This window comes from Vibrio splendidus (assembly GCF_002873455.1).
GTDB classification, from domain to species: Bacteria; Pseudomonadota; Gammaproteobacteria; order Enterobacterales; family Vibrionaceae; genus Vibrio; species Vibrio splendidus_J.
In genome coordinates this window covers 115,343-230,685 of the sequence record NZ_MCUN01000054.1, presented here as the reverse complement: position 1 = coordinate 230,685, position 115,343 = coordinate 115,343, and the positions used below count along the sequence as shown (strand labels likewise).

The following is a 115,343-nucleotide window of genomic DNA, read 5'->3' as shown; positions in this document are numbered from 1 at the left end:
TTCTCGATATCCTGCAGTACTTCATCGTAACGGCCTTTCATTGGCAGTTTAAGGTTGAACAATGCTTCTTTCGCCCAGCCTTTGATGATCCACTCACCCATTAAGTGAGCAACACGAGCTGGCTTCTCAACCATATCACAGATAATCCAAGTCACGTTCTTACGGTCAGGTTCAAATTTAAAGCCATCTACCATATGGTGCTTGATTTGACCCGTTTCCATTAGGCTGTCCGCCATCATGCCGTTGTCAACACAGTGAACGAACATAGAACGCTTAACCAGTTGGTAAGTCCAACCACCTGGACACGCGCCTAAATCTACGCCCCACATACCTGGAGCAAGACGCTCATCCCACTCATCACGAGGGATGAATACGTGGAACGCCTCTTCTAGCTTCAATGTAGAACGGCTTGGCGCATCTGATGGGAACTTCAAACGAGGAATGCCCATAAAGAACTGTGAGTTGTTGGTTGGGTAAGAGTAACCGACCAAGCAATGACCCGGAGCGATAAAACATAAGTGAAGCACAGGCTTCTTAACATTGTCTTTCGCTGTCATCAGACCTTTACCACGCATAGCTTGACGCATTGGCACGGTAAACTTACGGCAGAACTTCAAAAGCTCTTTCGCTTCATTGGTGTCTGGCGTTTCAATACGGATATCGCCACAACGTGGGAAACCTTCTTTCTCAGAAAGCGCCTCAAGAATTGGAGAGATACGATCATCAGTCGGCAGATCTTTAATTTCAGCTGCTACCGCGATCATTTGACGAGCAAAGATCAGCGATTGGAAGTCGATCTCTTTAACCAATTTATCGGCTTCGCCTGCTTGATAACATTCAAACAATACAAAGCCTGTATTGTTCTTTAAGCGAGGAAAACCAAACACTTCCAGTTGTGTTGCCTTGTCTTGAATTTCGCCAGCACATTCTTTTTCAAAACCAGAGCGACAATAAAGTAGTACGTGTTTCACTGAGTTACCTCTTTTATATTCAAAGCAGCGAAGGAGAAGACTCCCCAACCAATGATAAATAGTAGACCACCAAACGGTGTTATAGGGCCAAACCATTTTATTCCTGTCAGTGCTAACCCATAAAGGCTGCCACTAAAACAAAGGGTGCCGATGATAAAGCAAATTGCCGCAATGAAAAAATATTTTTGTGATTTAGCGCCAAGTTTCATCTGTAACAGAGCGCCACACGCCAATATCGCCAAAGTATGGATAAACTGATACTGAACACCCGTCTCAAACACGCCTAGCAGATACTCAGGTAAAATAGCTTTCAACCCGTGAGCCGCGAAGGCACCAAGCATCACAGCAATTGCGCCAGAGATACCTGCAAACGTGAGTAAATACTTACTTCTCATCGAGTACCCCTTTGATAAACGCCGACAGCTTCTCAACGGTTAAGGCAATATTCTGCTGCTCTGTGTAACCAGAGCTCTTACGAGGCTTAAAGCTGTGATCACCGTCTGGGATAAATTCAACACGAATAGAATCCGACAGGTCGAAATCAGCAAACTCTTCACGCTTACCAAAGGTATCGCGCTCACCCTGCAGAATAAGACATGGCTTTTGTAACTCAGCTAAGTGCTCGCCTTTGTACTTCTCAGGTTTGCCCGGAGGATGGAAAGGAAAGCCTAAACACGCCATTGCTGCCACCTTATCAACTTCAGACAAATGGCTCGCCATGCGCCCTCCCATTGATTTGCCGCCAATCACAAGCTTATCGGCATCGCACTGCTCAATGATGACTTGGTAGGCTTCAAGCAGCTTAGGGGCTCTGTCAGGTGGACGACGCTTGCCATCTTCAGCACGTTTAATCATGTAAGGGAAATTAAAACGAATCACTCGTATCCCTTTAAAGGCTAACCCTTTTGCCACCGACTGCATGAATTCATGATCCATACCTGCGCCAGCACCATGTGCAAAGACAAAGGTGATTGGATTGTCTTCACCATCAATGATGACGTTATTCATCGAGTAAATCCTCTTGTTCACTTTGCGCCTTAGCCAGCATCCAGTCTCGGAAGGTGGCGATACGCCCCATGTCAGCCTGTTTCTCATGACAAACCACATAGAAGGCATTCTTGCTCACCAACACTTCGTCGAAAGGCGCAATCAAACGACCCGCTTCGATTTCAGGTTGCGCCAACACGTTGTTCCCCAGAGCAATGCCTTGGCCGTGAGCTGCCGCCTGCAACACCATGGTTGAATGGCTAAAGATGGGACCGTGATTGACGTTTACCCCATCGATGCCATTTTGCTTGGCGAATTGTTTCCAATCCTTTCGAGAAGTATCATGCAATAACGTATGGCATGCTAAATCTCTTAGAGATTCTAATGGTTTTGTACCAAGCAGCACTGAAGGTGAGCAAAGAGGAATCAAGTATTCTTGATAAAGCTTATCGGCTCTAAGCCCCGACCAATTGCCTCGACCATAATAAATAGCAACGTCTACGTCATCGGTCAGCGAGCCTTCATCCATATCAACAGCTTTGATTCGTACGTCGATATCAGGTTCTTGCTGATTAAAGTCTGCAAGCCTTGGCACTAACCATTGAATGGCAAAGCTTGGCGGTAAGCTGATGGTCAATGCGCCCTTCTCACTTCGCTCAAGCACTTTATCTGTCGCTTCTGCCAGTGATGTGAAAATATCTTTGATGTCTAAGAAGTAGCTTTGACCTTCTTCAGTCAGTAGCAAGGAGCGGTTTCTTCGACGAAACAGCTTCAAAGACAAGAATTCTTCAAGCGCTTTAATCTGATGACTCACTGCAGCTTGAGTAACAAACAGCTCTTCTGCAGCGCGCGTAAAACTCAAGTGTCGAGCAGCGGCTTCAAACACTCTTAGTGAGTTTAATGGGGGTAATCGACGAGACATAGGTACTCTCTAAATAAGCATTAGTTTTTTTTATCTGAAACATTATAATTTGTCCATTGCCTAGCGGCCAGAGAAATTCTATATTTCATCCCGCAGCAGCTAGCCTGAACGGCTTGATTCTCTCTAGAATCAATTGGTTTAGCTCCTGCGATGTTGTGTTTGCAAACTCGTTCTTTTCGAGTTGGGTAGAGTTCTACCAAATGTTTTGTTGCAGTTCTACACTGGAACGAGGCATGTACTTCCTGTATTTATTTTGACCTGTCTGTCAAATTTGTTTACACCGCCTTATGGGCGGTGTTTTTTTATGTGCAAAGAAAAATAACAATAAGTTTATCAATAGCTGTGCTAATTAATCTTTATTATTTTTCATCGTTAATCACAGAATTAGACACCCACTCAAATAATCAACTGAACACATACAAATAGAACCATTGAGTAGCACTAAAAAGTAACAGAGTTCTTCAAGATACTCACACTTCTTCGGCTATCCACAAGCCAACTTAGACCTTATCATTTCCATATCATAATCTCATAATCTCATAATCTCATAATCTCATAATCTCATAATTACAAAACAGAGCAGGATGATAATGCACCAAACAGTGCCTCTTATTGATTACTGTAAAACATTCACAATAGAAAATAAAAAAGCCGCTTACTTTTCAGTAAACGGCTTTACAAAATATTCGGCTACTCTATACCACTATGGGCGGTAAACCTTCACGTTATGGAAGCCTTGCTCTTTTAGATAAAGCGCCTGTAGACGGCTCATTACGCCACGGTCACAGTACAACAAGTACTCTTTCGATTGGTCTAGGTCGCCAAATTGAGTCGAAAGCTTGAAGAACGGGATGTGTTTAATTTCAACACCATCGATCTCTAGTGGGCTTTCGTCTTCTTCGTCTGGGCTACGGATATCAAGAACGATAGCGTGCTCAGCAACAGCTTGAACTTGTTCAACTTCCGGCGCTTGCTCTTGGCTCTCTTTCTCTATGTCACGGATATCCATAACTCGAGCGTTCTCGATCACTTGCTCCAGCACTTCAAAGTTAAACTTAGCTTCTTCTGCTTCTAGTTTGCCTTTCTTCGCTTTCACTGTTGGCTTCTTAGAAATAACACCGCAGTACTCAGGCATTACTTTCGCGAAGTCTTCGGTGCCAATCTTACGAGACAAGTCGATGATGTCTTCTTTGTCCCAGTTGATAAGCGGACGAAGGATCAAAGTATCGGTCACGTTATCAATATGGCGAAGGTTAGTTAGCGTTTGGCTAGAAACCTGACCTAATGCTTCACCGGTTACTAGCGCTTCAATACCCAAACGTTCTGCAACCATACCACCAGCGCGCATGAACATGCGCTTAAGAACCACGCCCATTTGGCCATCTTCAACGTTCTCAAGGATCTCTGCGACTACCGGTTCAAAATCGATAGAGATGAACTTCACCTTTGCCGATGAGCCGTATTTATCCCATAGATAGTGAGAAACTTGCTTAACACCAATTTCGTGCGCAGGGCCACCTAGGTTAAAGAAGCAGTAATGCACTTTAGAACCACGTTTGATGTGTAAGTAGCTTGAAACGCCAGAATCGAAACCGCCAGAGATCAAGCTAAGCAGATCTTCTTGAGTACCTAGAGGGAATCCGCCTAGGCCTTTATGACGTTCAATAACTTGGTTTAGCTTTTCGTTCTCGACTTCAACTTTAACGGTAATATCTGGATTTTTCAGTTTTACTTTTGCTGATTCAACCGCTTGGTTTAAACCACCACCTACGTAGCGTTCTAGCTCGATAGAAGTAAAGTCATGTTTACCACGACGCTTAGCTCGCACAGAGAAAGTTTTGCCTTCAATAAGAGCACCGCTTCGTTCAAGAACTTGCTCGTAAATATTGTGCAGGTCTTTAAATTCTGATTGCTGAACCTCAAGAGAGTGATGAATACCCGGAGTTTGCGTCAATACTTCGAGTGTTTCTTTAAAGTACTTGTCGCTCTCAGATGTCACTTCGATGTAGTCACGACGGTTGAAGACAGCCACAGACTCAGTACGACGCTGAAGAATAGTACGAATATTACGTTCTAGAATCTTTGTGAAGCGCTTACGCACCGATTCACTTTTAATAAAAATTTCCGGATGAGGCTTAACAATAAATTTCATAGTACTTTCACGCCAATAAGGTTCACAAATTTTAGTAGGTTCATCACCACGTAAAAGGTCATTTCACATAGTTATTGAAGCAATAATAGATCAATATTAAATCTAAGGGCGCGAATTATACATGAGAAAGTGAAGCAAGGAAAAGAGTGCTTGCTTGAACCCGATAATTAAACGGCCTGTTATTAAAAGTAGCAGGTTTCAAAACGACATAAATACCGCTGAGAGCATCATTGAAGACCAGAAAATAAAAAGCCCAACCTCATCATAAGGTTAGGCTTTCTAAGTCATGTGAGCACTCGATATTATTGAGTAGCCACTGGAACTTCTTCGCTGTATAACGGCTCACCTTGCATAATACTGATTTCTACACGGCGGTTGAGGCTGCGTTGCCACTCAGTATCATTAGGTTCTACCGGCTCTGTGTCGGCCATACCGCGCACTCTCAAGCGTTGATGAGAGAAACCGCGTACCTTTTCCATCTCTTGAGCCACAGACACTGCACGCTGCGATGATAAGTCCCAATTAGAACGATAAAGCTCTGAATCAAGTCGTTGGTTATCGGTGTGTCCTGAGATTCGAACAATACCAGGCACATCTTTAACAAGCTCAGCAACCTGTCTCACCAATGGTCGGAACTTAGGTTGTAGGAAAGCAGAACCCGATGGGAATGCACCCTTCTCGCGAATTCGAATCACAATCTGCTGGCCAAGGTTTTCCACCTCAATCGCACCTTGATCGATCTCTCGCTCAAGTGCTTTCTTGATGCTTTCCATCAAGGTTTCCATCTCTTGCGATTGAGCTTCGGCTTGCTGTTGCTGTTGGTCTGACTCAGAGTTTTGATTGTCGTGAGTTGAAACCTCTGGCGACTTGCCCCCCGTCATCTTGCCTTGGTCACGCATTGTGCCGCCAGCACGCTCAGATTCGCCTTCATGAAACTCAAGCGTTTGCTGCGTAATATCAATGGTCTGCTGCATGATCACATCAATCGGAGTCGGCTCTGGGCGACCAGGGCGAAACTCTTGCGCAATGATACTGGTACCTTTAGGAATATCTTTCACTTCCAAACGGTTTTGTACACCAAACGCAAATTTCATCGATCCTGCGATCTGCTTGAACTTCAGTACATCCATCTCAGAAAATGAGAGCAGTAGTACGAAGAAACACATCAGCAGTGACATCAAGTCAGCAAATGTCCCCATCCATTGAGGTAACCCCGGAGGAGGACATTTACATGGATTTTCTTCATCCATATTCAAATCCTCTTACGCGGGTTCACCATCAATCGTGCGCTTACCTTCATTGAGGTAGCTCTTGAGATAACCATCGATAACTCGTGGGTTCTGGCCATCTTGAATCGCTAATACACCATCCATAACCAAACGACGGTTTAGTGTTTCTTGGTCGCGACGCAGCGCAAGCTTGTCCGCAATTGGGAAGAACACCATATTCGAAAGAATTGCACCGTACAGGGTCGTTAAAAGTGCTACCGCCATCGCAGGGCCGATCGCTTTTGGATCATCCATGTTAGAAAGCATGGCAACCAAACCAACCAAGGTACCAATCATACCCATTGCGGGCGCTACATCACCAAATGCAGAGAACACTTTCGCGCCCTGCTCGTGACGCTCTGTGGTTAATGCGATGTCTTTTTGTAGTGCAGCACGCACCACATCACCATCATGGCCATCGACCAATAGGTCGATGCCCTTTTGCATGAAACTGTTGCTGATTTCCATCTCTTCAAGTGCCAAGAAGCCACCTTTACGTGCTGCATCCGCCATCTCTACAACTTTAGCGATAAGATCTTCAGGCTCATCGGCTTTAAACATAAATGCTTTGCCGGCAATTTTGGTCGCACCAAAGAACTGCCCCATGGTGAACTTCATTAGAACAACAAACGTTGAACCACCCACCACGATCAAAATGGATGTCGTGTCATAGAACATCCCGAGGCTTCCACCTAGGATCATTGCCATGATTACAAAGGCAAATCCACCAATCAAACCTATTAGGGTTGCTAAATCCACTGAGCACTCCTCATGCTTTTTTGTAGCTCTATGTCGACGATAATCTTTTTATCGGCAAGACTATAAGATCTTTTAGTAAATTCTTGGCCTAAATATCACACTTTTCGTTTTTGAATCACAATTATTGGCTTACTTTGCTCTTATCCGTAGCGCATAAACTCGATAAAGCTAAGGTTATTCAACCAAAGTGAGTTCAAGCCCCTTAAAAACGAACTTTCTAGCAAAATTTCTTGGTTACATTTGACCATCTCAGCGGCCTAGGGTAACGTTCGTTCATATTTCCAAACGCAGATTTATTATGGCTACTAAGAAACCTGAAAATATGAGCTTTGAAGCGGCTATCGAAGAGCTTGATGGCTTGGTTGATCAACTAGAAAATGGTGATCTAGCTTTAGATGATGCGCTGAAAAAGTTCGAACGAGGCATCTCCCTCGCTCGGGCTGGTCAAAGTAAACTAAACGATGCTGAACAGCGTGTTAGCATCCTACTGCAAAATGATGAAAATGCAGAACTTAGTGACTTTAACCCACAACCAGAATAACGAATTGTATGAGATCCCCTATGATCGAGACTTTATTGTCTTATCAAGCACGTAATAACGAGCAACTGAACCTTTGGCTTGATCGCCTGCCACACCAAAATCAGAACCTTATCAACGCAATGCGTTATGGGTTACTTTTAGGCGGCAAACGCGCACGTCCATTTCTTGTCTACATTACAGGGGAAATGCTCGGCTGTACCGCCGAAGAACTCGACACTCCAGCTTCTGCAATCGAATGTATTCATGCCTATTCTCTGATCCACGACGACCTTCCAGCAATGGATGACGATGAACTGCGTCGTGGCCATCAGACTTGTCACATCAAATACGATGAAGCAACGGCCATTTTAACTGGCGATGCCCTACAAACTCTCGCGTTTACTATACTTGCGGAAGGCACATTAAGTGCTGACGGTGAAAGCAATCGCGTTCGAATGATTCAACGCCTAGCTGAAGCCTCTGGTGCGCAAGGTATGTGTATCGGACAAGCACTTGATATTGAAGCTGAAAACCGCTCTGTCACGCTAGAAGAGTTAGAAGAGGTTCACCGCAATAAAACGGGCGCTCTAATGAAATGTGCGATTCGTTTAGGTGCACTTGCTGCTGGCGAAAAAGCGTTTGAAGTGATGCCTCAATTAGACAAGTACGCCGATGCCATTGGATTAGCATTCCAGGTCCAAGATGATATTTTAGATATCACCAGCGATACTGAAACTTTGGGTAAACCACAGGGTTCTGACCAAGAATTGAACAAAAGCACCTACCCTTCTTTGTTAGGTTTAGAGGGCGCTCAAGAAAAAGCGCAAACTCTGCTACAGGAAGCGCTTCAAGCTTTGGCTGCAATCCCATACAATACCCAGTCACTCGAAGAGTTCGCCCGATACGTCATCGAGCGCAAGAACTAAGACAATAAGCGCGCATTACCTATGACTCTTGATATATCAAAGTACCCAACTCTTGCTTTGGCTGATAAGCCAGAGGATTTGCGTCTACTTCCAAAAGAGACGCTTACACAGCTTTGTGATGAATTACGTACCTATCTTCTTAACTCGGTGAGCCAGTCAAGTGGTCACTTAGCGTCAGGCTTAGGTACGGTAGAGCTAACCGTTGCTTTGCACTATGTGTACAACACGCCTTTTGACCAATTGGTTTGGGATGTTGGCCACCAAGCCTACCCACACAAGATTCTTACGGGTCGTCGTGACCGCCTGTCGACTATCCGTCAAAAAGATGGACTGCACCCATTCCCATGGCGTCAAGAGAGCGAATACGACACCTTATCTGTTGGTCACTCTTCAACATCGATCAGCGCCGGACTTGGCATGGCGATCAGTGCAAAGAAAGAAGGCAAGAATCGTAAAGTAGTGAGTGTGATTGGTGATGGCGCGATTACCGCAGGTATGGCATTCGAAGCCATGAACCACGCGGGCGATATTCACAATGACATGCTGGTTATCCTTAACGATAACGAAATGTCGATCTCTGAAAACGTCGGTGCTCTAAACAACCACCTCGCTCAAGTTCTTTCTGGCAGTCTTTACACGTCAATTCGTGAGGGTGGCAAGAAAGTGCTATCAGGCGTTCCGCCAATTAAAGAGCTCGTTCGTCGTACAGAAGAACATTTAAAAGGCATGGTTGTCCCTGGCACCATGTTTGAAGAGTTAGGCTTTAACTACATTGGTCCAATTGATGGTCACGATGTCAATGAGCTGATTAAAACGCTGAAGAACATGAGAGATCTTAAAGGCCCTCAATTCCTGCATATCATGACGAAGAAAGGCAAAGGCTACGAGCCAGCTGAGAAAGATCCAATTGGCTACCATGGCGTACCTAAATTCGATCCTGCACATTCAAGTCTGCCTAAGAGCACCAGCTCTAAACCAACTTTCTCTAAGATTTTTGGCGACTTCCTGTGTGATATGGCCGCTCAAGATCCTAAGCTAATGGCGATAACGCCAGCAATGCGTGAAGGTTCTGGTATGGTGCGTTTCTCGAAAGAGTACCCAGAACAGTACTTTGATGTAGCAATTGCTGAGCAACACGCTGTGACGCTAGCAACTGGTATGGCGATTGCCGGTGATAAGCCAATTGTGGCTATCTACTCGACTTTCCTACAACGTGGCTACGATCAACTGATCCACGATGTGGCAATCATGGATCTACCGGTTATGTTCGCTATTGACCGTGCTGGTCTTGTCGGTGCCGATGGTCAAACACACCAAGGTGCGTTCGACTTAAGCTTTATGCGCTGTATTCCAAACATGGTGATCATGGCGCCAAGCGACGAAAACGAATGTCGCCAAATGCTATACACTGGCCACCAGCACACAGGGCCAAGTGCCGTTCGTTACCCTCGTGGTAATGGCATGGGTACTGAGATTCAAAGTGAGTTTACCGCTCTTGAGATTGGTAAAGGTCGTATCGTTCGCGAAAGCGAAAAAGCAAAAGATGGCTCGAAGGTCGCTATCCTAAGCTTCGGTACTTTCCTTGAGAGTGCACTTCAAACGGCTGATGCTATCGATGCTACAGTGGCAGATATGCGCTTTGTGAAACCACTCGATGAAGATCTGATCAAACAACTTGCTGCTGACCACGATGTACTGGTGACTATCGAAGAGAATGCAATTGCAGGTGGTGCGGGCGCGGGTGTGATTGAGTTCTTGATGCAAGAAAAACTACTGATGCCTGTTTTAAACCTTGGCCTACCAGACAAGTTTATTGCTCAAGGTACTCAAGGTGAGCTGCATGAAGAGCTTAGCTTAGATGCGAAAGGTATTGAGAAGTCTATCTCCGACTACCTTGCCAAATAGCTTTCACAAGCAAACAGCATAAGCGACAAAACAAAAAAGGTTGGCCCTAGGGTCAACCTTTTTAGTATCTGCTAACTGATAAACTATCCGTTGTTTAGCTGTTAGTTATTAGCAATTAAGCCTGCTTAGCAACAAGGCTTAAGCACAGGTGCGTCATAGTTCTCTGGTTCGTCAGAGTAGATAGCAACGTTGAAGTTCTCAACCAAGCCTGTCTCTTCAACACACTGCTCTTGGAAGAACTGTTGAATCTCACGACGTTGACAGTGTGCTTCGAATGCTTCGTTGTCCGCCCAGATCTCATTGAATGCAATAGGGAAACTCTCACCCTCTGCAAATGGGCTCTGAATGTGACGAGTCACTGTATATTGGATACAACCGTCTTCACGCATTGTGTTTGGCTCTAGTGATTTCAGAACTTCAAACAACTCGTTCAATTTGCCTTCTTTAGGCTGAAATTGAGCAACACAGTAAACCTTCTTAGACATTGTAATTCCTTGTTTTAATGTATTATTGTTCGTTCTTTAGATATTGATTCTTAAGCGAGCCAACCTGAAAAATGAGCCACTGCATACAGCGAAATCGCCGCCATAATACCCGCCACGATATCATCAATCATGATACCTAAGCCGCCGTGAACTCGCTTGTCTAACCAACCAATTGGCCAAGGCTTTACCATATCGAAAAAACGAAACAGAGCAAAGCCAGCGAATAGCCACTTCCAATCATTAACAGGAATACCCAACAGCGGCACTAGGCCCATTGTGATCCAAAAGCCTGCAAACTCATCCCATACAATAGAGCCATGATCGTGCACGCCCATGTCATCAGACGTCACTTGGCATATTTTGATACCAATAATGCAGCTCACAACCACAAGAATGACATAAATAGGGAAAGGTAACTGAACCAGCAATAGATAAAATGGGATCGACGCAAGCGTGCCCATGGTGCCGGGAATAATCGGCGATAAGCCACTACCAAAACCCGTTGCCAATAAGTGCCAAGGATTTTTAAGAGAGATTGCAGAAAGTGGGTTTGTCATCAATTAACCTTAAAGTGATCGTAACCAGTTAAGTTCCAACTCAGTGGTTCACCATTATTGTGTAATTCAAAATATTCTACAGGTCTTATCTGGCCAATGCAGGTGACTTTTGTTCCAGTGTGTGACAAAGCACTTTCCAATGAGCCTTTATTCTCTTCCGGCACAGTAAAGCACAGTTCGTACTCTTCACCACTGGTCAACGCATACTGTTGAGCCGAAGCAATATCGGATGCAAACTGACGTAGTTCTGGAGAAATTGGCAGCGTACTCACATCAATGCTCGCACCAACCTGAGAACGCTTAAGGATATGTTTTAAATCAGCAATAACACCGTCAGAGATATCAATAGCAGACGAAGCAAGGTTCACGAGCGCTTGACCAGCCAATACTCGAGGAACGCTCATATAGTGCCTTTCTTCAAGCTCAAGAGCATAAGGTTTAACTTTGTTCTGTTCAGGGTCTAATATCACCTCTAGGCCGGCTTTGCTATCACCTAGGTTACCCGTGACGTAAATCCAGTCGCCCACTTTAGCGCCATCTCTACGCAGTGCTCGACCTTCTGGTACAAAGCCTTGTACAGTCAATGTCAGACTTAGTGGCCCCTTGGTTGTGTCACCGCCAATCAACTGAATACCAAAGTAGTCAGCGAGCTTGAAGAAGGAGTCACAGAAGGGAGCAAGCCATTCTTCATCGACTTCAGGCATGGTTAACGCAAACGAAACCCAGGCAGGTGTCGCGCCCATAGCAGCAAGATCACTGATGTTGGAAGCCAATGCTTTGTGTGCCACCCAAGCTGGGTTTGCCTCTGCTAAAAAGTGCGTGCCCGCGACTAAGGTATCCGTGCTAATCGCTATCTCAACATTGCCCGGCGCTTTGACCAAAGCACAGTCATCGCCAGCGGCTAAAAGTACGTCTTTACGTTGTGGTTGTCGATTTACAAAATATTTTTCAATCAGGTTAAACTCGCCAGACATCACATGCCCTATCTTTAGTCTTCATACAAATCGCCGTAATTATTGATATTACAGAAATTTAGTTACAAAAAAGGCCAGCATAAAAGCTGACCTTTAGATTCAATATACGAACGTCTTATTTCTTACGAACGTGCGGCGCTGCTTTATCAAGCACACCGTTAACAAACTTATGGCTGTCTTCTGCTGCGAATACTTTCGCAAGCTCGATAGCTTCGTTGATAACCACTTTGTATGGTACATCTTCGCGACGAGTCATCTCGTACATAGCTAAACGTAGAAGCGCTAGTTCCATCAAATCCAGATCTTGCATAGGGCGAGATACGAATGGACGAAGCTTGCTATCAAGTTCCATGTGGCTAAGAGCAACACCAGTTAGTAAGTCGCGGAAGTATGCAACGTCTGTTTCTGGCATAGCAAGAGCAGGTTCTGCGGCATGATGCTCTTCTTCATCATACTTACCACCAGATAAGAACTGTTCTTCAACGGTAGCAATATTTTCTTTAGTAATTTGCCAAGAATAAATTGCTTGTAGAGCAAATTGACGTGCGTTACGACGTGCGGCTGGTTTCACACTGGCCCCCATTAGGAATCGATTTCAGAAAGAACGTTGATCATCTCAAGTGCGCTAAGTGCGGCTTCTGCACCTTTATTACCAGCCTTGGTTCCTGCGCGTTCAATAGCTTGATCGATCGTATCAACAGTAAGAACACCAAACGCTACTGGAAGAGAAAATTCCAGAGACACTTGAGCCAAACCTTTATTACATTCACTACAAACATAGTCAAAGTGAGGTGTACCGCCACGGATTACTGTACCAAGAGATACAATCGCATCGAACTTACCTGTTTTTGCAACGCGTTGCGCTACAAGTGGAAGTTCTACTGCACCAGGGCATCGAACAACAGTGATGTTGTCTTCGCTTACTTGTCCATGACGCTTTAAAGTATCGATTGCACCAGAAAGTAAACTTTCGTTAATAAAACTGTTGAAACGAGCAATAACGATAGCAATTTTTGCATTTGGCGCTGGGAAGCCACCCTCGATCACTTTCATAAGCCTTCCTTTAACTATTTTCATCAAGTGAGAATCGCCGGATTCTAGCACAAAACTGTGAGCAATATCTAATGCTAATTTAGAAGAACGGATACCGGAGATGTAAAGATGATAACGCAGCGCTGCTCTCGAACATATCGGAGCAACAAGTAGCCAAGCTTGTGTATTTCACACGTTTTGAATCGGGCTTAGCTACTTGGCTCTTTTGGTCTGATTCGTTACCAAAAGAGCAATCGGAGTCATCATTGATTTATGTTGCTACAAACTATTCGGAGAATGACTACTCACCTACATTTTTGCAGCTAACAAAAAGTTTATTCGCAAACGTATTCAACAACATTAAGGCCAAAACCACCCAATGCGTGGTAACGCTTAGTGCTTGAAGACAACAAACGCATATCATGAACGCCTAGGTCTTGTAGAATCTGAGAACCCACACCAACACGACGCGAAGTACCCTGCTTCTTAGCCATTGTTGGCTGCTCGTTCTTATCTTGCGCTTCGAACGTCTTCACTTTGTGAATCAAAGAATCAGACGACTCTTCGTTGCCAAGAATAACCAATACACCGCCTTCTTCGCCAATACGCTTCATCGCTTTATCTAGCGACCAGCTACGCTCTGTACCACGGTCTGAATGAAGCAGGTCAGTGAACGTGTCATGCAGATGAACACGCACTAAAGGAGCGCCTTCGGTTAAGCTGCCTTTTTGCATTGCGTAGTGGATTTGGTTATCGATCGTATCGCGGTAAGTCACCAGTTCGAAATCACCAAATTCAGTTGGCAAATGGCATTGTGCTACGCGTTCAATCGTTGTTTCTGTGTTGTTGCGGTATTCAATCAAGTCAGCAATGGTGCCTAGTTTGATATCGTGTTTTTCAGCGAAGACTTCAAGATCAGGACGACGAGCCATGGTGCCATCATCGTTTAGGATTTCAACGATAACCGAAGCTGGTTCACAACCCGCTAGGCGTGCTAAATCACAGCCCGCCTCAGTGTGACCCGCGCGAGTTAACACGCCGCCTTCCTGAGCCGTCAGAGGGAAGATATGACCCGGTTGAACTAAGTCAGCCGCTTTCGCATCTTTTGCTACTGCCGCTTGAACCGTAACAGCGCGATCTGATGCAGAAATACCCGTTGTTACGCCTTCTGCAGCTTCAATTGAAACCGTAAAGTTCGTCGTGTATTGAGCATTGTTGTCTTGAACCATAGGCGCTAGACCCATGCGATTTGAACGCTCTTTGGTCAACGTTAGGCAGATTAAGCCTCGGCCATACATCGCCATGAAGTTAATCGCTTCTGGCGTCACATGTTCTGCTGCCATGATCAGATCGCCTTCATTTTCGCGATCTTCATCATCCATCAGGATAACCATTTTTCCTAGGCGAATGTCTTCAATAATTTCTTGAGGAGTACTAATTGGCATTGTTCTATATCCTTTGAAATGGTTCTGCTTCCTAGAACCGACACTATTAAACCTGATGATATTGCTTAACTTTTACAAAGTGCTCTTTGGAGACTGAGTAAAAGCTATTAGGCAAAACCATTCTGCTGTAAGAATTCCATCGTCAATCGAGATTCAGGTTCAGACTCTTGTTGCTGACCTTGTAGTAGACGCTCCATGTAGCGTGCTAATACATCCACTTCTAGATTCACTTTACGACCAACATTGAATTGATCAATGGTGGTTTCTGAAGAGGTGTGAGGAACAATAGTCAGCTTAAAGGCATTCTTTCGTAAATCATTCACAGTCAGGCTAATACCGTCAACGGTGACTGAACCTTTTTGAGCCACGTACTTTGAGATCTCTGCTGGCATTTCAACCCAGAACTCAATCGCACGACCGACTTGATTACGCTCAACAATCTCACCCACGCCATCAACGTGACCCGATACGATATGACCACCGAAACGTGTGGTCGGCAGCATCGCTTTTTCTAAATTCACTTTGTCACCTGCTTGGTAATCCACAAAACCCGTTTTTTTCAGGGTTTCAAGCGAAAGGTCTGCACTGTAGCTGTGGTCGTTGAACTCAACCACCGTCAAACACACACCGTTAGTTGCGATACTGTCGCCCAGTTGAACATCGGCCATATCAAGCTTGCCAACATTCACCGTTACCGTGATGTCTTCTCCGCGGGGAGTAATTGCACTCAATGTACCTACGGTTTCTACAATTCCTGTAAACATTTTCAAACTCTTTTTGTTGTCAGCGACATGTATTTGGTTAGCAGAATTATTTCCACTATGGTTTCGTTACTATTTGTTTCGCGACAATAGGTTTCGCGACAATAGGTTTCGCGACGATGCGAATATCCACACCAACCTGTCGAACATCTTTAATTTCTAGATCAATCACATCAGACATTGAAGTGAGCCCTAATGCTCCCATCAAACCTCGTCCGTCACTGCCCATAAGTTTAGGTGCTAAATAGAGAATTAGCTCATCCACCAGCTGTTCTTCAATCAAGCTTTTAGCCAACGTCGCGCCCGCTTCTACCCAAATATGATCAATATGGTTCACTGGCAATTGACGCATTAGATCGTGTAAATCGAGCTGACCTGCCTTTGTGGTTCCGACTTCAATATCAGCAGACGCTTCAGCGACTCTCAATACCGATGTTGGAGTTTGGAATAACTTGAGCTCAGGACGCAGTTGATTTTGACGATCAAGAATCACGCGAATCGGCTGACGCAGCTCGTCTTCAGCGTAATGATCTTTGATACTGCTTGGCAACTCTGCCCAACGAACATTCAACGACGCGTTGTCTTCAATCACCGTCTGGCTAGTTGATAGCACAGCGCCTGATTTTGCTCGGTAGTTCTGAACATCACGACGCGCTTCTGGCGATGTGATCCACTGGCTTTGACCATTATTTAATGCCGTTTGCCCATCAAGGCTAGCGGCCATCTTTAACTGTACGAATGGCATGCCTGTTTGCATACGCTTGATAAATGCAGGGTTTAAATCGAGAGCGTCTTGCTCTAGCAAACCGATTTCAACCTCAATGCCGGCATCGCGTAGCATTTTGATACCACGACCTGCGACTTTTGGATTTGGGTCCTGCATCGCACAAATCACTTTAGCTACTTGAGCCTTAATCAAACCTTCGGCACAAGGCGGCGTTCGGCCGTAATGAGAACAAGGCTCTAGCGTGACATAAGCGGTCGCACCTTTTGCCTTGTCGCCCGCCATTCGCATGGCATGTACTTCAGCATGAGGCTCACCGGCTTTGGCATGAAAACCTTCACCAACGATCTGACCATCAGTTTGTACAATGACACAACCTACATTAGGGTTTGGTGCAGTGGTGTAAATGCCGCGTTTGGCTAACTGAATAGCACGCGACATCATTTGAAAATCTAGGGGAGTAAAATTTGACATGACTGAGGAGTTAATCCTCTAATTTAGCGATTTCTTCGCCAAACTCTCGGATGTCTTCAAAACTGCGATAAACAGAGGCAAAACGGATGTACGCCACTTTATCCAATTCTTTTAACTGGCCCATCACAAGATTACCAATCATTTCACTTGGCACTTCACGCTCACCAGTTGCACGGAGTTGTGACTTAATCGTACTGATCGCAAGTTCAATCGCATCAGCACTCACTGGGCGTTTTTCTAGGGCACGCTGAACACCACCGACCATTTTATCTTCATTAAATGGTTCGCGGTTTCCATTCGACTTTATAACTTTCGGCATCACAAGTTCTGCCGATTCGAAAGTCGTAAAACGTTCACTACATGCAAGGCATTGACGGCGACGACGAACCTGATGGCCATCGGCTACCAGTCTTGAATCGATTACTTTAGTGTCGTTCTCTGAACAAAAAGGACAATGCATATCACCTCCAAATAATTGAATATCAGTGTAACGGAATTGCCAAACGTAAGGAAAGAAAAAGGGCCAATTAAGGCCCTTTTGTGTGGTGATTCATTGATTATTGCTACTCGATAGCTATTTCAAAATGAGCCGAGGAATAAAATTAACGACCAGCGTTAACCACGAACTAAATAGTTCGCTTTACCTACCCATTTGTAGCTTGTCAGTTCTTCTAAGCCCATTGGGCCGCGAGCGTGCAGTTTCTGGGTAGAGACTGCCACTTCAGCGCCTAAGCCAAACTGTGCACCATCGGTGAATCGAGTTGATGCATTCACGTAGACCGCAGCAGAACCCACAGAATTAATAAAGCGCTCTGAGCTCTCTAGGCTGTTGGTCATGATCGCATCTGAGTGGCTCGCGTTGTGTACACGCATGTGGTCAATCGCTTCTGCCACATCCGCGACTACTTTTACGCCGAGCGTGTAGCTTAGCCATTCTGTATCAAAGTCGCCTTCAACCGCATCACGTTGGTCTTCAAAACCTGCTAGCAGCGATTTTGCACTAGCGTCAGCAACTAAGGTTACCTTACCCGCCAAACGCTGTTTCAGCTTAGTTAGGAAAGCTTCAGCAACCGCTTCGTGCACTAATAATGTATCTAACGAGTTACACGCTGATGGACGCTGAACTTTAGAGTTTTCGACAACATCTACCGACTTTTCAAGGTCCGCACTTTCATCAACAAAGATGTGGCTGATACCAAAGCCGCCGATGATCACTGGGATGGTACTGTTCTCTTTACACATCTTGTGTAAGCCAGCGCCACCACGAGGAATAATCATATCAACGTAGTCATCCAGTTTAAGCAGTTGAGATACGAGTTCACGATCAGGTTTTTCGATGTACTGAACTGAAGCTGCTGGAAGCTCTGCTTTCTCTAATGCAGACTGGATAACTTTAACCAGTTCCATGTTCGAGAAGAACGTCTCTTTACCACCACGTAGGATGCTTGCATTACCTGTTTTCAGACACAGTGCCGCAATATCGATGGTTACGTTTGGACGCGCTTCATAAATAACGCCAACTACACCAAGCGGTACACGACGGCGAGACAGTGACATACCGTTTTCCAGTACTTTGCTGTCCATTTCGCTGCCAACAGGATCATTCAAACCAATAACGTTACGCACATCGTTAGCGATACCTGTTAAGCGCTCTTCGTTGAGCAACAAACGGTCCAAAAGTGCATCAGTCAGACCCGCTTCACGGCCAAGTTCGATATCTTTAGCGTTCGCTTCTAGAATATCCGCCGCGTTTGCTTCTAGTTCATCAGCGATGATCGCCAATGCTTTATTCTTTTGCGCCGTAGATGCGGTCGCGAGGTGGAAGGCAGCGTCTTTTGCTGCAATACCCATGTTAGTTAAATCCACGTTTAACTCTCCCTAAATTCTGTCTGTCTTTGGATGTAATAAGGCGCTTTACGATTATGTATATTCGCAGTGCATCGCCTTATCATCGCGAGCTACTCTTGAATCACAACCAGGTCGTCACGGTGAATGACTTCTGACCCGTAATCGTATCCAAGAATGTCGCCAATATCTTTACTGTGCTTGCCTGCAATTTTTGCTAGGTCTTGGCTTGAATAACTGGCGATACCACGCGCAATGACTTTGCCTTTGCTGTCTGTGACTTGGGTAACTTCACCACGCGAGAACTCGCCTTTAACTCGAACAACCCCTTTAGCCAACAAGCTGCTGCCCTTGGTGTTGACTGCGTTCACCGCTCCATCGTCGACTACGATGTCACCAGCTGAAGCAGGGCCTGCTAGAATCCAGCGTTTACGGTTTTCAAGAGCTTCAGCTAAAGGCAAGAAACGTGTGCCTTGTGGGTTGTCACTCAGTGAGTCAAACACCACATTTTCAGCACTGCCCGCAGCAATAATAACTTCAATGCCTGCGCGACGAGCAATATCAGCAGCCTGCAGTTTTGTCGCCATGCCACCGGTACCTAATGTGGTACCACTGCCACCTGCAATCTTGCGAAGTGTGTCATCAATGGTTTTTACTTCTTTGATGAGTTCAGCGTTTGGATCTTTGCGAGGGTCTGCTGTAAACAGGCCTTTTTGGTCAGTGAGTAGCAAAAGCTTATCAGCACCGCACAAAATACCAACCAGTGCCGACAAGTTATCGTTGTCGCCTACTTTAATTTCGTTGGTGGCGACTGCGTCGTTTTCGTTAACCACCGGAATGATATCGTGTTCAACGAGCGCGTTGATCGTGTCACGTGCATTCAGAAAACGCTCGCGATCATCGAGATCAGCTCGAGTCAGTAGCATCTGGCCAATCTTAAGACCATAGATAGCAAATAGAGACTCCCAAACTTGAATCAACTGACTTTGCCCAACTGCCGCAAGCAACTGTTTGCTCGCCATCGAGTTGGGAAGTGCGGGGTAACCAAGGTGCTCACGTCCAGCTGCAATTGCGCCAGACGAAACCATAACCACAGAGTGGCCTTGTTTTTTTAATTCGGCACATTGACGAACCAGCTCAACCATATGAGCGCGGTCTAATGCCAATGTTCCACCAGTTAAGACACTGGTACCCAGTTTAACAACGACAGTTTTACGCTGTGTTGTTGTCCCGCTTTGATGATTTGCTGTCATGAAGTCTTTTATGAATAAAACAAATAAGAGGTGATGTTTTAGCAATCAACAGGGGAATTCACAAGTAGAAAAGGTGCGAAATCGCACCTTTTTGCTTTATAGAGAAGAGTAACCTTTAAAATCAGACGAATTCGACAGACTCTTCGTCAAATTGAACGCTGATTTCAAACTTACTTTGAAGTTCATCAACCAGTTTTTGATGGAAAGCTTCTTGAGTTCGAGTGACCTCAGCGACCGCCTTTTTAGGTAATGGCAAAGAATCCCAGTTACCCTCGATGTTGTATTTACCGATATTGTATTTTGCCGAATATCCCTCTTCCGACTTATCCAATTCCAACCACCAGCCCCAAAACTCACGTTCTTCTGGCGATTTCTTATCGTTCACACACACAGACAAGCAATCAAAAATATAATGGCCTTCTTCTGATTGCGGCTCCCTCAAGTAAGGCCCAATAGCCTTTAAAACGTTTAACAAGCGATAATGCGTAGGTTGTTGTGTCACTTCTGACATATTGAATCTCCATTTTCAATGTTAAGAATGACGTTACTCAGACTACAATACGTAGAAACTACGCAATTAGATTTTATAAATTATCTCTGAGTATCAGGCACTTAGTTTGTACACTTTTCATGCTTAACTAATTTAGAAGAAATGTCATCTAAATAATTCATCCTCAAGCCACTTTATCGCCAATTCGAGGGATTGCTCATACCCCTGTGTAATTGATTTAGTTTTGATTTTCTTCGCTTTGCCGTAATCACTGTAAATAGCAACCAGTTGATTATCCATTGGTGGTGATACAGGGTCGCCCTCTAAGGCCAATGCCAAGATAGGAACAGTGGTTTTACTGTTGGACAACAAGCCTTGTACCTTAAGTGACCACGCCATCAACTGCCCAGAAAGACTATTGATATCAACCGCACCTTTACCAAGACGCGAAGCCAATACGTCTAAGTGCATCTTCGGCATTTGCTTCAGTTTGTCGGCATGAACAAAGATATCGTGAATTGGTGCGCCAAGAGAAATACACGCTTTGAGTTTATGTTGCTCAAGGAAGGATAACCTCACCATCGCGTTGCCACCGAATCGGAATCCAAACAGACCGACTTTATGATGGTCTACCCATGGGATATTAGGCAGTTCATTCAACACGGCTTGATGCAGACAAGACGAGTCTTCCGTTAAAGGCCAATGCGAACTGTGCCCTATCGATGGCATATCAATCGTTAGCATCGCAATATTTTTCGGTGCTAGGTAATCTCTAAACAAACGCCACATATCGGTTTGCAAGCTATCTAAACCCGCACTCACGATCACGACAGGTTGTGGTTTGTCTGTTTTGGTTAGATGTAAGTTCGCTTTAATCTTTTTGTTTTGATACGGAACTTCAATTTGTTTGACGATCAGTTTTGTATGTTTGATCGCTTCAGAATAAGCCGCGTTCGCTAATACTTGAGCCTGAGCGGCAAGATTATCGTTCTTAAGATGTGGGTAGCCTGCAATGCTGAAACACAGCGATGCTGAAAATAGCTCTTCAGCCATTTCTTCACCGTTCTTCTCGTTCGAGCGATTTTGATGCTGCATACCTAGCTTGGTCCACTCGTATGCCCAGTTGCCGCTGCGGTAACCCATAACTGTATCTAGCCACTCGTCCGTCGTGCGAGAGTTATCTGACGACGCGATTCGCGCTAGCACCGCTTCTTGCTCGATTGGGTTAACGCCTTGCCATACCCACTGAAGACGTCTTAGGTTTCGATACCATGATGAGTTCTGCTCTTCACGCTTTTTATCCAACAGCTCTTCAGAGCTTGGCATGTAGCGTGTCAGCATTGAGGTTTCTTTAGCCTGCTTATGCTTTACAAACAAGGTTTCCGAAAGGTTCGAGCTCGTTTCTTCTGATTCAGACATTGGGATACTTAATAAGAAATGGTTGTTACTAATCATATAAAAAAAAATGACCCTATAAAGGGTCATTTCTCAAAAAACTAAGTTTACGCTTATTTTGACTTGCGATTTACTGGCTCAATGAAGCTTAAGCTAGTATCCCAAGGTTGCTCAATCCATGTGTCTTGAGCGATATCAACGATGTACTCGTCTAATAAATGTGCGCCAGATGGTTTTGCACAAACAGCGATCAGTTTCGCTTTAGGGTACATTTCGCGAAGCTTGCGTGCAGTGTCACCACTATCAACAAGATCTTCAACGATTAGGAAGCCTTCACCGTCACCTTCAGGTGCTTTAACTACAGTCATATCACGCTGGTGATCGTGGTCGTAGCTAGAAATACAAATCGTATCTACGTGACGAATACCTAGCTCACGAGCCAAGATTGCACCAGGAACCAAACCACCGCGGCTTACTGCCCAGATGCCTTTCCACTGCTCTGCTGGCATTTGCTTTTCAGCAAGTTGACGGCAGTAAGTCTGCATGTTGTCCCAAGTGATAATGAATTTGTTGCTCATAGTATAAAACCTAATAATTTTGTCATGTTATTAGAGGCTATTTCAAACATAGCCTCTTCAGCGATTAAGCAGAAATCTAGACGATTAAGCGAAAATGTATTTAAGAATAAAGATAGCCGACATTACCCACACAGCAGGTGAAACGTCGCGACCTTTACCACTTAGCAGCTTAATTGCAGCGTAAGCGATGAAACCTAGTGAGATACCCTCAGCGATAGAGTACGTCAGCGGCATAAGCAGACATGTTACCACGACTGGTGCGGCTTCCGTAAGATCACGCCAATCAATGCCAACTAGGCCAGACATCATCAGAATTGCTACATAGAAAAGTGCACCTGATGTTGCGTAAGCCGGAATCATACCTGCAAGTGGCGAGAAGAAAAGAGCCAGTAGGAATAAGATACCAACAACAACAGCAGTTAGACCTGTACGACCGCCTTCAGCAACACCTGCAACACTCTCAACATAAGACGTTGTGTTTGATGTACCTAGCAATGCACCAATAGATGTTGCTGTAGAGTCAGCAAGCAGTGCTTTATTTAAGCGCGGTAATTTACCGTCTTCTTTGATTAGGTTTGCTTTCGTTGCAACACCAACCAGAGTACCCGCTGTATCGAACAAATCGACGAACAAGAATGCGAATACCACTGAAATCATACCGATTTCAAATACAGCAGAGAAATCAAGCTGCATGAATGTAGGTGCAAGGCTTGGTGGTGTCGACATGATGCCGCCGTATTGAACGTCACCGATCGCAATACCAATCGCTGTGATAGCGAGAATCGCGATCATTACTGCGCCTTTCACACCACGGTGAACAAGAGCAATAGTAATGAAGAAACCAAGCGCGCCTAGAATAGGAGCAATCGCGGTAATGTCGCCCAATGAAACTTTAGTCGCTGGATTAGAAACAACGATACCTGCATTGCTGAGCGCGATAAACGCTAGGAAAAGGCCGATACCCGCAGAGATACCTACACGCAGAGACATAGGAATAGAATTGATAATCCATTCACGGATCTTAAAGATACTTAAGAAGATGAAGATCACGCCCGATACGAAAACCGCTGCCAGAGCAACTTGCCACGTATAACCCATACCCATTACAACAGCGTAGGTAAAGAATGCGTTCAAACCCATGCCTGGAGCTTGAGCAATTGGGTAGTTAGCAACAAAGCCCATGATGAAACAGCCAATAGCAGCCGCTAAACAGGTTGCTACAAATACAGCGCCATGGTCCATACCAGCATCAGCTAGAATCATTGGGTTTACAAAAATGATGTAAGCCATTGTTAGGAAGGTTGTTAGACCTGCGATGATTTCAGTGCGCACATTGGTGCCATTGTCACTGAGTTTGAATAGCTTTTCGAACATTATCGAATCCTATAAGGGTAAAAAGTAAACGGTTGCGTAAACGATTGGCTGTGGATTATAAAGTTATCAAATAACAAATTCCAGATAGAATTAAGGCTCTAATCGATATTTATCAGAATGCCGTATGAAACAAAGCGATTAAAAACAAAGGCACTAATGATAAATAGTGATTAAAAACAAACAATTAAAAACAATACACCCAATAAAACCAGTTGGTTATTTTTTCTACCATCGGTTATTTTCATTGAGAATCTAACCAGTAAATTCTGAATTCAAACCCACAATAGTTATGTATTTTTCAACAGGATCAGTAATAAGACGCAAATTGATGTTTTGGCGTTTAAAAAACAACCACGTAGAACGGCAGGAAAGTGACAAGCGAAAGCGGTTTGGAAAAGTAGCAGGCAAAAAAAACGCCACTCAAAACTGAGTGGCGGTAGAATCTGTCAACCAAAAGGGCTGTAAAAGAATTCCAATATATAGGGGTGAACAAAACTGTTCGAGTTACATGCTTACGGTATTAGTAACCAAAGCTTGTAGGGTATGCAAAGTTGCTAGTGTAAACAGAGCTGTTAATCCAGAACATTGCAGATGGTAAACCTTTCATAACTATCACCTTAATAAATCAATAAAAAACGAATTTGATTTCTCGGTTCCTTGGAGGCGATAAAACGGACTCATCCTTTGAGCATTTACTCTTCATCTCAGAAGTTGGTTATTAATATACCCTAAAGAAAAAACATTACAAGTATTTTTTGCTATGCGTCACACTTTTCACCATTTATGGTTATTTTACAAACTAATTTATGTAATTAAATTACAAGATAGAATTAAACAAACGTTTGCCTGCGCCATTTATAAGCACCAGAACGCTTATTGGTGATCAGATAGACAAGATCGCTTTCAAAATTTGAGGAATTTGAGGTTTAGAACCGCTACTCGTCAAAACGCTCAAGTGGTATGCTGTTGCCATCAAAACAGACCCATATTTTAGATTTTTGTTCTAAGTTTTTACCTATAGAAACCCTAAATATATGGTTATCAAATAAAAAAGGAGTCATCCGTGTCTGAATTCCATTCTGAGATCAGTAAATTGTCCCCTGCCCCTATTTGGCAGTTTTTCGATAAAATTTGTTCAATCCCGCACCCTTCAAAGCATGAAGAGGAGCTTGCTCAATACATTATTGCGTGGGCAACAGAGCAAGGCCTAGATGTACGTCGCGACCCAACGGGCAACGTATTCATCAAAAAACCTGCAACGCCGGGTATGGAAAACAAAAAAGGTGTCGTGCTACAAGCTCACATCGATATGGTTCCACAAAAGAACGAAGACACTGATCACGACTTTACAAAAGATCCAATCCAGCCATACATCGATGGCGAATGGGTTACAGCAAAAGGCACAACGCTTGGCGCTGATAACGGCATGGGTATGGCATCTTGCTTAGCCGTTCTTGCTTCAAACGAAATCCAGCACGGCCCTATCGAAGTTCTACTCACTGTAGATGAAGAAGCAGGCATGACTGGCGCATTCGGTCTTGAAGCGGGTTGGTTAGAAGGCGATATCCTTCTTAATACTGACTCAGAGCAAGAAGGCGAAGTGTACATGGGTTGTGCTGGCGGTATCGACGGCGCAATGACATTTGAAATTGCACGTAATGCAATTCCAGCTGACTTCGTAACACGCAAGCTAACGCTAAAAGGCCTAAAAGGCGGTCACTCTGGTTGTGACATCCATACTGGTCGTGCAAACGCTAACAAACTGCTTGCTCGCTTCCTAGCAGGTCACGCAAAAGAGCTAGACCTTCGCATCGTAGAATTCAAAGGTGGTAGCCTTCGTAACGCTATTCCTCGTGAAGGCTTCGTAACGGTTGCAGTTCCGGTTGCAAACCAAGAGAAACTGGCTTCGCTATACAACTACTACACAGAGCTGCTTTCAACAGAGCTAGGTAAAGTAGAAGACAGCATCGTGACTTTCAATGAAGAAGCTTCTGTAGAAATGGGCGCACTTGCGTCAGCAGACCAAGCTCGCTTTATCGCGGCACTTAACGCATGTCCAAACGGCGTGATTCGTATGAGTGACGAGATTGAAGGTGTTGTTGAAACATCTCTAAACGTAGGTGTTATCACAACAGAAGAGAACTCAATCACAGTGCTTTGCCTGATCCGTTCTCTTATCGATTCAGGTCGTAGCCAAGTAGAAAGCATGCTTCACTCTGTTGCTGAACTAGCAGGCGCTAACATCGCGTTCTCTGGTGCTTACCCAGGTTGGAAACCAGACGCTGATTCAGAAATCATGCATATCTTCCGCGACATGTACGAAGGCATCTACGGTCACAAACCAAACATTATGGTTATCCATGCTGGCCTTGAGTGTGGTCTGTTCAAAGAACCTTACCCGAACATGGATATGGTTTCTTTCGGTCCAACGATCAAGTTCCCACACTCTCCTGATGAGAAAGTGAAGATCGACACTGTTGAGCTATTCTGGAACCAAATGGTTGCACTACTTGCTGCAATCCCAGAAAAAGCATAATTCGCTATGTGTTTTTCAGTAAATAGTGTTGCTCAGTAAATGGTGTTTTCCAATAAATGGAGCTCTTAAACAAATAGCTCTTTTCAGTAAACACCGTTTATCAACACAAAACAAAACAGGTACTCAATGAGTACCTGTTTTTGTATCTAATCTTTCTAATCAGATAGACGATTAAGCACGTGAAGCCGCGTAGCTTTCTAGCTCATCAATTGAAGTTTGTGCCACTACTTCGCCGTCGATAAAGTACGTCACCATCTCGCCATCACGAACACCGATCAATGTCGCGCGCTCACCAGACTGGTAAGTGATGTCCATTTGGATAGTGTTTTCGTCGATCTGTTGCATTTGACCTTTCTCAATCATATCAGCACTAGTGATCGGACCCACTGGCGCTTCAGTCAATGATTTATCAAGCTGATCGTTGATGTCTAGGTAAGTATCAGTCTTAGTGTCAAAGATATGCGGAGAACCAGTTAGAGGGTTGCTACCAGTCCAGAACTCTAATGAGTTGAATACCAAGTAATCCGCAGCAACAGTTAAACCGTAAGCTGGAGCTAATAGAATGTTAAGACCACCACGAGCGTAACGGTTATCAACAGCCTTCACGTTAAACTTCATTAAGTAACCTGTAACTGCGTTGCTACCCACACAGCCAGATAGAGCGACAGAAACCACCGCCAGTGCAACGATCTTAGTAATTGTTTTTTTCATTTTTATCTCGATATATGAATTTGGCCGCCAAAAAATGGCGATGGATAATAACAGCTCTCATATCCAGAATTATCAGATTAAAATCAATAAATTGTCAGGAAAATCACAAATAAAAAACCTCTAAGTTATCGTAAATAAAAAATAGAAACCATTACCAAAGCCCCTCCATAAAAAAGTTTTGTCGTCACCTTAAAGCGATTGATTCGTACTAAAAATCAACGATTGATACATTCCGTATTAACGAATTATCACCATGTTGAGAACAACCTAAATGGCAAGACTAAAACCTAATCAACCATTCGAATTACTTGGTTACACTGTTCAGCCAGGGCAGCGAATAGAGATTGAACTGCAAGCAGCTTTGCTTTATACGCACTCTCCACTTTCGATCCCAATTGAAATTATTCACGGTCGCCAAGCAGGCCCAACACTGATGGTAAACGCGGCAATCCATGGCGACGAGCTAAACGGTGTTGAGATTGCACGTCAGTTAACAAATGCGATTGACCCAAAGAAACTGAAAGGAACATTAATTGTTGTGCCAATCGTTAATGTGTTTGGCTTTATCCATAAGTCCCGTTATCTACCAGACCGTCGTGACCTAAACCGTTGCTTCCCAGGTAGTGAGAAAGGGTCACTAACATCACGTATCGCTCACACCTTCTTTGAGAACGTAGCGAAACACTGTGATTACATTCTGGATCTGCACACAGGCGCGATTCACCGTACCAACCTGCCACAGATTCGTGCAAACCTGTCGAACCCTGAAACACTGCGCATCGCAAAAGCGTTCGCAACACCCGTGATCATAGATTCTCCACTGCGTGATGGTTCATTGCGTAGCGAAGCAGAAAAACTGGGTATTCCTGTACTAACTTACGAGGGTGGTGAAGCGCTGCGTTTTGATCATCTAGCAATCCGTGCAGGTTACCTTGGCGTGCATCAAGTGATGAAAGAAATCGGTATGCTGCGCCCTAACCGTAAGAAGTTACCAGAGCCAGTATTGAGTAAATCGACCAGTTGGATCCGCGCTGAATCAGACGGCATTTTGCGTAATATGGTAAGGCTTGGCGAACAAGTTGAAGCAGGACAAACCCTGGCTTACATCAGTTCTCCATTGGGTCACCAAGAAGGCCAAGTAATCACCACCAAAGGCGGTATCGTGATTGGTCAACAAACTCTACCGTTGGTAAACGAAGGTGACGCAGTATTCCACATCGCTTACTTCAAGCAAGATGATGATGAAGTGGGACAGTCTGTTGAGAGTTACATTGAAGAAGTTGCGGAAGACGATTGGCTGACAGCGCTAAACAACTAAGGACCGAATTCGGGTAATTAATGAATCAGATACGTAGCCACCAGACATTAAGTGGTTACGTGAGCCAGACTAATACGCCACAAATGAAAAAGCCCCGATAAGCTTTTAACTAGAAAGAGAAAAGCTATATCGGGGCTTTTTTTACTTGTCCCTTATCTTAAAATTAAGGGACCTGTAAATTAATTGTGCACTGGATTACTCAGCGTCTTGTTGCTCTTCTTCACGAGCTTTTGCGCGTGCTTCACGTGCTTGCTCAGCTTTAAGCTCTTTAGTGTGACGTAGTTCGTCACGCTCTTTACGCTGCTCTGATTTACGCTCGTTACGTTCAGCTTGGTTTGAGATGAAAGATGCTAGCTCTTTCTCTGCCCACTCTTGTGCTAGAGCTTCAGTTTCGAAACCAGACTCACGCTTAGATACTGTTGTGCTGCGAGACGTTACTTGACGAGTAATCTCTGCACACCAACCGTTGCGTTTTTCTGTAAGGCGGATATCAAATTTTTTGTTCTTAGACATGTTCTATTTTTCCTAAGGGAGATCATTAAGGGATCGGTCACTTTGATAACTCCATCTAAGTGAGCATCTTTTAACACCATCCCTTGGTAAGCGCGGTATTAGAGCACAAATCAATGAATATTGCTGCAAATATTTGCAGCGGATCACACTCCAATAAAGCAAATCGTTTGCGGATTAATTCAATCTACTGCGATCACTCTAATCACCACCAATTTACGCCCTGTTTTATCGGCCATTACCAAATGGACTATGCTCAAATGAAGATAAAAAGCGAGATATCTTATGTATTCGGATCTCGTCATCGAAACATCTCGACTACTCCGCCCATAATTACAATAGCTAAGGAGTTGCTATGGATAGCTTTATCAAAAATTTACCTAAAGTTGAATTGCACTTGCACATAGAAGGTACGCTAGAACCAGAACTGATGTTCCAACTCGCCAAGCGCAATAACGTCTCGATTCCCTTTGAGAACCCTGGCCAAGTACGAGACGCGTACCAATTCCACAATCTTCAGTCTTTTCTCGATATCTATTATCAAGGCGCTAACGTACTGATTCATGAACAGGATTTCTATGACCTGGCTTGGGGGTATCTATTGAGGTGCCAACAAGATAATGTGCTTCATACAGAGATCTTTTTTGACCCTCAAACCCACACCGAACGTGGCATTGCTTTTGAAGTCATCATAGGTGGGATTACTCAAGCTTTGAATCAAGCAAAGCAAGAACTAGGGATCAGCAGCCAGCTGATCATGTGCTTTCTGCGCCACCTTGATGAAGACAGCGCTTTTGAAACACTCAAACAAGCCCTTCCTTATAAAGATAAGATCATTGCCGTCGGGCTGGATTCATCGGAACGGGGCAACCCGCCGGAGAAGTTTAAGCATGTATTCCAAGAGGCGATTAACCAAGGATTCCTCACCGTAGCGCACGCCGGAGAGGAAGGGCCAGCACAAAATATTAGTGACGCACTGAGCTTGCTAGGCATCACCCGAATTGATCATGGCGTTCGCTGTGTTGAAGATGAAGACTTGATGGAACAGCTAATCGCTAAACGCACACCGCTGACGGTTTGCCCGCTATCGAATACCAAACTCAAGGTCTTCGACACCATGCAACAGCACAACATCGTCGAGCTGCTGAGAAAAGGGGTTTGCGTCACGATCAATTCCGATGATCCGGCTTACTTCGGTGGCTATATGAATGATAACTTCCTCGCAGTCGCCAATGCTCACCCTCTGACGAAAAACGAATTAGCGCAATTCAGTATTAATGCCATCGAAGCGAGCTTTGTTTCCCCTCACATCAAAGAAGATCTCATGACACAGGTACGCCAATACCTTGCTACGAATACTTGATGAGTTATTGAGGGCTGTACTTTTCAACACGATCAAAAAGGGAAGCTCAGAGCTTCCCTTTAAGTATTCGTCGATAATCAATCGGCTTAGCCCGGGTGACCATCCACCCTTGGAGTTAACAGCATCATGCCGAACTTCCAGATAAATAACCCGAATGCTAACGTCCATATGCCTGCGCTGATGTTCACCATCTCAAATAAGTACGCAGGGAAGAAAGTCACACCTACGCTGCGAACCAAAGCCGCGACAAAAATAGCTGAGAACGCTAACGCCATACTTGGCCCTTTATAGATTGCACGACCGGTATGCCCCATGGTCACGCGCGTAATCATTGCAAGAATTAATCCACTCAAACCGCCAATCGCAAACAAGTGCAGCATGTTGTGATTCGCAAATGGGTTGTCTAACAAGCCTCTTAGCAACAAGCTTAGAGGGATACATAGGTAAGCCGCATGCAGCGACCACACCAAAGGCTCAGATAGCGTTGTCCAAGGCTTCCAGCGGATAAAGCGTACCAACTGAGTCACACCAGCAAATACCATTAACTCATTGCCGACTTGAGCAAAGGTTAATGGGAAGAAGCTCAACACAAATAAACCAACTAAAGGTAGGTTCGCTAACCATTCCAGCCAAACCAATGGCTGTGCTTTTTCAAAATCAAAACGACGCGCAGTGAAGAATGGGATAACTCGCCCCCCCATCACTGATAGCAGCAAAGTAAACCACCACAACATCGCTTGCCATACTGCAGACGATGGGAATGGAGGCATGCCCTTAATGGTCGCGTAACTAGCAAAGTTCGCCACGATAGCCAATATAAACAGCGGTACAAAGAATAGATTCTTCCAGCCTTTCGATTTCACGACTCGGAAACCAATTTCGTAAGCGGCGAAGATTAAGAACAACGCCTCAACCGATGAGATCAGCCATAACGGTGCGGGAGTCCAAAATAGAATACGAGGTGCTAACCACAAACCAACCAGTGCGGCTAATCGATAGTGTTTGGTTCCATTGACACCCGTCCACGTTTGCACCGCAGTTAACACAAAACCGACCACAATCGCCATGGCAAAGCCAAACAGCATTTCATGTACGTGCCACCAAAGCGCCGGTACTTTTAGCATTTCTGGCTGACCTTTTTGGAACATGATGACCCAAGCCACAATCGCGATCACAGCATAGAGACTGCCTAAAAAGAAGAAAGGTCTAAAACCTAATCGAAGATATGCAGGAATCGCATCTTCTACACTTTTATCTGTGATATTTAACAAACTCGTTCCTCATTTCAGATAACAAGCCAAAAGTGGCTTCTGGGAATTGCTATTTCATAGTCAAATTCATGATGCAGTAATCATCACTGCAATATTGCCTAACGTAATGCATGAAACACGCCAAAGGTATAAAGCCAATAAAAACAAGCAACAAGGAGTCTTTAGGCTTCAGAAAAGTGTCAATTAAACACACCCAATAAGGGTCGTTTAGACTCATAAGTGTATAAAATAAAAACTACTGACATTTGATGAAGCCAAACATATAGTAAGACTAGTCTCAAATACAAAAGAACAGACAGGGAACGCGATGTATATTTTTGGTTATGGTAGCTTGATCAACTCCTCTTCTCGTCAACTCACAGGTCAAACAGGACAAGCAATTCCTGCGATAGTGCATGGCCTAGTTCGTCACTGGAGTAAGATCGATGACAGCTATGTTTTGTCACCTTTGATCGTGAACCTCGGCGAGGGACAAGTGAATGGGGTTTTGCTTGAGGTTGATGATATTGCACTGACTGAGTTTGATCGTCGCGAGCGTGGTTATCACCGAATCGAATTAAAGGCCTCTCAGATAAAAAGCCAAAGTGAGTTCAAACAGGATCAATCGATCTGGGTTTACATCAAAGACGAGATTGAAGCACCTTGCGAAAACAGCCCTATCGTTCAAACCTACGTCGATACGGTACTAGCAGGATGTTTAGAAGTGTCTGAAAGCTTTGCGGCACACTTTGTGGAACATACTCAAGGTTGGCACCACCCACTAGAAAATGATCGCCACCAGCCCAAATACGGCAATCTTGCTGGAGTTTCAGCCCACCATCACAGTGTGATTGATGATTTAATCCTGACTGTTCGAAGCTAGTTGATGCTCGTTGTTAATGGATGGGTGTATATAGTTAATTGATCTACATAATCACCGGATCTACATAATTAATTAGTCTACATAATTAATCTGCATAGCGAGTTAACCTAGGTTGGTGAACTCGATCGTTCACCAACTTAAAGCGAGCTTAAACGACGCGAATACCTGCTGGCATCGCACGTTCCGGTGTCAGCAATACACTTTCAGATTCATCTTCCGTTTCGGCACACAACAACATGCACTCAGAAGTGTGGCCTCTCATTTTCGCTTTCGCTAAATTACACAAAACAACAACCTGCTTACCCATTAACTCTTCTTCGGTGTAGTAAGGTACTAGGCTGGTCACTGTTTGTAGCGTCTTCTCACCGATATCCACTTGCACGATGTAAAGCTTGTCTGCGTTTTCATGACGCACAACCTCAATGATCTGACCTACACGCATTTCTAACTTAGCAAAGTCACCATAAGAGACAGTATCCATTTTTCACTTCCTATATTGATTTATTTTTACCTAACAAGGTATTTACTAAAATTAAGTAAAATGTAAATGTTTACACTAGCACTAAGGTCAATAATTACAAGCGGTAAAGATCTCATTACTGGAAGTAAAATGAGAGTTTCGTTGCCTTGCACTCATTGTCGGTGTTAAATAGATACAGCAATGTATAGAGGTTAAAAATGGCAACAATTAAAGATGTAGCAAGGGAAGCTGGAGTTTCTGTTGCAACCGTATCTCGAGTCGTAAATAAGTCTCCGAAGGCAAGTGCGAACTCAATTGAATCCGTCACCAAAGCGATGTCTAAACTCGGCTATCGCCCGAATGCCAATGCTCGCGCACTGGTAAGCCAGAGCACCAATACCGTCGGTGTGTTAGTTGGTGATATCTCCGATCCTTTTTTTGGCACGCTGGTTAAGGCTGTCGATAATGTCGCTCGTGAGAACGGAAAGCATATCCTCGTCGGTAATGGCTCACACGATCGTGAAGAAGAGAGACAAGCGATTGAGTTACTGATCAATAGCCGTTGCGACGCCTTAGTGATCCACTCAAAAGGCCTGACAGACGAAGAACTGATTGCCTATGCAAAAGAAGTAAAAGGCTTAGTGCTGATCAACCGTTATATTGCTGAGATTGCTAACCGCTGTATTTTCTTGGACAACAAAAAAGGCGCGTATCTTGCGACTGAATACCTTATCCGCCATGGTCATAAGAACATTGCCTGTATCGCCTCATCGCACAGCATTGAAGATGCCGATGAGCGTGTACAAGGTTACTTGTCAGCACTCTCGGATTACAAAATAGCGTTATCTGACAGCTATATTGAGTACTCAGCTCCCACCAGTGAAGGTGGTGAATACGCCATGACCAACCTTTTGACTAAATCACTGCCAATCACAGGCATTGTTGCGTACAACGATTACATGGCGGCAGGTGCTTTGTCTGTCCTAGATGAAAACGGTATTCAAACGCCGGACAAAATGTCGATCATCGGTTTCGATGATGGCTTGATTGCACGCTATGTTCATCCAAAGCTAACCACCATTCGCTACCCGATTCAGATGATGGCAGAGAAAGCGACACGACTCGCGTTGCACTTAGCCAAAGGTGAAAACACCTCAACGGAGCCAATGATGTTCTCTCCGACTTTGGTGCGCCGTAATTCGGTAGAGAAAATCTAAGTTCAGGTCAACTCACCAAACAGCAAACAAAAAAAAGCCCTAACAGAAGCGATTCTGTTAGGGCTTTCCTACCTTACTCTGATACCCAACAATCGCGCTTAATAAATCGCACTCTTGTTGAGCGCCACTTTTGCTCATCCCCCAAGAACAACGCGATAACTCACATTGTTCTATTCACAAACAAAAGCAATTGGCATAACCGTTTTGAGCTAGAGCGTACTAGTTTGAATAATCCCCCGAAAATTCAAACTGGTAACAGGTACGGTAGTTATATTCTTGTTCAGGCTCGAGAATACAACTGTCCTGCTTCCACTCTGGGTGGTTAGGAGAGTCAGGTAAGAACTGGGTTTCTAGCGCCAAACCAGCATAGTCTTCATAGCTGCCACCACTTCGGTTTGGTGTACCACCAAGCCAGTTTCCGGTGTATAGCTGCATCGCAGGTTTGGTTGAAAATACTTTTAGTGTGACGAGCGCATCTGGTGACGTTACGGTAGCGGCGCATTGAGTGCGCTTACAGCCATCAGCCAATAGGAAAGAGTGGTCGTAACCCTTTGCTGCTTTCTGCTGTTCATCACCCAACAAACGCTCTGAGATCATCATAGGCTGATTGAAGTCGAAACTGGTCGATTTCACCGATTTAAGATTGCCTAATGGAATACCTACCGAGTTGGTCGGTAAGAATTGATTGGCGTTGATGCTCACAATGTGTGACAAACAATCGTGCCCGGCTTCCGCACCAAGTAAGTTGAAGTACGCATGATTCGTTAGGTTGACCACGGTTGGCTTGTCTGTGGTCGCAGAGTAATGAATGGAAACTCGATTATCTTCGGTGAGTTCATAACGTACCGACACATTCAAATTCCCCGGAAACCCTTGGTCGCCATCAACCGACTCTAAAGTAAACGATACAGATGTATCATTCTGCTCGGCAATATTCCAACGACGTTTATCAAAACCGTTCGGACCACCATGTAAGGTATTGCCCGCTTGGTTGGTTTCTAGTTTGTAGTTCTGACCATCTATTTTAAAGCGACCATTGGCAATGCGGTTAGCATAACGGCCAACGGTTGTACCCATATAGCTGGCTTGTTTCTCGAAGTTCTCCATTGAGTTAATACCCAACAAAACTTCTCTTTTATTTCCCTTTACTGGCAGGATACAGCTCAACCATGTTGCACCAATGTCCATGAATGTCACTTGCATGCCATGCTTATTTGATAGCGTCACTAACTGAGCGGGTTGGCCATCATAGGCTGGAGTTTGTGTCATGGATTGATGCAGGTTTTGCTCTTGTGTCATTCTAAATTCCTTCTAGTGCCAGTAAAAAGCCTCTACATTGGGTAAAGGCTTTACTATTTGGCCTACCATGATCTTTTTACTTGGTAGGCTCTATCTTTTAAGCATTAAATCGCGAAGCGGTTAGATTACTTCAACTAAGCCTGCTCCGTCTTTCGCTTGGCACACATAAATAGATTCTTTTAGACCGGTCGCCGCTTGATATTTCTGCTCAACGGTTGTTTTAATTTCATCAACCAATGCAGGTGGAACCAATGCCACAATACAACCACCGAAACCACCGCCAGTCATGCGCACACCACCTTGGTCACCAATCACGTCTTTGACCATATCAACCAGAGTGTCGACTTCTTTGACTGTGATTTCAAAATCGTCTCGCATTGACGCATGCGATTCAGCCATCAATTCGCCCATGCGTTTCATATCATGAGTACGCAGAGCTTGAGCCGCTTCAACGGTACGGTCATTTTCAGTAATCACGTGACGGGCACGTTTCGCGACCATTTCATCCAACTCAGACTCTTTCGCTTTGAACTGTTCAATTGTCACATCACGAAGTGCAGGAACACCAAAGATACGTGCCGCTTCTTCACACTGTTCACGACGCGTGTTGTATTCGCTGTCGACTAAGCCACGTTTCTTGTTTGAGTTGATGATAACCACAGCCATATCTTCTGGCATAGAAACCGCTTGAGTCTCTAGGCTACGACAATCCAAAAGCATCGCGTGGTTTGCGCGACCTTCTGCAGAAATCATTTGGTCCATGATGCCGCAGTTACAGCCTACAAATTCATTTTCGGCTTGCTGACCATTCAATGCAACTTCAGCTTGGCTGATCTCTAGGTTGTAAAGCACCTTGAATGTCTGACCGATGACCACTTCCAGTGCCGCAGAAGAACTTAAACCCGCACCTTGAGGCACGTTGCCCGTTACAGAGATGTCTGCACCTGTAAATTCAAAACTACGACCTTTTAAGCACTTCACCACACCACGAATGTAGTTCGCCCACATCTTGTCTTGTTGGAATGTGATCTCTTGAGTTAGATCGAATTCATCCACTGCATTACCGTAGTCCACTGATACTACGCGCACGATGTTGTCGTCACGCTTAGCCGCTGCGACTACCGTTTGGTAGTTAATGGCACACGGTAGAACAAAACCATCGTTGTAGTCAGTGTGCTCGCCAATCAGGTTCACACGACCTGGCGCTTGGATAATATGAGTCGCTTGGTAACCAAGGACTTGCTCAAAAGATGCTTTCACGTTTTGGATTAGGTCAGACATAAGTAAACTCTCTGGTTAAACTCTTTGTTCAATTGGTTATGACCCCTTTACGGCGCCACTTTAATTCTTTTAGATCCCTATCTCATTCGTCTCTCACGGTAGGGAATGACAACATCAGCTTCTAAGCTTCCCACTTGTCGTCATTCCAGAATCGAGGGACGAGATATCAGGAATCTCGCTCGTTATCTACGAAGCAACGTATTACTGCTCTTTGTAATGAACGTCACTCAAATCACGAAGACGCTGCGCCGCTTGTTCTGCGGTTAAGTCACGCTGAGACTCAGCCAACATCTCGTAGCCAACCATGAATTTACGAACCGATGCACTGCGGAGCAGTGGCGGGTAGAACAACGCGTGCAGCTGCCAATGGTCTATGTCAGTACCTTCTTCGAAGAACGGCGCATAGTGCCAGCCCATAGAGTAAGGGAATGAGCATTGGAACAAGTTGTCGTAACGGCTAGTCAACTTCTTAATCGCAAGCGCTAAATCATCACGCTGCTCGTCAGTCAATTCACTCATACGGCGGATGTGTGTTTTTGGTAGCAACATGGTTTCAAATGGCCACGCCGCCCAGTAAGGCACCACGGCAATCCAATGTTCAGTTTCAACCACAGTGCGTGAACCGTCTTTCATTTCAGCTTCAACGTAATCCACTAAAAGATTAGAACCTTGTTGTTCGAAGTACTCTTTTAGCAATTTTTCTTTACGCTCAATCTCGTTAGGTAAAAAGCTGTTTGCCCAGATCTGACCGTGCGGGTGTGGCTGAGAACAGCCCATGGTCTCACCTTTATTTTCAAACGCTTGAACCCACAGGTAGTCTTTACCTAGTTCTTCAATTTGTTCATTCCAGGTATCGATGACACCGCGAATCTTGTTTACCGGAAGCTCCGGCAGCGTTTTGCTGTGATCCGGAGAAAAACAGATCACGCGGCTCAACCCACGTACACCTTGAGTCTTGAATAGAGGGTTTTCAGACTCTGGAGCGTCAGGTGAATCGGGCATCAACGCCGCGAAATCATTACTGAATACATAAGTGCCGTCGTAATCTGGGTTTTCGTCACCCGAGATACGTGTGTTGGTTGGGCACAAGAAACACTCTTTCTCATACGCAGGAAGCTGCGCTGTCGATGGTTTTTCATCTTGGCCACTCCAAGGACGCTTTGCTCGGTGCGGTGATACTAAGATCCACTGACCCGTTAATGGGTTATAACGACGGTGCGGATGGTCTACTGGGTTAAATTCAACTTTTGACATGCTACTTACTCAACTCTTTAAAATTCTTTTCTTCACACTTATCAATGAGAAAAAGTGCAGATACTAGATGAAAACACTGCGGCTTCAATTACACTAACTAATAACCGTTTGGATTATTCGACTGCCAGTTCCACGTATCCGCAGTCATCTCCATCACGCTGCGAGTCGCTTTCCAGCCTAACTCACGCTCTGCTTTTTCAGTGCTTGCCCAACATTCGGCAATATCACCGGCGCGGCGTGGACAAAGTTCATAAGGAACTGGTTTGCCTGAAGCTTGTGCGAAGGCTTCAACCATCTCAAGTACACTCGAACCTTTACCTGTACCTAGGTTATAAATATGTAAGCCCGCTTTCTCGCCCACCGCTTTTAGTGCTGCAACGTGGCCGTCTGCTAAGTCCATTACATGAATATAGTCACGAACGCCTGTACCATCGACTGTTGGGTAATCGTTTCCAAACACAGCTAATTTCTCACGGCGACCAACGGCTACTTGAGTAATAAACGGCATTAAATTATTTGGAATACCTTGTGGGTCTTCACCCATGGTGCCTGATGGATGTGCGCCAACAGGATTAAAGTAGCGCAGTAACGTCACGCTCCAGTCATTTTCAGCGTTGAACAAATCGCTCAAACACTCTTCCACCATGTATTTGCTGCGACCATAAGGGTTAGTGGTCGCGCCGGTTGGTGAAGTTTCGGTAATTGGCACCACTTCTGGGTCACCGTAAACGGTAGCCGAAGAACTAAATACAATGCTCTTCACACCCGCTTTCTTCATGCTACGAGCTAACACCAATGATCCATTTACGTTGTTATCGTAATACTCCAAAGGCTTAGACACCGACTCCCCAACCGCTTTCAGGCCAGCAAAATGAATCACCGCTTGGATATCGTTTTCTGAAAACACGCTATCTAGAAAAGATTGATCACGAATGTCGCCAAGATAAAAAGTTGGTCGCTTACCAGTCAATGATTCGATTCGCTCCAGCACTAGCTCTTTGCTATTGCAAAGGTTATCAACAATGATTGGCTCCATACCTGCCTGTATCATTTGAATGCATGTATGACTTCCGATGTAACCCATGCCGCCTGTAACCAGTACTTTCACAATCAACCTCTCTTTGTTGTCATTCGTAGCGTCACTCGAACCAATATTCAATTCAGTAGCACCCTATGACAGAAATAGTAGCAGCCATTTTGACTATATTTCTGTGATCAAAACCACGAAGTGTAAACGTTTACACTAACTCATATCACTATTACTGAACATGACATAGAGAGAATGGACAAGAAAAGCCACCTAATCCATTGAATTTTAATAAGATAATCATAAATAGTTAGATTTGAGACATCATAGAGAAGTTGAACATTTATTTTACTAAAAGTTAATGCAATGACTTCCAGTTTGATTACAATAGGTCGGTAGAATAAAGAGGTGCATTGCTTTTTTACTAAAGATGTATTTTCAAAGCAACGCAATGTTCCAATAACAGGAAGTGAGTATGGCAACGTTAAAAGATATCGCGACTGAAGCAAATGTTTCACTGGCTACAGTTTCACGGGTTCTCAATGAAGATCCAACATTAAGCGTCAAGGAAGAGACCAAAAGGCGTATCTTTGAAATTGCCGAGAAGTTGGAATACAAAACCAGCAGCTCACGAAAAGCCGTTAGTAGTAAAAAACAAAACCATCACTTCCTTGCGCTGTATAACTACAAGCAAGAAGCTGAAGTGAACGACCCTTACTATCTATCGATTCGCCACGGGATTGAAACCCAATGTGACAAGATGGAAGTTAAACTAACCAACTGTTATGAAAGTAAAATACACGTAAATTCAGCACCTATAACAGGTGTATTGTTGGTGGGAAGGATGACACCAGAGGTTATCGAACAAGCCAAAAAGCTAAGTGATAATATCTGTTATGTTGATTTCACTGATCACTCAGAACCTTATGACTCTGTCGATATCGACTTGGCTTTGATCAGCAAAGAAATCACCAACTTCTTTATCAACCAAGGCTATCAACGCATTGGTTTCATTGGTGGACAAGACGACATCAATACTTCAGACATTCGTGAAGTGGCCTTTGCTGAGTACGGCAGCCTTAAAAACGTAGTCAGTGAGCAAGACATCTATCGTGGTGACTTCTCTAGCTCGTCGGGTTACGACCTAGCGAAGAAAATGCTAGAAAGCGAGAATTACCCGAAAGCCATGTTTATTGCATCAGATTCCATCGCCATTGGCGTTTTACGAGCGATTCATGAGCACGGTTTGCGCATTCCTGAAGACATTGCGCTGATCAGTGTAAATGACATTCCAACCGCTAAGTTTACCTTCCCATCTTTATCAACGGTTCGTATCCATTCTGAACTGATGGGAATTCAAGGTGTTAACCTGCTGATAGAAAAAGCGCGCGACGGACGAACCATCCCACTTAGAGTCTATGTCCCTAGTAAACTCAAGCTGCGCGACACAACAAAATAATCATATAAATCAAACATATAAAATAAGGCTACCTTTATTGAAGGTGGCCTTTTTTGTGCCCATCACATACGCCTATTTACATATACCAGCGTCTTTAGCCTGCTTCATAAAACAACCAATAGCATTCTTTTAAGTGGATCACACACCACTGTAAAAAGCCTATAAAAAACGTGATGGAGTTAAAGTAAAACGTTTTCACCAATTTCATTTAGTAAAACTTTTACTAATAATTACCTCAGTCCAAAAATACTCGTATTCACTACGACCCAATTACGCATAAGAACGTCGGTCAGCAAATTGCATCTAGGCCGAGAGAGAGGCAACGTGAACAACTGGGAAAACTTCCTTAACTTACATGAGAACCGTATGGCACCGCGTGCATACTTCTTCTCATACGCATCAGAAAAGAATGCAAAAACGTTTCAGCGTGAACTTAGCAGCCACTTCCAACTATTGAGTGGCCAATGGAATTTCAGCTATTTCACCAATCCACTATTGGTTCCTGAAGAGTTCTACTCTCAAGAAATGAAAGACTGGGGCCACATTACGGTTCCAAACATGTGGCAAATGGAAGGCCACGGCGATCTTCAATACACAGATGAAGGTTTCCCATTCCCAATTGATGTGCCTTTCGTCCCATCAGACAACCCAACAGGCGCATACCAACGCTCTTTCTTCCTTGGCGAAAGCTGGGGCGAGAAGCAAACCATCATTAAATTTGATGGCGTAGAGACTTACTTCGAAGTTTACGTAAACGGTGAGTACGTAGGTTTCAGCAAAGGCAGCCGCCTAACCGCTGAGTTCGATATCTCTAGCCATGTAAAAGCAGGCGACAACCTGCTTTCTATTCGTGTGATGCAGTGGGCTGACTCAACCTACATTGAAGACCAAGACATGTGGTGGACGGGCGGTATCTTCCGTGACGTTTACCTTGTTGGTAAAGAGCAACTGCACGTTCAAGACCTAACGGTTCGCACTGACTTCGACGACGCTTACCAAAGCGCTACCCTTTCGTGCAATGTTGCCTTAGAAAACCTAGCAGCAGCGATAAACGCAACCCTTGAGTACGCATTGCTTGATGGCAGCCAAGTTATCTCGCAAGGCTCAGTAGATAACCTAGCCGTTCCTAATAGATTGACTGACGGCAATGCGAATACTCAATTCTCTATTGATGTGGTTAACCCAGTTCAATGGAACGCTGAAAACCCTTACCTGTACCAACTGTTGCTTACGCTGAAAGACGCTGACGGCAAGGTGCTGGAAGTGATTCCACAACGCGTTGGTTTCCGTGATATTAAAGTTCGCGATGGTCTGTTCTACATCAACAACAAGTATGTGATGCTGCACGGTGTGAACCGTCACGACAACGACCACCTGAAAGGTCGTGCTGTTGGTATGGATCGCGTAGAGAAAGATTTAGTACTGATGAAGCAACACAACATCAACTCAGTACGTACAGCGCACTACCCGAACGACCCACGCTTCTACGAACTGTGTGATATCTACGGCCTATTCGTGATGGGCGAAACCGATGTCGAAACTCACGGTTTTGCTAACGTTGGCGACCTAAGCCGCATCACTAACGATGCAGCATGGGAAGCGGTGTTTGTTGAGCGTATCGAGCGTCACATTCACGCTCAAAAGAACCACCCTTCTATCATCATGTGGTCGCTGGGTAACGAGTCAGGCTACGGCTGTAACATCCGTTCTATGTACGATGCAGCAAAAGCAATTGATGACACGCGTTTGGTTCACTACGAAGAAGACCGTGATGCAGAAGTGGTCGACATCATTTCAACCATGTACTCGCGTGCTCAACTGATGAATGCCTTCGGTGAATTCCCACACGAAAAGCCACGCATCATCTGTGAATACGCACACGCAATGGGTAACGGCCCGGGCGGTCTAACCGAATACCAAAACGTGTTCTACAAGCATGATGCAATTCAAGGTCACTATGTTTGGGAATGGTGTGATCACGGCATTCTGGCGCGTGATGAAGCAGGCACAGAGTTCTACAAGTACGGCGGTGACTATGGTGACTACCCGAACAACTACAACTTCTGTATGGATGGTTTGATCTACCCAGACCAAACACCAGGCCCAGGCTTGAAAGAGTACAAACAAGTGATTGCCCCAGTGAAGCTTCGTGATTTCGATGCTCAAACGGGCACCTTCACCGTTGATAACAAACTGTGGTTCTCAAACATTGATGACTACACCATCACTGCAGAAATCCGCGCTGAAGGTGAGACCATTGCTGTACAGCACATCAAGGTTGAAGAACTGGCTGAAAACTCTAGCCGCGAACTGACACTTAACTTGCCAGAACTTGATGAGCGCGAAGTGTTTGTGAACTTTACTGTTCGCAAAGATTCTCGTACTTCATACAGCGAAGCGAACCACGACATCGCGGTTTACCAATTCCAAGTGAAAGAGAACACAGCACAGCTTGACGCCTTCACCAACAACAATGCAACGGCACTGAATGTTGAAGAATCTCGCCTCGCTTACCTAATCAAAGGCCACAACTTTGCACTGAACTTCTCGAAAGTGAACGGCAAGCTGACGTCATGGCTAGTAAACGGTGAAGAGCTGATTAAGTCAGAGCCGAAGCTGAATTTCTTCAAGCCAATGATCGATAACCATAAGCAAGAGCACGATGGTTACTGGGAGCCTGCACACCTGCAGATCATGCAAGAGCACTTCCGCACGCTAAACGTTGAGCAAGTTAACGGCAAGGTAGAGATCACGACCACCAGCATCGTTGCTCCACCGGTATTTGATTTCGGCATGCGTTGTGAGTATCGCTACCAAATCAGTACAGAAGGTCAACTGAACGTTGAGCTAAGCGGTGAACGTTACGGTGATTACCCACATGTAATTCCCGTGATTGGTTTCGACATGGGTATCAACGGTGACTTCGACCAAGTTCAATACTACGGCCGTGGCCCTGAAGAGAACTACCAAGACAGCAAACAAGCCAACATGATTGATGTTTACCAATCAACCGTGGCTGACATGTTCGAGAACTACCCGTTCCCACAAAACAACGGCAACCGCCAACACGTTCGTTGGGCTGCGCTTTCAAGCCGCGCGGGTAATGGTATTGCAGTAAAACCACAGCAAGAAATCAACTTCAGCGCATGGTTCTACACCAACCAAAACCTGCATCAAGCACAGCACACCATTGAGCTAGAGAAGAGCGGTTACATCACGCTAAACCTAGACCACCAAGTGATGGGCTTAGGCTCGAACTCTTGGGGCAGCGAAGTGCTCGACTCTTACCGAGTTTACATGGACGAGTTCCGCTACGGCTTAACTCTGATTCCATTCCAAGCAGGCGATTGCGATGCGCAGCACCTAATCAATCACAACTTTGGCGATGAGTTTTTTACGGTGAACGCACCGAAAGCTCAACCACAACAGAACGAGGCATAAGCGATGATCGTTTTAGAAAACTTAGAACAATTTAAAGTCGTTTACCGCGACGGTCGTAAATGGCAACGCTGTGTAGAAGCGATTGAAAACATCGGCAACATCAAAGATGGCGTGATGTATTCAATTGGTGACTCACTGGCTTACATGATTGAAGACGGTGTGGCTCGTAACACCGAAAGCTTTACTGGCAACCGCCGTTATTTCGACGTGCATTACTACCTAGAAGGTCGTGAAACGGTTGAATTCGCAGCCAAATCAGAGCTAGAGCAAATCCAAGCTTACAGCGATGAGACTGACCGCGAACACCTAATAGGTAACGGCGAAACTCGTGAAATCATTGAAGGCCAAGTAGCGATATTTGATAACAGCAAAGCTTACCGCTTTCACGGTGATAACCGAGTACGCAAAGTGGTGCTGAAAGTGACTATTGAAGACGGTTACTTCCTTAATAAGTAAGTAACTGAAAGCTAAACAAACGAAAGCAACAACAAGATCTATTCACAGTGTACTGAGGCTTGCCGTTCAAGGCTCAGTCACACTGCATAACGCCTTTACGCTTCTTCCCTACAAGGAAGCTTAAAGAAATAACGACTATAATTACGTGACCCTTGGAGGACACTATGTCTGAATCTGTACGCGGTAAGTTAGGTAAATTTGCCTTGCTCTCCATGACATTTGCAGCGGTATTTAACGTTCGCAACATTGTAAATAACAACATCGAATTGGGATTGAGTTCAGCCCCTATCTTTTTGCTTGCCACCCTTATTTACTTCATTCCATTCGTGTTCATTATTGCTGAATTCGTATCAGCAAATAAAAATTCTGAGTCAGGCATGTACGACTGGCTTAAACAACCTTTGGGCTCAAAAGCGGCCTACTTAGGTTCATTCCTCTATTGGTTCGTTAACCTATTCTGGTTTGTATCACTGCTACCTAACGTTATCGCATACGCATCTTACGCAATGCTTGGCTACGAGTACGCCTTCTCTCCTATTGTGACATCGGCAATCTCAATTGGTCTATTTGCGGCGGCAACGCACATCTCGACTAAAGGCGCGAGCTGGTTAGGTAAGATTGCAGAGATCGTGGCATACGGCGTATTTGCACTGTTCGCGGTTTACGTTATCGGCGCACTAATGGCATTAGGTGGTAACCATGAGCCAGTAGAACCAATCACGCTTGAAGCAATGACGCCAACCATCAACTGGGCAACACTAGGTATTATGTGTTGGATCTTCCAAGCAGCCGGTGGTGCAGAAACCGCAGCCGCTTACCTAAACGATGTTAAAGGTGGTCATAAGTCTTTCATCAAGGTGATCATCAGCGCGGGTATCGCTATCGGTATCATGTATGCAGTCGGTTCTCTGTTAGTGAACGTGTTCGTTGCACGTGATGAACTCACTTATGCTGGCGGCATGGTTGAAATCTTCACTGGTATGGCGAACTACTTCGACATTTCACAATCTCTAACAGGTCGCTTCGTCGGTATCATCCTATTCGTCGCTATGTTCGGTTCGATGATGATGTGGACAGCAGCTCCAGTGAAAATTCACTTCTCTGAAATCCCTAAAGGTGTTTACGGTGAGAAGACGACTGAGCTTAACGAACACGGTGTGCCAGTACGCGCAGCATGGTGGCAGTTTGCGTTCGTATTCCTAATGCTCGTTATAAACGGCTTCGGTTCTGAGTCTGTACAAGACATGATGAACACCGCAATTAACCTAACAGCAGGTACGGCAATGTTACCGCCTATCTTCATCATGGTGGCGTACTTTGTATTCCGATTGAAGCATGACGATACACCACGTGATTTCCGCATGGGTACGCGAGTTCAAGGTATGGCTGTTGTATCTGTGCTTATCGGTATCTTCGTTGTGAGCATGACAGCATCAGCATTCCCAACGGGTGTAGACCTAATGCAAGCGTTCTTCGTCAACGTATTTATGACGGCAGTGTTCTCAGCTATCGCTTGGTGGTGGATCTCTCGCTTTGAAAAGAAGCAAGCAGGTAAAGACGCGAAGTTAGAAGCCGCAAAGCAGTCGTAATCCAAAATTGACATCTCTGATTGAAAAGCGCCTTTATGGCGCTTTTTTTGTTTTAAATCAGAACATTAAACAAGAATAAAAACGTCATTCCGTCAAGGTTTCACTTCACGAAAAACGTTAGTTAGATCGTAATAAAACTCGAACAAAAATACAGGTAAAATATTAACTAAATTTATTTACTCGATATCACATATTTGATCAATTCCGATTAACTTCCCGCCGCTTAATCTTTAATCTTCTTGCTGAAGAAATAGAAAAACTCATAGAACAATAAACGACACAAAGCCCCTACAAGCCTGTTACATCGTCGTACATGAGAAAGCCAATTTCTTCGATGAATGCCTTAATGTTGCATTTGAAATTCAAGTAATAAATTTACTGAAATTAAAAAGATAAACGCCAAGGAATTCGTTCGTAAATCAATACAAAAATAATAAATGAGCCAAACCTGACTTCATGAAGCGGGTGTTTGCCAAACCAACATAACAATAAAAACACGGCCTAGATCTCCCTCTCTAGGACCTAGTAAATAACGATCATCAACGTGATTCACCGGAGAACATCATGTCCGATAATAAACGCAGTACGATAGGCAAGTTTGCCCTACTGTCTATGACCTTCGCGGCGGTATACAGCTTCAATAACATCATAAACAACAACATCGAGATTGGCCTTTCCTCAGCTCCGATGTTCTTTTTAGCAACCATCTTTTACTTTGTGCCATTTTGTTTGATCGTGGCTGAGTTTGTATCATTGAATAAAGACTCTGAGGCGGGTGTTTACTCTTGGGTTAAAAGCTCTCTAGGCGGTCGCTGGGCGTTTATTTCAGCTTACACCTACTGGTTTGTTAACCTATTCTTCTTCACCTCTCTGCTGCCTAGAATCATCGCTTATGCGTCGTATGCATTCTTAGGATTCGAATACATATTTACGCCGATAACCACGGCGATCTTGAGCACCATTCTATTTGCGGTTGCTACACACATTTCAAACAACGGCGCGAAGCTACTTGGCCCAATCACCTCACTAACATCATCACTGATGTTGTTGCTGACTCTGTCTTACATCCTGCTTTCAGGCGGTGCTTTGATCGGCGGTATCGAACCAGCTGACCCAATCACCATTGAAGCAATGACACCAAGCTTTAACTGGGCATTCCTTGGAGTAATCACTTGGATCTTCATGGCGGCTGGCGGTGCTGAATCGGTTGCGGTTTACGTCAACGACATCAAAGGCGGACACAAGTCTTTCGTTAAAGTGATCATCATTGCCGGTATCTTTATCGGTGCGCTTTACTCGGTAGGTTCTGTGCTTGCGAACGTATTCGTTGCTCGCGAAGAACTTAAATTTACTGGCGGTTCAGTGCAGGTATTCGAAGGACTAGCAAGACACTTTGGATTGTCTGAAATACTGATGAATCGTTTTGTGGGCGTGGTTTCATTCACTGCGATGTTGGGCTCTCTACTGATGTGGACAGCGACTCCGGTTAAGATTTTCTTCTCTGAAATCCCTAAAGGTATCTTCGGTGAGAAAACCGTCGCACTCAACAAACAAGGCGTGCCAGAGCGTGCGGCTTGGGTTCAGTTCTTCATCGTGATTCCACTGATGTTCATCCCAACGTTGGCGTCTGACACCGTACAAGACCTAATGAGCACCATCATCAACATGACAGCCGCAGCCTCTATGTTGCCGCCACTGTTCATCATGATTGCTTACCTTCACCTGCGTGTGAAACTTGATCATCTCCCACGAGATTTCCGCATGGGTTCACGCCGAGTGGGTATCACAGCGGTGTCGATTCTTATCGCTATATTTACAGTTGGTTTCTTTGCATCAACCTTCCCGACTGGCGCAGACATCATGACCATCATCTTCTACAACGTGGGTGGGATTGTGATCTTCCTTGGCTACGCATGGTGGAAATACGGTCAATACGAGAAAAGCTTATCTCCAGAAGAGAAGAAACTAGAAGCAAAGCCGGAAACTGCTAACGCCTAGTGTTCACCTTACCTTGGTCTTAATCTTGATTTGAACTTCTTAGGCACTCACTATTTGGCGAGTGCCTTTTTATTCGCTTCCCTTTTTTCTTATCGCCGCTCCTTACATCCTATTTACCGAGTTATTCCTTTCATCAAAATTAGATTCACAACACCGATATATCCCTTGCCTGATATTTGTTTATAAATTCAACTAAAACCCAAAACAAATCAACGGTAAACTTTTACTAAAAATAGATCACACTTTTAAGCTTATTTAATTTTAAACACAAAAATAATCATTAATATTGGTTTTGCGATCGTAAGTGACCTGACCATATACGCCTTGAAGAGCACCCCATATTAGAAGTCAGAACTGCTTACGAAGCTTCATTTATAACCCCGACACAGAAGTGAACAAAATGAAAAGTAGTTTTACTAAAAAGACTCTTATTACAAGTTGTATTCTTGCTGCCCTTACGGCTAATGCGCACGCTGATGAAACCGCGGCTAACCACAGCGACACTCAGCCCCCTAAAACAGAATCAGAAACGCTGTTTAACTTTTACGGTGAGCTTGGCCTTGGTGGTCATGTGGCACTCGAAGGTGATGATAAGGGTCGCTACGCAGACGGCACTTACATTGAAGCGGGTTTAGCTATCGAGCACGGTAATTGGTTTGGTCTTGCTTACATGGAAGGCTGGACGGTACAAGCCGATGACGAAGGTAACGCTTGGGCGACTGGCCACGGCTGGGGCGGCTTCGAAGGTGGTTTTAACCGCTTTTACGCTGGCTACCGCACCGACGCAAAAACAGAATTTATTGTCGGTCGTATGGACTCGTCACTGGATGACGTTCAATGGTGGGGAGACCCAACAGTCGAGTACGGCTACGCAATCTCAAACACGCGTGACGTACATGTCGGGGTGAAGATTCAAAACCTAGAAGGTAAACTTCGCTACAGCGTTTCTTTCGCGCCAGAGTCTGACTTCTCTGAAGACGATGCTCTCGTTCACTTCGGCAAATACGACAGCTTCGCAGACCAATGGAAAGACAAGAATGCCATGGTCAATGGTTACCTCCAATACGATCTCACTGACGACCTGACCCTTATGGGTGGTGGTGAAGTGCGTAACAACGATGGCGGTGAGCTTCTACTATTAGGTGCTGAATACAAAAACTTCGCCACTCGTGTTTGGCATGATACCGATAAAGGTAACCAAGAATCTTTCGGTAGCGAATCAGGTATTCAAACCAGTGCATGGTACGAAGCCGCACAAGGCGTTTACCTATCAGCAGCCTACAACTACGCAAACTTTGACGGTGACAATGGCGACAAAGAGATCACCTCTTACATCAATGCCGGCGTTTGGTACGAATACGGCAATGGCGCGTTTGCGACTGCCTTCGACAGCCGCTTTGGCGTAGGCAGCGACACTGAAATCGGCGACGCGCAAGTGTTCGCAATGCAATACTTCTACTGGTAATAACAGGAACTCATCATGAAACTGAATAAATCATTCGCAGCTCTCGCTATTGGCGCAGCACTTGTTGTTACTGGCTGTACATCAAACTCATTCTCAGGATCAAACTCAATCTCTGGCTCAGGCTCTGACACAGAGCAACTGCAAGCAAACGAATTTAAGAACGTTATCGACCGTACAGGCTCGCCAGAATACATGCGAGATTACGACTTCGATGACCACCAGCGCTTCAACCCATTCTTCGACTTAGGTGCATGGCACGGTCACTTGCTGCCAGACACAGCGGAAGGCATGGGCGGATTCCCAGGTACAGCACTACTTACCGAAGAATACATCAACTTCATGGCTGATAACTTCGACCGCCTAAGCGTGTTCAAAGATGGCAAAAAAGTCGCATTCACCATGGAAGCTTACAGCCTTCCGGGCGCATTGGTTCAGACGCTAAAATCTGACGATGTGACCGTAGAAATGACGATGCGTTTTGCTTCAAACCGTACCTCTCTGCTAGAAACCAAAATCACTACCGACTCACCGGTTGAATTAGTGTGGGATGGTGAACTGCTAGAAAAGACGCACGCCAAAGAAGGCGTGGCACAAACCAACAAAACCATCGCTGAAACTTACCCTGAGTATGACCGTCAAATCGTCGCAACCGACGATGGCCTAAAGGTGACCTTCGGTAAGGTTCGTTCGATATGGGATCTACTGACTTCTGGTGAGTCTGAATATCAAGTTCACAAGTCGATTCCAACGAAAACCACGGTTGATGGTTTAGCGTTTACTTCAACGGCAAACATTGAAACATCGACGACTATCTACACCACATACTCGCATGTTCTAACGGCAGAAGAAGCGCAAGCGGAACAGCCTGAAATCAAAAAGATCATGGCAAACCCTACCGACTTCTTAGCGGCATCGGCAGAACGTTGGGAAGGCTATCTAGAGATGGGCTTAACCAACCCGAACGCAACACCAGAGCAAGAGCGTGTTGCGGTTAAAGCGATGGAAACCCTAAATGGCAACTGGCGTGGCGCTGCAGGTGCGATGGAGTTTGACTCTGTAACACCATCCGTGACGGCGCGTTGGTTCTCGGGCAACCAAACTTGGCCGTGGGACACATGGAAGCAAGCCTACGCAATGGCTCACTTCAACCCAGATGTCGCGAAAGATAACATCCGCGCGATGTTCGCTTACCAAATTCAGGCTGACGACACGGTTCGCCCCTGGGATGAAGGTTACGTGCCAGACCTACTTGCTTACAACCTAAGCCCAGAACGTGGCGGCGACGGTGGTAACTGGAACGAACGTAATACCAAACCAAGCCTAGCGGCATGGGCAGTAATGGAAGTCTACAAGACCACCAGCGACGAAGCTTGGTTAGAAGAGATGTATCCAAAGCTCGTGGCATACCACGATTGGTGGCTGCGCAACCGTGACAACAACGGCAACGGTGTACCTGAATATGGCGCAGCACGCGACAAAGCACACAACACACCTGAAGGTGAAATGTACTTCACTGTGGTTCGTGGCGACAAACATGAAACAGTCGTAGGCCAAGCAGCACTGGATAAAGTTGTGGCTGAAGGTAACTACGATTACATCGAAAGCCCAGCTCAAACAGCCGCATCTTGGGAATCTGGTCGTGACGATGCAGCCGCATTTGGTTTCATCGATAAAGACCAGCTAGACGCGTATGTAGCGAATGGTGGCAAGCGCAGCGATTGGGATGTTGAGTTCGCTCAAAACCGCGCTGAAGATGGCACGCTACTGGGCTACTCACTACTGCAAGAATCTGTCGACCAAGCAAGCTACATGTACAGCGATAACAAGTACCTAGCAGAAATGGCTGACATTCTAGGTAAAGACGCAGAAGCGAAAGAGTTCCGCAAAAAAGCTGAGCACCTATCGAACTACATCAACACTTGTATGTTCGACGAAGGCACTAACTTCTTCTACGACATTCGCATTGAAGACAAACCACTCGCGAATGGCTGTGCAGGCAAACCGATTGTAGAGCGTGGTAAAGGCCCTGAAGGTTGGTCACCATTGTTCAATGCTGCTGCCACTCAAGCTAACGCTGATGCAGTTGTCTCTGTAATGAAAGATACAGAAGAGTTCAACACCTACGTTCCACTAGGCACAGCGGCGCTTTCTAGCCCTGCATTTGGCCCAGATATTTACTGGCGTGGACGTGTTTGGGTAGACCAATTCTACTTCGGCCTAAAAGGCATGGACAGCTACGGCTACCGTGACGATGCAATTGAGATGGCAGGTGCATTCTTTGATCACGCCGATGGCTTAGTGCAAGACGGCCCTATCCGTGAAAACTACAACCCACTAACCGGTGAACAACAAGGCGCGCCAAACTTCTCTTGGAGTGCAGCTCACCTGTACATGCTATACAACGATTTCTTTACTGACGCAGAGTAAATCGAACCTATACCTGTCTTCTGGAATTGAATGAAAAGATAACCTCATAAATTTCAGGCTTTGGCACTCAGTATCTCGCTGAGTGCCTTTTTTACATCTGAAGCCAAATGATCGAACAAACAAGCATTTAGACTATTTGGCCTACTATGATCTTTTTACTCTATTCTCTGTACTTTAACCATTGTTACCACAATAAAAACGCACCTGATAATGATAATACTCTTTCAATAGCTTGAACTCATCATGCACGCTTGGCGTCCAGGAATCATCGCCGCCGACTCCCATATGAAAGCCATCGACGTTCACAAACAGTTGTTGTTTTTCTACTAAATCACAAGTGTGTTTTGCCTTTTGTAACTGCAGTAACCCAAATCGACTGACAGAAAAGTGGAAGTCTCCTTTCAGTTCAAATTTACCAATCTTTGCCTCACGAACATCAGAACGTAAGCCGCTGTCTGAAGGGAAAATATAAGGAGTGTGCATTTGCTCAATGCTCTGCTGATATCGCCCCATATGTGCTGATATCTTTCGGTCTGGGTAATTTTCATGAGGTCCGCGACCGAACCAACTCACGCCATCAGGGACGTTTTTCAATCCAAATGTTAACCCCACTCGAGGTAAAGACGGCAAGCCTTTCGCCGCCTGTACTTCCACATTTAATTCGACCTCACCATCGGCAAACAATTGATACTGCCAAGTCGACAACAAACGAACCTGCTCTTCTACTGCATGAGCAATTCTTGCTGTCACCGACACCCCGTTTTTCTGACTGATGCATGAAAATTCGATGCACTCAGGAGTGAGCCTATCTAACCTCATCGCCTGCCAACGTGCTATCCATGAATTGGGATCGACTCGGTTGGCTTCACTGACACCAATATCGTTGTCTAATGGTGCGCGACAAAAGTTATCTCTAAGGCCACTGGCAAGTTGTTCCACCCCTTTTATTTTCCAGCTCTCTAATGTTCCAGATAATCTGTCAAACTCTACCTGATAAGCATCGCCAATCACTGTCAGCAACGTGTCGGTTTCAATCACTTTCGGTGGGTATTGTGAAAGGTTGGCATCCAACATTAATTGCGGCTGAGTGGGCAGGCTCAGCTGTTCAATCGCCGTCACATGACCTTTACCCGCCCAAGCCGTATCGGCATTTAACACCACTTCTAGATTGAAGTAATTAAGCGCGTTGGCCGTATTCGGAATAGTCACACCATTAAGCTCGATCTGCACACTGGATTGAGCTTCAACAAGCAGTTCAATACTGCCATGACATTGAACAATTCCATCTTGAGTGATATTCCAATTAAGCGTTTCGACAGACTCAGCATCAAATAAATACTCACTGGTAATCTCGATCACTAATGGTGATGCAGAAACTAGCTTGAATTGGTAAAACTGTTGCGCTTTTTTCACTTCATGCAGCGTTGGATGCACCGATCTGTCTGGGAATACCAAACCATTAATACAGAACTGGCGATCATTAATCTCGTCACCGAAATCACCACCGTATCCCCAATACTGTTTGCCGTTTGAATCGGTTTTGGTAATTCCTTGATCGACCCAATCCCAGATAAAACCGCCCTGTAATCTTGGGTTGTCTCTAAACGCTTGCCAGTATTTATCAAAGCTACCCAGACTGTTACCCATTGCATGGGCGTACTCACAGAGAATAAGAGGGCGGTGCTCATTAGGCAGAGCGATGGCTTTGCGAATACCGACGCGAGGTGTCACCTCAGGTTGACTCTCAACCACAGGTAAATCCCAATCAACCCGTGCATACATTGGGCATAAAATGTCGGTCGCGGCTGTATCAGCCCCGCCACCTTCATACTGAACGGGACGAGTTGGATCAGTTTGTTTCACCCATTGATACATCGCATGGTGATTTCGACCAATCCCCGACTCATTGCCTAGCGACCAAATGATCACGCTGGCGTGGTTTTTATCGCGCTCCACTAACCTTGTCATGCGCCTCATGTACGCATTCAACCACGACGAGTCATTGGACAGTCGACACATCGGAAACTGACCATGGGTTTCCACATTCGCTTCATCAACCAGATACAGACCATACTCATCACATAGCTCATACCACAATGGATGATTCGGATAATGGGCGGTTCTAACGGCATTGAAGTTATTTTGCTTAAGTAACTTGATGTCTTGAATCATCCCTTCACGAGTCATGGTGTGACCCAATTCAGGGTGATGTTCATGGCGATTCACACCACGAATCAGCAAAGGCTTTCCGTTGAGCTTTAACAAACCATCACTGATCTCAACAGCTCGAAAGCCGACATCGTGAGCCTCACAATCGACAAGCTCATCATGTTCATTTAGCAATGACACCACGCAACGATATAGGTAAGGTGACTCGGCACTCCACTTGTTCGGATTCGCAACTGAAATACTGTGTTCAGCGACTTCAGACCAAGGTCCTTTTTCATCAACATAGCGCTCACCAAAACCCACAATATGAGGTTCGCAAACCAACAGCCCTTGAGCATCATAAAGTTCAGATCTTAACTTATAGTAGCTTTCTAACTCGTTACTGTGCTTGGTTATTTTCGCTGAAACCTTTAAAACCGCATCGCGATAGCAAGCATCTAGCTGAGTCTCAATACCAACATCTTCAATTGCGACCTTGGGTTTTCTCAATAAAGTCACATCACGGAAGATACCGCTGAGCCACCACATATCTTGGTCTTCAAGATAAGAACCATCCGACCAACGCAGCACCATGACTACGAGCGTGTTCTCGCCTGCTTGTAAGTATTCAGACACGTCAAATTCAGCCGGTAATCGACTGTCTTGCGAATAGCCAACCCACTTCCCGTTACACCACAAATGAAATGCAGAATTCACACCGTCGAAGGTCAGCCTATGAGTGTCTAATAACTCCTGTTCCGTGCAATTAAAACGCGTTCGGTAGAGCCCTGTCGGGTTATCGCTAGGGACGAAAGGAGGGTTATCAGCAAAAGGATATTTCACATTGGTATAGATAGGTTTATCAAAGCCTTGCATTTGCCAGTTGCTTGGCACCACTATCGACTCCCATATCGAGTCATCAAAATGCTCAGACACAACCTCTTCACTGACCAACTCTGGTGAATCGAACAGCTGAAACTTCCAAACCCCATTGAGAGACAAGGTATTCGACGAGTTCTTCGTCACAGCCTCAGCCAACGAGGTGTAACCATTCAAAGGAGCATGAGCCTCAATGACATTGTGATGGGTGATGTGTTGATTTTCCCACTCACGGGCAGATATGATTTGAGAGAAAGTTCTCATGAAGTGTTCCTTGCCAAAAGCCATTCAACGTGAATCATTGCAAGTGATGCTCAGCGCCCCATTACGTTCAAACAATACGAACGCCAACGAAACAGCACTAGCAATAATCCCTGAGAGAAGAAAGAAAAGCCGCAGCCAGAACAGCTGCAGCTATTGGAGTATTACTTAAAGGCGCGTTTACTCACCTTATCGAGTTTCTTCAAGATTTTTTCGATTCGATCAGGGTGAACCATAAACTCTTGGAAGCCCTTCATGCCTTCTTTAGCCATCGCGGGATCGGTGTCTCGGTCATAGAACTGAGCCGTGCCCTCGGTAGAAGCCAGCATTGCTACGCCTTTATCTAAGAACGGGTCTGACTTCGCTTTGGCTTTATTGTTGGTCGGGATCTGTAGCAGCATCTCATTGATGAGTTGCTGATTTTCCGCACGCGCAACAAATTCTAGGAACTTACGAGCATCTTCCTTGTTTTTCGCTTTAGAAGGAATGTGTAACGTATCCATTGGCGCATCTTCAGACATAGGAACACTTGGATCGATCACTGGGAATTGGAAGAAGTCCATCTTGCCATCTAATTCAGCAGGGAAGTTTGGCGTAATGAAATTACCCATTAGGTACATCGCCGCTTTACCGTTGTACAAGAAAGGCTGAGCTTCTTGCCATGAATAAGAGGCGTGATTTTCTAGATAGTAACCAGGCTCAACAAGCTCTGCCCAGTTAGCGAACGTTTTCTTCACACGCTCATCAGAATAAGGCACCTTGCCTTCCATCAATTGAATGTGGAAATCCAAGCCGTTGGTACGCATGTTGATGTAATCAAACCAACCCGCGGCAGTCCACAAGTACTTAGTACCAATCGCAAACGGTGCAACCCCATTTTCTTTAAGCGTTGCAGATGCCGATTTAAGATCATCCCATGTTTTAGGTTCAGCAATTCCATACTGCTCAAAGATGTCTTTGCGGTAGTAGATACCCCATTGATAATACGTGTATGGCACACCAAATTGCTTGCCGTTCACCGTCATTGCAGGTGCGGCTGACGCAAAATCTTGCTTCATATTGTTGTCAGTCCAAATGTCACTCACGTCTTCGAACAAGCCACGGTCAACGAATGCTTTCATTCGGTTACCCGCATACCAAAAAACCACATCTGGCGGCGAAGTGACCAACCAATTACGAATCGTTGTTTTGTACGACTCATGATCGTACAAGTTGTACTTGACCGTAATATCTGGGTTTTCTTTTTCAAAGCGATTGATGATCTCACCCCACGCTTCTTTGGGCGCTGGATCAGAAGCATCAGAGTTGATGACTAAGGTTCCTGCAAACGCTGTTGTAGAAACGGAGGCAGCAAGCACTGCCGTAGCAGCGATATGTTTCACGTATTTCATATTGAGGTCCTTGTTATAGAGCTAAGCTCACTAAGTCCAATTATTATTGTTTTGTCTCGTAGGGTTGTTCGTGTTTTAGTTACTCTTCAATGGTTCATCCATTCGGGATATCGTCAGCAATAACGGCTTAAATCAACCGCTATTGCTAGGTTGTTGTATTGATTATTATCTCGTTGCTTACCCTTTAGTCGCGCCTAATGTCAGGCCAGCAATAAAGTGTTTCTGCATAGTGAAGAACAGCACTACGGGCGGAATGGCAGCTACGACCGCTCCGGCAGACATAAACTGCCAAGACGCCAACCACTGGCCTTGCAGTGAACTAAGCCCCGCGGTTACTGGGCGAACGTCATCACTCTGAACCAATACCAACGCCCAGAAGAAGTCATTCCAAATAAAGGTAAACACCAACACGGCTAGAGCAGCTAATGCAGGGCGTACTAAAGGCAGCACCACATGCCAAAATATTTTCCATTCACTAACGCCCTCCACTCGCGCCGCTTCAATCAACGCATCGGGAATACCCACAATAAAGTTCCGCATGAACAAGGTACAAAAACCGGCTTGGAAAGCGATATGGAAGAAAATCAGCGCCCAATGAGTATCGTAAAGGCCAAGTCCAATCGTTAAATCACGTACTGGAATCATCAAGATTTGGAACGGAACAAAGTTGCCCGCAATGAACATCGCAAAGATCCACACATTGGCTTTGAAGTTGTATTTCGCTAAGGCGTACCCGGCCAGAGTCGAGAGTGCGACAGCACCTGCGACCGCTGGCAGCGTGATGATCAAGCTATTGATTAAATACTGCCCCATCGAGGTCGAGGTAAAAACTTGGGTGTAGTTTTCAATGAACTGAATCTCGCTCGGCCAGCCCCAGTAATTACCTTTGTTGATGTCATCCATCGAACGAATCGACGTCATCATCACGGCAATAAGAGGTAACAACCACATTACGATCGAGATAGGTAACGCGACTCGGTAACTGATATTAGTAAAGCGACCGGCTTTTTGAAGTGGTTGCGGAAACATTATTTTTCACTCCTTAACATGCGCCACAAGAAGTAAGCGATATAGATATCCATAATCAGAAACAGCACCACAGAAACCGCCGCACCGTAACCCATTCGATAGTTAAAAATAGACTCTTCATACATTTGATACGCCAGTACCGTCGAGCTTCCCCAAGGTCCACCAGCCGTCATGGTTGCCACTAAATCGAAAGAGCGCAGGGCACCTATCACGGTCACTACTACAGCAATAAACGTCGCTGGTCTTAGTTGAGGAAGAACCACATACCAGAGCATGCGCCACTTTTTTGCGCCATCCAGTCGCGCCGCTTCTAATTGCTCTGGGTCGAGATTGTTCAACCCAGTGAGATACAAGATCATGCAGTAAGAGATTTGTGGCCATAGGCCAGCAGCAATGATTCCGTAGGTCACATAGTCTTCGTCCGCGAGTATTGACACAGGCTCAAAACCGAACGCACCCAATACCATGTTAAAAAGACCGAATGACGGGTCATAGAACCAAGAAAATACGAGTCCAACCACCACTTGAGAGATAACAAAGGGGAAGAAAAATAAGGATTTAACGACACGAATGCCTTTCACTTGTTGGTTTAAGAAAAGGGCAATCGCCAAGCCACAAGGTGGCGCGAGCATAAAGAATATCAACCAAAGGAAATTATTCGTTAAGGAAGTGTAGAACGCATCTGAGTCAAACAGTTCGCGATAGTTCTCAAGCCCTACCCACTCTTTCTCACCTAGCCCGTCCCACTCAAAGAAACTGAGCCAAATGCTGTCCAAAATTGGATAAACAACATAGAGAGAAAAGATGGCGATAGCAGGTGCCAAGAACAACCAAGGCGATACCTTAGAACTAATACGTCTTTTCTTCTTGGCCGATGGGATGCGATTTTCTGGGTATATCGTTTTCACAGATTGCTCCATTTCCCGGAATTCCTTGTATTCAAAGCTTCATTTACTATTTGATAAATTTCCACCTAGATTTCTAAATTTAATCTAGCAACTCAGCATTTATGGTGATTACGTTCAAATATTAGGCTTATTGATAACATTACGCACAGTTATGTTCTAATTTTGTAAACGTTTCCACAAAAATCAGTATGAATTGTAAAATTTGTATGACCGGGATCAATAATTTACCCGAGGCATCTAACAAATTTCTGATGAGAGCGTATGTTTTAAAGGCAAAGTGATGTAGTCCAACGAAGCAAGGAGAGAGCATGGCTGATATCAGCTTAAAACAGGTCATCAAACGATATGGTGATGTTCAAACGATCCATGGTGTTGATCTAGAAATAACTAACGGCGAATTCGTAGTATTCGTTGGGCCGTCTGGTTGCGGTAAATCAACCCTCTTACGCTTAGTTGCTGGCTTGGAAGAGATTACTGAAGGTGAGATCCATATTGGTGATGATCTTGTTAACGATGTTGATCCTGCCGAGCGTGGCGTGGCAATGGTATTCCAATCCTACGCACTCTACCCTCACATGACCGTTGAAGAAAACATGGGCTTTGGCCTTAAAATGAACGGTGTTGCCAAAGAAACCGTAGAGAAGCAGGTCACTAGTGCAGCGAAAACGCTTCAACTAGAGCCTTTATTGAAGCGAAAACCTAAAGAACTGTCAGGTGGACAACGTCAGCGTGTTGCTATCGGTCGAGCAATTGTTCGCAACCCAAGAGTGTTCTTATTCGACGAGCCTTTATCAAACTTAGATGCTGAACTTCGTGTCGACATGCGCTTACAAATCGCCAAATTACACCAAGATCTGCAAAACACTATGATTTACGTTACGCACGATCAGGTAGAAGCCATGACACTTGCTGACAAGATCGTAGTACTGAGAGACGGTCGAGTCGAACAAGTCGGTTCTCCACTCGAACTGTATCACTCTCCACAAAATGAGTTTGTGGCAGGCTTTATCGGTTCCCCAAAAATGAACTTCTTACCATGTGTGGTGAATAACACCTCGGAAACACACGCTGAACTAACCGTTAATGGCCTAAGTAAAATCATTCTGCCAATACCAGGTGATGGCCTAGCCGAAGGCCAAAAGCTGACTCTTGGTATTCGACCAGAACACTTAGAGATCAACGGCGAGTCAGATATCAGCATTGAGTTCCAGAGTGAAGTCGTAGAAAGGCTAGGAAACAGTACCTATATGTTTGGTCAGTCTTGTGGCGTAGACAGCTTTAAAGTTCATTTACCCGGCGATCAAGAAGTCACACGTTATCAATCTCTAAATCTAAATTTCTCATCAAAAGATTGCCACCTGTTTGATGTCGAAGGGCAGAGAATCAACTAAATCAAAGAATACAGAAACATATTAAGCTGGTGGACAACACCAGCTTTACTTTAACCCTTATCTGCAAAGTACCTTCCTTCTGGTTCGATATCTTTATGAAACTTTCTCAGAAGTTTCATCAATCACGGTCAAGATTGTGGGTAAACGAACTTATTTAAACTTTCTTTATCCTTAACCGCTATCCGGACATTAATTTGATAGTCGTTTACTCAATAATGGCTAAACTATAGTGTCGCCTACCTTTTTTTTGAGAAAACCTAAATGCCTACTGCTGATTCCACCCTAAATAAACGCATGGGAATCGTTGCGCTCACTTGGCCTATTTTTATCGAAGTTCTATTAAGAACAGCCCTTAATACCAGTGATGTATTCATGTTATCGGGATACTCAGACAAAGCCGTGTCTGCCGTTGGTGTTATCTCTCAGATATCCTTTTTTCTGATCATCGTCTCGACCATGGTCAGTAGCGGAACAGGCATATTAATCGCACAGTATAATGGTGCATCTCGCGATGAAGAAAGCGCTCATGTGGGCGTGGCGAGCATTATCTTAGCCATTATTACTGGCGTATTGCTCAGTATTATTGCGGTTCTTGGTGCAGAGTATTTTATCCCGCTTTATCAACTTGAAGCGCAAGTTGAACAATACGCTCAAGAGTACCTATTTATCAGTGGTGCCCTCACCTTCAACGTGACGATTGGCGTTGTGCTAACGACGATTCTGCGCAGCCATGGCTACTCTAAGTCACCAATGGTCATCAACCTAATAGCCGGTGTTATCAATGTGTTTGGTAACTACTGCGCGCTATATCAACCTTTTGGTTTACCAGTATACGGTGTACAAGGGGTTGCTACGGCAACTGTCATTAGCCAAACCATTGGTCTACTAATCTTAGTTGGTGTCGTAAGAAGCAAGGACATAAAGTTACCTCTCAAGCAGTTCCAATCAGTGCCTAAATCTATCTATCAAAAAATCATTAAGATCGGCTCGATGAACGCTGGCGAGGTGCTCTCTTACAACATGGCGCAAATCACGATTACCTTCTTTATTGTGCAAATGGGTACCTCATCATTAGCTGCATTTACTTATGCACAAAACATTGCTCGCCTCTCTTTTGCGTTTGCTTTAGCCATTGGTCAAGGTAGCCAAATTCAAACGGGTTACTACATCGGTAAAGGTTGGGTAGACGAAATAACGAGCCGTGTACAACGTTACTTTGTGGTTGGCTTTATCGCCTCGACTAGCATTACTTGTATGGTCTACCTGTTCCGCTTCGAAATCCTAGATCTGTTCACTCAAGATCCTGAAATCATCGCCCTTGCCGCAATGCTCATTGCGGGTTCAATCTTGTTAGAAGCTGGCCGTGTATTTAATCTGATCTTCATCTCATGTCTAAAAGCGACGGGCGACATAAAGTTTCCAGTCAAGATGGGCATACTTAGCATGTGGGGGATTGGCGTCGCTATGAGTTACTTGCTTGGCGTACATTGGGGTTATGGTGTGTTTGGCGCGTGGATGGCTATCGCTATGGACGAATGGTTCAGAGGAATCATCATGGCGTATCGTTGGCGAGCAAAGAAATGGACTCGATTCTCGTTCTAGAACGTTTAGCCTTACGTTTATCTTCATAAGACCGAAAAACGCCGCTCCCTATTTCCAAGGAGCGGCGTTTTCATTTTAATTATTCGAACTCACTACGCTGTCGCAAGTGCTTTCTTACGCTTTGCTAAGCGAGCCACAATCCCGAACAACATCACAATGCCACATACACCGTAGACTTGCATGATGGTTGGATCATCAGAGACAAAACCGACATCAGAGAACATCACGTAAGCACCTAGCACCATGTAAAGAATGATCGCTGAAGCTTCAAAGCGGAACTCCCAAGGCGTAACATCAATGCTTTCATTCACAGGCATGACGTAATCGTCTTCACGTGGCATGAAATGACCAATGATGAACATCAATGTCGTACACACAACAAACAGAATCGCTAACTGGTGTAAAAAGTGAATTGGCGTTTTGAAGACTAACTGCATTGCAGCGTATGAGCTTACAAATACCGCCAACGCGACTTTTGCAGCTAAGGCAGGCACACGCTTAGAGACATAACCAACAAACACGATAGTAAAGATTGGCACACTAAAGAAACCCGCCACCATCTGTAGGTATTGGAACAAACCTTCCGGTGCATACATGATGAAAGGTGCAATACAGACAGAAATGATGGCAATCACAACGCCAAATATACGACCTTTATCCACCAACTCTTCATCCGTTTTACCTTGACCAAACAAAGGCTTGTATACGTTCAATGCAAATAACGTCGTAGAGCTGTTCAATACACCGTTGAAGGTACTTAGGATGGCACCAAACATAACTGCGACAAAGAAACCGACTAATGGTTTAGGCAACACTTCGTTTACCAAGCGCGTATACATGGTGTCTGGATTACCCGCATCCGCCCCAAACATATGAAAAGCAATGATACCTGGAATGATTAAGAACAGTGGTGAGATAACCTTGATTGCGCCAGCCAGAATTACCCCTTTTTGACCTTCTTTTAAGTTCTTAGCACCCAACGCACGTTGGATGATTGATTGATCCGTCCCCCAGTAATAAAGGTTCACAAGTAGTAGACCAGTAAATAGCGTTGAGAACGGTAGTGGATCGGTCTCTGTACCAACCGACTGCAGTTTCTCTGGCGCAGCATAAAGTAGTGTATCTAAGCCAGCACCAAAACTACCATCACCCAATGCCATCAAACCAAATACAGGGATCATTAAGCCACCAACAATTAAGCCCACACCATTAATTGTATCTGCAATCACAACCGCTTTCAGGCCACCATAAATCGCATAAAAGAAACCAAGTAGTCCGATTGTCGCCGAAATAAGGGCGATCGAGCTGAATTCTGAAATATTCAACAACGCTTGAACATCAAAAATCTCACCTAAAACAACGGCACCGGCATAAAGTGTGGTTGGCAAAATATTGATGACGTATTGGCACAAGAAAAGCAAGGTCACGAACTTCTTCACTGACATGTCGTAACGGCTCTCTAAAAAGTCAGGAATGGTCGTAATCCCTTGCTTCAAATAACGCGGTACTAGCATCAATGCAATAATCACTAAGGTGACACCAGATGCCACCTCCCAACCCATAACACTCATGTTGTGGGTGTAAGCTTGTGCGCTCATACCAACAAAACTGGTCGCGCTCAAGTTAGTTAAGATAAGGGAGCTGGCAATCAAACCACCGGTTAAGCTTCTTCCGCCGAGAAAGAAACCGTCTTGTGAAGTGTTCTTGTCATTTTTAACTTTGTTGTAGGTAAACGCGACAACAAAACCAGTAAATAACAAGAATGACAGCAGAACTGTAATGGACATTTTGTTTTCCTTAAGTTTAGTTATTGCGGCAGCAATTCCTCGCTGCCGATTATATTTTTATATTTAGAATTTTATTTGTAGGGATGATCAGAGTCAGTGGTTCATATCTTTTTTAGATGAACAATCAATGCTGACTCTGGGTCTAGAATCGGTAAGGTCAATCCAATTTCTTTAAGGTTATCGCCGCTCAAAGTTAACGTTCTATCGAGCCATTGAGGGCGCTGTTTCATCAACTGGAAACTGGTTTGTGGCATGTCCACTAACTTCACTTGATACATCGCATTGTCTTCAACGCAACTAATACGAAGTGGCGAAGGCAGAGCATATTCAGGCATGGCTAATTGGCACACGGTGATCAACATTTCATCGTCATTTTCAACGCCATAAATGTTCTGATTTTTGTCCGAAGGATCCATTCGGAAACTACGGCCAGAATGCAAAACATGACGGAACTGTTTATGCAGTGAAATGTAATGTGAGAATGCTTGTTTCTCTTCAGGTGACTCTTTAACTGGGTCAAGCTCAACCCCCATGTGCCCCATGAGTGCGGTTACACCACGCATATTGATGCTGTGACGGCGGTTGGTTGAGTGGCATTCTGCTGGGCCTATGTGCGCCCCCATCACTTCGGGAGGGAAGAAGTAACTCATGCCTTTCTGAATGGCTTGGCGCTCTAAGGCATCATTACAATCCGATGCCCAGAAACGATGCGTTCGTTTTAGAATTTCAAAGTCGATACGACCACCACCCGAAGAACAAGATTCGATCTCGACTTCTGGGTGTTCTAGGTTCAACTCATCAACAAGGCGATATAGCGCTTTAGTTTGACCATGCACAGCAGCCTTCCCGTTGTGACCCGGTTGAACTAACTCTCGGTTCATATCCCATTTAAGGTAAGTAATGTTGTATCGAGTCAGCAGCGTATTGAGGCGTTCGAACAAGTAGTTAAAGCAGTCTTCATTTTGTAGGTCTAACACGTATTGCCAACGGCCTGAGGGTTGATGGTAACCTTGTAAACCAAGCACCCAATCAGGATGGTTGCGATAAAGGTTAGAGTCTTGACTGACCATCTCTGGCTCAACCCAAAGACCAAACTCCATGCCTTGCTGGTTTACATGTTCAATCACAGGTTCTAAGCCATTTGGGTATTTCACTTCATCTAGGTACCAATCACCTAATGCCGTTCGTTCACCATCACGACCGATAAACCACCCATCATCAATGATAAATCGTTCAACGCCCATCGCACTGGCTTCGGTTGCCATCTGCATGATGTAGTCAGGTTTATGGTCGAAGTAGATCCCCTCCCAAGTATTTAAATGCACGGGGCGAGGTTTATCGGCAGGGAATTGAATAATGTTGTCACGAACAAACTGCTGAAAACGTTGAGCAATACCGTTTAAACCAGACTTGCTGTAACAACCATATAACCAAGGTGTTTGATAGCTTGCCTGAGATTCCAGAATAGATTCGCCAGCGAGTAATAGCTCACCAGCTTGAACAAAACGACGGCCATCACTTCGCACATCAGCACGCATTTGATGATTGCCACTCCAACCTAAATGGAACCCCCAAACCAAACCGTTCTGTTCAGAGAAACCTTGCGTGCCCACAAACATACCAGGGAAGTTCTCGTGAGATGTGCGGCCACGACGGTTCTCTTGCATAAAGCCACCGTGTTCAAAGCGTTGACGTTGCGTTTGAAACTCATGACACCAACGACCATGGAACGTCATAAGCTCATTAGCATGATTCGGTAATGGCAGCGTTGAAGAAAGCTTGTTCAGGTAGTATTTATTGTCGCCTTTATTAGTGACTGTCACACGTTTTTGGACCACATCAGATTCGAAATCCAGTTTGATTTCGACAGTCAATTCAAGCTTAGACACAGTGTCTTCTAGCACAAAGGTCGCTTTCTGAACCTGACCTTCTCCATGCTTAGTATTCGCTTCTACGTGGACAGTATGAAAGACGGGAGCCCAATCAAAACCATCACGGTGCCCTTCTATGCCCGGCGCATTAAAATGACCGCTTCCTAATTCAGGGCATAGAGAAAGCGGTACATCGACATCAAGGCGCGCTTGGGAGATCGGTCTCTCGGTTGATAACAAAAGATCTTCATCAATACTGGCAATCTTCGCGCCCCAATGCAGAATCTCAGTAGTACGACCCGATTTGATGATCAAACTGTGGTTTTTACTTGTTAGATGAATAAACTCGCTCATAGCCAATCTCATATTGTTTTCGTAAACATAAACTAAGATTAATACTGAACCCGAAGATTGAAATTAGTACCAATATGGCTAAATAATGTGATCAAAAAGCACTTAATCATTGCTTAAATTTGCACAAGATCGACTGTTTTCGGAAACAAAATTAATGTTTTTAATGACATTTTTTTGAAAGGGAGCCGAGTTTCATTTCGCTAATTTAGATAAGCTTATCGAACGACGGGAATATTCGATGGATTGTATGATGAGTGTAACTTTTAAAGATGTAGCGAAGCTGGCTGGCGTATCAACTCAAACAGTATCAAGGGTAACCAACGGCTCACAAGATGTCGCAGAATCCACTCGAAACAAAGTGAACGCAGCGATAAAAAAACTTGGATATGTGCCCAATAAAGGCGCTCAAATGCTTAGCCGTTCCAAATCCACCAGCATAGGGTTAGTGACTCTCGATATGGCATTACACGGCGCAGCAATGATCGCAAATGGCGTACGAATGCAAGCTCACGATATGGGGTATGGAACCGCTTTTTCAGTGGTATCAGAACCGAACCTCACCAACACCCGCGAAGCCATTCGTGAGCTGATCGCCCAACAGGTCGACAGCATCATTCTGAATGTGCCTTTAAAGAGTACCGACGCTGAGCTGTTAGTGGAACAGTATCAAAATCTCAACCTTATCTTCATTGATGTCCCTTCTAACAGCCAAGTTAACTATATATGCGGAGATCATGCAGAGGGAGCAAAACTGGCAGCTCAACATCTTATTGAAAATAGTCGCTCTGAATACTTGTTGATCAGTGGGCCTAATGAATCCAGTGCATCACAAATTCGTCTTCAGAGTTGGTTAAGTGTGTTGTCAGATGCAAACTGTCAAATACAGTTTCAGCATCAAGGAAACTGGCAAGCACAAAGTGGCTACCTTGGCATTCGAGACGCTGTCGCTAAACAAACCCCGTTTGATGCTGTGCTGGTCGCCAGTGATCAAATGGCATTAGGGGTTTTACGCGCGCTGCAAGAACTGCAGATTCCAGTACCAGAAAAGGTTGCAGTCGTCGGCTTTGATGGCATCGAGGACAGTGCTTTCTTTAACCCACCTCTCACCACAATCAAACAAGATTTCACAAAGATAGGTCAACAGGCTGTGATACTTGCAGAAAAGCTCAACGCCAACTCACAAGATGCTCTACTGCAGCAACATATTGAAACCACACTGATTCCCAGAGAGAGTAGTCAACCTAAGATCACTGCTCACTATGAAAAACAACAGATAGAACAACTCCTGAAGAAAATTCAGATCCTATTACCGGAATAGAGATTGAAAGAAGAAAAGAAAAAGCGCTAGGGGGAGCTAGCGCTTCAAGACCAACTAAGTCCGTTTAGCCTGGTATTTTTTTAGCTATATCATAGGGATATAACCATTATTTTACTTAGGTAAATCAAAAAGCCTATTCGTTACGACTGCTTTAAGTCGTAAATTAAGTATAGTCGGGTTGTGAAATATGGAAGGATTTATTTCGTTTATTTTTACGCAAGAGGCAAGGCCTAAAAGTAGAAAACCAGCTCAAATGAACTAACCTTTAATCATGATAGGAAATCTTGATGAAGGGCAATATGGATTCAGAGACGACCACCGCCAAACCCGCTCCTCAAAAAGAACAATCAAACTTGTTATCGTCTTTGCTTCATGAATTCAGAAGAAACAAACTGATTTTGTATTATGTTGCATTCATTGCCCCGTTCACCTTCATCATCAACCTATTTGTTCCCGAGAATATGAAATATGACATCTATAGCTATATCGATGTTTTGATTACAATTTGCTATGTCACTTTTATGGTTTGGGCTACGTATTACTATTGTTATTTATTGTTTAAACGAGAAAAAAGCCCAACAATACGATTCATTAAAAAAGTAAAATCGCTGCTATTCCCTATATCTAAGCCTATTTATTTTATTCTGTTAATGCTCGTATTAAATATTTCATTCTCGAGTTATACGTTTATAAAATCACTGATACCTCACTTCAATCCATACAACTTAGATCTTACCTTTTATCACTTAGACAAGTGGCTGCACTTCGGTATATCTCCATGGGAAATTACGCATTTTTTTCTGCCTAATGCAGCTTCAACTCTAATGATTAATTTTCTATACAACTTGTGGTTTTTTCTTATGTGGGGGATGTTACTTTTTTTCATTGTCTACAGGAAAAATGATCAACTTCGTAACCAGTTTATCCTCACATTTTTAGTGTCGTGGTTTCTTTTTGGGAACGTCATGGCAACATTATTATCATCTGCAGGTCCTGTATTCTTTCATCATTTCCATCATCAAGATCTCTATCTCGAGCTAATGCAACGCCTGGACATGCAAAACCATAAAATAACTGAGCTAAGTGTATTTTCTTTATGGACATTATCGGCACAGGACATGCTTTGGGATAGCTATGTGACAGGAATAAGAGGTAGAGGAACGGGCATATCCGCCATGCCAAGTTTGCATGTAACAATCGCAGTGTTAATGGCTATGACCGCATTTCGGTTAAACAAAAACTGGGGATATATTGCATGGGTTTACGCTTTCTTTGTCCAAGTTGGGTCCGTTCACTTAGCGTGGCACTACGCAATAGATGGGTATATAGGCGCTCTAATGGTAGTTGCTCTTTGGCACTTAATCGGTTACTTGCTAAGAAGAAACTCGTCATCAATCACTCAACCGCAATGACAATCTCAACCGCTTGAGAGATCACTTTCCTCAAGTGAGTGTTTTTGTCGTCTAATTGCTTTCCCTTACGATAAACAAGCTGTATATCAAAATCAGGAACGTCTATCGGCGCGGCAACGGCTATCAATGAACTATCGGCATTAGGAGCGTTTCTAGCGACTAACTTCGGCACAATACACAATAGCTTTCTGCCACTGATCAATCGCTTTACCGTTAAGAAGTTGCTCGATGCGATTGCCACTTTTCTGGTGTAGCCCAACTCAGACAATTTAATATCAACTGCCGTTTTTAAGGCACCATAGGGAGACACTAAGGCGTGCTCCACAGAAACAAATGATTGTAATGACATAGGCAGCTCAACATCCAAAACGGATGCATCAAGCAAGCAAACATGTTGCTCGGTATAGAGATGTTCAATGCCATACAACTTAGGCACTTCACCAAAGCTGCCTATCGCAATATCTAGCTTAGCCTCTTCAAATACCTGCTGGTAATTGGTTCGATTAACGTTAAAAAATGCGACTTGAGAGTTTGGCGAAGCTTGTTTAATAAAATCGAAGATCATTGGGCCAAACATCTGTTCCGCGTAGTCGGTAAGTCCGATCTTCCAGCTGCCTTTATAACTATCAACTTCGAACCTTTTGGACAACAGAACTTCAGATTGAATAGTATTAAGCAACGCATCGACGGTGCTTGATAATTCAATCGCTCGGTCGGTCGCTTCCATCTTACTACCGACACGCTCAAACAAAGGGTCATCAAACAACTTTCTCAGTCTTTGTAAGCTATGGCTCATTGCTGATTGGCTGACATAACAACGTTCAGCTGCCTTGCTTACACTGTTTGTTTTATATAGAGCTTGCAGTGCAATCAATAAGTTAAGGTCAATTCCTTTCCAGTTAAAATCAGCCACAAATCAATCCCATATTATTCATAGTTACAATTAAAACAATTAATTTGAATCATAGTTTAACTCCACCTAAATTACGCTAAACATTTATCTGGAATCGATCATGCTTTCAATTTTTAAAACCTTTTTCTGGCTTGGCTGGATTAGCTTTGGTGGACCAGCGGCACATATTGGCTACTTCCGTAAAACCTTTGTTGAGAAACTGAATTGGTTATCCGATGAGGAGTACGGTCAAATTGTCGCCCTCAGTCAATTTCTGCCGGGTCCAGGCTCAAGTCAGGTTGGCTTCGCGGTTGGTTACAAAAAAGGTGGCTTAACCGGTGCGATTGCCGCATTTGTAGGCTTCACCTCCCCTTCTGTCATCCTAATGTTGATATTGGCCTTAGTGAGCACCCAGTTGTTAGAAGCACCGCTTTTCATTTCAATCATCCACGGACTTAAACTACTCGCGGTCGTGGTTGTAGCTGACGCCACTTTCGGCATGTACAAAAACTTTTGCCAATCAAAGGTAGCAACAGCACTGTGTGTGATCACCGCGATTGTTCTACTTTTGATTCCTGGGATCTGGCCTCAAATCTTAGTACTTCTATTTGCAGCAATCATTGGCAGTAAGTTCTTAACCTCTCAAGGCTTAAAAACAGCGCCTTCGACACATAAGATATCCATAACACCGCTAGTGATTTTTGTAGCACTACTGGTTGGTTTACCTCTGTTCAGTGCATATTCTCAAGGCATCGAAGTGTTTGGTTTATTCTACCAAGCAGGCAGCTTAGTCTTCGGTGGCGGTCACGTGGTTCTTCCGTTGCTACAGAATGGTATTGGCGACCAACTGTCTCAAGATACCTTCCTAACAGGCTATGCTACTGCGCAAGCGGTTCCCGGCCCGATGTTTACGTTAGCTACTTACCTCGGTTATGTGTTAATGCCATCGGCACCGATTACAGGAGCACTGCTCGCAACAATTGCAGTGTTCTTACCGGGCTTCTTACTGCTACTGGGTGTACTGAAGAACTGGCAGGCAATTGCGAGTAAACCTTTGGTGGCTGGTGCTCTTACCGGTGTGAATGCAGCAGTTGTCGGTTTATTGTTGGCAGCGTTATATCAACCCATCTTCACAAGCGCAGTGAGTAGTGGCTTAGATTTTGCGCTGATCATTGTTGGCGTGTGGCTATTGAAAACAATGAAGATGCCGATTGTAGGTTTAGTTGGTACCTTTATCGCAGCTGGTGCGATGCTTAACTATTTATAATTAGGATCTATCTGCAATTAAGATCGGCTAGTAATTAAAAGCTAAAATACCTAACTGAGCGAAAAATAATTGGCCCCTGATAAGGACACTCATCAGGGGCTAATTCATTTGTGCTATTTACCATAAGGAGAGTAACTTTTAATAAAACAACACTATATTGGTGTGCTCTCCTTCATTTCTCTCACCTCGGCTAAGGCTCGATTTAGGTTTTCATTGGCGATTTTGTAATACGAAGGTTTTTTGTCGATGGCTTGTTGCAAGTAAGGAATCGCTTCATCAGGTCGGCCTTGAATAATTAAAAAGTAACCGACATTATTCAGAGCTTCCGGCGCATCCATATGACGCATAAACACATTTATTGCTTTTTTCACATCACCTGATGCCAAATAAATAAGTGCAAGGTTGTTTTGAGCCTTCTCATTGTTAGGTTCGATCTCTAAAGCAGAACGCGTGTATTGGTACGCTTCTTTGTAGTTGCCGTACATGTAATGGGAGTAACCCATGTTCAGTAGAGCCTTCACTGAAGTCTTATCGATAGTGAGAGACTTTTTAAAATATTCTTGGGCTATCTGATGTTTACCTTCTACATCCTCCAACACCCCAATCCCCATGTAAGCCAATGCAGGAGACATACTGTCAACCTTCAAACTGGCCACTTCACTTTGACTTAGCGCTTGGTAATTTTTGGTCGTTTCACTGCTCTTCAGTCTAACTTGATCCGCATTTATCGCTTTAAAAAAATAACTCCGTCCTTCATCTGTGCGACGCTGCTTAGTGTATAGAACCCCAAGTTGCTCCAACACTTCAGTATGTGCTGGGTTAAAATCTAATGCCGCCAAATACGCTTTTTCAGCAAGTGCATAATTGCCTCTGGATGAGTGAATTCGACCGATCGTAAATAGCGTTTTGTCGTGAAACTCTTGCTCAGGAAAAGACAGAGATCGAATGTACTCATAGAGAGCCAGATCGATGTTGTTGTCTCTAAGTGCTACATCACCACGCATGATTGCTTCTTTTTCACTGACGGGTGGATCATCGCTGGTTAAAGTGTCAATTGGCTTACCCGAATACAACTCGGCATCAAACTGATTAGTTGGCTCATCAGAAGAGGCACACCCGAGAATCAATAGCGGTAGTAAAAGTAAAACCATTCTGTTCATTCGCATCATAAACCTACTCCTGGCGCACTTAATGCGTCCATAACAATCATCATCCCTGGTCCAAGGGCAACAATAAAAAAACATGGCCAAATAAATAACAACATTGGGAACAGCATTTTGGTGGGTATTTTGGCTGCGATTTCTTCTGCTGCTTGTTGGCGTTTATCTCGAAAATCTTCGGTATAGTCACGTAAGGTCTGAGCTAAACTCCCCCCCATTCTTGAAGCATGTGAGAGCAAAGAAACAAGGCCATCCAATTCATGTAACCCCGTTCTTTCTACAAGTTGACTCAAAGCGTCTGGCATCGTGACACCAGCTTGTATTTTGGCAAACACCGTATCAAGTTCATCAGCAAGTTCGGGTTGGGAAATGTATAACTCGTTAGCGACACGCCCTAGCGCAGCATTAAAACCTAGGCCTGATTCCGTACAAACAACTAAAAGGTCTAAAGCATCAGGGACACCATTTCTTACTTTTCTTTGTCGCTCTTTTTGCATTTTACTCAACACAAAATTGGGGAAGAACGTCCCGACAAAAACACACGTCACAATCAATAAATTGTTGTAACTGCCACCTATAGCCAAGTAAAACACCATAAATGCACAGACAAACCCAATTAATGCTGATAGTACCTTGAAGGCATAAAATACTGAAAGTGCGCTCTTTTCATGGTACCCAGCATGCATTAATTTTTCTGAATATGTTTCGTTATCTTTTTTGTTTCCTCGCCCAATGAATGGCGTCAGCGACTCCAAAGTATTGGTAAAATCATAAGATTTACGACTGCTAGTATGATTCCCTCCGGAAATCTGTTTTAACTTTTTATCCAACGGAGAACGGGTACCAACAAAAAGAAACCCTAAAGTAAGAGTGAGTAGCATAGTGGTCAGCAGAATCATCCCGTAAAGCAGAGTCTGGCTAGTGATACCGAACTCAGAGAGTGTTTGTTTCCATACTTCTAAATCAAAGAATTCCATAATCTATATCTCGATATTTATTATTTTTCTTATCCACAATGCCCCAATCGCCAACAAAATCACGCCGACACTGACCATAGATATCCCTCTAGGGTCACTGTACAAAGGCTCGATGTATTCAGGGTTTACGAATTTAAGACCGAAAAATAGGGCAAAAGGAGAAAGCGTCAGTATCCAAGCAGAGAGTCGACTCTCAGCGGATAGAGTTTTGATTTTTCTTTCTAGCTTAAAACGCGCTCTTAATACCTCAGATACTTTTTGCAGATTCTCAGAGAGGTTGCCCCCCGTTTCTTTCTGCAACATGACCGCGCTTGAAAAAGCCAACATAGAAACCGTCGGTACTCTTTCTGTCATTTGTAAAATAGCGAGCCGTAAATCGTAACCATAGTTCAATAAGTTATAGGTGTTCTTAAACTCAACCCCAATAGGCTCTGGCATCTCTTCGCCAACCTCATTAAAAGACTGAACTAATGGCTGACCCGCTTGTAAGGCTCTTCTTATGATGTCCAAGGCGTCTGGCAACTGCTCCTCAAACCTTGCCATTCTGTAGGTCACTCTGTTTTGAACAAACAGATAAGCAACAACCCAAACAAAAACAAAAGCGGCAACACAAATAAACCACACTTGATTGAACATCAAAGCAATCAAAGCCAATAATGTTCCGCACAAAAATACGATCACTAAGAAGCGGCTTAATGTCAGTTTGAGACCTGCTAATTCAAGCATGCGTTTCAGATCGGCAAAAAAAGGAACAACAATTAATTTACGGTCAAAGGGAGAAAGTTCCTTGTTGTAATGGTCTTTTAAGAGCGACAAACTCTCTTCATCAATATTTCTTTGTGTCTCTTTTAAACGGCGGGATAGCTCTTTGTGCTTAGCTTTTTTCCCGGCAGCTGGCAATAACAAAGCTTGCGAAATAAACAATACCGCAACAAACAATAGGGCCAACGATACAGTTACACTATCCATGATCGGCTCCTCAGCTATGTGACTCGGTAAAGATCTCATAAGGCAAATCAAGACCACGTTTAACTAGTTGATCATGAGACTGAGGAACGACACCGGTTGCGGTGTAATAACCTAAGATATTGCCATGCTCATCGATACCTTGACGCTGGAAGTGGAAGATCTCAGACATAGTGATGACCTCTCCTTCCATCCCGTTGATCTCTTGGATACTGACCATGCGACGCTTACCATCTTCTTGTCTCTCCATTTGGACCACCAAATGAATAGCTGAAGCTATCTGCGCTCTGAGGTTTTTCGTTGAAATATTCCAACCCGCCATCGAGAACATATTCTCAACACGGCTTAGTGCATCACGAGGTGTATTCGCGTGAATCGTGGCAAGTGAACCATCATGACCCGTATTCATCGCCGCTAACATATCAACAGCTTCGCTACCACGTACCTCCCCGACAACAATACGGTCAGGCCGCATACGCAAGGTATTTTTTACTAGCTCTCGCTGACTGATCTCACCTTTACCCTCAAGGTTTGCGGGGCGTGTTTCTAAACGAATCACGTGTGGCTGTTGCAGTTGTAACTCTGCGGAGTCTTCTATGGTAATAATCCGTTTATCTCTAGGAATAAACCCAGAAAAAATATTCAGCGTAGTCGTCTTCCCTGAGCCTGTACCACCAGAAATAAGGATATTAAGCTCACCTTTTACGGCAGCTTCAATGAACTTTGCCATTTGTGGAGAGGCTGACTTGTATTCCAGCAGATTATCCATGGTTAGGCTGTCTACAGAAAAGCGTCGTATAGAAACGGAAGGGCCATCTAAGGCTAAAGGGGGAATAATGGCATTCACTCGTGAACCATCAACTAATCGAGCATCCACCATCGGCGACGCTTCATCAATCCGGCGTCCAACCTGACTAACGATACGATCAATAATATTTCTTAAGTGACGATCATCTAAAAACGTATACGGTGTTTTTTCTAATTTGCCTCGGCGTTCGACATAAACACTTTTAGGTCCGTTGACCAAAATATCGGACACCGTTTTATCGGCGAGCAATGGTTCAAGTGGGCCAAGGCCAAATACTTCATCTTCAATTTGCTTGATGACTCGCTTACGCCCTTCAGCACTTAATGCGTGGCTTTGGTCATCCGCCATTAACTGAACGATCGCTTCATGAAGGTCTACTTTGGCGCGCTCTTTATCTAAGCTAGAAAGTAGCCCTAAATCTAATGTTTCGAGTAACTGCTTATGAAAGTAGTGTTTAATCGACAATTCTTGCTCTAAGACTTTTTTCGCCTCATTCATCGATTTCTCTTGCTCTTCACTCGCCTCTAGACTCTTAGCTTCATGGGATACGTTAGCTACTTTCTGAATGAGGGGCGATACAACACCGTCTTCCTCTTGGGAAAACTGTTCTACTTTCTTTTCAAACTCCGGATTAATATTTTTTCGTTTAAAGAACATAACGATCCCTCATATATGCTGTAACAAACGTGTTATGAAAATATTTTTTTAAGCCAACCTTTCTCTTCTTGTTCTGGCGGAGAAAGAATATGAGACAAGTCAATAATCGACCGTGTAATCGAACTCTTTTTCTTCGACTCAACCAACGGCAAACCTAAATTGGCACTCTCAAGAGCCACCTTGAAATCATTAGGCATTAAATGGATGTCATGCTTTCCAACAGTTTGTTCAATGTCCGTTAACTTAATGGTTTGTCGCTTTTCATAACGATTAACAATGATTTCAATTGAGTCCTGCTGCAACCCGTACTCAAACTTGAGCGTTCGAATTAATCGATTACTATTTTTAACCGAAACCAAGGTTTGTTGAGCGACAAGTAACACCTTAGTCGCTGGAGAGATCGCCGATGCGAAAATATGATCCAACCCTCGAGAAAAATCGATAATAATGTAGCGATAGAAGCGACGTAATACGGGCAATAACTTCCCGATTTTCTGTGCATGTTCATAATCATCTGCGTTATTTTCATGCTTGAAACTTAAAACGTGCAACCCTGATGTGTGCTTGTTTACCAAGCTACTCAAAGACATCTCATCTAAATCATTCGAGCTATCGATGGCATCCGAAATACTGTAGGTCGGCGTGATATTCAAATACTCAGGAATTACACCAAACTGAAGATCAATATCAAGCAGCAGCACCTCATTCGGGTGGTAACTTGCTATTTCTACGGCTGTATTGAGCGCTAAGGTTGTCGCCCCCATACCACCTTTAGTGTTGATAAATAAAAATACTTCTCCGTAACTCGAGTTTTCGATTTTCTCCGCTGCTGTTTTCTTCAGTAAGGGGAGAAGACCAGAAATAGAAATATCATGAGACAGAAAATCCGAAGCACCGAGTCTTAACGCTATTTTTAATGACCCATTATCACTTTCATCACCAAACACCACCAAAGATAAATCATGCTCTTCTAACTGCAGATTATAGCTTTGCAAATCCACCATTTTCTGAGCCCAGCAACCACTTGATTCAACAAAGATTAAATCTGGTGCATCGATATTCTTCACATACTCTTCAGTCATACCTAACAAAGAAAAAGACTCAATATGTACGTTCCGACAACGTTTCAATTGCTGTCTCATATGAACATGAAAATTCTCATTGTTATAAATCAGCCATATATTCAAGTTAGTTTTAAGGCGAATTGCATCGTCTTCATTAGGTAAAATATCAATCGCTTCGCCCATATTCCCACCTGTCTTGATTACGGACATCTTGTCCTAATATCATCGAGATTGGTGTACGTTAGACCAATCTCGATGACGACATGGTTCACTGACAACCTTTTCCATTTAATCTCTAGGCTTAAAGCTCAAAACACCCAATTTGCCCTATGAGATTTTCTAAACAGTAATGGTGACTAGATTCCCTATTTGCACTCAGTCATTTACATTAATTAAAGCTATTTAAAACCTGACTACTACTTCCGGAAAGTTCTTCATCACCTTTACCCACATACTTATCGTACCCAGCTTGCATGCGCTCTCCGGTACCATCAGGTAAAACCTGCAAGTTCTCTTGAGTCGCATTAGGGTTGTACGTTTGTTCTGCTTGCAGCTTAGCAACCGACTGACCTAAAGGTGCGTCATTCGCGCAACCCGCTAATAGAATGACGAGAAAGACCATCATTGTTCTAATCATATCTATCTCCTTATAAATCATGACCAAATGAACCTTCACTGCCACCATCAGTTGGCGCGATTCCTTTGTCTGAACTTGTATTGTCGCTGTCTTCAGAACCAGAAGGCTCCGCAATATATGCACTTCTACCTAACAAGTAATATTCCAGATCATTCGGATCCACAAAGGCATCAGTTGGTAGAGTGACTTTACTTCTATCCACTGGCTTCGCGAGCCTAGGCGTGACAAGTATGACTAGCTCGGTTTCACCCGATATGTATTCCTGACTATTAAAAAGCTGACCTAAAATCGGTACATCACCGATACCCGGCATTTTGTTACTGACATCTCGTACGTTCTCACTCAACAACCCTGCAATACCGATGGTTTGGCCATCAGCAAGCTCAAGCGTAGAAGAAGCACTTCGACGTGTAATTGGTGGGATAAAATAAGTCGCATTCGTCGAACCAGGATCGATAGTCAATGAACTGCTGTTAGCAATTTCACTCACATCAACCGCTAGGTTAAGATTGATTTTTTTATCGCTGAGCACGGTAGGTATGAATTTCAATCCGACCCCATATTCCTTGTACTCAATGGTAATTCCATCGTCGTCTGGAACAGGAATAGGGAACTCACCACCCGCTAAAAACTCGGCTTTTGATCCACTCAATGCGGTTAAGTTTGGCTCTGCTAATACCTTAGCCACACCGTTTTGCTTTGCGACATCAAGAGCAAAAGTAAACAAGGTATTACTATCAATGAAAGAACCTAAAATCCCGTAATCGGTAGAGGTTGGAATATCAAAAATTGGCGTTGCACCCAATACACCAGCAGGGACTGATGAAGCGCCCCACGAAAAGTTAGAACCACTGGTTTGGAAGAAATGGAAGTTAGCATCGAACTTTCTCACCAAGCTTCGCTGAACCTCGGCAACCGTCACTTCAAGCATAACTTGTTGTGCGCCACCAATAGACATCAAGTTGATCACACCCGTTGCGGCGGCTTGTTCACTGCCACTCTTTTTAGCATCATCTGCTGCTTGTCCTGCGGCATAAGTTTCAGCAATTCGCATCGCAACGTTCATTTTTTGTTGATTACTGATTTGCCCACTTAACAGCAAACGGTTTTGCGCACTATGAACTTCAATCGTCTCATCAGGAAGAAACTCGTACAGCTTTGACTTTAAGCTATTAAGATCATGAGTAACTTCAATGTTAATCGACTCAATCAACTGACCTCGTGAATCCCAAGCCATCAAATTTGTCGCCCCTAATTTTTTACCAATTAAGAACAACTCATTAGATTTCAAAATCACAATGTCTAAGACTTCAGGATCACCAAGAGAAACCTTCGCCGCTTTTCCCGACAGCACCACATGCGTAGATTTATGATGTGGAACCGTGACCGTTTTTCCCGTCTGTAGTGCAGCAACACTGGCTGCCGAAAAACAAATCAGGCTAAAAACACACGCTAATAATATTTTCATATCTCACCTCAATCCTTGACGCGCACACTAGATGTTTCTGTACCTTTGATAATGGTGACACTTGGTCTAGGCACATACCGACGAACCACTTTTTTCTCTACTTCATGTGGGTTTCTCAAGGTCAGCTGAATACTACCTTTGCTTTTAGCCGTGAGAAGTTTCTCTGCTTCTTTTGGCGTCATCTCAAGTGTTACCGCACGAACGATAATCGGACTGTTTTCTTTCGTTTTAGCCGTTTGGTCGACGGCCAAAACCTTAATATCTTTCAATACCGTTTGAGTAGCTGCAGAATTTTTTCCGTAAGAAACGGTATTGAGAATATCAACCTTATTACCCGGTAATAAGAAACCGGCCACACCAATAACATCATCAACACGTATAGTTACCGCACGTTTATTTTCAGGGATAAGAGCAGCAAGTGTTGATCCTTCTCCTGGCACAGTAAAACGTAACTTGTGAAGCACCTCTCCGGAATAAATAGTATTGGCGACTACTTTTCCGATAAGCTCCGCTTTATCCGAATAGTTGTTTTCATTGATCCAATCAACTTCCATCAACTTGGTTGTTAAATATTGCTCTTCAATTATGGTTCCAGCTTCAATTTCTTGAGATGCCACTACAACCGGATGACGCTCAACTTGCTCGACTTCAATCGTCGGTTGAACTTGATTGTCCATCCATTGTTTAGCGAAAAATACAGCGGCTAAACCGAATACTACGGACAGTAAAAACAGTAGGAAAACTTGACTCTTATTCATTATTCTCTTCCTCGTGTCCATCAGAGGTAAAATAGACTTTCCATGCCATGGCTAGAATGTCGAACGTGATAACGGGTGGGAGTTGTTCAAACGAAAGAATGTCTTTGCTAATACCAACAAGGTCTTTCGGTAAACAAGGGAAAAGCGGTACTTTGTGCAGCGTATGCATTTGAGACAAACGCTCAAAGAAACCATCTTGCAGCTCTATCTCTTTATCAACAGTTACGCTCACCCACAGAGCTTCATAATCTTGCTGATTCAGAGGCTTGAATTCTATTTTGTAGCCCAAGCGACGTAGAAAGGCAGGGTCACTGATCTTTTCAGGATTCAAATTGGTAGAAAATGCGAGCGTTAAAACGAATGGCATGGTGATTTGTTGCCCATTCGGTAATGACAGGTGATCAAAGAAATATTCCATTGGTACGATCCAGCGGTTGAGCAAAGCATCCACTGGCATGGGTTGGCGCCCCAGATCATCAATAACAAAAATGCCGTTATTAGCCATCATTTGTAAAGGTGCTAACCAAACGCGATTGTGCTCGGAGTGATTTACCTCAAGCATATCCATGGTGAGCTCTCCCCCCACTTGGATATTAGGACGTTCACAATTGAGCCATCGCTTATCGTATTGATCTCGGAGTGAAACAGTTTGCTCACTGCCATTACGATCTAAAGGGGTATGATGTTGCGCTGAGAAAACCTTGATGACATTTCCTAACGCATAAACGGCATAAGGGATAAAAACGGAAGTATGAAGCGCGTTGACAATACGAGACGCGACAAAAGTCTTACCTGTACCAGCGTGCCCATACAACAACAGCGCCCTACCCGAGTTTATTGCCGGCCCTAACACGGAGATCATTTTTTGTACGCCGTAAACATCACTCAATGCCGCTTCTACATCAGGGCGAGTAACAAGCTCTGCCCTTAAATCTTGTTGCTCTACAATTTCAGTATATTGTTTGAGAGAAACAGGAACTGGACCTAAATAAGCGTCTCGTTTGAACGCAAGGTCGGCCTCTTCTAAGCCTTTTTCTGACAAGGAATAACGGACATGACTATGAGAAGACGATTCCAAAGACAAAGCAGAAGTAGGCTGGAATACTTCGATAAGGGATTTATTTCTGAGTACCGCAAGTCCGTTTTCAACAATATGTGTCACTACACACAAATAGTTAGAAAGTGCCAGCACATCAGATTTAGGGTAAGCGGATAAGTGCTTGAGCAACAAGTTTTCAACAACAACCTCAGGAACACCAAGCATTTCAATGGAAGTCGGAACCATAGGAGCTGATATTTGAGGCTTTAAATTACTCGGGGAAGGTATCCCTCTCATATCCATATGTCCTCTCCAACACATCGATTAGTGATTTAGTTTGATCTATGTAAAATAGCTATACATCGCTAAACCTATAACAACGGAAGGTGCGAAAGGCATCGTCACCTTATTAGAATACCGAGAATGTGCGGTGGACGAATTTCTTGTATTTGTTGAAACCCCACTAACTAACATTAGTTTTTCTTCAAAATAACTTCTAACGGTTAGAGATTCGCTGTTGGCACGGTTATAAAGCAAATAAAAAGTAGCTATTATCCCTGCGGCAATGAGAATATAATAAGAAGTATCGAGTAAGTTTCCCCATCCGATATATAGACCTATCACACCCAAAAACTTCACATCACCTGCAGACATTGCTCGTAAGAAATATAAAAAAAGTCCTGAAACGAAAAAAACTGCTGACCCAACCAAAGAAATGGCAAGCGAATCCCAAGTAGAGCCATTATTAATTGACAAAATAAAGAACAACAATACAAATAAAATCAGAACTTTATTCGGTATTCGGTTTTCTTTAACATCGAACACTGATACGACAATTAATATCATCCAAAATACTAGAGATTCACTTATCATTCATTTATATACCTGACACAATTATTAAGAATTTACTGAATAATGCAGTAGCTATACCAGAGAATATTGCCCAAGCAAGAAAAACAAGCAAAGCTGAACCGATAATGTACTCAACAATAGTTAACCCTTTCTGCTTATTAATTCCCTTAAAATTCATGATCGCTATGGTGCAGTTGTTGTACTAATCGCACCAACAATCGCGCTTAGTTTCGTTGACAACGCACTGCCTATTCCGCTGAATATGGTCGTTAACCCTAAAACTAACATAGCTGCGCCGATCACATACTCAATGACGGTTAGACCTTCTTCATCATTCATGAATTCTTTAATATTTTTCAATAAGTTGTTCATAAGAATCTCTCCTTGATTTACGTATCAGGTTTTATTTACCTGTAAACTAAATCTAGAGCTGAACAACATATTTGGTTAGGATTTTTTTGCCATTTACTTGCACTTTTTTGTGGTACTTCTAATCTATTTATTATGCATCGTCATTTGTCTGTTTTTAAAAAAAAATAATTAAATATGAAATAGAGTTGATATTTATATGAAATTAACAACGCCATTGTTAACGGATAGAGACAGTGAATTTAATGCAATTATTATCAACAAGATTAATCATTACTTTCCTATTGATAATTTTGGGCAAGATGTATCTATAATCAGTAACTTAGATGTCAGGTTAGTATTCTTTATACTGAACAGAACAGATAAACTTCAATTGCTTACAATAGCTTTGTCTATTTGCGAAAACCTTAACAAACGAATAGTCATTATTTGTTCGAGCTCTTTACCTAATATCGTTCGAAATCATAAGAATGTATTTTTTATCATCGAAACCAACAGTAATCATCTGACCAGTACATTTGAAGAACTCAAGCGTAAAACGCAACATATCTTCGAGCCCCATTTCGATCTCGACAGAGACATGAATAACAACAATCATCTGCCAGCTAAGCTGTTTACCTCAGAAGTCGTCAACTTTGTTATGGACAACATCAACAAAGAGATCAAAGAAATTGAAATTGCAGAAAAATGTCACTGTTCTACTACCTATTTTTCTAAAAAGTTTCATCTACACTTTGGGGTAAGCTTCAGAGATTTTGTGTGCGACAAACGAATCCTTTTAGCCAAGAAGTTAATCGAAGCCGATACTGAATCAAAAATAGCTGTCATTTCTTATCAATGTGGATACAAGGATGTGTCGTATTTTTCGAGAATTTTTAAGAAAAGGACTGGAGTTACCCCTGCAAGTTACAGACGTGCCTGCACGGATAACAGAAAACGCTAATTTTACTCCCTAAAAGAAAAAATCATGGTACATTTAACATGATTTTAACAAAAATAACTTAGCGAAAAACATGGAGTTAGACAATGATTCAGCCTAACGAGTTTAGCCAAGAAAAAGCAACAGCTCTCCCTACACCCAATGACATGATTTTAAAATGGGCAGAAGAACGCCCAAATGAAGTCTATTTAAAACAAATAATTAACCGCCAATTCGTTGAATTCACTTATAAAGAAGTGGCCGACAAAGCTCTAAAACTGGCGTCTGCATTAGAAGGACTTGGAGCCCAACCCGGCGATCGAGTCGCTCTCGTTTCAAAAAACTGTGCAGAGTGGTTTATCTGCGATCTTGCCATGATGTTAGGAGATTTTGTCAGCGTCCCAATCTTTCCAACAGCTGGAGCAGACACCATTCAGTACTGTATTGAACACAGTGAAAGTAAAATTGTGATTGCGGGCAAACTTGACGATCCTAAGGCCACTCAAAAAGTACTCGATGATAACCCGAGTCTAGTCAGTATCTCACTGCCCTACGATACTGCCGCTAAGTGCCAACACACTTTTGAGCAACTTATCGAAACACACGAGCCCTCAACTAAACGACCTCAGCATCACGATGATAAGCTGATGTCGCTTGTTTATACATCTGGTACTTCTGGTTTACCGAAAGGCGCGATGCTCACATATGGAGCCTTTACGTGGTCAGTTCAACGCTTGATCGACCATATTGGTATCCAACCAGGCGATCGCCTGTTCTCTTATCTACCACTTGCCCATATTACAGAGCGCGTTTACATCTTTGGTTCATCAATAATGGGTGGGGTAGTTACTGCTTTCCCTGAATCTTTAGACACGTTTATCGATGATGTAAAAATGCATCGTCCTACTTTGTTTATTTCAGTCCCTCGTTTATGGACTCTATTCCAACAACGAATCCAAGATAAGCTGCCACAGAAAAAACTAAACTTCTTACTTAAAATTCCATTCGTGAATAACATCATTAAGAAGAAACTGGCTGATGGGCTGGGTTTAGACCAAGCTCGAGTTCTGGGGTGCGGTTCAGCTCCCGTATCACCAGCTCTACTCGCATGGTATGAAAGTGTGGGCCTGCACGTTACCGAAGCCTGGGGAATGACAGAGTCTTTCGCCTACAGCACGATTAACCACCCATTTAGAGCCGAAAAAATTGGTACTGTGGGTAATGCTGGTCCGGGCATCGAACTCAAAATTGCAGAAGACGAAGAGATTTTGGTTCGAAGCAAAGGCATGTTCTCTGGTTATTATAAAAATGACATTGCAACCCAAGAGTCTTTTAACTCGGATGGTTGGCTTCATACCGGTGATATTGGTGATATCGACAGCGAAGGCTACCTAACGATTCGTGGGCGAAAAAAAGACACCTTTAAAACGGCGAAAGGTAAGTTTGTGGCTCCTGTACCAATCGAAAACAAACTCTTTGAGTACAGTCGTGTAGAAATGATGTGTTTGATAGGCTTAGGCTTACCTGGTCCTATCCTGCTCGTGGTACCGCATGACTTCCCTAATTTTGATAGAGCTCGCTACGAAAGAACAAGTAAACGCGTGATCGAAAAAATGAACCAACAATTAGCCTCGCATGAAAAAATCAAAGGCGTATTGATGATTAAGGAACCGTGGAGCATCGACAATGGTGTACTCACCCCAACTCTCAAAATAAAGCGACATGTTCTTGAGCAGAAATACCATGAAGTCGGGCATAACTGGCCGAAAGATAAATTGGTGGTTTGGGAAGAGTAACCGACTACAAAAATACACATAGCATTAAGAGGGAGCTTTTAGCTCCCTCTTTTATTTTACTCAACCCTTGATTGAAACTCTCAATATGTAAAAGTGATAAACCAAAAAAAACGTTACAAAGTTAAACGAATAATCACATCCAACATCTCATCGAAACAAGGGCCTAACGCCTCCTCATCGATGGCATGGCAATACACCCCTTCAAGCTGAGCTGGATCATAGTCGGAACTAAGATCAGGATCGTCTAAAAGCGCACTAGAATTTGCCATTCGTAACAGTAAGTCTTCACCGAACTCACTATCAGGTCCGGTTGCCGATGTTAATGATGAACCTAATCCCAAGGTAAAGACGTAAATATCTTCTCCTCTCGCGGCTTCAGCAATGTCTTCCACTAAATTACGTGCCACACGATTCACTCTGGTATAGAGATCATTTGCCGAATGGCTATCAGGATTATATTGCGCTACCGGGCGCACTGAATGAGTCGGATTTAATATATTAAACTCGGTTGCGCTTGAATCATGAGTAGTATAGTAATCGGGCATCTCGCTAATATGATCATCAATATTACGCCCCTCATAACCGCCACTTAAAGTCGTTGCAATCGAATCATGCCTCCAAAGCCCTCGGGGCGTACCACTGCTACCATCACTCGATCGAATAGCTCCCGTATGCGAATCACCATCCTCAAAATCAAACGTTGTCGCAAAGGTATTTGGCGCTCCATCCGTGAAGAACACGATAACTTTCAAGTTAGCTGGGTCTGCAACCGTTCTAAGCTCATTTAAAGCACGATAGATCCCCTCTGATGCATTGGTATATTGTGCATTAGACGTACTACCAAAATTAAAACTGTCTATCTCTGATTTAATGGTACTTCGACTATGGCCACGAGTCGCATTGAACCCTACCGGAACCTCAGCTCCGAAAGCAAATTTAACCAATGAAATCCGATCAAATCCTTCGTGAAAATTTTCAACGAATGACTTAGACCTGTCGATGACGTCTTGTGTCACGTCACCTATGCTGCCTAGCCTCAAAGAGGTTGTGTTATCAATCACCAACACTAGATCGACAGGGCGACGAATAGATTGCGCAGACACTCCAGGATTAAATGTGTCTAACCCGATTAAAGGTAAAAAGATTGTGGGCACTTGTGCCGTCGCCGAGATATCGATCGAGATATTACCGAATGAATCATAGGAGAAATTGACTGCGCCCAAGCTAGGTGTTGCTGAATAAAAGTCGGCCGGAATATTCGCTGTAAAATATTTTTGAGCAGCGGCACGCCCTGCATCTTCGCCATTGGCGACCGCTCTTGCAGCGGCAATACTGGCAGCATCGACTGCTGCAAATAGTTTCGACTTAACGATATAAGCTCGCCCAGCATCAATCGAAAGCCCGACAACTAAGAGAATAAAAGGCAGTGCTATAACTGACATCAAAGCCACAAGGCCCCGGCTGTAGCGATAATTGATTGGAGTTCCCTTATCCATCTTAATCTCCCTTACATGTATGTTGTATCACTCAGAATGTATTCCTCATCGAGTACTCGACTAAAAATCGGCGAATAGTCATAGAATACTTCTACGCTGTACACTATCTCCCCATCATCCAGCGCAACCGCTAGATTATTAATAAGAGGAGGATTATCAGCATCCACATCAGAACACTCTCCATCACTTGTCCAGTTACTACAACTCGACCAAATAGCACTATTTTTGCTTAACCCATGTTGGTTCCATCGGTATTGGCTTTTAATGTAGGGAGAAGCATCTTCTTGACCAACCACCTCGGTAATGTAAATAACGCCGTCTTGCGTCAAATCCAATGTTCCCGATGTCGTTGCTATAATGTCCATCACTTCTTGCGGGGTGTCAGTATTACTCCGAGAAATAATGTTTCCACCTTCTCGACTGATACTGATAATGATGTGATTGGCTTGAATGAGGTGCGTGATATCGACAGCCGCAACAATAAGCAGCATAAACAAAGGTGCTATTAACGTCATTTCGATTGCCGCAAACCCTTTCTCAGCGTTTTTTTTTATCTTAAAAGAAAACATCCAGTCCTCCCTAAAACGATTCGTTTTTCATTGCCGCACTAACGGTAAATTTAAACTTCCCGTCATCGAGCAAAACATACATATAGGGATTTACAGATGGCCACTCGCAATCAAGATGAATAGAAATAATGTCTCCTGAACCGCCAAACCCAGTTACGACGTTACCGTAGACATCTTCAACACGTATGTTTTGGACATCCATCACTTTGTCGAGCAAGCCGCTCGAAGATTGGGATATTTTTTCTAATATTGCCGCTTCGCGGTCGCTTGATGCATCAGGATCCAGATCAGAACGACCTGTAATGGCATATCTTGCGCCCTCTCTTGCCGAGTGTTGCATGGTCAATTTAACAAACCCGTATATACCAAGATCGACAACCGTTAAAAAAAGTGCAAAAAATAAGCTCACCACAATCGTAAACTCGATAATAGCGATGCCTTTTATTTTAGACTTAAAGCCGTTTCGATAACGGCTACGCTCCGAACCTCTTGAAATAGATTTCATACAGCCCCCACCTTCTCGTCTTTCTATTTCCTCTATCTGCCCAATAGAAAAACCTAGGAGATATAGAAAGACTGAACATTAAAGATATAGAATTGATAAACAAGTTGTTCAAGTTTTATTCACTAAGGAAGTTTAAATTAGTAAAGCTAAGGTTTGAGTAATACTAAAAGTTAATTAAGCCTTTTATTTTCCTAAAGTTTAAATAAAGAAAGAATTCCAAAAATACAGTAGATTCTTAATGTTTATTTATTAGTCGTTCAAATAACTGGTTGTTTTATATCTATTAGAAAAAGAAATGAAACATATAATACGAAGATTATTTTCATATAAATCCGAGTCAAAGTCTCAAAAGTAAGACATAAAAATTTCAAAATAAGCATTTAGTTTAGTATTAAATGGGATTATAAAAATACTCGATGATTAATGGATAAAGTCAGACAGAGTTAAACTCGTAAAGATGAATATTGTGACTGAGATAGAACCAAAGAGATCAGCTTTCACACCATTAACTACATAAGCCATGATTATAGATATTTAATATAATCAGAAGTATCGTTGTTCTCATAATCTAACCCTATGTCTTCTTTCATTCGACAGCTCAGCTGTTCAACGCATAAAACCTTATTCTGTTTCGCCTTAACTTCACCTCTTTTTATCTTCTTATTTTTAAATAACTTAGCACCATAAAATCTCGTCCAACTGATTAATGCTTCCATAATTACTCTCTTGTATTTGCTATCGTTCTATCGTTCTATCGTTCTATCGTTCTATCGTTCTATCGTTATTATGGAAATAATCTGTTCGATAAGCGAACAACCATTCCTAACAAGAACTATAAGAAGAAGTTATGGACAATAGACTGCGTCACCTTTCCGGACTTCGTTACTTCGAAGTCGCAGCTCGCTTAAGTAGCTACAGCAAGGCAGCAGAAGAGCTCTTTGTTAGCCAAGCTGCTGTCAGCCAAAATATCCGTCAGTTAGAGGAACAACTAGAATGCAAGCTGTTCGTTAGGAAAGGGCGTAAAATGGCATTGACTCAAGAGGGACGAACTCTATTCCAACATGTCTCGGGCGGGTTCAAAGAGATAGTCACAGGATTGAACAAGATTCACTCTGAACCCCTGCAAGGCGTTATCGTCGTTCGAAGCCCTCCCTCTTTTGCTTCGCGTTGGCTGTTACCGAGGCTTTGGAAATTCTCAGTAAAACACCCTGAGATTCCAATCAAAATCCTCACTGGGTGTGACACTCCAAATCTAAAACATGGTGAAATTGATGTCGCGATTCGGCAAGGGGAAGATCTTTGTGTTGAGCAAGGTTTAGCACTTGAAGTACTGTTCAATGAACCTCTATATCCCTTTTGTTCTCCCGAGCTCGCCAGTTCTTTGAAATTCACATCACCAGAACAACTACTAAAGTGTTGGTTGATTCAATTTGAGGGTGGCCTTTTCCCTTGGGAGGAATGGTTCAGACAAGCGAGCATTCCAATGCAAGACACCGCTGTTCAGTGGATGGAGGTAGGGACATTTGATATGGGGTTAACGACAGTGATGGCAGGTCATGGGGTTTGCTTGGCAACGGATAGCCTAGCCGGAGACTTTATAGAACGCGACCTGCTTGTTAAACCGTTTAATATTGGGATGACACCTGGCGTCCAAGTTAACTTATGTTTTGATCCTAGCTCACCGAGAAAAGAGCGTATTGCGGCGTTTACTGAATGGCTACACGAAGAGGTTTCTGATATCTCAAAGATCTAGCGTTGGTCTTGGTGTAACTCTTCCTAATAAGAAAGAGTTACGTCTGATCATCTGAATCACTCCCAAAATGATTTTCTCACCTCTTCATTCGCCTGACCTCTGGTAATACCAACATCTTCAAGCAAATGATCCGATAATTCAGCTAGGTGCTTTCTCGTTCTACGCTTCTGAAGATAAAGTCTAAATTTAGAATAGAATTTCTTAACTGATAACGATGACAAAAATGAATGGTTGGTATTTTCGGTTACTGTGATCGTATTCATAGCCTTTCTCCTGTTGATCTTTCGCTTTGTTCTGGTCAATAATCGACCAACAGAGCAACATCGACAAACGATAGATACTGGCATTCAGTTAAGGAAAACTAATGTGAGAGAACGAACCCCACCATTTCAAGGGATCTATTACTTTTACACTGCAGCTGAAACTGGCAGTTTTAAACTCGCGGCTGAAAAGCTGTTTGTCACGGCAGCCGCCGTCAGCCAACAAGTTCGCCAACTTGAAGAATGGTTAGGTGCAGACTTGTTTATTCGCCAGCACCGAAAAATAGTACTCACTCACGAAGGTGAAGTACTTTACCTGCAAGCTAAGAAAGGCTTTGCCCACATTCAAGATGGTGTGAGGCGAATTAACCAAGACCCAAACCCTACTCAACTTTCTATTTCAACCGTGCCATCATTTGCCCAACATTGGTTGGTTCCTAGAATTGGTGACTTTCGCGATCGCCACCCTGACCTATCCATGCTGATTGAACCGACCAATAAGCTAGTCACGTTTGAAGATTCTAATGTCGATGTCTGCGTTCGGTATGGTCACGGTAGCTACCCAAATATCGAGTCTCGTTGGTTAATGGACGAGGTGGTTTACCCAGTTTGTCACCCGATTTATCAAGAGAAGCATGGGATCCATGACATTGACGATCTGCATAAAGCTGAATTGATTGAAGATCGATGGCCAGATATGGATTGGAATCTATGGCTAGACATTGTTGGAGCAAAGGCAGGCCGCTCATCACTGCAATTTGATGGCTCGCATTTTGTTTTAGAAGGCGCGTTATCCGTTCAAGGTGTTGCACTGGTTAAGCACAGTTTGGTGTATCGGTATTTGCAGGAAAAGAAACTCGTTCGAATCGGTAACATCGCACTTAAGCCCAAATACAATTACTTCCTATGTGCGCCAGCTGGATACTTTCATCGTGAGAAAATCAAACGCTTTGAAGCTTGGATGCAAAGTCAGGTTCAGTTATTTGGAAATAAAGGTCGAGAAGAACTAACTATTATCGAGACAGATTACCAACTTAAATGGTCTGATAATTCATAAAGCGAAACTGGTATACTGAGCTCAAATAAATGGCGAGAACATCTCATGACACAAGAAAATAACCCGCTTCACGGCATAACACTGCAGAAGCTACTGACTGAATTGGTTGAGCATTACGGTTGGGAAGAGTTGAGTTATATGGTGAACATCAACTGCTTTAAAAAAGACCCAAGCATTAAATCTAGCTTAAAGTTTTTGCGTAAAACAGACTGGGCTCGAGTGAAGGTTGAGTCGATTTACATTGAGCTAAAACAGAACTCTTAAGTCTTAGTCTTAGTCTTAGTCTTCCAAGAGTAAGATAACAAAAAGCCCCGCAAGCTTTCACTTGCGGGGCTTTTTTAGTTAATTTAGAAAAGAGCTAATTACTTACCAGCTTCTTTTTCTGCTTTAACTTTAGCGATTACTTCTTCTGCCACGTTCATTGGACATGGAGAGTACTGTGCGAATTCCATAGAGAATTGGCCACGGCCTGAAGTAATTGTACGTAGGTGACCGATGTAACCAAACATTTCTGAAAGTGGTACGTCAGCTTTAATACGAACGCCAGTTACGCCAGCTTGTTGATCTTTGATCATACCACGACGACGGTTAAGGTCACCGATAACATCACCAACGTGATCTTCTGGAGTAAATACGTCAACGTTCATGATTGGCTCAAGAAGTTGCGCGCCAGCTTTAGGCATAGATTGACGGAATGCACCTTTCGCTGCGATTTCAAATGCGATTGCAGATGAATCGACTGCGTGGAAACCACCATCGTAAAGTTCAACTTCAACGTCTAGCGTAGGGAAGCCAGCTAGTACGCCGTTTTCCATCATGCCAGCAAAGCCTTTCTCAACAGCAGGCCAGAATTCTTTAGGTACGTTACCGCCAACAACTTTTGAAGAGAACGTAAAGCCAGAACCAGGTTCGCCAGGCTTGATACGGTAATCGATCTTACCGAATTGACCAGAACCACCAGACTGTTTCTTATGCGTGTAGCTATCTTCAATTGCTTGAGTGATAGTTTCACGGTAAGCAACTTGAGGAGCACCAACTGTTAGGTCAACGCCGTAAGTACGCTTAAGGATATCTACCTTGATGTCTAGGTGAAGTTCACCCATACCTTTCAGGATAGTTTCGCCAGTTTCTTCGTCAGTTTCAACTTGGAAAGATGGATCTTCTGCAACCATTTTACCGATCGCGATACCCATTTTCTCAGAACCGCCTTTATCTTTTGGAGATACAGCGATAGAGATTACTGGAGTTGGGAAAACCATTGGCTCAAGCGTTACTTGATCTTTAGGATCACATAGAGTGTGACCTGTTTGCACGTTCTTCATACCAACGATCGCAATGATGTCACCAGCTTGTGCGCTAGTTAGTTCGTTACGGTCATCAGCTTGCATCTCAACCATACGGCCAACACGCTCAGTTTTACCTGTGAATGAGTTAAGAATCGTGTCGCCTTTGTTCAATTTACCAGAGTAAATACGAACGAAAGTTAGAGCACCGAAACGGTCATCCATGATTTTGAATGCAAGAGCTTTAAACGTTTCTTCAGTAGAAACGATAGCGTGCTTACCAGTTTCTTCACCGTTCTCATCCATTAGAGGTTGAGGATCAACTTCAGTTGGAGAAGGTAGGTAATCTACAACAGCGTCAAGGATGATTTGAACACCCTTGTTCTTGAATGCAGAACCACAGTAAGTTGGGAAGAACGCTAGGTCACGAGTACCTTTACGGATACAACGCTTGATGTCTTCGATAGAAGGCTCTTCACCTTCCATGTAAGCTTCCATTAGGTCATCGTCTTGCTCTACAGCAGTTTCGATTAGCTCTTCACGGTATTGCTCTACGTCATCTACCATGTCCGCAGGAACATCTAGAATTTCGTAGTTTTCAGGAAGACCAGTGTCATCCCAAACGTATGCTTTACGGCTTAGAAGGTCTACAACACCCACGAATTCATCTTCGCGGCCGATTGGTAGAACCATAACTAGAGGAGTTGCGCCTAGAACGTTTTTAACTTGGTCAACAACGTTGTAGAAATCTGCACCCATACGGTCTAGTTTGTTAACGAAGATCAGACGAGATACTTCTGATTCGTTAGCGTAGCGCCAGTTAGTTTCTGATTGTGGTTCAACACCACCAGAACCACAGAATACACCGATACCGCCATCAAGTACTTTAAGAGAACGGTATACTTCAACTGTGAAGTCAACGTGTCCAGGAGTATCGATAACGTTTAGACGGTGACCGTTCCAGAAACAGCTTACAGCTGCTGATTGGATAGTAATTCCGCGCTCAGCTTCCTGTTCCATGAAGTCAGTAGTTGATTCGCCATCATGTACTTCACCAGTCTTGTGGATCTGACCAGTTAGCTTAAGGATACGCTCAGTGGTAGTTGTTTTACCCGCATCAACGTGCGCGAAAATACCAATGTTTCTGTATTTCGATAAATCTGCCATTGTCTTACTCTGTTAATAGGATATAAAATGCGCGCAGAGTATATCACAATCTGTGAAGACTGATAGCTTTGCATGCATTTGGGACTAAAAAACTTTGCCTTTTTCTAACATATAGAAAAAGGCAATCTGTAGAAACAATCTAAATGATTGTTAAGTTTAGTGCTAACTTAAAGCGAAAATAGCGTTTAAGTTAGACTGAATTTCTGCTGTATAGAGTAGCTGAAGTGAGCTCAATTACAACTCATCAAAAGCATTAATTGCTTCTGATAATTTTTTCACACCGTGGATCTGCATTCCTGGAATGCCCCCTTTTGGCATGTTGGCCGCCGGAACAATCGCTCTCTTAAAGCCATGTTTAAATGCCTCATTTAAGCGCTCTTGCCCGCTCGGTACAGGTCGAATCTCACCCGCGAGGCCTACTTCCCCAAATACCACTACATCTTTTGGCAATGCACGGTCTCTGAAACTCGAAAGTAAAGCGATCACTAATGCAAGATCGGCACTGGTTTCGGTTACTTTAACACCACCGACGACATTCACAAACACATCTTGGTCAGCCATTTGTAAGCCGCCATGTTTATGCAGCACGGCTAATAACAATGAAAGCCTGTTTTGCTCTAGACCAACAGCAACACGACGCGGGTTAGCGAGCTGGGAATAGTCCACCAGCGCTTGGATTTCAACAAGAAGCGGACGTGTCCCTTCCCACACAACCATGACCGAACTGCCCGAGGTTTCTTCTTCGCCGCGAGACAAAAAAATAGCGGATGGGTTGCTGACTTCTTTAAGACCTTGGCCTGTCATTGCAAACACACCCAACTCATTGACCGCACCAAAACGGTTCTTGTGACTGCGCAGCGTTCTAAAGCGGCTATCGGTTCCGCCATCTAACAGCACGGAACAGTCAATAATGTGTTCCAGTACTTTTGGCCCCGCTAATGTGCCGTCTTTAGTTACGTGTCCCACCAAGAACACCGCAACGTTGTTCTGTTTCGCATAGCGCGTTAATGCGGTTGCCGATTCGCGCACCTGCGCCACACTGCCCGGCGATGATTGAACATCAGCGACATGCATAACTTGGATTGAGTCGATAACCATGATCTTAGGTTGCTCTTTCTCAGCGACCTGACAGATTTTGTCGACGTTGGTTTCAGAGAGCATTTTTAAGTGCTCTTTTGGTAAGCCCAATCGAGAGGCACGCATCGCTACCTGTTGTAAGGATTCTTCCCCTGTGACATAGAGAGTCGGTAATTGCGCAGAAAGCTGACACATGGTCTGCAGTAACAGGGTTGATTTACCTGCACCTGGATTACCACCGATAAGAATCGCAGCGCCAGGAACGACACCGCCACCAAGTACGCGGTCGAGTTCTTTGAAGCCGCTACTAAAGCGAGGAACTTCTTGCAGGTCAATCTCAGAGAGTGTTTGAACCGAAGATTCCGTTGTGCCACCCGCATAACCACCACTGAGTCGTTCATTACGTGCAACTTGAGGTGAAGCCGCTAGTCTAACTTCTGTAATCGTGTTCCAAGCACCACATGCATTACACTGTCCTTGCCAACGTGGAAAGTCAGCCCCACAGTCATTACACACATAAGCTCGTTTTGCCTTAGCCATAAAACCTCAATAATTTACTCAGTTACACAATGATGTTGTCAATTTGTGACTTATTTGACCGTACGGGTGAAAATAAAAGTTGCAGTCATACCAGTTATACTTAAAGATCGATTTAAACTAGTCGATAACATAAACGTACCGTCCATTCTAACAAGAAAAGTATGCAGCAATCTGAAATTCTATCTGTAGCAGAGCGACTCATCCCAGCCTATCACGCTGAGGATTTCGACTTCCTTCTTTCTCAAATGACAGAAGGTGAATCCCCGTCTCTGAAATTGCTCGTTAAAATGGAACTTAATCGTATCATGGCTCCGTGCACAAAGAGCATTGATTTACGCGGGCGTATTGATACTGAATGTCGTCAGTTTACGCTAGATGGTCGTAAACACTGGCTTGATGATATTGCTTTGAACGCGTATCAACGTGGTACTAAAAAGTTTAAAGGCTATACAGAGGGCGCATGGGAGTTAGTGATGACTCCGCGAACTCAGCCACTTCGTAATATCGTTAAAACGTCGTCTAAAAATAATCAAGATATCACTAACGCTAATAGCCCGTATGAAGCGGAAGCCATTAACCTCGGTTACGACTTAAAGCGTCAAGAAAACAGACTTAAAATTAGCTCGCAGGTTGAGATCACCACATCTAAAGGGCAAAGCCTACACGGTGTAACGGTTGATATTTCCCCGTCGGGTGCAAAATTCAAGGTACCGAGCGCCTTTAAGTACAACCTCGGTGAGATCATCAGCGTTAAATTCACAGAGCTTATCGAAAAATCACAAGAAAACGATGTTTACCAGGCGGTTGAATTTCGCGTTCTGGGCATTGATGAGTCTTACGAGAATAACGCCGTCAAATTCTTAAGAACGATCAAGGTAAGCAATAACAATATCGTAGCCCGCTTGCTTGATGAGTCTTTGAATAGCTCAAGTAAGAAAACCAGCCATGAAAATCAAGATAGGATCATTCGAACTCGTACTCGAGGTATCGAACACACCTATCTCAAGCACACCTGTAATCTTCCTCTTTTCTTTAGCGGCAGTGAACTAAAGCTTGCTCTACTTACGGATAACAACCACCCGCTTTGGCAATACTGGCACGATGAGCGAAACCAACAAGCTCTGGGTACTCTGTTCAACGAGCAACGAATGAACTTGCTGGCTAAACCTGGCGTAAAGGGAACCAGTAACGTTATCTACTCGTTTACTCATGAGCATCAAGACAAGACCTTGTTCTATTCGATGATGCTCCCTGAAGCCTCTCGTGAACAAAGGCAGTTGTTCTGGCACATCGGCGGTAAACGCAAAAGCTGGAAGGCGTTCAAGTTCTCGGTGTTCGAACTTTCAGACACCGAACAACAAGCCTTGGCCAAGCACTCGGATACGTTAGCTCAAAGCTCAGCAAAACTGACGCATTGCGGGATCTTGCAAGAAATTGGCGATCACGAAAGTGCAGCTGATTATCTATTGAGTGAAAAACCGCGCATTCCAAGCAGTGAACTGAACCGCTTCCGTCACCCGCGTAATGTGGTGGGGAATATTCAAAGTATTTACTTCGACTCTCAAACTCGTCGTAAAGAGCCGAGGTATCAATTTAAGTCACCGTTACAGCTCACCTCACAAGATGGCGCCGCGGCTAACGGACATACCTTAGACATATCGAAACGTGGACTCAGTATTGCCCTTGAGCATCCGATGGTACTCAAGATTAATGACCCGGTATTAGTAAACTTCAATGAACTGCAGCTCTACGACAAAAACCTGCCATTAAGCACCGTGCCTTACCATGTAATTCGAGTCAGCCCGAATGGTCGCAACGTGCAGTTGGTTATCGCCGAGAACACGAAGACAATGCGTACTATCGCCTTTCTCAATGGGCTTATCGATCAGAACCAAAGCAAGTTGATTAAGAAGAAAGAGATACTGCCAACACATTCGCTGCTCGAGTCTCTACACAACATTTTGCTGAGCAAGATGGTCAGCAACCCAATATTCATTGATAAACCGGGCTCAACACTACGTTGTAAGATCATTGGCGTAAACTTCCCGCTGAATAAACACTTAGCACTGCTCGCTAAGCTTGGCCACAATCAAAAGTTCTCACTCGAACCTATTTTCAAAGGACACTCTAACTCGCTGTTGGCTGAACCACTGAAAAAAATTGAAGGTGCTGAGCCTAAACACCATGATGTCTATATTGCTGCGGTTAAGTTTGGCGACAAGATCCAATCCGTACATACGAAGTTGGTCAAAGACTTCGCCTCGGCAAAGGAACGCATCTTGTTCATCAAGAAAGCTCAGCATTTAGGTGACGTGTATGTACTACGAGTCACTACTGCACCTATTTTTAATCCGCTAACGAGTTTATTCCAGTCTGATTTAGAAGAGCTCTCACGCATCAGCATGCACCAAGCTAAGAAGCTAGAGAACGAGGTCACTGCTTTTATTGGTTATGGTGAGATAGAAGATATTACCGATGAAGTGTTGATTCGATTGGAGCTGACACGCTAACCTCCAGCGGCGTCTTAACTTGAACATGAAATAGAAAAAGCAGGCTGATAGCCTGCTTTTTTGTATCCGTTGTAAATACGTTTTTGTTTAACGCTTACCGAATATGACTAAGGCTTCGCTTGCCAGCTGATTTTTTGCTGCTTAGCTAACACACCCGACAAGATACACAGCACGCCGCCTAAACCGGCATAACGCACAGCAGTTTGAGCTTGTTGCTCTACTTTTGGTTTCGCATGGTAGGCGATACCTAAACCTGCAGAACCCATCATCACCAAGTCATTAGCACCATCACCAACGGCAACAGTGTTATGCAGTTCCAATTCGTACTCTTCAGCCAACTCTACCAAGATATCCGCTTTAGTCTGCGCCGAAACAACATCGCCTAAGACTTCACCCGTCAATTTACCATTAATGATTTCAAGCGTATTTGACTGAGCGTGGTCAAGATCAAGCGTATCTTTAAGATAGTCAGAGAAGTAAGTAAAGCCACCTGAAGCAATTGCCGTCTTCCAACCAAGCTTATTCAGAGTATTCACTAACCCAACTAAGTCTGGCATGAATGGCAATGATTGACGCACTTGCTCCAAAATAGATTCATCCGCACCTTTCAGTGCTCCAACTCGTTGGCGTAGGCTCTGTTCAAAGTCGAGCTCACCTTGCATTGCTCGCTCTGTGATTTCAGAGACTAACTCCCCCACTCCAGCCAGCTTTGCAATCTCATCGATACATTCAATTTGAATCGCTGTGGAGTCCATATCCATTACAATCAAACCTGGCTTAGATAAGTCTGGAACCTCGCTAAGGCAAGCATAATCAAGCTTTAAGGCTTGTAGGATTTCTTCGTGTGCTGGCGTTAGATTGCCTGACATCAAAGCCACTTCATAATGCCCCACCTTCCACGTATCAAGAATTGTGTTGTAAGTGCCTGTGAAAAAGTCGATGTCATCGAATGATTGTGGTGATAGGTACTCACCGAATACAATCCAGTTGGCTTTAGCTTTAGCGAGTTGAGAAGCGAAACGAGTCTCGGGGAGTCGAGTTAATAATGTTGTATGCCTTTTAATCGGCAGATATTTCTGAGCGTCCATGTGTATGATTCCTAATTAACTATGCTAAACGTTAACCTATTGCAATTTGAAAACGCAAGTCTCAATATGTCTTAATCATAACATTTGTTTATTTCAGGCTTCGTGAAACATGAATGAATCATTGTTCTCAATACGCAACGCTTTACGAATGCTAGCCCTCATTTTGCTGGCTACGATGTTCGTTGTAACAATTAAAAATACAGTCGTGATCAGTAAAGGTAACGAGAAGATCCAAGCAAAGCAGCTAGAAACGCTGACTAAGTTGCTTATCTCTCAGGCATCACTTTCTGCCAGCAAAGCGATCACACAACAAGACCAAGAGCGACTACTTGATCTCGCCAACCAGCTGTCTCAGGAGCGCTTGGTATTCGATACCACGATATACGATGCAGAGGGGATTCGACTGGCTTCGAGCGAAAAAGCACTCTCCGTACGCGAGGTTCTTGGCTTAGATACGCCACTTTCAACAGCAAGTATCGGCAGACAGCAGTTAGTCGAACCTATTTATTCACCAGAGAAGACGATCATCGGCTTTATTCGAGTGACCTTCGAAACAGGTAAGATGACAGCAATTTCTGATCATCACTACCGAAAAAGTGATCGCTACATGATCGGTATGGTGTTGATGGGGTTTGTGAGTGGCGTGCTGTTCGTTATGCTAATTCGTAGAAGAAAGACGAAATCCGGCGAAAATTTACTGCTCAAAAATGCGAGCTCATAAATGGCCTCGATTCGGTAGAAAAGTCATTCTGTATAGCGAGTCGCTAGTAATATAAATAAATTCGATTGAGTTCTCGATTGAGTCCACAACGAAAAATTTGGTTTGCACTAGATACAATAATCCAATAAAAATTAATCCAATAAAAAGCCCCGAAGCTCAGGCAGCAACGGGGCTTTTTGTTATCTGTTAGTTCATCGAACTATAGAGAAGGACGATTAGTCTTGGTCACCAAGAAGCACAGAGTCGAGTGCAATAATCATCATGTCATTGAAAGTCGTTTGACGTTCATCGGATGTGGTTTGCTCACCGGTTTTGATGTGATCAGAAACAGTACAAATCGTCAGAGCTTTTGCGCCGTACTCAGCACACACACCGTAGATACCTGCCGCTTCCATCTCTACGCCGACGATGCCATATTTGTCCATAACTTCAAACATGTCAGGATCTGGCGTATAGAACAGCTCAGCAGAGAAAAGGTTGCCGACTTTGACGTCTACACCACGCGCTTTAGCTGCATCTTCTGCCGCACGCACCATTTTGTAATCTGCGATAGCTGCGAAGTCGTGACCTTTAAAGCGAATTCGATTCACTTTTGAGTCGGTACACGCACCCATGCCGATAACCACATCGCGCACTTTAATATCTTCGCTCACTGCACCACAACTACCGACACGAATGATCTTTTTCACACCAAAGTCTTTGATCAGTTCAGTCGCGTAAATAGAACAAGATGGGATGCCCATACCGTGTCCCATTACTGACACCTTACGACCCTTATAAGTACCGGTGTAACCAAACATATTACGAACATCACACACCTGAACCACTTCTTCTAAGAAGGTTTCAGCGATGTATTTAGCGCGTAGCGGATCGCCTGGCATTAGAACTACGTCAGCGAAATCACCCATTTCAGCATTAATATGTGGAGTAGCCATTGAAAATATCCTTAATCTCAAAACAAAAAAAGAAAAGAGAGGTTTCCCTCTCTCTTAGTTAACCATTATAGAAAGCTTGTACCGTATCCCATTGGCGATGTGCCAAAGTATGACGCTAAGCTTTGACCGATATCTGCGAATGTATCGCGACGACCTAGAGAGCCTGCTGGAACCTTGTTACCGTAAACAATCACAGGGATATGCTCACGAGTATGGTCTGAACCTGGCCATGTTGGATCACAACCGTGGTCTGCAGTTAGGATAAGCACATCATCTTCTTTCATCATATCGATGATTTCATTGATGCGACCATCGAAGTACTCGAGCGCAGCCGCGTAACCTGCAACATCACGACGGTGGCCGTATGCTGAGTCGAAATCAACGAAGTTAGTGAACACGATAGTGTTGTCGCCCGCTTCAGTGATCGCTTCTTTAGTAGCTTCAAATAGCGCAGGAATACCTGTTGCTTTCGTTTTCTGAGTAATACCACAACCTGCGTAGATATCAGAGATCTTACCGATTGAGTGAACGTTGCCGCCCTTCTCATCAACAAGCTTCTGCAGAATAGTTGCCGCTGGCGGCTCAACAGAAAGGTCTCGACGGTTACCAGTACGTTCGAATTGACCTTTACCTGCGCCAATAAACGGACGAGCGATAACACGACCAATGTTGTAGTCAGCTAGCTCTTCACGAGCAATCTGACAAAGGTCTAATAGGTTTTGTAGGCCGAATGTCTCTTCATGACATGCGATCTGGAAAACAGAGTCTGCAGAAGTGTAGAAGATTGGCAGGCCAGTCTTCATGTGTTCTTCACCTAGATTGTCTAGAATTTCTGTACCCGATGAGTGGCAGTTACCTAAGAAGTCAGATAAACCAGCACGCTCAAGGATGCGATCAGTCAGTTCTTTTGGAAAGCTGTTCTCTTTGTCGGTGAAGTAGCCCCAATCAAACAATACCGGTACACCTGCGATTTCCCAGTGACCTGATGGCGTGTCTTTACCAGAAGACAGCTCTGCAGCGTGACCGTAAGCGCCAATGATCTCAGCGTCTGCGTCCATACCAGGAGCAAAGCGACCTGTAGACTCTTTGTGAGCCATCGCTAAGCCAAGCTTAGACAGGTTTGGCAGCGTTAGTGGACCTTTACGATCCGCGTTGTCTGCAAGGCCTTGTTCACAATGGTCAGCAATGTGGCCCATTGTGTCTGAACCTACATCACCGAATGTCTCAGCATCCGCTGTTTCACCGATACCGAATGAATCTAAAACTAAAATAAATGCTCTTTTCATTTTCTTCACCAACTTATTGCTCTTTGCACCAGAACTCTGTTTATCGGTATACACGAGGTATACCGATATCTGTTATTTACACGTCTTCAGAACGAATCTGACGGTAAACATCTGGCGTTGCTGTATATTCTCCGCCCACAGTGATTGCATTTTGTAATGCCGTCGCAGCTTCTTGCCACTGTTGTTCATTGCGAGCATGAATCATTGCTAATGGTTTCTCATCACTTGCTACTTCGCCAAGGCGAATGAAGCTATCAAAACCGACTGCGTAATCAATGCTGTCTGTTGCTACACGGCGACCACCGCCCATACCAACGACAGCCATACCAATAGCACGCGTATCCATCGCTGATACTACACCGCTTTCGAGTGCGTACACTGGTTTAACAATGTCTGCTTTTTCTAGGTAGTTATCGTAGTTCGTTACGAAATCTGCTGGACCACCAAGGCCCGCTACCATCTTACCGAAGCACTCTGCTGCTTTACCGTTATCCAGTACTGCCATCAGTTTTTCACGCGCTTCATCTGAATCTTTTGCTAGGTTACCCAGCACCAACATTTCCGCACACGACGCCAGCGTGATTTCCAACAAACGTGGATTGCGGTATTCGCCAGTTAGGAATTGAACCGCTTCGCGTACTTCGACTGCGTTACCCGCTGAAGAAGCTAAAACTTGGTTCATGTCCGTTAGGATTGCTGTTGTTTTAGTGCCAGCACCGTTTGCTACTGCCACGATAGATTTCGCTAGTTCTTCAGAAGCTTCATACGTTGGCATGAATGCGCCTGAACCGACTTTTACGTCCATCACTAGAGAATCAAGGCCAGCGGCCAGTTTCTTAGATAGAATTGAAGCGGTGATCAGTGAGATGTTGTCTACTGTTGCTGTGATATCACGAGTTGCATAAACACGCTTGTCAGCCGGTGCTAGATCGCCCGTTTGGCCGATGATCGCTACGCCAGCGTCTTTGGTTACTTCACCAAACACATCGTTGGTTGGTGTAATGTTATAACCAGGGATAGATTCTAGTTTGTCTAGCGTACCGCCAGTGTGGCCTAAACCACGACCAGAAATCATTGGAACGAAACCGCCACATGCTGCCACCATAGGGCCAAGCATCAGAGAAGTTACGTCACCAACACCACCAGTAGAGTGCTTATCAACGATTGGGCCATCAAAGTTCATGTGGCTCCAATCAATCACCATGCCTGAATCACGCATTGCACATGTTAGTGCGATACGTTCTGGCATCGTCATTTCATTAAAAAAGATAGCCATTGCGAATGCAGCAATCTGGCCTTCAGAAACCGTGTTTTTAGCGACACCTTGGATGAAGAAGTTAATTTCTTCTGTGGTCAGTACTTCGTTATCACGTTTTCTGCGAATAATTTCTTGAGGTAGATACATTAGTGCCTCCCAAACTCTAGTGAGTATGGTTTGTAGGGAAAGAGGTAATATGGAGTGACTTAACGCCACTCCATCAAACAGACTTAATTGTTATATACCCGAATGGGTAAATTAGTATGCTGCTGGATCAGCAGTTTGGTCTGTTACTTCTAATGTATTAAGAAGGTTAGTCAGTAGGCTTGAAGCACCAAAACGGTAGTGCATGTTGTCTGCCCACTCAGCGCCTAGTAGCTCATCAGCCATTGCTAGGTAAGCTTGAGCATCTTCAGCTGTACGTACACCACCAGCTGGTTTGAAACCAACAGTTTTAGCCACGCCCATGTCACGAATAACTTCAAGCATCATGCGTGCGAACTCTGGAGTCGCGTTTACTGGCACTTTACCTGTTGAAGTTTTGATGAAGTCTGCACCCGCTTCGATACAGATCTGAGAAGCTTTCTTGATAAGTGCTTCTTCTTTTAGCTCACCTGTTTCGATGATCACTTTAAGCGTGATGTCACCACAAGCGGCTTTACATTGCTTAACTAGCTCAAAGCCAACTTCTTCGTTACCAGCAATAAGAGCACGGTATGGGAATACTACGTCAACTTCGTCTGCGCCGTACGCTACCGCTGCTTTCGTTTCAGCAACAGCAATTTCGATGTCGTCATTACCATGAGGGAAGTTAGTTACAGTCGCGATGCGTACTTCTGGAGTACCTTGCTCACGCAACGCCTTTTTAGCGGCTGGGATGAAGCGAGGGTAAATACAGATTGCAGCGGTGTTACCAACTGCAGTCTTTGCGTCATGACAAAGCGCCACTACTTTTTCAGTAGTATCGTCGTCATTTAGCGTCGTTAGGTCCATAAGTTTAAGTGCACGTAGAGCTGCTGCTTTTAAATCGCTCATTTCTATCTCCGATCAATATATTCAAATAGTTAACTACTTCGCCACCCACCCAGTATAGATGGATATTTTAGTAATGCTCAGTAGTCACAAATGAACGGACTTGGTTCCCTGAAGACTTGATAACTTTCGCTATCAATTGCAATCCTTGTCACCGCACAGTACCAGTTTGGTCTATGGCACAACAAATCAGTCATGTTGTGTCTAACATCTATAGTGTATTGCTAATATAGCGTATCGCTAAGTTTGGCTTAATCCCAGAAGAACAACCTTTAGATAAATCCAAGCAGTTACTTTCTTGCCAACAAGAGACATCCTATCCCTTAAGCTTATACATTATAGGTATCCATCAATAAATTGTAGTGCTCCTTAGAACGCAAACGGTTTGTATCTCAAAAAAACATTCTAGACCCATTTTCGACTTCAAGCATTCATTCATGCAAATGCTCAAAATCACTAGGCCTAAAAACAAAAAAGCCCCGCAGCAATTTCTTGCTACGGGGCGATATTATTATGGCGTCTATATATCGATTTCTAACTGATTAGAAAGACAGGAAGAAGCCAGCAATTGTTGCTGCCATCAGGTTAGATAGAGTACCAGCTACAACCGCTTTAACACCCATACGTGCGATGTCGTGACGACGGTTTGGAGCAATACCACCTAGACCACCTAGAAGAATCGCAATTGAAGAAAGGTTTGCGAAACCACATAGAGCGAACGAGATAATTGCTTGAGTCTTAACAGACATTACTTGACCAGTCGCTTCAACGATTTGAGCGTTGTCACCGATGTATGGTACGAAGTTTAGGTATGCAACGAATTCGTTAACAACTGTCTTCTGACCAATGAAAGAACCAGCAATAGTTGCTTCTTCCCATGGAACACCAATGATGAATGCTAACGGTGCGAAGATCCAACCTAGAAGAAGTTCTAGAGTTAGGTTTTCCATACCGAACCAACCACCGATGCCACCTAGGATACCGTTGATAAGAGCGATTAGACCGATGAATGCTAGTAGCATTGCACCAACGTTAAGTGCTAGTTGTAGACCAACTGACGCACCGCCAGCAGCTGCATCGATAACGTTAGCAGGCTTGTCGTCGCCACCGTCGATGTCTGAACCTAGGTTCTCGTCAACTTCATCAGTTTCAGGCTTGATGATTTTAGCGAATAGTAGACCACCAGGTGCTGCCATGAATGACGCTGCTACTAGGTACTCTAGAGGTACACCCATAGATGCGTAACCCGCTAGTACACCACCAGCAACAGATGCTAAACCACCACACATTACTGCGAATAGTTCAGAGTTAGTCATTTTAGGAACAAATGGACGAACTACTAGAGGTGCTTCCGTTTGACCAACGAAAATGTTTGCTGCTGCAGACATTGACTCGGCGCGAGAAGTACCTAGAGCTTTCTGAAGACCACCACCAAGAACCTTGATTACAACTTGCATCGCACCAATGTAGTAAAGTACAGAGATAAGAGCAGAGAAGAAGATTAGTGTTGGTAGAACTTGGAATGCAAAGATGAAACCGATACCGTCAACTGAGAAGTTAACAAGGCTACCAAATAGGAAGCCAGTACCATCTTTACCGTAGTCGATCACGTTTGCTACACCAGCAGAGAAACCTGCAAGTAGATCACGACCCCAAGGGATGTAAAGTACGAATGCACCAAGTGCGAATTGGATAGCGAAAGCGCCACCCACTGTTCTGATATTAATTGCTTTGCGGTTGTCGGATAGTAGTACTGCGATTGCAATCAGTGCAACCATTCCGACGAGGCTCATAAACAGGCTCATAGTTTATGACTTCCTTATTAGTTATTTATTGGCGTGTTACAAAATGGGGCTATAAAGCGGAGGCAATTATACTCATGCGACCACTAATAAAGTAATGCCGTCCTCACACTTTCGTACAAGATTCATGTACCATTCACACGCAAATGTGAACCAAATCACAAGCTCAGTGCAATTTACGCAAACGATAAACAAAAACCTTCGATTTTATTCACATATACCGAATGCACGATGGCTATTTTGCCAAATTTGCGCTGCAACCGATTGCTTTGGCTCTTTTCTAAGCAAAAATAGTTCATTTAAGATCGTAACTAAATGTTTGGAATGATTAACATTTCCTTGATTACCATACGTTGGCATATCCGGTGCATCCGTTTCTAATACCAGGCATTCAAGAGGCAGTTTTGCGATGGTTGTGCGTGTTTTTTGTGCTCTTGGGTAAGTAATCGTTCCACCGACACCAATATAGAAACCGAGCTTAATCCACGCCAAAGCTTGCTGTTCACTCCCCGAAAAACCGTGAATCACCCCACCCAAAGTGAACTTGTGCTGCTTTAATAGTTCAATGAGTCGGTTATAAGACTTCCTCTCATGGATAATCAAAGGCAGCTCAAATGCCTTCGCTAGCTCCATTTGTTGGATGAAAAAGCGCTCTTGCTTGTCCATATCCACATCAACAAAAAAGTCGAGACCACACTCTCCTATCGCAACGCATTGACTGTTTTTTGATGAGAGTAATTGGTGAAGCTCTGAGAATTGCTCATTATTGGCTTGCTCTAAAAAGTAAGGGTGAAAACCTAAGGCGTAGTAAACATTGGGGTAGAATTTGGCGATTTTATCGAGCTTCGACCAGTTACTTTGGCCAATAGAAGGAATAAGAATCTTCTCGACTTGAGCTTGCTTCGCTTCTTTAAGGTAGCCATCAATACTTTGATCAAGTGTAGCTCCCTGATCAATTACAATATTTTGCTCAAACGCTTCAAAATCCGCATGGCAATGAGTATCAAACAGCGGAAAGTCACTTATTTTCTGTGTCATCTTCCCTACTCTCTGTTTGATTTCCTTGAGGATCACGACGATAAGCAACACAGCTGCGCTTGTTCTCAGGCGTTAAACCAAGCTCTTCACACCACTTATCGTATTTCTTAACCCAAGCTTTAACCCAACCCAACATACTCATACTCATGCTCATGCTCATGCTCAAACCTCAGCCTTTAACCTCAAATAACACGTATTAAAAAACGCCTATTGCAGAACAATAGACGTTTTTGTTTAACTCGAATAGATCGCGGAGAAATTAGTGCTCGCGCGTCGCTCGGAACTGAACGTCAGGGAAGCGTTCAGAAGCTAGGTTCAAGTTCACCATCGTAGGTGCGATGTAAGACAGGTTATCACCACCATCTAACGCTAGGTTAGATTGATTCTTACGTTTGAACTCTTCTAGTTTCTTAGCGTCATCACACTCAACCCAGCGAGCGGTTGCAACGTTAACGCCTTCGTAGATAGCTTCTACGTTGTATTCCGCTTTCAAACGCGCTACAACCACGTCAAACTGAAGTACACCAACCGCACCAACGATCAGGTCGTTGTTCTGCATAGGACGGAATACTTGTACTGCGCCCTCTTCAGAAAGCTGAACCAAACCTTTTAGAAGTTGCTTCTGCTTTAGTGGATCGCGTAGACGAATACGACGGAATAGTTCAGGCGCGAAGTTTGGAATACCCGCGAACTTCAAGTTTTCGCCTTGAGTAAAGGTATCACCAATCTGGATTGTGCCATGGTTATGCAAGCCAATGATGTCACCAGCATACGCTTTTTCAGCTCGCGCACGGTCGCCCGCCATGAAAGTTACCGCATCCGAAATACTTACGTTCTTACCAGTACGAACATGATTCATCTTCATACCTTGGTTGTAAGTACCCGAAACGATACGCATGAATGCGATACGGTCTCGGTGTTTTGGATCCATATTTGCTTGGATCTTAAAGACGAAGCCAGAGAACTTCTCTTCTGTCGCTTCAACATCACGCTCGTTAGCTTGACGAGTTTGAGGGCCCGGAGCCCACTTAGTCAAACCATCTAGCATGTGGTCAACACCAAAGTTACCTAATGCTGTACCGAAATAAACAGGCGTTAGTTCACCAGCAAGGAACAAATCGAGATCAAACTCAGGACATGCACCAATAACCAATTCAAGCTCTTCACGAACACTGCTCGCCAGATCTTCGCCAACAGCTTCGTCTAGTTCAGGGTTATCTAGACCTTTAATGATACGAACTTCTTGGATCTCATGGCCGTGGCCAGATTCGTACAAGATCGTTTCATCACGATGAATGTGATAAACACCTTTAAACTCTTTACCACAACCGATTGGCCATGAGATTGGAGCACAAGCCATACCTAGCTCGCTTTCTACTTCATCAAGCACTTCCATTGGGTCACGAACGTCACGGTCAAGTTTGTTCATAAACGTTACGATTGGAGTATCACGTAGACGCGTTACTTCCATCAGTTTACGAGTACGATCCTCGACACCTTTCGCAGCATCGATAACCATCAAACAAGAGTCAACCGCTGTTAGTGTACGGTACGTATCTTCCGAGAAATCTTCGTGTCCTGGAGTATCGAGTAGGTTTACTAGGCAATCATTGTATGGGAATTGCATTACCGACGTGGTTACCGAAATACCACGTTCTTTTTCCATCTCCATCCAGTCAGATTTAGCGTGCTGGTTAGAGCCACGACCTTTTACGGTACCCGCTTTTTGAATTGCGTTTCCGAATAAAAGAACTTTTTCAGTAATCGTGGTTTTACCCGCATCCGGGTGAGAGATAATTGCAAACGTTCTACGTTTGCTCACTTCTTGTTGGAAAGACATAGTCGCCCTTTGCTGATCTAAAGCGTAAAAAGGGCAAGTAGATAATACTTGCCCTTGAATTCTGTGTGCGGATTATACAGAAAGCGAGTCACTTTCTAAAGGGTCAGTTTACACCCTATTTTGTGGCTAATTCTGTGGTTAGTTATTTAGGGTTAGCTAAAAGACGTAGATTGTTAGCTAAACGACATAAAAAGATAGCTCATAATGATCGCATCTTCGTTGCCTTGCTTGGTTGGGTAATAGTTACGGCGGCGATCGACTTCATTAAAGCCAGCCTTCTCGTAAAGATTAAACGCATTCACATTACTTTCGCGAACTTCCAGCCAAGCACTTTCCGCGTCAGCTTGTTCACACATATCGAGAAAGTGTTCAACCAAAGCCTTACCGTAGCCTTTACCTTGTTGCTTGGGGTCAACCGCTATCGTCAGCAAAGTAACCTCACCGACAATGTTTTGAGCATAGAAATAGCCGACAACCTCTCCATCCACCTCTAAAACACGGTGGCTGCCTCCGCGACTATTAAGATCACGGATCATGTTTTCAGACCAAGGGTGAGAATGCGCGGTCTGCTCAATCTGCCAAATTGCGTCTAGGTGTTGTTCTGAAGTCGGTAAAAGTTGATTAGTCATAAGCACAAATTTGTTGCCATAAGTCGCGGCGATGTTGGTTATTACCGTTAATGTCAGACAGTAATGGAGATTGAAGTGTTTTTACCTTCAGTTCATGTGCAGATTCGCAACCAGCAAACCATACCCATTCAACCGAACCTAAATCCACAGCAGACAAGTGTTGTGGTTGAAGGTGTAAAGCCTGAGATAAGTCGAGTTTGATACTTTTAAGTACGCGTTCAAACATCACGGCGAGATCTTCCTGAGGTTTTTCAGGCGAAACCAGTAGCAACTTGCAGTCGCTCGATAGTGGAATCAATTCAGATTCGTAGCCAACCAAACGCTCTGGGTGACTAAGCTCCCATTGGCTGATGCCCATCTCTTGCAGGTATTGTGCGTTTGTTTGTGACATATCTAGCGGTGTAACCTTAGGTTTGTTGGTATTGCTCTTCTTAGAGCGAACTGAAAGGAGCTCATTGAGGCTGATACTAACAAAAAATAAAGGAGCATCAAGCTCCTTTATTTAGACTAAATCAGTTTGTATCGGATTACGTGGTAAATCAGCTTATAAGTCGTTGAACTCTGGGCTGTAAGCAATCTCACCAGAATGCCCAGCAAACACACCCTCTACCAACTCAATCGCTTGGAAAGCACCTTCAGGTACATCCCAAACACAACTCAGGCCAAACTCGCTCGCAGCCTTAAAACCAAAGCGGCCGTAGTAAGCAGGATCACCAAGCACAACACAGGCTGGGTAACCGAAATCTACCAATGTAGAAAATGCGTCTTCAACCAGTGATTTGGCAATACCTTGATTGCGGTACTCTTCTTTCACCGCGAGAGGCGCAAGTCCCTGCCAGTTATGATCGTCACCATGGAGAGTAATAGGGCTAAACATCAGGTGGCCAACCACCTCGCCCTCATCAGAACAAGCCACCAGCGATAGCGTTAAATGGCTATTCTCACGCAAGCTCATAACCAAATTAGCTTCTGCATCTGTTTCAAAAACAGATTTCAATAAACGATCAATGACAAGTATATCTGCCGGTGCTTCAGTTCGAATAAGCATTCATTACCTCACTTTGTGTATCTGGGGATTGTACTCCCTTCTGCACAAAATCAGCTAATTGATTTAACAAAGTTTTCATAGGAGTCGGCAATACGTCTAAATCTACGCTATCCATCAAGTTTTTGACTTCTAAACCAAGCTCTGTATCGCCCTCAATAGACAGTCTACGTTGAAAGAAAAGCGTATCTGGGTCTTCTTTACGCCCGGCAATCAGCACAAGATCGTTAAGGTTTCCGCTAAAGCTTACATCTTCAACAACCTCGTTATCAGCTACAACTAGTTGCTCATTTTGATAGCTAATACACCAACTTAACCCCATATCTTTTATTGAGACTTTAAGCCACTTGTCTTCTAAGAATTCAAAGTCACCGTCCTCTAAAGCTTCCTTAAAGACATTCTTAAGCGCCTCCAATAAGGCTCTTTTTTGTACTATTTTAGGCAATAACTGGACTGGAGATCGCAAAATTGATGCGGCATTTTGAACTAGTTGAGTGCGAATCTTGTTTATCACGTGACTTATCCGTAACTTTGTCAATAATATGGAATGCATCATAGATGATGTTGAAATCTCAGTTACTGTTATGTATCAAATTAACTTCGGTTTGATACTCGACCTTTAATATCCTGAAAATCACAGTTATAGTTACTCAGGTCATGAGAATTACAGCGGATCGCTGCACTCACAGGTAAATATCGATAGCCACACAGAAAGTAATAAATATTTATCGATAGTGAATATTCAAGCTCTTGGAGAATTGGTAGTACTTTGATGCCTCCCCAGCAACTACAACATTGGTTTACCCAGCTAACAGCAAACAGTCCGTTCTTTTTTGCGGTACTTGATGCCCAACATAACTATTTTATGGTTAATGAGCGTTACTGCGATATTGCTGGTTTGAGTAAAACCGAGCTTGCTGGCATGAATGATCGCCAAACATTAGGTGAGCAATTCTACCAACACCTTAAGCCTTACTATGAGCGTGCATTCAATGGCGAAACGATTGAGGCCGAAGTCACTCTCAACGAAACTGACCTCGATACCAGCCTTAATTTCAGCCTATCTCCGCTGACGAATGGCAACAAAACCGACTACATTGTCTTTCATGCCTTCGACACATCAGAAAACCAAGTACTTGCCCGTTCTTTAGAAGAATCCGAAGCGAAATTCCACAAGCTATCTCACCTACTCCCTGACGGATTACTGTTAGTTGAAAGTGACTACATCTTGTCATCAAACCCAGCAGCAGCACGCTTGCTCGGCTTTAACTCCACCACCGAGTTAATTGGCGAAGAGTTGGGACGATTGTTCATCGATGAACAAAGCAAAACAGTCTTCAATAATAACCTCAGTTCTATTATTTCTGAGTCTGGTTTGGTTTGCTTAACGGGCGCCCGATGCGGCTTTGAACGTAAAGTTCAACTCAACATCGACTCCACCACAGTTCTTGGAAGTAAGACTCAGCTTGTGCTTATTCAAGACGCACAAGAGACCACAAAGCAGTATACGCCTACAAACAGTGAAGATGCCTACATCGATGCACTGACCAAGCTCTACAACCGAGTTGGGTTTACCAAACGTCTTGAGCAGTTCATTCAAAACGATACGCCGGTTGTTATGCTCTACTTAGATATTGATAACTTTAAGAATATCAATGATTCACTAGGTCATCACATTGGTGATAAAGTGATTAAAGAGGTCGCTTCACGCCTAAAACGTTTACTGCCTCGTCAGGCCGTTATTGGTCATTTAGGCGGTGATGAATTTGGTATTATTCTGCCAGAACCAGAGCATCAACGAACACCTGAAATGCTCGCTGAAAAGATCATTTCCCTGATCAATCAACCCTTCGATCTTCACCACTTTAGTAAACGCTTAGCCTGTTCTATTGGCAGCGTGAGCTTTCCTCAAGATGGTACCGATGCTCGTATCTTGCTACAAAACGCAGACACTGCGATGTATGAAGCCAAAGATCGTGGACGTAACCGCCTGATCAAGTTCAACGAACAGATGAACAAAGAAGCGCGTATGCGATTGTGGTTGGAGATAGAACTGCAAAAAGCACTGCAACAGAATGGACTTGAGGTTTGGTATCAACCTAAGGTCAACGCGCGTGATTTCACCATCAACGGCGCTGAAGCTTTGGTACGTTGGAAGCACCCTGTAGAAGGCTATATCAGCCCTGCGGCATTCATCCCTGTAGCAGAACGTGCCGGCCTTATCGAGCAGCTTGGCCGAGTGGTAATGCGTGAAGTATTTGCCACGGTTAAGCGATGGAAGATGCAAGGTATCCTGCCAGGTAGAGTGGCTATCAACTTGTCTCCTGAGCAGTTTGGTAACCCGAAACTGATTGATTACGTTGAAAAGTTACTTCGCTCAACAGAGCTTGATCCTAGTGCTATTACGTTTGAGCTGACAGAAAGCGCGGTGATGAGTGATAGTGAACACACACTTCAAATGCTTAACGCTATAAAGAAACTCGGCTTTGCTTTATCTATCGATGATTTCGGTACGGGCTATTCTTCTCTGTCTTATTTGGCTCGCTTCCCAATTGATGAACTCAAAATAGACCGAGCTTTTATCTCTGATATCGATACGCTACCAAAGCAAATCACTGTGATTGAAAACATCATCAACCTGGGTAAATCTCTCGATTTAACTGTAGTGGCAGAAGGCGTCGAAACCAGTGAACAAGCGACCCTGCTTTCTAACCTCAACTGCAGTTCAATTCAAGGCTTCCACTTCTATCGCCCACAACCGAAACAAGACGTCGAAGAGCTGTTTGCCCAAAATCGTCGCCATAAGAACTAGTACACGATTCAAATATCACCCTGTCAAAAGCCACACCAAAGTACAAAAGCCTTACTAGTCGTACCCCAAACGGAGTAAAAGCAGATTTATCCATCTAAACCTGCCTTACATCAATTCCGTCATTCATAATTCTTCATAAAATACTCGCTTCAATTTCATTCTACTGGTAGTGAGCAAATGGAACTCTTATGCCCAGCGGGTAACTTACCTGCTTTGAAAACCGCTATTGATTGTGGTGCGGATGCTGTCTATATCGGATTCAAAGACGATACCAATGCCCGACACTTTGCCGGCCTTAACTTTGCGGGTAAAAAGCTCGATCGTGCTGTGCAATATGTGCATGACCGCAACAAGAAAATTCACGTTGCCTTAAATACTTTTGCTCACCCAAATGGCTTCGAACGCTGGACAAATGCCGTAGACAACGCCGCAGCACTGGGTGTTGATGCGCTGATCATTGCTGATATCGCAGTGCTTGAGTACGCAGCAAACAAATATCCAGAACTAGAGTTACATCTATCGGTTCAAGCTTCTGCGACCAATGCGGCTGCAATCGACTTCTACCACAAGAACTTCAATGTAAAGCGTGTGGTACTACCGCGTGTATTGTCGATTCATCAGGTCAAACAGCTTTCTCGTAATATCACTTCTGACGTTGACCTTGAAGTATTCGCTTTTGGTAGCTTGTGTATCATGGCAGAAGGTCGTTGCTACCTTTCTTCGTACATGACCGGCGAATCACCAAATACCGTTGGTGCTTGTTCTCCAGCAAAATACGTTCGCTGGCAAGAAACAGAAACAGGTCTAGAGTCACGCTTGAATGAGATTCTTATCGACAAGTACGTAGCCGGCGAAAACGCGGGCTACCCAACGCTATGTAAAGGCCGCTTTGAAGCCGAGATCGATGGTGAGCGTAAACGCTATCACGCACTTGAAGAGCCGACCAGCCTCAACACACTGTCTATGCTGCCTGAGCTATTTGCTGCCAACGTTGCCTCAGTGAAAATTGAAGGTCGCCAACGTAGCCCTGCTTATGTCGAGCAAGTGACTCGTACTTGGCGCGCAGCTATCGACCGCTACTTAGCGAACCCAGAACAATACCAAGTGGAACAAGCTTGGAATGCGACACTGGCGAATGTATCTGAAGGTACACAAACCACGCTTGGCGCTTATCACCGTAAATGGCAATAGAGCCAAATGGAGAACTCAATGAAATACGCATTAGGCCCTCTTCTTTATTTTTGGCCAAAACAAGACGTTGAAAGCTTCTATGAGCAAGCGAAATCAAGCTCTGCTGATATCATCTACCTAGGTGAAGCCGTGTGTTCAAAGCGTCGTGAGATGAAAGCAAAACACTGGATGGATATTGCCAAAGAGCTGTCTGCTTCAGGTAAGCAAGTCGTACTTTCCACCATGGCATTGCTAGAAGCACCAAGCGAAGTCAACATCATGAAGAAGTACATTGATAACGGTGACTTTGCGATTGAAGCCAACGACGTGTCTGCGATTCAATTAGCAAGCGAAAGCAAAGTGCCTTTTGTGGTTGGCCCGGCGGTTAACACCTACAACGCACATACTCTGAACCTGTTCTTGAAACAAGGTATGACACGTTGGTGTATGCCAGTTGAGCTTTCTCGCGAATGGCTAAGCAACGTAATGACACAGTGCGAAGAGCTTAATATCCGTAATAAGTTCGAAGTAGAAGTATTTAGCCACGGCTACCTACCGCTTGCTTATTCAGCACGATGCTTTACCGCTCGCGCAGAAAACAAAGCCAAAGACGATTGCGAAACCTGCTGCATCAAATACCCTACCGGCCTACAAGTCGATAGCCAAGAAGGCCAGTCTGTCTTTAACCTTAACGGTATTCAAACTCAATCAGGTTACTGCTATAACCTAGTCAATGATCTACCGAGTATGCATGACTTGGTTGATGTGGTTCGTTTAAGCCCATTGGGCATCGATACCTTCTCTGAAATCAATAACTTCAGAGCGAACGAACAAGGTGAAAATCCAAAGACCATTGAAAGCCGCCAATGCAACGGTTATTGGCATCAGCTTGCGGGTTTAGACGTTAAGAACATCTAGTTCCTTAAATTGGAAGAATCAGCAACAGATACAGAAAAGGTCTAGCATTCGCTAGACCTTTTTAATTCAGCTCAAAAACAGCGACCTATGCTGTCGCTGTTTCTAGCGGCGCATCGTCGAGCTTCTTTACGTCTTTATAGAGCATAATCATAACTACGACGCTGAGCGCGATGTTAGACAGTGGGTAGGCAATCCAAATCCCCGGCACACCGTACAATTTAGGCATGATGTACAAGAAGGGTAATTGGATAAGCATATTGCCTATCGTCACAAACATCGCTTTGCTGCCTTTGTTCACTGCCTGATAGTAAGCACCCGCTACCACTAAGAAGCCATCAAGCGCCAGTGCAAACATGTGCAATCGGATACCCAACACTGTGTACTCGACTAACTGTGGTTCATCCGAACTAAACACAGAAACGAACTCACGTGGGAATGCGTTCAGCAGCAATACAAACGCGACACCGATCAATACCGAACTCACCATCGCAATCTTAAGTAGCTTACGAATGTTTGCTTGATTACGCGCACCATGGTTGTAGCTCACTAATGGCTGCATGCCGTTGGCGATCCCTTCTGCCGTGAGGTAATAAACCGTCACTATGTAGCCCAAAATAGCGTATGCACCAATCATCAGCTGGTCGCCATATTGAGAGAACAAGGCATTGTGCAGTGCCACCATCATCGAACCGTAAGCGTACATAAAGAAGCTCGAGGTACCAATGGCGAAGATTTCAGGAATCACCGATAACTTTAGTCTCAGTTCATTCCAACGTAAGCATAAGTTTGCTCGACGTGAGAAAAAGTAAGCCAACCCCAAACCTGTTACCACAAACTGAGCCATTGCGGTTGCCAATGCAGCCCCCTTCAACTCCCAACCAAACTGCGCGATAAATAGGTAATCCAATACAATATTAATCACCGCACCGACAATCATCAGGATGGTGGCCAAGTTAGGACTGTCATCATTACGCAGTAAAAACGGCATCGCGATAGAGCCTAAAGTGAAGACACTAGCACCAATCAGAATATGTAAGTATTGCAGGCCAAGTTCATACACTCGCCCTTCAGCACCCTGCCAAAGCAAGAAGTTATCAGCAAACAGAAACAACAATCCAGAAACGATGGGCGTTATCGCCAACAACAATGTTAGACCGGTTGCTAAGATCTGCTTAGCGCCTTTGGTGTCTTTTTCGCCTTGGCGAATCGAGACAAGCGCACCCGTCCCCACTCCCACAAGCATACCAATACCGAGGATCGACCCAATAACAGGCCACGCGACGTTAATGCCCGCAAGCCCATCGGCCCCTACATAACGGCCAATGAAAATACCATCCACCACTTGGTAAAGGCCATTAACTAACATGGCCGCTACGGTAGGAATTGTGTATCGCCAGAATTGACGACTAATTGAGTTACTCATTTCTTACTCTACTTTCTTCAGTGAGTCGCATATCAATGGGATATGACTCGTAAAACTAGTTAACAAGGCTAACTAAATATCTAAATTATTTACTTCAAAGCTTTGTTTAACAATAGGTTAAGCTGGTGAGATTCTTGCTCAGACAAACGGCTTTCCAGTATCTGTGCCATGACCTGATAGATTTTACTTTCTTCTTCCAAACCGACTTCAGCCTTTTGGGTCAAAATCACCAGCTTAGATCTCGCATCTTCAAGAGACGCCTTGCGCTCAACTAGACCTTTTCTTTCTAGCCTTTGAACCATAGTCGTCGCAGAAGGTTTTGTCACCTGCATCTCAATAGCAAGGTCTGTTAGCCGAATAGGCTCTAACGATGCTTGAATGACCTTCAAATAATCGTACTCATTGAAG

The 115,343-nt window shown here is 44.1% G+C and carries 100 protein-coding genes (2 of these 100 running past the window's edge); 30 read left to right on the top strand and 70 right to left on the bottom strand.

Features of this window, described 5'->3' with window-relative positions:
• The 7 genes from rlmM to pomA all read right to left on the bottom strand — a co-directional run.
• A protein-coding gene (rlmM, locus tag BCU75_RS23130; protein ID WP_004734383.1) for a 23S rRNA (cytidine(2498)-2'-O)-methyltransferase RlmM crosses the window boundary here: on the bottom strand, positions 1-971 show its 5' portion. The gene continues 121 nt to the left of window position 1, outside the view; 971 of the gene's 1,092 nt are visible here — the first part of the coding sequence; its start codon is at positions 969-971; its stop codon lies beyond the left edge, outside the window.
• On the bottom strand, positions 968-1,366 hold the full coding sequence (locus BCU75_RS23125) for a DUF423 domain-containing protein (RefSeq protein WP_102475210.1): 399 nt from the start codon (positions 1,364-1,366) through the stop codon (positions 968-970). Before BCU75_RS23125 ends, rlmM begins: the two co-directional genes overlap by 4 nt.
• Positions 1,356-1,979 (bottom strand): alpha/beta fold hydrolase, encoded by a 624-nt coding sequence (locus BCU75_RS23120; RefSeq protein WP_102475209.1) that lies wholly within the window; start codon positions 1,977-1,979, stop codon positions 1,356-1,358. Before BCU75_RS23120 ends, BCU75_RS23125 begins: the two co-directional genes overlap by 11 nt.
• Entirely contained in the window at positions 1,972-2,880 is a 909-nt protein-coding gene (locus BCU75_RS23115; protein WP_102475208.1) for a transcriptional regulator GcvA, read from the bottom strand. The genes BCU75_RS23120 and BCU75_RS23115 overlap by 8 nt, the downstream gene beginning before the upstream one ends.
• 703 nt (positions 2,881-3,583) lie before the next feature.
• Positions 3,584-5,032, bottom strand: coding sequence for a tRNA uracil 4-sulfurtransferase ThiI (gene thiI, locus BCU75_RS23110; protein WP_102475207.1), 1,449 nt, complete (start codon positions 5,030-5,032; stop codon positions 3,584-3,586).
• A gap of 302 nt (positions 5,033-5,334) precedes the next feature.
• On the bottom strand, positions 5,335-6,282 hold the full coding sequence (locus BCU75_RS23105; RefSeq protein ID WP_076675637.1) for a flagellar motor protein MotB: 948 nt from the start codon (positions 6,280-6,282) through the stop codon (positions 5,335-5,337).
• 12 nt (positions 6,283-6,294) lie between these two features.
• Complete coding sequence (pomA, locus tag BCU75_RS23100) at positions 6,295-7,059, bottom strand: flagellar motor protein PomA (protein WP_004734406.1); 765 nt, start codon at positions 7,057-7,059, stop codon at positions 6,295-6,297.
• A gap of 298 nt (positions 7,060-7,357) precedes the next feature.
• Here pomA and xseB point away from each other — a divergent pair, with 298 nt between their 5' ends.
• The 3 genes from xseB to dxs are packed head-to-tail and all read left to right on the top strand — an operon-like array spanning position 7,358 to position 10,410.
• Complete coding sequence (gene xseB, locus BCU75_RS23095) at positions 7,358-7,600, top strand: exodeoxyribonuclease VII small subunit (protein WP_004734405.1); 243 nt, start codon at positions 7,358-7,360, stop codon at positions 7,598-7,600.
• Positions 7,601-7,620: 20 nt separating this feature from the next.
• Positions 7,621-8,505, top strand: a complete 885-nt coding sequence (ispA, locus tag BCU75_RS23090; protein WP_102464740.1) for a (2E,6E)-farnesyl diphosphate synthase — start codon at positions 7,621-7,623, stop codon at positions 8,503-8,505.
• Positions 8,506-8,526: 21 nt separating this feature from the next.
• Entirely contained in the window at positions 8,527-10,410 is a 1,884-nt protein-coding gene (gene dxs / locus BCU75_RS23085; protein ID WP_102475206.1) for a 1-deoxy-D-xylulose-5-phosphate synthase, read from the top strand.
• Positions 10,411-10,535: 125 nt separating this feature from the next.
• Here dxs and BCU75_RS23080 read toward each other — a convergent pair whose 3' ends face one another.
• The 15 genes from BCU75_RS23080 to BCU75_RS23010 all read right to left on the bottom strand — a co-directional run bounded on the left by BCU75_RS23080 (position 10,536) and on the right by BCU75_RS23010 (position 23,797).
• Positions 10,536-10,895: a putative quinol monooxygenase gene (locus BCU75_RS23080; RefSeq protein WP_004734402.1), complete on the bottom strand. Its 360-nt coding sequence runs from the start codon at positions 10,893-10,895 to the stop codon at positions 10,536-10,538.
• Between the two features lie 50 nt (positions 10,896-10,945).
• Positions 10,946-11,452, bottom strand: coding sequence for a phosphatidylglycerophosphatase A (gene pgpA, locus BCU75_RS23075; RefSeq protein ID WP_102475205.1), 507 nt, complete (start codon positions 11,450-11,452; stop codon positions 10,946-10,948).
• Positions 11,452-12,426 (bottom strand): thiamine-phosphate kinase, encoded by a 975-nt coding sequence (thiL, locus tag BCU75_RS23070; RefSeq protein WP_102475204.1) that lies wholly within the window; start codon positions 12,424-12,426, stop codon positions 11,452-11,454. Before thiL ends, pgpA begins: the two co-directional genes overlap by 1 nt.
• A 115-nt stretch (positions 12,427-12,541) precedes the next feature.
• The gene (gene nusB / locus BCU75_RS23065; protein ID WP_004734399.1) at positions 12,542-13,009 is read right to left on the bottom strand and encodes a transcription antitermination factor NusB; all 468 of its coding nucleotides are present in this window, start codon (positions 13,007-13,009) and stop codon (positions 12,542-12,544) included.
• The gene (ribH, locus tag BCU75_RS23060; RefSeq protein ID WP_004734398.1) at positions 13,009-13,479 is read right to left on the bottom strand and encodes a 6,7-dimethyl-8-ribityllumazine synthase; all 471 of its coding nucleotides are present in this window, start codon (positions 13,477-13,479) and stop codon (positions 13,009-13,011) included. Before ribH ends, nusB begins: the two co-directional genes overlap by 1 nt.
• A gap of 314 nt (positions 13,480-13,793) precedes the next feature.
• On the bottom strand, positions 13,794-14,903 hold the full coding sequence (gene ribBA, locus BCU75_RS23055; protein ID WP_076675649.1) for a bifunctional 3,4-dihydroxy-2-butanone-4-phosphate synthase/GTP cyclohydrolase II: 1,110 nt from the start codon (positions 14,901-14,903) through the stop codon (positions 13,794-13,796).
• A 107-nt stretch (positions 14,904-15,010) separates the two neighbouring features.
• Positions 15,011-15,667, bottom strand: a complete 657-nt coding sequence (locus tag BCU75_RS23050) for a riboflavin synthase (protein WP_102475203.1) — start codon at positions 15,665-15,667, stop codon at positions 15,011-15,013.
• 55 nt (positions 15,668-15,722) lie between these two features.
• A complete protein-coding gene (ribD, locus tag BCU75_RS23045; protein WP_102475202.1) occupies positions 15,723-16,832 on the bottom strand; it encodes a bifunctional diaminohydroxyphosphoribosylaminopyrimidine deaminase/5-amino-6-(5-phosphoribosylamino)uracil reductase RibD in 1,110 nt (369 codons plus the stop codon).
• A gap of 40 nt (positions 16,833-16,872) precedes the next feature.
• Positions 16,873-17,322 (bottom strand): transcriptional regulator NrdR, encoded by a 450-nt coding sequence (nrdR, locus tag BCU75_RS23040; protein ID WP_004734394.1) that lies wholly within the window; start codon positions 17,320-17,322, stop codon positions 16,873-16,875.
• 155 nt (positions 17,323-17,477) lie between these two features.
• Positions 17,478-18,728, bottom strand: a complete 1,251-nt coding sequence (locus BCU75_RS23035; protein ID WP_102475201.1) for a glutamate-5-semialdehyde dehydrogenase — start codon at positions 18,726-18,728, stop codon at positions 17,478-17,480.
• Positions 18,729-18,820: 92 nt separating this feature from the next.
• The gene (gene proB, locus BCU75_RS23030; protein ID WP_198592529.1) at positions 18,821-20,005 is read right to left on the bottom strand and encodes a glutamate 5-kinase; all 1,185 of its coding nucleotides are present in this window, start codon (positions 20,003-20,005) and stop codon (positions 18,821-18,823) included.
• A 76-nt stretch (positions 20,006-20,081) separates the two neighbouring features.
• Positions 20,082-20,471 (bottom strand): sigma factor-binding protein Crl, encoded by a 390-nt coding sequence (crl, locus tag BCU75_RS23025; RefSeq protein WP_076675659.1) that lies wholly within the window; start codon positions 20,469-20,471, stop codon positions 20,082-20,084.
• 144 nt (positions 20,472-20,615) lie between these two features.
• A complete protein-coding gene (gene frsA / locus BCU75_RS23020; RefSeq protein ID WP_076675661.1) occupies positions 20,616-21,869 on the bottom strand; it encodes an esterase FrsA in 1,254 nt (417 codons plus the stop codon).
• Positions 21,870-21,958: 89 nt separating this feature from the next.
• The gene (gene tet(34), locus BCU75_RS23015) at positions 21,959-22,423 is read right to left on the bottom strand and encodes an oxytetracycline resistance phosphoribosyltransferase domain-containing protein Tet(34) (RefSeq protein ID WP_017076234.1); all 465 of its coding nucleotides are present in this window, start codon (positions 22,421-22,423) and stop codon (positions 21,959-21,961) included.
• A gap of 84 nt (positions 22,424-22,507) precedes the next feature.
• Positions 22,508-23,797, bottom strand: a complete 1,290-nt coding sequence (locus BCU75_RS23010; RefSeq protein ID WP_102475200.1) for an NCS2 family permease — start codon at positions 23,795-23,797, stop codon at positions 22,508-22,510.
• Between the two features lie 1,063 nt (positions 23,798-24,860).
• On the opposite strand from BCU75_RS23010, the gene BCU75_RS23005 reads away from it, so the two are divergent.
• Positions 24,861-26,333, top strand: a complete 1,473-nt coding sequence (locus tag BCU75_RS23005) for an aminoacyl-histidine dipeptidase (protein WP_102475199.1) — start codon at positions 24,861-24,863, stop codon at positions 26,331-26,333.
• Between the two features lie 171 nt (positions 26,334-26,504).
• On the opposite strand, the gene BCU75_RS23000 is transcribed toward BCU75_RS23005, so the two are convergent.
• Positions 26,505-27,044, bottom strand: coding sequence for a DUF3332 domain-containing protein (locus BCU75_RS23000; RefSeq protein ID WP_076675665.1), 540 nt, complete (start codon positions 27,042-27,044; stop codon positions 26,505-26,507).
• 271 nt (positions 27,045-27,315) lie between these two features.
• On the opposite strand from BCU75_RS23000, the gene BCU75_RS22995 reads away from it, so the two are divergent.
• On the top strand, positions 27,316-28,362 hold the full coding sequence (locus tag BCU75_RS22995) for a succinylglutamate desuccinylase/aspartoacylase family protein (protein ID WP_102475198.1): 1,047 nt from the start codon (positions 27,316-27,318) through the stop codon (positions 28,360-28,362).
• Positions 28,363-28,557: 195 nt separating this feature from the next.
• On the opposite strand, the gene BCU75_RS22990 is transcribed toward BCU75_RS22995, so the two are convergent.
• The gene (locus BCU75_RS22990) at positions 28,558-28,875 is read right to left on the bottom strand and encodes a DUF3622 domain-containing protein (RefSeq protein WP_102475197.1); all 318 of its coding nucleotides are present in this window, start codon (positions 28,873-28,875) and stop codon (positions 28,558-28,560) included.
• A gap of 352 nt (positions 28,876-29,227) precedes the next feature.
• On the opposite strand from BCU75_RS22990, the gene BCU75_RS22985 reads away from it, so the two are divergent.
• Positions 29,228-30,235: an adenosine deaminase gene (locus tag BCU75_RS22985; protein WP_102475196.1), complete on the top strand. Its 1,008-nt coding sequence runs from the start codon at positions 29,228-29,230 to the stop codon at positions 30,233-30,235.
• 86 nt (positions 30,236-30,321) lie between these two features.
• On the opposite strand, the gene BCU75_RS22980 is transcribed toward BCU75_RS22985, so the two are convergent.
• Positions 30,322-31,506 (bottom strand): NnrS family protein, encoded by a 1,185-nt coding sequence (locus BCU75_RS22980; RefSeq protein WP_102475195.1) that lies wholly within the window; start codon positions 31,504-31,506, stop codon positions 30,322-30,324.
• A gap of 307 nt (positions 31,507-31,813) precedes the next feature.
• Here BCU75_RS22980 and BCU75_RS22975 point away from each other — a divergent pair, with 307 nt between their 5' ends.
• On the top strand, positions 31,814-32,368 hold the full coding sequence (locus tag BCU75_RS22975; protein WP_076675676.1) for a gamma-glutamylcyclotransferase family protein: 555 nt from the start codon (positions 31,814-31,816) through the stop codon (positions 32,366-32,368).
• A 148-nt stretch (positions 32,369-32,516) separates the two neighbouring features.
• Here BCU75_RS22975 and BCU75_RS22970 read toward each other — a convergent pair whose 3' ends face one another.
• Positions 32,517-32,849: a tRNA-binding protein gene (locus BCU75_RS22970; protein WP_102475194.1), complete on the bottom strand. Its 333-nt coding sequence runs from the start codon at positions 32,847-32,849 to the stop codon at positions 32,517-32,519.
• A 197-nt stretch (positions 32,850-33,046) separates the two neighbouring features.
• On the opposite strand from BCU75_RS22970, the gene BCU75_RS22965 reads away from it, so the two are divergent.
• Complete coding sequence (locus BCU75_RS22965) at positions 33,047-34,045, top strand: substrate-binding domain-containing protein (protein WP_016784961.1); 999 nt, start codon at positions 33,047-33,049, stop codon at positions 34,043-34,045.
• 219 nt (positions 34,046-34,264) lie between these two features.
• Here BCU75_RS22965 and galM read toward each other — a convergent pair whose 3' ends face one another.
• From galM to galE, 4 genes are all read right to left on the bottom strand, one after another.
• A complete protein-coding gene (galM, locus tag BCU75_RS22960) occupies positions 34,265-35,344 on the bottom strand; it encodes a galactose-1-epimerase (RefSeq protein ID WP_102475193.1) in 1,080 nt (359 codons plus the stop codon).
• A 120-nt stretch (positions 35,345-35,464) separates the two neighbouring features.
• Positions 35,465-36,625 carry a galactokinase gene (gene galK / locus BCU75_RS22955; RefSeq protein ID WP_102475192.1) on the bottom strand — a complete coding sequence of 387 codons (1,161 nt, stop codon included), beginning with the start codon at positions 36,623-36,625 and terminating at the stop codon, positions 35,465-35,467.
• Positions 36,626-36,826: 201 nt separating this feature from the next.
• Entirely contained in the window at positions 36,827-37,879 is a 1,053-nt protein-coding gene (locus tag BCU75_RS22950) for a UDP-glucose--hexose-1-phosphate uridylyltransferase (RefSeq protein WP_017069513.1), read from the bottom strand.
• A 97-nt stretch (positions 37,880-37,976) separates the two neighbouring features.
• The gene (gene galE / locus BCU75_RS22945) at positions 37,977-38,987 is read right to left on the bottom strand and encodes a UDP-glucose 4-epimerase GalE (protein ID WP_102475309.1); all 1,011 of its coding nucleotides are present in this window, start codon (positions 38,985-38,987) and stop codon (positions 37,977-37,979) included.
• A gap of 394 nt (positions 38,988-39,381) precedes the next feature.
• Between galE and ebgR the strand changes: the two genes are divergently transcribed.
• The 7 genes from ebgR to ygjK all read left to right on the top strand — a co-directional run bounded on the left by ebgR (position 39,382) and on the right by ygjK (position 51,741).
• Positions 39,382-40,365 carry a transcriptional regulator EbgR gene (gene ebgR / locus BCU75_RS22940; RefSeq protein ID WP_076675685.1) on the top strand — a complete coding sequence of 328 codons (984 nt, stop codon included), beginning with the start codon at positions 39,382-39,384 and terminating at the stop codon, positions 40,363-40,365.
• A gap of 324 nt (positions 40,366-40,689) precedes the next feature.
• Complete coding sequence (ebgA, locus tag BCU75_RS22935) at positions 40,690-43,806, top strand: beta-galactosidase subunit alpha (RefSeq protein WP_102475191.1); 3,117 nt, start codon at positions 40,690-40,692, stop codon at positions 43,804-43,806.
• Positions 43,807-43,809: 3 nt separating this feature from the next.
• Entirely contained in the window at positions 43,810-44,262 is a 453-nt protein-coding gene (locus BCU75_RS22930; RefSeq protein WP_017110434.1) for a beta-galactosidase subunit beta, read from the top strand.
• Positions 44,263-44,426: 164 nt separating this feature from the next.
• Positions 44,427-45,851 (top strand): amino acid permease, encoded by a 1,425-nt coding sequence (locus BCU75_RS22925; RefSeq protein WP_017110435.1) that lies wholly within the window; start codon positions 44,427-44,429, stop codon positions 45,849-45,851.
• Between the two features lie 564 nt (positions 45,852-46,415).
• Positions 46,416-47,849 carry an amino acid permease gene (locus BCU75_RS22920; protein WP_017110436.1) on the top strand — a complete coding sequence of 478 codons (1,434 nt, stop codon included), beginning with the start codon at positions 46,416-46,418 and terminating at the stop codon, positions 47,847-47,849.
• A 400-nt stretch (positions 47,850-48,249) separates the two neighbouring features.
• Complete coding sequence (gene ygjJ / locus BCU75_RS22915) at positions 48,250-49,314, top strand: protein YgjJ (RefSeq protein WP_102475190.1); 1,065 nt, start codon at positions 48,250-48,252, stop codon at positions 49,312-49,314.
• Positions 49,315-49,329: 15 nt separating this feature from the next.
• Entirely contained in the window at positions 49,330-51,741 is a 2,412-nt protein-coding gene (ygjK, locus tag BCU75_RS22910) for an alpha-glucosidase (RefSeq protein ID WP_102475189.1), read from the top strand.
• Positions 51,742-51,915: 174 nt separating this feature from the next.
• Here the strand turns inward: ygjK and BCU75_RS22905 are convergent, their stop codons facing one another.
• The 4 genes from BCU75_RS22905 to BCU75_RS22890 all read right to left on the bottom strand — a co-directional run bounded on the left by BCU75_RS22905 (position 51,916) and on the right by BCU75_RS22890 (position 58,369).
• Positions 51,916-55,032 carry a beta-galactosidase gene (locus tag BCU75_RS22905; protein WP_102475188.1) on the bottom strand — a complete coding sequence of 1,039 codons (3,117 nt, stop codon included), beginning with the start codon at positions 55,030-55,032 and terminating at the stop codon, positions 51,916-51,918.
• A gap of 161 nt (positions 55,033-55,193) precedes the next feature.
• Positions 55,194-56,420, bottom strand: coding sequence for an ABC transporter substrate-binding protein (locus tag BCU75_RS22900; RefSeq protein WP_102466075.1), 1,227 nt, complete (start codon positions 56,418-56,420; stop codon positions 55,194-55,196).
• Between the two features lie 177 nt (positions 56,421-56,597).
• A complete protein-coding gene (locus BCU75_RS22895) occupies positions 56,598-57,449 on the bottom strand; it encodes a carbohydrate ABC transporter permease (RefSeq protein ID WP_102475187.1) in 852 nt (283 codons plus the stop codon).
• The gene (locus BCU75_RS22890; RefSeq protein ID WP_076675703.1) at positions 57,449-58,369 is read right to left on the bottom strand and encodes a carbohydrate ABC transporter permease; all 921 of its coding nucleotides are present in this window, start codon (positions 58,367-58,369) and stop codon (positions 57,449-57,451) included. The genes BCU75_RS22895 and BCU75_RS22890 overlap by 1 nt, the downstream gene beginning before the upstream one ends.
• Positions 58,370-58,665: 296 nt before the next feature.
• On the opposite strand from BCU75_RS22890, the gene BCU75_RS22885 reads away from it, so the two are divergent.
• Positions 58,666-59,748: an ABC transporter ATP-binding protein gene (locus BCU75_RS22885; RefSeq protein WP_076675705.1), complete on the top strand. Its 1,083-nt coding sequence runs from the start codon at positions 58,666-58,668 to the stop codon at positions 59,746-59,748.
• Positions 59,749-60,009: 261 nt separating this feature from the next.
• Positions 60,010-61,350 carry an MATE family efflux transporter gene (locus tag BCU75_RS22880; RefSeq protein ID WP_102466073.1) on the top strand — a complete coding sequence of 447 codons (1,341 nt, stop codon included), beginning with the start codon at positions 60,010-60,012 and terminating at the stop codon, positions 61,348-61,350.
• 92 nt (positions 61,351-61,442) lie between these two features.
• On the opposite strand, the gene BCU75_RS22875 is transcribed toward BCU75_RS22880, so the two are convergent.
• Together BCU75_RS22875 and BCU75_RS22870 are read right to left on the bottom strand one after the other, a co-directional pair.
• Positions 61,443-63,137 carry a solute:sodium symporter family transporter gene (locus tag BCU75_RS22875; protein WP_102475186.1) on the bottom strand — a complete coding sequence of 565 codons (1,695 nt, stop codon included), beginning with the start codon at positions 63,135-63,137 and terminating at the stop codon, positions 61,443-61,445.
• A 101-nt stretch (positions 63,138-63,238) separates the two neighbouring features.
• Complete coding sequence (locus BCU75_RS22870; RefSeq protein ID WP_102475185.1) at positions 63,239-65,362, bottom strand: alpha-galactosidase; 2,124 nt, start codon at positions 65,360-65,362, stop codon at positions 63,239-63,241.
• Between the two features lie 250 nt (positions 65,363-65,612).
• Here BCU75_RS22870 and BCU75_RS22865 point away from each other — a divergent pair, with 250 nt between their 5' ends.
• Positions 65,613-66,680, top strand: coding sequence for a LacI family DNA-binding transcriptional regulator (locus BCU75_RS22865; RefSeq protein WP_102475184.1), 1,068 nt, complete (start codon positions 65,613-65,615; stop codon positions 66,678-66,680).
• 287 nt (positions 66,681-66,967) lie between these two features.
• Positions 66,968-68,092 carry a phosphatase PAP2 family protein gene (locus BCU75_RS22860; protein WP_102475183.1) on the top strand — a complete coding sequence of 375 codons (1,125 nt, stop codon included), beginning with the start codon at positions 66,968-66,970 and terminating at the stop codon, positions 68,090-68,092.
• Here the strand turns inward: BCU75_RS22860 and BCU75_RS22855 are convergent.
• A complete protein-coding gene (locus BCU75_RS22855; protein ID WP_102475182.1) occupies positions 68,076-69,005 on the bottom strand; it encodes a LysR family transcriptional regulator in 930 nt (309 codons plus the stop codon). The genes BCU75_RS22860 and BCU75_RS22855 overlap by 17 nt on opposite strands.
• Before the next feature lie 100 nt (positions 69,006-69,105).
• Here BCU75_RS22855 and chrA point away from each other — a divergent pair, with 100 nt between their 5' ends.
• Positions 69,106-70,251, top strand: coding sequence for a chromate efflux transporter (gene chrA, locus BCU75_RS22850; RefSeq protein ID WP_102475181.1), 1,146 nt, complete (start codon positions 69,106-69,108; stop codon positions 70,249-70,251).
• A gap of 152 nt (positions 70,252-70,403) precedes the next feature.
• Here the strand turns inward: chrA and BCU75_RS22845 are convergent, their stop codons facing one another.
• From BCU75_RS22845 to BCU75_RS22795, 11 genes are all read right to left on the bottom strand, one after another.
• Positions 70,404-71,420: a tetratricopeptide repeat protein gene (locus BCU75_RS22845; RefSeq protein ID WP_102465259.1), complete on the bottom strand. Its 1,017-nt coding sequence runs from the start codon at positions 71,418-71,420 to the stop codon at positions 70,404-70,406.
• Positions 71,417-72,388: a type II secretion system F family protein gene (locus BCU75_RS22840; protein ID WP_076675721.1), complete on the bottom strand. Its 972-nt coding sequence runs from the start codon at positions 72,386-72,388 to the stop codon at positions 71,417-71,419. The genes BCU75_RS22845 and BCU75_RS22840 overlap by 4 nt, the downstream gene beginning before the upstream one ends.
• Before the next feature lie 3 nt (positions 72,389-72,391).
• The gene (locus BCU75_RS22835; protein WP_076675723.1) at positions 72,392-73,357 is read right to left on the bottom strand and encodes a type II secretion system F family protein; all 966 of its coding nucleotides are present in this window, start codon (positions 73,355-73,357) and stop codon (positions 72,392-72,394) included.
• Positions 73,358-73,367: 10 nt separating this feature from the next.
• Positions 73,368-74,819, bottom strand: coding sequence for an ATPase, T2SS/T4P/T4SS family (locus tag BCU75_RS22830; RefSeq protein WP_076675725.1), 1,452 nt, complete (start codon positions 74,817-74,819; stop codon positions 73,368-73,370).
• A 32-nt stretch (positions 74,820-74,851) separates the two neighbouring features.
• A complete protein-coding gene (locus tag BCU75_RS22825; RefSeq protein ID WP_102465255.1) occupies positions 74,852-76,066 on the bottom strand; it encodes an AAA family ATPase in 1,215 nt (404 codons plus the stop codon).
• Between the two features lie 205 nt (positions 76,067-76,271).
• Complete coding sequence (locus BCU75_RS22820) at positions 76,272-76,541, bottom strand: hypothetical protein (RefSeq protein ID WP_102465253.1); 270 nt, start codon at positions 76,539-76,541, stop codon at positions 76,272-76,274.
• Positions 76,531-77,988, bottom strand: coding sequence for a type II and III secretion system protein family protein (locus tag BCU75_RS22815; protein WP_102475180.1), 1,458 nt, complete (start codon positions 77,986-77,988; stop codon positions 76,531-76,533). Before BCU75_RS22815 ends, BCU75_RS22820 begins: the two co-directional genes overlap by 11 nt.
• Before the next feature lie 8 nt (positions 77,989-77,996).
• Positions 77,997-78,746, bottom strand: a complete 750-nt coding sequence (cpaB, locus tag BCU75_RS22810; RefSeq protein WP_017110456.1) for a Flp pilus assembly protein CpaB — start codon at positions 78,744-78,746, stop codon at positions 77,997-77,999.
• Entirely contained in the window at positions 78,739-80,088 is a 1,350-nt protein-coding gene (locus tag BCU75_RS22805) for an AAA family ATPase (RefSeq protein ID WP_102465251.1), read from the bottom strand. The genes cpaB and BCU75_RS22805 overlap by 8 nt, the downstream gene beginning before the upstream one ends.
• Before the next feature lie 39 nt (positions 80,089-80,127).
• The gene (locus BCU75_RS22800) at positions 80,128-80,658 is read right to left on the bottom strand and encodes an A24 family peptidase (RefSeq protein WP_102475179.1); all 531 of its coding nucleotides are present in this window, start codon (positions 80,656-80,658) and stop codon (positions 80,128-80,130) included.
• 162 nt (positions 80,659-80,820) lie between these two features.
• Entirely contained in the window at positions 80,821-81,009 is a 189-nt protein-coding gene (locus tag BCU75_RS22795; RefSeq protein ID WP_076675737.1) for a Flp family type IVb pilin, read from the bottom strand.
• A 196-nt stretch (positions 81,010-81,205) separates the two neighbouring features.
• Here BCU75_RS22795 and BCU75_RS22790 point away from each other — a divergent pair, with 196 nt between their 5' ends.
• Both BCU75_RS22790 and BCU75_RS22785 read left to right on the top strand, forming a co-directional pair.
• The gene (locus BCU75_RS22790) at positions 81,206-81,949 is read left to right on the top strand and encodes a helix-turn-helix domain-containing protein (RefSeq protein ID WP_076675739.1); all 744 of its coding nucleotides are present in this window, start codon (positions 81,206-81,208) and stop codon (positions 81,947-81,949) included.
• Positions 81,950-82,032: 83 nt separating this feature from the next.
• A complete protein-coding gene (locus BCU75_RS22785) occupies positions 82,033-83,721 on the top strand; it encodes an AMP-binding protein (RefSeq protein ID WP_102475178.1) in 1,689 nt (562 codons plus the stop codon).
• Positions 83,722-83,834: 113 nt separating this feature from the next.
• On the opposite strand, the gene BCU75_RS22780 is transcribed toward BCU75_RS22785, so the two are convergent.
• The 4 genes from BCU75_RS22780 to BCU75_RS22765 form a co-directional block, all read right to left on the bottom strand.
• On the bottom strand, positions 83,835-85,217 hold the full coding sequence (locus BCU75_RS22780; RefSeq protein ID WP_102475177.1) for a vWA domain-containing protein: 1,383 nt from the start codon (positions 85,215-85,217) through the stop codon (positions 83,835-83,837).
• Positions 85,218-85,228: 11 nt separating this feature from the next.
• The gene (locus tag BCU75_RS22775) at positions 85,229-85,786 is read right to left on the bottom strand and encodes a TadE/TadG family type IV pilus assembly protein (RefSeq protein ID WP_102475176.1); all 558 of its coding nucleotides are present in this window, start codon (positions 85,784-85,786) and stop codon (positions 85,229-85,231) included.
• A 10-nt stretch (positions 85,787-85,796) separates the two neighbouring features.
• Positions 85,797-86,291, bottom strand: coding sequence for a TadE/TadG family type IV pilus assembly protein (locus BCU75_RS22770; RefSeq protein ID WP_102475175.1), 495 nt, complete (start codon positions 86,289-86,291; stop codon positions 85,797-85,799).
• A gap of 524 nt (positions 86,292-86,815) precedes the next feature.
• Complete coding sequence (locus BCU75_RS22765) at positions 86,816-87,007, bottom strand: hypothetical protein (protein ID WP_102475174.1); 192 nt, start codon at positions 87,005-87,007, stop codon at positions 86,816-86,818.
• Positions 87,008-87,138: 131 nt separating this feature from the next.
• On the opposite strand from BCU75_RS22765, the gene BCU75_RS22760 reads away from it, so the two are divergent.
• Complete coding sequence (locus tag BCU75_RS22760; RefSeq protein ID WP_102475173.1) at positions 87,139-88,044, top strand: LysR substrate-binding domain-containing protein; 906 nt, start codon at positions 87,139-87,141, stop codon at positions 88,042-88,044.
• Between the two features lie 56 nt (positions 88,045-88,100).
• Here the strand turns inward: BCU75_RS22760 and BCU75_RS22755 are convergent, their stop codons facing one another.
• Positions 88,101-88,307: a DUF1127 domain-containing protein gene (locus BCU75_RS22755; RefSeq protein ID WP_102475172.1), complete on the bottom strand. Its 207-nt coding sequence runs from the start codon at positions 88,305-88,307 to the stop codon at positions 88,101-88,103.
• A gap of 103 nt (positions 88,308-88,410) precedes the next feature.
• Between BCU75_RS22755 and BCU75_RS22750 the strand changes: the two genes are divergently transcribed.
• The gene (locus tag BCU75_RS22750) at positions 88,411-89,361 is read left to right on the top strand and encodes a LysR substrate-binding domain-containing protein (RefSeq protein ID WP_102475171.1); all 951 of its coding nucleotides are present in this window, start codon (positions 88,411-88,413) and stop codon (positions 89,359-89,361) included.
• A 45-nt stretch (positions 89,362-89,406) separates the two neighbouring features.
• Entirely contained in the window at positions 89,407-89,625 is a 219-nt protein-coding gene (locus BCU75_RS22745; RefSeq protein ID WP_054547529.1) for a VF530 family DNA-binding protein, read from the top strand.
• 98 nt (positions 89,626-89,723) lie between these two features.
• Here BCU75_RS22745 and fusA read toward each other — a convergent pair whose 3' ends face one another.
• Both fusA and radA read right to left on the bottom strand, forming a co-directional pair.
• A complete protein-coding gene (fusA, locus tag BCU75_RS22740) occupies positions 89,724-91,811 on the bottom strand; it encodes an elongation factor G (RefSeq protein ID WP_017106964.1) in 2,088 nt (695 codons plus the stop codon).
• Positions 91,812-92,045: 234 nt separating this feature from the next.
• On the bottom strand, positions 92,046-93,428 hold the full coding sequence (radA, locus tag BCU75_RS22735; RefSeq protein WP_102475170.1) for a DNA repair protein RadA: 1,383 nt from the start codon (positions 93,426-93,428) through the stop codon (positions 92,046-92,048).
• 161 nt (positions 93,429-93,589) lie between these two features.
• Between radA and BCU75_RS22730 the strand changes: the two genes are divergently transcribed.
• Positions 93,590-95,938 carry a PilZ domain-containing protein gene (locus BCU75_RS22730; RefSeq protein ID WP_102475169.1) on the top strand — a complete coding sequence of 783 codons (2,349 nt, stop codon included), beginning with the start codon at positions 93,590-93,592 and terminating at the stop codon, positions 95,936-95,938.
• A gap of 107 nt (positions 95,939-96,045) precedes the next feature.
• Here the strand turns inward: BCU75_RS22730 and serB are convergent, their stop codons facing one another.
• Positions 96,046-97,026 (bottom strand): phosphoserine phosphatase, encoded by a 981-nt coding sequence (gene serB, locus BCU75_RS22725; RefSeq protein WP_102465094.1) that lies wholly within the window; start codon positions 97,024-97,026, stop codon positions 96,046-96,048.
• Between the two features lie 109 nt (positions 97,027-97,135).
• On the opposite strand from serB, the gene BCU75_RS22720 reads away from it, so the two are divergent.
• On the top strand, positions 97,136-97,747 hold the full coding sequence (locus BCU75_RS22720; protein ID WP_076678196.1) for a YtjB family periplasmic protein: 612 nt from the start codon (positions 97,136-97,138) through the stop codon (positions 97,745-97,747).
• Between the two features lie 215 nt (positions 97,748-97,962).
• On the opposite strand, the gene deoD is transcribed toward BCU75_RS22720, so the two are convergent.
• From deoD to ubiT, 12 genes are all read right to left on the bottom strand, one after another.
• Positions 97,963-98,682: a purine-nucleoside phosphorylase gene (gene deoD / locus BCU75_RS22715; protein WP_102475168.1), complete on the bottom strand. Its 720-nt coding sequence runs from the start codon at positions 98,680-98,682 to the stop codon at positions 97,963-97,965.
• A gap of 65 nt (positions 98,683-98,747) precedes the next feature.
• Positions 98,748-99,968: a phosphopentomutase gene (locus BCU75_RS22710; RefSeq protein WP_102475167.1), complete on the bottom strand. Its 1,221-nt coding sequence runs from the start codon at positions 99,966-99,968 to the stop codon at positions 98,748-98,750.
• Positions 99,969-100,044: 76 nt separating this feature from the next.
• On the bottom strand, positions 100,045-101,373 hold the full coding sequence (deoA, locus tag BCU75_RS22705; RefSeq protein WP_102475166.1) for a thymidine phosphorylase: 1,329 nt from the start codon (positions 101,371-101,373) through the stop codon (positions 100,045-100,047).
• A 111-nt stretch (positions 101,374-101,484) separates the two neighbouring features.
• Positions 101,485-102,261, bottom strand: coding sequence for a deoxyribose-phosphate aldolase (gene deoC / locus BCU75_RS22700; protein WP_004734477.1), 777 nt, complete (start codon positions 102,259-102,261; stop codon positions 101,485-101,487).
• Between the two features lie 539 nt (positions 102,262-102,800).
• Positions 102,801-104,063, bottom strand: a complete 1,263-nt coding sequence (locus tag BCU75_RS22695) for a NupC/NupG family nucleoside CNT transporter (RefSeq protein ID WP_004734478.1) — start codon at positions 104,061-104,063, stop codon at positions 102,801-102,803.
• 204 nt (positions 104,064-104,267) lie between these two features.
• The gene (locus BCU75_RS22690; RefSeq protein ID WP_102475165.1) at positions 104,268-105,098 is read right to left on the bottom strand and encodes a TatD family hydrolase; all 831 of its coding nucleotides are present in this window, start codon (positions 105,096-105,098) and stop codon (positions 104,268-104,270) included.
• Entirely contained in the window at positions 105,079-105,234 is a 156-nt protein-coding gene (locus tag BCU75_RS24295; RefSeq protein WP_157933924.1) for a DUF5363 family protein, read from the bottom strand. The genes BCU75_RS22690 and BCU75_RS24295 overlap by 20 nt, the downstream gene beginning before the upstream one ends.
• Before the next feature lie 123 nt (positions 105,235-105,357).
• Positions 105,358-106,938 (bottom strand): peptide chain release factor 3, encoded by a 1,581-nt coding sequence (gene prfC / locus BCU75_RS22685; protein ID WP_076678200.1) that lies wholly within the window; start codon positions 106,936-106,938, stop codon positions 105,358-105,360.
• 173 nt (positions 106,939-107,111) lie between these two features.
• The gene (rimI, locus tag BCU75_RS22680) at positions 107,112-107,567 is read right to left on the bottom strand and encodes a ribosomal protein S18-alanine N-acetyltransferase (RefSeq protein WP_029222296.1); all 456 of its coding nucleotides are present in this window, start codon (positions 107,565-107,567) and stop codon (positions 107,112-107,114) included.
• Positions 107,560-107,958: a DNA polymerase III subunit psi gene (locus tag BCU75_RS22675; protein ID WP_102475164.1), complete on the bottom strand. Its 399-nt coding sequence runs from the start codon at positions 107,956-107,958 to the stop codon at positions 107,560-107,562. The genes rimI and BCU75_RS22675 overlap by 8 nt, the downstream gene beginning before the upstream one ends.
• A 153-nt stretch (positions 107,959-108,111) precedes the next feature.
• Complete coding sequence (locus BCU75_RS22670) at positions 108,112-108,615, bottom strand: GNAT family N-acetyltransferase (protein ID WP_004734484.1); 504 nt, start codon at positions 108,613-108,615, stop codon at positions 108,112-108,114.
• Positions 108,599-109,126, bottom strand: coding sequence for a ubiquinone anaerobic biosynthesis accessory factor UbiT (gene ubiT, locus BCU75_RS22665; RefSeq protein ID WP_415244985.1), 528 nt, complete (start codon positions 109,124-109,126; stop codon positions 108,599-108,601). The genes BCU75_RS22670 and ubiT overlap by 17 nt, the downstream gene beginning before the upstream one ends.
• A 258-nt stretch (positions 109,127-109,384) precedes the next feature.
• On the opposite strand from ubiT, the gene BCU75_RS22660 reads away from it, so the two are divergent.
• From BCU75_RS22660 to BCU75_RS22650, 3 genes are all read left to right on the top strand, one after another.
• Positions 109,385-111,424: a sensor domain-containing protein gene (locus BCU75_RS22660; RefSeq protein WP_102475162.1), complete on the top strand. Its 2,040-nt coding sequence runs from the start codon at positions 109,385-109,387 to the stop codon at positions 111,422-111,424.
• A 177-nt stretch (positions 111,425-111,601) separates the two neighbouring features.
• Positions 111,602-112,615 (top strand): ubiquinone anaerobic biosynthesis protein UbiU, encoded by a 1,014-nt coding sequence (gene ubiU / locus BCU75_RS22655; protein WP_004734487.1) that lies wholly within the window; start codon positions 111,602-111,604, stop codon positions 112,613-112,615.
• Between the two features lie 18 nt (positions 112,616-112,633).
• On the top strand, positions 112,634-113,512 hold the full coding sequence (locus BCU75_RS22650; protein WP_198593446.1) for a U32 family peptidase: 879 nt from the start codon (positions 112,634-112,636) through the stop codon (positions 113,510-113,512).
• An 85-nt stretch (positions 113,513-113,597) separates the two neighbouring features.
• On the opposite strand, the gene BCU75_RS22645 is transcribed toward BCU75_RS22650, so the two are convergent.
• Together BCU75_RS22645 and BCU75_RS22640 are read right to left on the bottom strand one after the other, a co-directional pair.
• Positions 113,598-114,935 carry an MATE family efflux transporter gene (locus BCU75_RS22645; protein ID WP_102475160.1) on the bottom strand — a complete coding sequence of 446 codons (1,338 nt, stop codon included), beginning with the start codon at positions 114,933-114,935 and terminating at the stop codon, positions 113,598-113,600.
• Positions 114,936-115,024: 89 nt separating this feature from the next.
• Positions 115,025-115,343 carry the 3' portion of a MarR family winged helix-turn-helix transcriptional regulator gene (locus tag BCU75_RS22640; protein WP_004734490.1) on the bottom strand. Its footprint extends 89 nt past the window's final position, so only the last 319 of its 408 coding nucleotides appear in the window; its start codon lies off the right edge, out of view — the gene reads right to left on this strand; its stop codon occupies positions 115,025-115,027.

What these genes read in the sequence shown, in the direction of transcription:
- BCU75_RS22975 (WP_076675676.1), top strand. Translation starts at nt 31,814, where the DNA reads ATGTATATTTTTGGTTATGGTAGCTTGATCAACTCCTCTTCTCGTCAA.
- BCU75_RS22880 (WP_102466073.1), top strand. Translation starts at nt 60,010, where the DNA reads ATGCCTACTGCTGATTCCACCCTAAATAAACGCATGGGAATCGTTGCG.
- BCU75_RS22840 (WP_076675721.1), bottom strand. Translation starts at nt 72,388, where the DNA reads ATGGAATTCTTTGATTTAGAAGTATGGAAACAAACACTCTCTGAGTTC.
- BCU75_RS22765 (WP_102475174.1), bottom strand. Translation starts at nt 87,007, where the DNA reads ATGGAAGCATTAATCAGTTGGACGAGATTTTATGGTGCTAAGTTATTT.
- BCU75_RS22950 (WP_017069513.1), bottom strand. Translation starts at nt 37,879, where the DNA reads ATGTCAAAAGTTGAATTTAACCCAGTAGACCATCCGCACCGTCGTTAT.
- BCU75_RS23000 (WP_076675665.1), bottom strand. Translation starts at nt 27,044, where the DNA reads ATGAAAAAAACAATTACTAAGATCGTTGCACTGGCGGTGGTTTCTGTC.
- ebgR (WP_076675685.1), top strand. Translation starts at nt 39,382, where the DNA reads ATGGCAACGTTAAAAGATATCGCGACTGAAGCAAATGTTTCACTGGCT.
- BCU75_RS22905 (WP_102475188.1), bottom strand. Translation starts at nt 55,032, where the DNA reads ATGAGAACTTTCTCTCAAATCATATCTGCCCGTGAGTGGGAAAATCAA.
- crl (WP_076675659.1), bottom strand. Translation starts at nt 20,471, where the DNA reads ATGTCAGAAGTGACACAACAACCTACGCATTATCGCTTGTTAAACGTT.
- chrA (WP_102475181.1), top strand. Translation starts at nt 69,106, where the DNA reads ATGCTTTCAATTTTTAAAACCTTTTTCTGGCTTGGCTGGATTAGCTTT.
- BCU75_RS22900 (WP_102466075.1), bottom strand. Translation starts at nt 56,420, where the DNA reads ATGAAATACGTGAAACATATCGCTGCTACGGCAGTGCTTGCTGCCTCC.
- BCU75_RS23050 (WP_102475203.1), bottom strand. Translation starts at nt 15,667, where the DNA reads ATGTTTACAGGAATTGTAGAAACCGTAGGTACATTGAGTGCAATTACT.
- galM (WP_102475193.1), bottom strand. Translation starts at nt 35,344, where the DNA reads ATGACACAAGAGCAAAACCTGCATCAATCCATGACACAAACTCCAGCC.
- BCU75_RS23080 (WP_004734402.1), bottom strand. Translation starts at nt 10,895, where the DNA reads ATGTCTAAGAAGGTTTACTGTGTTGCTCAATTTCAGCCTAAAGAAGGC.
- BCU75_RS22805 (WP_102465251.1), bottom strand. Translation starts at nt 80,088, where the DNA reads ATGGATATGAGAGGGATACCTTCCCCGAGTAATTTAAAGCCTCAAATA.
- thiL (WP_102475204.1), bottom strand. Translation starts at nt 12,426, where the DNA reads ATGTCTGGCGAGTTTAACCTGATTGAAAAATATTTTGTAAATCGACAA.
- ribD (WP_102475202.1), bottom strand. Translation starts at nt 16,832, where the DNA reads ATGATGTCGCGTGCTATTCAGTTAGCCAAACGCGGCATTTACACCACT.
- ribBA (WP_076675649.1), bottom strand. Translation starts at nt 14,903, where the DNA reads ATGCCAATTAGTACTCCTCAAGAAATTATTGAAGACATTCGCCTAGGA.
- BCU75_RS23105 (WP_076675637.1), bottom strand. Translation starts at nt 6,282, where the DNA reads ATGGATGAAGAAAATCCATGTAAATGTCCTCCTCCGGGGTTACCTCAA.
- BCU75_RS22990 (WP_102475197.1), bottom strand. Translation starts at nt 28,875, where the DNA reads ATGTCTAAGAACAAAAAATTTGATATCCGCCTTACAGAAAAACGCAAC.
- galK (WP_102475192.1), bottom strand. Translation starts at nt 36,625, where the DNA reads ATGTCTGACCTAATCCAAAACGTGAAAGCATCTTTTGAGCAAGTCCTT.
- BCU75_RS22860 (WP_102475183.1), top strand. Translation starts at nt 66,968, where the DNA reads ATGAAGGGCAATATGGATTCAGAGACGACCACCGCCAAACCCGCTCCT.
- BCU75_RS22690 (WP_102475165.1), bottom strand. Translation starts at nt 105,098, where the DNA reads ATGACACAGAAAATAAGTGACTTTCCGCTGTTTGATACTCATTGCCAT.
- BCU75_RS22895 (WP_102475187.1), bottom strand. Translation starts at nt 57,449, where the DNA reads ATGTTTCCGCAACCACTTCAAAAAGCCGGTCGCTTTACTAATATCAGT.
- BCU75_RS22790 (WP_076675739.1), top strand. Translation starts at nt 81,206, where the DNA reads ATGAAATTAACAACGCCATTGTTAACGGATAGAGACAGTGAATTTAAT.
- rimI (WP_029222296.1), bottom strand. Translation starts at nt 107,567, where the DNA reads ATGACTAATCAACTTTTACCGACTTCAGAACAACACCTAGACGCAATT.
- radA (WP_102475170.1), bottom strand. Translation starts at nt 93,428, where the DNA reads ATGGCTAAGGCAAAACGAGCTTATGTGTGTAATGACTGTGGGGCTGAC.
- xseB (WP_004734405.1), top strand. Translation starts at nt 7,358, where the DNA reads ATGGCTACTAAGAAACCTGAAAATATGAGCTTTGAAGCGGCTATCGAA.
- ispA (WP_102464740.1), top strand. Translation starts at nt 7,621, where the DNA reads ATGATCGAGACTTTATTGTCTTATCAAGCACGTAATAACGAGCAACTG.
- BCU75_RS23115 (WP_102475208.1), bottom strand. Translation starts at nt 2,880, where the DNA reads ATGTCTCGTCGATTACCCCCATTAAACTCACTAAGAGTGTTTGAAGCC.
- BCU75_RS22675 (WP_102475164.1), bottom strand. Translation starts at nt 107,958, where the DNA reads ATGTCACAAACAAACGCACAATACCTGCAAGAGATGGGCATCAGCCAA.
- pgpA (WP_102475205.1), bottom strand. Translation starts at nt 11,452, where the DNA reads ATGACAAACCCACTTTCTGCAATCTCTCTTAAAAATCCTTGGCACTTA.
- BCU75_RS22920 (WP_017110436.1), top strand. Translation starts at nt 46,416, where the DNA reads ATGTCCGATAATAAACGCAGTACGATAGGCAAGTTTGCCCTACTGTCT.
- BCU75_RS23125 (WP_102475210.1), bottom strand. Translation starts at nt 1,366, where the DNA reads ATGAGAAGTAAGTATTTACTCACGTTTGCAGGTATCTCTGGCGCAATT.
- thiI (WP_102475207.1), bottom strand. Translation starts at nt 5,032, where the DNA reads ATGAAATTTATTGTTAAGCCTCATCCGGAAATTTTTATTAAAAGTGAA.
- BCU75_RS23120 (WP_102475209.1), bottom strand. Translation starts at nt 1,979, where the DNA reads ATGAATAACGTCATCATTGATGGTGAAGACAATCCAATCACCTTTGTC.
- ygjJ (WP_102475190.1), top strand. Translation starts at nt 48,250, where the DNA reads ATGAAAAGTAGTTTTACTAAAAAGACTCTTATTACAAGTTGTATTCTT.
- ubiU (WP_004734487.1), top strand. Translation starts at nt 111,602, where the DNA reads ATGGAACTCTTATGCCCAGCGGGTAACTTACCTGCTTTGAAAACCGCT.
- BCU75_RS22775 (WP_102475176.1), bottom strand. Translation starts at nt 85,786, where the DNA reads ATGTTTTCTTTTAAGATAAAAAAAAACGCTGAGAAAGGGTTTGCGGCA.
- dxs (WP_102475206.1), top strand. Translation starts at nt 8,527, where the DNA reads ATGACTCTTGATATATCAAAGTACCCAACTCTTGCTTTGGCTGATAAG.
- BCU75_RS22795 (WP_076675737.1), bottom strand. Translation starts at nt 81,009, where the DNA reads ATGAACAACTTATTGAAAAATATTAAAGAATTCATGAATGATGAAGAA.
- deoD (WP_102475168.1), bottom strand. Translation starts at nt 98,682, where the DNA reads ATGGCTACTCCACATATTAATGCTGAAATGGGTGATTTCGCTGACGTA.
- BCU75_RS22670 (WP_004734484.1), bottom strand. Translation starts at nt 108,615, where the DNA reads ATGCTTATTCGAACTGAAGCACCGGCAGATATACTTGTCATTGATCGT.
- BCU75_RS22825 (WP_102465255.1), bottom strand. Translation starts at nt 76,066, where the DNA reads ATGGGCGAAGCGATTGATATTTTACCTAATGAAGACGATGCAATTCGC.
- BCU75_RS22820 (WP_102465253.1), bottom strand. Translation starts at nt 76,541, where the DNA reads ATGATTTATAAGGAGATAGATATGATTAGAACAATGATGGTCTTTCTC.
- BCU75_RS22885 (WP_076675705.1), top strand. Translation starts at nt 58,666, where the DNA reads ATGGCTGATATCAGCTTAAAACAGGTCATCAAACGATATGGTGATGTT.
- BCU75_RS22925 (WP_017110435.1), top strand. Translation starts at nt 44,427, where the DNA reads ATGTCTGAATCTGTACGCGGTAAGTTAGGTAAATTTGCCTTGCTCTCC.
- BCU75_RS22930 (WP_017110434.1), top strand. Translation starts at nt 43,810, where the DNA reads ATGATCGTTTTAGAAAACTTAGAACAATTTAAAGTCGTTTACCGCGAC.
- deoC (WP_004734477.1), bottom strand. Translation starts at nt 102,261, where the DNA reads ATGAGCGATTTAAAAGCAGCAGCTCTACGTGCACTTAAACTTATGGAC.
- BCU75_RS22830 (WP_076675725.1), bottom strand. Translation starts at nt 74,819, where the DNA reads ATGTTCTTTAAACGAAAAAATATTAATCCGGAGTTTGAAAAGAAAGTA.
- nrdR (WP_004734394.1), bottom strand. Translation starts at nt 17,322, where the DNA reads ATGCATTGTCCTTTTTGTTCAGAGAACGACACTAAAGTAATCGATTCA.
- BCU75_RS22660 (WP_102475162.1), top strand. Translation starts at nt 109,385, where the DNA reads ATGCCTCCCCAGCAACTACAACATTGGTTTACCCAGCTAACAGCAAAC.
- prfC (WP_076678200.1), bottom strand. Translation starts at nt 106,938, where the DNA reads ATGTCTTTCCAACAAGAAGTGAGCAAACGTAGAACGTTTGCAATTATC.
- BCU75_RS22970 (WP_102475194.1), bottom strand. Translation starts at nt 32,849, where the DNA reads ATGGATACTGTCTCTTATGGTGACTTTGCTAAGTTAGAAATGCGTGTA.
- BCU75_RS22815 (WP_102475180.1), bottom strand. Translation starts at nt 77,988, where the DNA reads ATGAAAATATTATTAGCGTGTGTTTTTAGCCTGATTTGTTTTTCGGCA.
- BCU75_RS22870 (WP_102475185.1), bottom strand. Translation starts at nt 65,362, where the DNA reads ATGAGCGAGTTTATTCATCTAACAAGTAAAAACCACAGTTTGATCATC.
- deoA (WP_102475166.1), bottom strand. Translation starts at nt 101,373, where the DNA reads ATGTATCTACCTCAAGAAATTATTCGCAGAAAACGTGATAACGAAGTA.
- BCU75_RS22730 (WP_102475169.1), top strand. Translation starts at nt 93,590, where the DNA reads ATGCAGCAATCTGAAATTCTATCTGTAGCAGAGCGACTCATCCCAGCC.
- BCU75_RS22745 (WP_054547529.1), top strand. Translation starts at nt 89,407, where the DNA reads ATGACACAAGAAAATAACCCGCTTCACGGCATAACACTGCAGAAGCTA.
- BCU75_RS22835 (WP_076675723.1), bottom strand. Translation starts at nt 73,357, where the DNA reads ATGGATAGTGTAACTGTATCGTTGGCCCTATTGTTTGTTGCGGTATTG.
- BCU75_RS22865 (WP_102475184.1), top strand. Translation starts at nt 65,613, where the DNA reads ATGAGTGTAACTTTTAAAGATGTAGCGAAGCTGGCTGGCGTATCAACT.
- BCU75_RS22875 (WP_102475186.1), bottom strand. Translation starts at nt 63,137, where the DNA reads ATGTCCATTACAGTTCTGCTGTCATTCTTGTTATTTACTGGTTTTGTT.
- ygjK (WP_102475189.1), top strand. Translation starts at nt 49,330, where the DNA reads ATGAAACTGAATAAATCATTCGCAGCTCTCGCTATTGGCGCAGCACTT.
- BCU75_RS22890 (WP_076675703.1), bottom strand. Translation starts at nt 58,369, where the DNA reads ATGGAGCAATCTGTGAAAACGATATACCCAGAAAATCGCATCCCATCG.
- BCU75_RS22800 (WP_102475179.1), bottom strand. Translation starts at nt 80,658, where the DNA reads ATGATAAGTGAATCTCTAGTATTTTGGATGATATTAATTGTCGTATCA.
- BCU75_RS22760 (WP_102475173.1), top strand. Translation starts at nt 87,139, where the DNA reads ATGGACAATAGACTGCGTCACCTTTCCGGACTTCGTTACTTCGAAGTC.
- nusB (WP_004734399.1), bottom strand. Translation starts at nt 13,009, where the DNA reads ATGGGGGCCAGTGTGAAACCAGCCGCACGTCGTAACGCACGTCAATTT.
- BCU75_RS22645 (WP_102475160.1), bottom strand. Translation starts at nt 114,935, where the DNA reads ATGAGTAACTCAATTAGTCGTCAATTCTGGCGATACACAATTCCTACC.
- BCU75_RS22780 (WP_102475177.1), bottom strand. Translation starts at nt 85,217, where the DNA reads ATGGATAAGGGAACTCCAATCAATTATCGCTACAGCCGGGGCCTTGTG.
- BCU75_RS22845 (WP_102465259.1), bottom strand. Translation starts at nt 71,420, where the DNA reads ATGATGCGAATGAACAGAATGGTTTTACTTTTACTACCGCTATTGATT.
- ribH (WP_004734398.1), bottom strand. Translation starts at nt 13,479, where the DNA reads ATGAAAGTGATCGAGGGTGGCTTCCCAGCGCCAAATGCAAAAATTGCT.
- BCU75_RS22770 (WP_102475175.1), bottom strand. Translation starts at nt 86,291, where the DNA reads ATGAAATCTATTTCAAGAGGTTCGGAGCGTAGCCGTTATCGAAACGGC.
- frsA (WP_076675661.1), bottom strand. Translation starts at nt 21,869, where the DNA reads ATGTCTGAATCAGAAGAAACGAGCTCGAACCTTTCGGAAACCTTGTTT.
- BCU75_RS22985 (WP_102475196.1), top strand. Translation starts at nt 29,228, where the DNA reads ATGGATAGCTTTATCAAAAATTTACCTAAAGTTGAATTGCACTTGCAC.
- BCU75_RS22695 (WP_004734478.1), bottom strand. Translation starts at nt 104,063, where the DNA reads ATGAGCCTGTTTATGAGCCTCGTCGGAATGGTTGCACTGATTGCAATC.
- fusA (WP_017106964.1), bottom strand. Translation starts at nt 91,811, where the DNA reads ATGGCAGATTTATCGAAATACAGAAACATTGGTATTTTCGCGCACGTT.
- cpaB (WP_017110456.1), bottom strand. Translation starts at nt 78,746, where the DNA reads ATGAATAAGAGTCAAGTTTTCCTACTGTTTTTACTGTCCGTAGTATTC.
- serB (WP_102465094.1), bottom strand. Translation starts at nt 97,026, where the DNA reads ATGGACGCTCAGAAATATCTGCCGATTAAAAGGCATACAACATTATTA.
- BCU75_RS22965 (WP_016784961.1), top strand. Translation starts at nt 33,047, where the DNA reads ATGGCAACAATTAAAGATGTAGCAAGGGAAGCTGGAGTTTCTGTTGCA.
- BCU75_RS22785 (WP_102475178.1), top strand. Translation starts at nt 82,033, where the DNA reads ATGATTCAGCCTAACGAGTTTAGCCAAGAAAAAGCAACAGCTCTCCCT.
- BCU75_RS22720 (WP_076678196.1), top strand. Translation starts at nt 97,136, where the DNA reads ATGAATGAATCATTGTTCTCAATACGCAACGCTTTACGAATGCTAGCC.
- BCU75_RS22995 (WP_102475198.1), top strand. Translation starts at nt 27,316, where the DNA reads ATGGCAAGACTAAAACCTAATCAACCATTCGAATTACTTGGTTACACT.
- BCU75_RS23010 (WP_102475200.1), bottom strand. Translation starts at nt 23,797, where the DNA reads ATGTTCGAAAAGCTATTCAAACTCAGTGACAATGGCACCAATGTGCGC.
- BCU75_RS22755 (WP_102475172.1), bottom strand. Translation starts at nt 88,307, where the DNA reads ATGAATACGATCACAGTAACCGAAAATACCAACCATTCATTTTTGTCA.
- BCU75_RS22650 (WP_198593446.1), top strand. Translation starts at nt 112,634, where the DNA reads ATGAAATACGCATTAGGCCCTCTTCTTTATTTTTGGCCAAAACAAGAC.
- BCU75_RS22710 (WP_102475167.1), bottom strand. Translation starts at nt 99,968, where the DNA reads ATGAAAAGAGCATTTATTTTAGTTTTAGATTCATTCGGTATCGGTGAA.
- BCU75_RS24295 (WP_157933924.1), bottom strand. Translation starts at nt 105,234, where the DNA reads ATGTTGGGTTGGGTTAAAGCTTGGGTTAAGAAATACGATAAGTGGTGT.